Origin of the sequence: Dyadobacter sp. 3J3 (genome assembly GCF_009801115.1) — a bacterium.
In the GTDB taxonomy this organism is placed as follows: Bacteria; Bacteroidota; Bacteroidia; order Cytophagales; family Spirosomataceae; genus Dyadobacter.
The window spans coordinates 1-99,203 of the sequence record NZ_VTOL01000018.1; the positions used below are offsets into that span (position 1 = coordinate 1).

Genomic DNA, 99,203 nt, shown 5'->3' on the forward strand with positions numbered 1-99,203 from the left:
TTGGTAAGATTCATGATTATTTCTGTTATATATTTGAATGTGAGATACTTAAATATACAAAGAATGTAGAATCTTACCAATTTTAAACTCTATTTTTCCTGCCAATTATTAATCGAACTCAGGTTATAAGGTATTTTAATATGTCTCAAAATTAAAATACCTTATAAAATTACAGGGAACACCAGCTTTCTGACAAGAAATGAAACCTACCGAAGCCTTGTTATAACCAGATGTGCAGAAACAGGATTTGTTCCGCCGGCAAGCGGGGTAATTGTCAATGCGGAAAAGCTTGAAGACGAGTTTCTTAATTGCAGAGTAGAAAATCCGGAAGTTTCAACAAGGGACATTCCTACAATTTGCGAAGATCCCGCAGCCCTGCCCACAACAGTATACGCCAAATCTGTCCCGTCGATATTTAAAACAAGCTGACCCGCTTCTATAACACTCACCTGAAATGAAATCTGATAAACGCCAGGAGCCGCCAGAAGAAAACTACCAGCGCCAATACGTTGAATTTCCCCGGTAACAATAGCGGTCCCAGGAAATAATATTGCGTTACCCGGGCTAACAGTAGCTGCGTTATCCGGAGGAGACAGAGCGTAGAAATCTGCAAATGCAAGGGCTCCGGCCGTTACTGCACTTGTTGCTGACTTTGCATGCAGCGCATACGGAACACTCAGAAGCTCACTGGTTCCGGAAATTGTATAACTGGTTCCTCCCGCAGGGTCTGTTTCAATCTTAATAAAATAGGGCCCGTTTGCCCAGTTAATGGATGCAAATACGCCGCTTACAACAGAGCCGGTACCAACGGATAAAGTTACCAGTCCATTAGCATTGGTGCCAGGGGTATGGGTTTCCACAAAAACGGCCGTTCCGCTGACCGAACCCTGCAGAATGCTCACCTTCATACCAACTGCATGGCTGACCACCAAATCGCCTGCCCCATCCCTGATCACGGCCTGATAACTCATTTTTTCGGGAGCCTGAGCATAGGCAGTCAAACCAATGAATAATATGATCCAAGATAAAATTGCACCCGTTTTACGTACCGTTGCGGTCATAGATTTAGTTTTTTATAATCTTAAATTGTTGTATTTCAGTTTCACCAGCGATGCGGATCACATAAGCGGCTGGCGAAAGCCCGCTCATATTTATTTTATTTTCTGTTTCTGAAAGTTTACTTTCTCGCACAAGTTTTCCAGTTAAATCAAATATCTGATACGACCGTATTTCATTTTTAACGGAGCTCACATACAAGTAGCTTTGAACAGGATTAGGATATGCAACGGTGTTTGTAATATTATTGATCCTTACCGCCTTGATTGTGGAATAGGCGAAAGTTTGATCCAGATCGGTTTGTTTGAGCCTGTAATAACTAACGCCGGGATATGGGAAAGGATCCGTCCAATTGTATTTTTTCAGTGTTTTGCTGTTGGCATCAACATCCACCTGGGCTGCTTCGGCAAATGTAATACCATTGACGCTCCTTTCAACGGTAAAAAAATCATTATTGATTTCAGAAGTTGTTTCCCAGCTAATAAGTACCTTCGGGCCATTTTCAGACACCATAGGTAAAGCCTCAAAAGAAACCAGAGTGACTGGCAGCGGAGCACTGTCAAAAGGCTGCTGCACACCCTGGCTGACCTTGCCGTTTGATACTGCAACACTGGTGTAAAAAATCTGTCCTAAGGAGTAACTCACCGAGCCCCCGCTTCCAGTTGCATTACCACCAGACGAAACATTAGCCTGCTGGGCCACAGAAGATTGAAAGAAAAATACCAGTAGCAGACCAAAGCAATATGCAGACAAGCCATGATAGGATGAGGTGCTCTTGGTTTCCAATTTTTAAGGTTTAGGTTTTAATTTGTAATAGTAGTGAATTTAATTTAAATGATAGAAAAAATTCTATACTTTGTCTTGGCAAGTAAGTTCTAAAAAACCATCCCGTCACCCATTACCTTATTCTCAGACAATTATTATATTTTAAAATGATTTGTGATAATTTACAGAACCATTTTAATAATGAAATACGGGTATTAAATTGACCAGTTCCATCCCATAAAAAAATGCTTAACAAATGATATCAGATCCAAAGAGTAATGATGCAGAATTAACTATGATTGTAGTTGACCAGATATCGGCTATGATCGCATATTGGGATAAAGAACTTATGTGTCAATTTGCAAATGCACCCTATCTCAAATGGTTTGGTAAGAAAAAAGAGGACATGGTTGGCAGGATTACAATCAGAGAACTTTTGGGGCCCAAACTTTATGAGATGAACCTCCCATACATTCAAGCTGTCCTGAACGGCAAAGTACAAACTTTCGAAAGGGAAATAACACTTCCAAATGGTGATAAAAGATTTACGCTCGCTAATTATTTTCCTGACATTGAAAACGGAGAAGTGAAAGGATTCTTTGTTCAGGTTGCAGATATCCATGATTTGAAATTGCTAGAGAAAGACCTGACGCTATCAAATCAAATCGTTAGCGATCAAAACAAGAGGCTTCATAATTTCGCTAATATTGTCTCTCACAATCTCAAATCTTATTCATCAAACCTGGCTTCACTACTTCAGATGCTTCACTCGGCTGAATCTGAAGAGGAAAAAAATGAAATTATTCGTTATTTAACGGATCTTTCAAATGGCTTTTCCGGTACTGTAAACCACCTCACAGAGATTGTCAGCGTGCAGAATCTCCGTGACAAGGATCATGTAGCTTGTAACTTATTAAGTTTTATTAATAAGATTATTGAAATACTTAAAATTCAAATTGAAAACAGCGGCGCAGTTATTCGTCATAATATAAACCCGGAACTGATCCTTCATACAAATCCTATCTACCTGGAAAGCATCATACTAAATTTATTAACAAATGCCTTAAAATATCGCCATCCGGGACGGCCGCCATTGATTGAGTTAAATGCCCGCACCGAAAGACAACAAATTGTTTTCCAGGTAAAAGACAATGGACTTGGCATTGATTTGAAAAAATATGGTACTCATCTTTTTGAAATGAACCAAACATTCCATGGGAATCAGGATGCAAACGGAATTGGGCTGTATATAACCAAATATCAGATCGAGTCGCTCGGAGGTTTTATTGAGGTGGCAAGTGAAGTAGATGCCGGGTCAACGTTCTCGGTTTACTTCAAAGGCTATGAAGCCGGTGTGACGACAGAATAGCGCAGTGAGCTTGACCGGCGGCCGGTTTTTCTAAAAGTGCTGAATAGATCTTTCAACGGAATTTTTTATCTGGTCTATATATTCACGCTGGGTTTAAACGCTGCCTTTCCCGCAACTGTATTTGATGGCAACAACACTCCTCCGAATGCAAAAATAGGACAGGAAATCATATCTTCACAGCCAATTACAGGTTGCTCCGGTCTTATTTTAAACGATCTCGATCATTTTTTCACTGTAATACTGTGCGTGTCCATCCGACCAGTTTAACAATGCCCGCCAATATCCCTTTTCAAGTTTCTCTGTCGAAACGACATGTCTGGGTAGTTTTCCCGGCTGAATAGGTATCGTTACATTTTCTGCTCCGGAGGCTATTCTGGTAAAGACAATTTCTGCTTTCCAGAAATACAAAGGCAGTACAAAAGCAACTTGATGGGCGACGGGCTGGTAGGTCATGGCTTCAATATTTTATAGTGGATTTCGGATAAAATCTTTTCTATAAAATTAAGTCGGGCACAGCGAAAATAGTATGAGCTTTATCAGCTGTTTAACATATTCTCATTTCCTTTTAGACCGTATGAGAATCATTTCTCTTAAATACGCGGTTAAAATCTTGAATATTTTAGAGGTTCAACATCTGTTCTACGGTCACCAGAATCCTGCTTCGCCTGCGTGAACAGGTATTGAACCGGCAGCCTGTTAAAGAATAATCTGTCTCATATATTCTTTCATTAGAAGAAGATATTTCCGGGTAAATTCCAACTCTCCCTTTTCTCCCGATTCCATAACACGCAAAGCGTGTACTTTCGCACGGACGTTGGCCCTTGCCAGTTTATAGTAAATAAACAGCGCGTTATCTCCGGCAGTCTGAAAACAAGGAAGCAGATCAACATACTGATTGACAAATATTTCCGACAAAGAAAACTGACCATAAAATTCAAGATCCATACAGAGAAAAGCAATTTCGTTCAGTACATCAATTTGCCGGTAACGGTCATTAAATTCGATACAATCAAAAATGACCGGCTCGCGGTAGAGAAAAACATTACCGCTGTGAAGGTCCCCATGAACATCCCGTTGAAAACCCAGACGAATCCTTTCCCTGAACCGTTTGATGTGAAGTAAAAGAAAAGCTTTGCTAAACGACACTGCCAAGTCTATAATTTCCGCAAATTCCATTCCCAATTCTTTTAAAACAACCGGATGAATACTTTTGAGATCATCAAAAGTATCTGACACCTCAGTCAGATCGAAAGGCTTCTTAACGATTTTTGCCTTTTGATGGAAGCTTGAAACCTGCCTCGCCAAAGCGAGCATATGACTGGTCTCCACATTTCCTTTTTGAAGGAGCTTGTCCATTCGTTTTGCACTTTTCATCTTCTTCATCCTGACGGCATAATCCACAACCCGCCCCTTTCCGACACCAAGTTTCCAGTCACCGTCTTTTTCACGGACAGGAATTACATCAAGATAAATCTGCGAAAAACGCTGGTTTAAAAGCAGCTCTTTTTCACAGAATTTTTTCCGTTGCCCAAGTCTCGAAAAATCAAGAAAACTAAGTTTTACCGGTTTTTTTATTTTAAAAGCATAATCATGCGTGAAGAGAACCCAGGAAATATGGGTCTCTTCCAAGTGGCCGTCCATTCGGTCACCATTGTAACTTCCATTTTCTGCCAGTACGACAATTTCTGAGTCATTCATGGATTTTATAAATGTAATCCGACGCCAATTGTAACATTGCCTCAATATTATTTTTTTCGGATTGAAGAACCAGGTGCGGCATATCCATTTTTTCAAACTCTTCCTTCATACGCGTGTAAACGCCAAGGTCTGCCTCGCTAAGCTCCCTGGGTTTACTAAGCCTTTCCCTGATTAAATACGTATCCGCCACAACCAAAATTACATATAACGGCGTTTGATGCATATTGGCGAGTTCCATAAAAAGATCTCGCATGGTATGATGATAAAAGGTCGCGTCTACAACCACATGCCGGCCTTTGTTCACAGCCTTGGCTGTTTGATCTGACATAGCCAGATAAATAGAAAGCTTGTCCTTTAATGAATATTTACCTAAAGCGTTTTTATCCAGCCTTAGCTGATCGCTGCTTAAATAAGTTGCACCAAGCTGTTTAGCAAACCGGGAGGCGAAATAGCTCTTGCCCGATCCGGGAAGTCCTGAAACGATGATGATCATATGACGGGAATTTACATTCTTTATTCAAAGCGAAAACAGATCTAAGCACTCGTCCATCAACGAAGCTTTTCCTGCAATTTTTTGTGAAGTTCCAGACCGGTTTTCAACATATCTGTTTTAAATAGGAGTTAATTTATCAAAACGCTGCTAACGCATGTTGGAAGGAAAAATAATTAAAGGCAGTTTTTGAGTTTCCACAAGATCGTTTGCAGTACTTTGGCGTAACATTCTGATCAGCAAAGAATCCTGCTGATGTAAAAGACCAAGCAGATCTGCTTTTTTTTCCGTACATAACTTTATTATTCTGGATACCACTTCTTTTCCATGGACCTCAGTATGTTGTAATTCCGGATAACGTAAATCTTCCAGCATGTTCATAAAAATTTTTCTATCCTTCATTTCTGAACTTTCACTTTCGCCAAAAGGCTCAACATGAATAATTTCCAATTCAAAATAAAGGAGCCTGGCAAGACGTGCCAGATAACTGACAGCCTTGATATCAGAAACGTTGAAATCGGTAGCAAAAAACACTTTACTTATCTTGGTTAACTGAGCTCCCGGGGGAATGATGATGACCGGACGGGTTGCGTGCGCCATAACGGATTTGGTAGCGCTGCCAAATAAAATGTGATCAAAGCCGGTGTCGTTACTGCTTCCCATAATAACAAGCTCAATATCCTGATGCGTGATAATATCTTTCACATTTTCGGCAAGGCCGCCCTGAACAGATTTAACCGTTACATCCGGGCGCCATATTTCACCCGGCAAAAGACTGTGGATGGATTCCGAAAGCTCCATTGCTATTTTATTGAGCTGAGTCACGCTTTCCTTCTCCCACCAGCTTTCGTCTTCTCCAATCCACGGACCTGCACCGTAGAAGGGCGTGACAGGAATTGTCTGATAGCTATTAAAAAGCAGAATATCGGCGTGAAGTTTCTCTGCCAGCAAAACAGCTGTCTGGGTCAGATTGGTGACGTTTTCTGAGAGGTCTGTGAGAACAAGAATCTTTTTCATGGATTTGTTTTTAGATTAAATGAAGTTGTACCGGCGGCTATTACTGGGCAAGATATCCTCCGTCAACAGGGTAATAGGATCCGGTAACAAAGGACGCTTTTTCGCTGCTGAGCCATAAAACCAGTTCAGCCACTTCCTCCGGCTGGCCTAAGCGGCCAATGGGATGCCTGGTGATCAGCCAATCAATTGCGTCCGGACCCATATCTTTTAAAAGCGGCGTCTGAATGAAAGCAGGGCCGACAGCATTTGCGCGAATACCTTTCATCGCATATTCCAGCGCTATGTTTTTGGTCAGTCCCACCACACCGTGCTTGGCTGCAACGTATGCAGGACTATTGGCAAAACCCACGCTTCCCAGGATGGAAGCCATGTTCACAATAGCTCCCCCACCCGCTTTAATCATTTCAGGTATTTGATAACGCATCCCGTAAAAGACGCCGGAAAGATTAACAGCAATTACCTTGTCCCAACTTTCAACAGGATATTCTCCGGTGGGAGCTGACGCGCCTCCAATCCCGGCATTATTGCAAGCAATATGTAAGGCCCCGTATTTTACGATAGTTTCTGCCACTAACTTTTCGTTATCCTGTGCATTTGATACATCAGCCTTAAAAAAAATAGCTTCACCACCTTTTTCACGGATAAGATCAACTGTTTCTAAACCATCAGCCTCCTGAATATCAGACACCACTACTTTGGCTCCTTCCATCGCATACAGCAAAGCAACACTGCGGCCGATTCCAGAGCCGGCTCCGGTAACAATAGCAACTTTATCTTTTAATAAATTCATCTTTTCTTTGATTTGAGATACTTATTTTCGCATAAAAATTTAATGGTTTCAGTCATTAAACTTTATTGTAAGTTCCCTGTATTTACACTTTTTAAAAATGATATAAAACATAAAAAGATATGACCCTATCTCATAAAATTCTGTTTATGCCAAGCATCAGAACAAAACCTGATCACTGAATTAAATGGGATTCCGTATTGGCTTGTAATCACATAAAGGCCAGGAAACCCTGAGGATGTAATGTTTTTTGTTGAAAGCAAAAAATAATAAGCAGTCTGGGTTTCACACATGCTACACATTTGCCCTAATCTTCCCTTCGCCTCGGCCCTGATCCGGACTTAATACTCAGAAATTTGGGATACATATTTACCGCGTGCCATTTTATGGGTTATTTCATTTCCTCCACCCAGCGCACTCAATATTTCAATTTTTTAATTATAAAATTATAGTTCCAGAAGCGGGTATTAAAAAATATAAATAATTTGAGTTTATTATTTTGTATTGGTCTAAATAAGAATACTTTTGCTTTCTCATTTAGAAAATACTCATCAAAATAAAGAATAATGCGTTTACCTTTTACAATTACTTTCATACTGCTAGCCTATATAGCAAACGCCCAGACAGCAAGCATCAGGGGTCAGATCAAGTCCTCAAACAATCAACCGGTTGAATTGATCAATCTGGTTTTAAAGGGCACGGGCAAAGGTACTGTAACCACAGAAACCGGAGAATTTGAGTTTACCGGTTTAGCAGCCGGAAGCTATCAGTTGTCAGGTACCGGATTGGGTTTCAGGGCAATTGAAAAACACGTTCAGCTTGGTGAGGGAGAAAACGTAATTTTGAACCTTACTGCCCATGAAGACACCAAAGAGTTGCAGACTGTGGAAATTACCGGACGCCGTGAAACTACTTATAAAAACGACTTGTCGTTTATTGGAAGCAAAACCGCAACACCAATTAAGGAGGTACCGCAGGCGATCAGCTACATTACCAAAGAAGTGATGCGCGATCAGGGGACATTTCTGATGGGTGATGCGGTAAAAAATATGAGTGGCGTCAATCAATTTACTTTTTACGATGATCTCACCATCCGCGGTTTCAGAATGAACGGCGGCAGTACCACACAGCTCTTTAACGGCTTGCGAACGTTTTCGGGCTTTTGGAAGCAACCACCGGTAAATTACCTGGAACGAGTTGAAGTTATTAAAGGAGCCGCATCTGCTTTGTATGGCAATACTTCTCCAGGCGGAACGATTAACCGGGTTACAAAAAAACCACTTACGACACCGCAAAAGTCGCTGACATTTACCACCGGAAGTTTCAATACCATTCGCACCATGGCCGATTTTACCGGACCCATGAACGAAAACAAAACGCTTCTTTACCGTCTGAATGTGGGTTATAACAATGCGCAGGGATTCCGGAATTTACAATTTGATAAGAATATCATTGTCGCTCCGTCTGTTTCATTTTTACCGACTGAAAAAACAAGGATTAACTTCGATTTGGTTTACAACAGATCCAACAGCCGTCTGGACCGTGGACAATCAGTAGTAGGAAATGATCTGTATTCGAGCTCGATAAAAACCTCATTGAATGCAGTTAATGATTACCTGAATGAAGAAACGTATCTTATAACGACCTCTTTAAATCATCAGTTTACAAAAAACACCTCCTTCAATATCGCTTACTTGCGAACCGGTTACAGCGAAGATCTGCTTGAACACCGAAGCAGCAATGTGAATGCAGTGGACTCGTCCGGAGCTGCCATTCCGAATCTTGTGGCACGCCAGGTTTTTATCCGTAAAACCAAGTCGTTTATGGACAATGTTTCAATGTTTTTTAACCACAATTTTAACACCGGGAAAGCGGAGCATAAGCTGGTTGCGGGATACGATTATATCCAGTCATATACACCAAAGGGTTCGGGCCAGCAAACTGCCAGCGGCTACTTACTTAAAGCAGGAGGAGCCGGAGCATACAATGCCAAGACACCTGAAAAGTACATTTTTTATAACTACACCGAAAACGGAGTTACCCGAAGTATTCCCAAGCCGAACGTCGCTCATTACGATCTGACACTTCAAAACAACCAGATGGAGGATCCTTCCAAATACATTTACAATGTAACAGCCAATGCAGCAACTACGCCGGTTTATTATCAACTGCATGGTTTGTATTTGCAGGAACAAGTAAAAATTGACCGATTACAGATCTTGCTGGGACTTCGATACGACACTTATGTTGACAAGAAAGGTTATACTACAAATAATGAAACCAATGTAACGCAGCATGCTTTGCTTCCCAGAATCGGAGCGGTATATACGCTTACCAAAAATATTAACATTTACGGTACGTATACCAAGGGATACAATCCACAGGATGCGGCCGTTCAGAGTAATCCGCTTTCCGGCGGGCCGTTTGATCCGATCAGAAGCAGCCTGACTGAAGCAGGTTTAAAATCGGAATGGTTCGATGCCCGGCTGACTGCAAATTTATCGGTATACAACATCACCCAATCCAATACTTTATATTCTGCCAACGCGCCTGAAAACCTGGATCTGATGCAGCAAATTGGGCAGGAAAAGGCAAAAGGAGTAGAATTTGACGTTACAGGAAACATTCTTCCCAACTGGAATCTGATTGTGGCATATAGTTACAACGATGCTAGAATTACAGACGGAGGTGCAAAAGCTGCTGACCAGGTGCTGGTTAACAAGCAAAAACCGAATGCTCCTAAAAACCAGGGGAGCGTCTGGACCAAATATATGTTTGTAAACCAGGGGCTGAGCGGCCTGGGTATTGGACTTGGCGCAAACTTTGTGACAGAACGCAATCTTTCTATTAGCAACACCCAGACACTTCCCGGCTATATGCTTCTGAATGCTGGCATTTATTATAAAATTGACAAATTCCAGTTTCAGATCAATCTCAATAACCTGGCTGACAAAACCTACTGGGTGGGAGGTTATGACTATCTGAGACTGTTCCCAGGTGCGCCACGGAACTTCATGAGTACTATATCCTATACTTTTTGATCAACAATCGCCAACAATTGTAAGCTTCAACCTGTGAAAAAAATATTGAAAAATATTGCTGCACAACTACATTTATGGCTGGGGATTTCCTCCGGCCTGGTAGTTTTCATAGTGGCCCTGACCGGGAGCCTGCTCGTTTTCGAGGAGGAGCTTGAACCCGTTATCAACAAACATTTTAATATCGTCGCAGTTGGGGAAGGAAAGCAAAGGCTATCACTGGACAGCCTGGCCACCAGTGTCAAACAGCAGTTTCCAAAAAACAAGTTAGACCGCATTACCATTGAAGCTCAGGAGGACCGAACATTTGTTTTTGGATTGAAGCAAGATAAAAAAAAACAGGGACTGCTTTCGGTAGCAGTCAATCCTTTTACTGGCAAAATTATCGAGGCAAGGCAAGAGCACGATTCATTTTTTGAAGTTGTACTGAGACTGCACCGATATCTCTGCATGGAGGAAACCGGAAAGTTTATCACAGGTATCTCATGCATTTGTTTTCTTGTAATCATGATCACGGGCCTGATACTATGGTGGCCTAACCGAAAAAATCAAAAACAGAGATTTCAGGTAAAATGGGGAGCATCACCCAAAAGGCTAAACTGGGACCTCCACGCAGTATTCGGCTTTTATGTCATGCCATTTATATTTCTCATTGCGCTAACAGGTTTAGTATGGAGCTACAAATGGATCAATAATCTTATTTATCTGGCATTTGACGGGAAACCTCAGCAGAAGAGGGAAGCTCCGGCAAACATTGCTTCGGGTGACTTTCTAACACATTACGAACATATTTTACAGGCAAGCGCCAAGATTCTGCCACATCAGGGTAAGGTGACATTTACCACATTAAATGCAGATAGTTTATCGATCACCGTATCCAAAGCGGACGACGAAGCGGCCATCAGTAACATTGTAAGTTTCCTGTATTTTGATCAAAATACAGGAGCCTTACTTTCAAAACGATTATACGATAACGAAACCGCCGGGTTTAAAGCGCGGAGAGTTGTGTTTCCAATCCACACAGGAAGTCTGCTGGGATGGCCCACCAAGATCATTGCTTTTATTGTCTCTTTAATAACAGCAAGCCTGCCAATGACCGGAATTTTTATTTGGCTCGGGAAAAACAGAAAGCGGAAAAAGAAAGCGGGCGACATTAAAATAAAGCGTACATCAGTTGCCGCAACAGAGGAAAAAGAGTCCGCCACCAGAGTTTAAAAGGTTGTTATCCACTGGTAATAAAACCGGGTATAGACCGAAGATCTGCCGTTTTGAGAAGTTATGTAGCAGACACAAATTCCAATATAGATACTAAATCAGAAGAATGTCCAGTACAATGAGACAAACCTATTTCTATCTGTAAAATACTACCAGTCCGCTAGTTTTTCTGTGATGTTTTGCCCGGTAACAAAATCCTGACCATAAAACAGGGCATAATCCAGGTTTATCCCAAAACCAGTGGAACCTTCCCTTAATTTGAGAAAAATCCGGTCCAGATACATTTTTTTATTGTTGACAGTTGTATATACTTTGGGCTTACCTGCCTTATCCAACATCAGGTAGAAATTAACCCTTTTTGAAGCCGCCAGCTGCATTTCATATAAGTTAGCCGATACCAGCGTTGTTTTCATTCCAAAAGCCAGCGCTTTCTGAATACTATTCAAAGGCTCCTTTTTACCACCTTCTGTATAAGCAATCCTGAAAATATCCAGGGGTTCTTCCGCTACGATACTGCCATTTTTCAGATTGGCATTATAAACAAAAGTGTTATGGTTATCGCTATGCTGAATATAAAATACGCGGTTTACTTCCTGGGCGGGCACAGGGTAACCTTGCTGAGCATACGTGCAGATGGAAAAACCAATCAATATTAAAAGAAAAACGTATTTCATTTTCTATCTCTTTTTGTTAAAAACTTATTGACCTGTCATTTTGAATGCGCATTCCTTAAATTGGAAAAGAGCTTTAATTTACGCATAAAAATGTCTTTTTTCCTGACAGTGCATTTGAATTTATTTATATTAAAGCATATTCGAAAGCCAGGTTAAGACTAAATGGCTGTGGCAGAAAGCTTCCCAAATGTACCTGCGGATTTGTTGAAAAATCATTCAAAATGAAAATCAGGAGTTAAAATTATTAATAATTGTCAGCCTTTCCGCAATTAGAAAACATTTTCTAATTTCTAAAACTTCACTGGCTTTATCAATTTTAAACAAATAGCTTTGGCCTTATCAAAATACCCTCGTTGTTATGCATGAAATTTCATTGGTAAGAAATATTTTCCGAACCCTAAAAGAAGAATTTCCTGACGATTTTGGGCAAATCAGGGATATTTATCTTACTGTCGGAATTTTGTCTAACGTGCAGCCCATTGCTATGGAAAATGCTTTTCAGGCGGTTTTGGAAGACGAGCCTGGCTACCGGAATAAAAACCTTAAAGTAGAAGTATTACCAATTCTCATCCATTGCCATTATTGCGATAAAAACTCTCTGGTAGAACAATACCGGTTTATTTGTTCCTATTGCGGAAAGCCTGGCAAGGACGTGATACAGGGAGAAGAACTGCTGATTAAAAAAGTTGAATTTGAAGATTAAACATCCATGGAAGCTATAAAACCCAAGTCAAACCGTGCGGCAGTAGGTTCGCTGCAATGCGACAACACTACTTTTAATTTATTGAAAGTGAATGATTTTGTCGCCAAAGCCATTCGTGACCGGTTGCCGGAAGTACTGGTCGTTAACCTGTGTTCCTCGCCTGGAAGCGGCAAAACCACACTTTTGCAGGAAACCGGCAAGCGTTTAAAAGGAAAAATCAACATGGCTGTGCTTGTCGGAGATCCTGAAACTGAGCGCGATGCCATCCGTATGCGCGATGTTGGCATTCATGCCTTGCAAATCGTGACAGGTGGCATGTGCCATATTGAAGCACAAATGATATATCAGGCCCTGGATCACTTTGATCTGGATGGTGTAGATTTATTGGTCATTGAAAATGTCGGCAATCTGGTTTGTCCGGCCGCTTTTGATCTGGGTGAAGATTTTCGGGTGACCGTACTTTCAGCTACCGAAGGAGACGACAAACCGAAGAAATATCCCCGCATGTTTCTGACCAGTGAGCTTATGCTGGTATCAAAATCCGATCTGCTGCCTTATGTCCCTTTTTCGGTAGAAGCAGCGACTCTGGATGCACGTGATATCAATGCAGATATTGAAGTGATTACCGTTTCCAGTCTCAACGGAGAAGGCCTTGACCAATGGTGTGACTGGCTGATTGAGCGCGTTTCAGAAAAGAAAAGTAAATTTCAGGAGGCATGATAAAACCAGGCATTTCAGTATCCGAAGACACGCTTGGCTACCCAAACGAACTGGAAACCTGTTGGCCTGCAAGTGATCAAAAAATAAATAAAGACGTTGAAACAGTCTATTCAATTACACTGACAGGCTTGGTACAGGCAATCGGATTTCGTCCTTTTGTATATCAATTGGCAAAAAAATGGAATTTGAAAGGTACGGTCACTAACGGGCCATGTGGGGTGAACATTCAAATTTTAGCTGACAGAAAAATTGCTACCGATTTTTTAGAAGAAATACTTTCCAACCCGCCCGCACTTTCAAGAATAACCGGATCAAAAATCGTAAAAGGCATTTTCAATAAATTCAAAAATTTTGAAATAATTGAAAGCGAAAATAATGAAATCAGCGTTTCTGCACTTCTAACCCCAGATCTTGCGATGTGCGAACAGTGCAGGCGCGAACTCTACGATAATTCCAACCGCCGTCAACGTTATCCATTCATTACCTGCACACATTGCGGCCCGAGATATTCGATCATCCAAAAACTGCCATACGACCGGGTCAATACTACTATGCAGGAATTTGCCATGTGCATTGCATGCCGTAATGAATTTAACGATCCTGAGAACAGAAGATTCTATTCACAAACCAATTCCTGCAAAACCTGCGGCCCTGAGTTATTTTGGTATGAAATAAAAAAAGCACAGGCAGAACCGGTACTCCTTGTAAGCCAGGAAGAAATCCTGTCTGCCATTAAATCTGCTTTGACAAATGGAAAAATTGTGGCCGTTAAAGGAATTGGTGGTTATTTATTGCTTTGCGACGCAACCAGTGAAAACGCCGTAGCCATTTTAAGAGAAAGAAAACATCGCCCTGCAAAACCGTTTGCAGTTTTATACCCGGATTTAAAAAAACTGCGGGAAGATACTTTGGTAACCGACCTGGAAGCAAAACTGCTGCAAAGTCCGGTGTCTCCCGTAGTTTTGGTCAAAAGAAAAGACAGAAATTCACCCACGATCGCAGAATCTGTCGCGCCAGGGCTGGATCAATTAGGCGTAATGCTTCCCTATTCCCCTCTTTTAGAAATTATTGCCAGCGATTTTCAGAAACCGCTTGTAGCAACCAGTGGAAATGTCAGCGATAGCCCCATTATTTTTCAGGATCAAAAAGCATTAGAGGAATTAGCAGATATTGCCGATTTCATTTTGACCAACAACCGGAAAATCATCACACCGCAAGACGATTCAGTAATTCGCTTTTCTGCTTTACATCAAAAAAAAATTATACTGAGACGAAGCCGGGGTCTTAGTCCTGATATTCATATTACAAAAATAACAAATTCATTTCCAGCGCAAAAAATCGCCTTTGGCGCATCGGCCAAAAGTACTTTCTGCATCCAGAATGGCAATGAAGTTAACATCAGCCAGTATCACGGAAACCTGGCAAATTATGATGCTCAGCAAGATTTCGAACATTCGCTAAATCACTTGAAAAATATTTTTAAACTAGCTTATTCAGGTGAACAACATACACTAACGCTACTCGCAGATATGCATCCTGCATATTTTTCCACGCATTTGGCGAAAGAATATGCAGAGAAATATGATGTACCGCTTAGGAAAATACAACATCATAAAGCACATTTTGCAGCAGTTTTGGCAGAAAATGACCTTGATGATGATTCAGGAAATGTGCTTGGGGTTATTTGGGATGGAACCGGTTATGGGACGGACGGCATGATCTGGGGTGGTGAGTTTTTTTATAAAAACCAGCGATTGCATTTTCCTTATTTCCATTCTTTATTGAATTATAAAATGGCAAAAGAACCCAGAATTTCCTCATTCTCAGTCTTTTATGCCTTTTCAAAACAACCATTGCCAGCTCTAATAAAAGACAAATTTACCCACACCGAATGGACTTATTTAAACAAGGCAGCTGGAATTAATACCTTAAAAACAAGCAGCATCGGCAGGCTCTTCGATGCGGTAGCAAGTTTGACAGGCTTGATTGACAAAACAAGTTATGAAGGCGAGGCAGCTTTGTTACTCGAACGGGAAGCACAGCGCTATTTTGAAACCAACGGCTATGACTTTTCTGCAAGCTATTTTGACAAAGCTGAATTTCTGATCGATGCATTAATTTCAGATGTGCAGGCAAAAAAAGAAAGTAGCGAGATAGCGGCTAAATTCCATTATTCACTGGTAAAATTCATAGAATACACTGCGAAAAAAGTTGGTGCTAAAAAACTTGCTTTCAGTGGCGGTGTTTTTCAAAATGCTGTGCTGGTGGATCTGGTGATTATAAATTTGACAAACAACTTTGAGCTTTATTTCCATAAACAGCTATCTGCGAACGATGAAAATATTTCATTTGGGCAAATAGCTTACATCAATGCGGCCGGGATTTGAGCATCCTGGCTAACTCAGATTGGCAGGAAATCATTGAAAAATTAAAATATCTTTTAAACCGCTCCGTGCATTCGTAGCATAAATGAATCTATATGTGTTTAGCGATTCCTGGCAAAATAAAATCTATTGAATATCAGTACGACGGGTTGGTGAAAATGGCAAAGGTGGTGTTTGGCGGAATCACCAAAGAAGCCAGTCTGGACATGGTGCCACATGCCAAAGTGGGCGATTATGTTCTGGTGCATGTGGGTGTTGCCATTAGCATTGTGGATGAAGAAGAAGCAGAAAAAACATTTTCATACCTGAAAGAGATCGGCGAACTGGATGAGTTGATCGAAAGCAGCCAGCTCGACAGGCCTAACCAATTATAATATGAAATTCCTAACCGAATACCGAAACCCGGAAATGGTGGAAATGTACCTGGAAGAGCTTCGAAAAACCGTAACTCAGCCCTGGACTATCATGGAAGTATGCGGAGGACAAACGCATAGTCTGGTCAAAAACGGGATATTAAATATTCTTCCGGAACAAATCCAGATGGTGCACGGACCCGGCTGCCCGGTGTGCGTAACGCCGCTGCAACTGATTGACAAAGCCGTTTTTTTGGCTGAGAAGAAAGGCGTTATACTTTGTTCTTTTGGCGATATGATCCGTGTACCCGGTTCAGAGCGCAGTCTACTCGAAGCAAAAGCTGCCGGGGCAGATGTCAGGATTATGTATTCGCCGCTCGAAGCGGTCAAACTGGCAAAGGAAAATCCAGACCGTGAAGTAGTATTTTTTGCCGTTGGCTTTGAAACCACCGCACCAGCCAACGCACTCTCTGTCATGCATGCAAAATTACTGGGCCTGAAAAATTATTCTATTCTGGCTTCCCACGTGCTGGTCCCGCCTGCAATTGAAGCCATTATGAACGATGAGGTAACGCGGATTCAGGCGTTTTTGGCAGCAGGCCATGTGTGTGCGATTATGGGTATGGGACAATACTATGATCTGGTCGAGAAATTTGATATGCCCATTGTCGTAACCGGATTTGAACCCGTGGACCTGTTGCAGGGAATACTGATGACGGTCAGACAACTCGAAGCCGGCAAAGCTAATCTGGAAAATCAGTATGCGCGTGTTGTAAAACCGGAAGGCAATCCGGAGGCGATAAAAATAATAGAACAGGTTTTTGAAGTAACCGATCGTGAGTGGCGGGGACTTGGGGTTATTCAATTAAGCGGCTGGGAAGTAAAGGAAGAATTAGCTCAGTTTGATGCGTCCAAAAGATTTTCTATTAACATAGCCAGAGCGCCAGAATGCCCCGACTGCATTGCCGGACAGATCCTCAAAGGAATTAAAAAACCCGGACAGTGCAGTGAGTTTGCCACCCGGTGCACTCCGGAACATCCACTGGGTGCGCCGATGGTTTCATCAGAAGGTGCCTGCGCCGCTTATTATCACTTTGCCAATGTTCGATAAATGGCTATCGACTTTCAGGACATAGCAACGAAACAATTTTCAACGGATTGGCCGAGCGCCAGTGGAAAGCCGAAATCGTAAACATCTGTGCTAATCTTTTAATTACTTTATACCATGTCCACACTTTCCTTTGCCCAGCTTTCCTGCCCGATGCCAAAGCTGGACTTTGATATCATTACACTTGGACATGGTTCAGGAGGAATTTTAACCAATAAACTGCTGGAATCCGGCGTATTCAACCTGTTGAAAAACCCATATCTGGACGAAAGACATGATGGCGCAGTATTTAATGCGACCGGAAAAATGGCTTTCTCAACGGATAGTTATGTAATTACACCTATCTTTTTTCCCGGAGGAAATATTGGAGATCTGGCCGTAAATGGTACGCTGAATGACCTGGCCATGTGCGGCGCTATCCCTAAATATTTGTCTCTCAGCTTTATTATCGAAGAAGGGCTGACAATGACCGAATTCTGGGACATCCTGGTTTCCATCAAAATAGCTTCGGAAAAAGCGGGCGTGCACATCGTAACGGGCGATACCAAAGTTGTGGAGCGCGGAAAAGGCGATAAGATCTTTGTCAATACCTCCGGTATCGGGCAGGTGCATCCCAGCGCTGCAATCTCTTCTAAAAACATCGTTACTGGTGACAAAATAATTATTTCGGGTAACATAGCAACCCATGGAATCGCCATTATGTCGGTGCGCGAAGGGCTTGACTTTGAAACAGACATTGTAAGTGACACAGCCAATGTGGCCCATGATGTGATAAGTCTTCTGGATGAGTTCGGGGCACAGATCCACTTGCTGCGTGACCCCACCCGAGGCGGTGTAGCAACGGTATTAAATGAAATCGCGAAAGACATTTTGCTGGGAATTGATCTTGTTCAAAAACAGATCCCTGTACTCGAACAGGTTCAGGGTGCATGTGAACTGCTGGGCCTGGATCCGCTCTATGTAGCCAATGAAGGCGTATTTATAGCCATCGTTGACGCAGAAATCTCAGATCATTTTTTAGCAAAACTAAAAACCATGGAAACAGGTAATGATGCGGCTGTAATCGGAGAAGTGACAGCAGCGCATCCAGGTCAGGTCGTGATCAAAAGTCCGATTGGAGGCAGAAGGGTTGTCAATATGCTGGTTGGGGAGCAATTACCAAGGATTTGTTAGCTGAAATTATGATTACTTACAACCAAACATCGAAAAACCTCCCGCAGATCATCAGCGGGACGAGCATTTTTCTGGGCGCAGCTAAAAATCCCTTTCTGGCTCCACGTGGTGTATGGATTACAGGCAGCAAACTGATCGTTGCGGATACTGGTCAAAACCGGATTTTCATCTGGAATGAGCTTCCAGAGAATATTTTCGGCGAACCGGATCTGGTTCTCGGACAATTGCAAACAGTTGATACCGGCAGAAATTCTGGCGGCGGAGTAAATGCTTCCACATTGCAGTATCCATCCGGGATCTGGTCTGATGGAAAGGTTCTGATCATTGCCGATGCATGGAATCACCGGGTATTGATTTGGCACACTTTCCCGATAAAATCCGGCCAGCCAGCGGATGTTGTGATTGGACAGCCGGATTTCAATCACAATTTGCCAAATGTAAAAGGTATCGGAAATAATCCGTCGGACAGATCACTGAACTGGCCGTATGGTGTTTGTTCTGATGGGAATAAACTTTGGATTGCTGATACAGGTAACCGGCGCGTTCTTTATTTTAAACAAATTCCGGTGCATGATTTCACAGCGGCGGATGACGTTATAGGTAAGGATCAATTTACAGAACGAGATTATGAAAGTAATGATGCAGTTTGGCCTTATTCTGTAAGGATTTCGAAAACCGGAGCATTGTCAGTTACCGATACCCAGTACTACCGGAATTTGATCTGGAAGGACTGGAAAACAGCTTTTGTTCAAAAGGCGGATGTGATTATTGGCCAGCCTGATCTTGAATCCAGCGGGCAGAACCAATACCGATCTTTACCTGAAAGCAATACAATGAGCTGGACTTATGACAGCTTTTTCTATAAAAACGGAATTATCCTTGCGGATACCGGTAATAGCAGGCTTTTATTTTTTGATAATATCCCGGATACCAACGCTGCCGAAGCTGACAACCTGATCGGGCACCATACATTTCAGATAACCAGTGAAAATGCAAATACAAGAAATGGAACGGATAAGCAGCTTTACTGGCCTTTTTCAATTTGCATTTCCGGCAATTCGATGGCGGTTGCCGACACGGGGAATCATAGAATTATCTTATACGAGCTAAAATAAATCTTTTCATATTTTTATCAACCGCAGTTCAAATGGAAATCCTTCCTTTAATGCTGGCAAGTTTAGTCGGTTTCACACACGCTTTCGAAGCCGATCATCTGGTGGCTTTAAGCTCGATTGTGACGCGCCGAAACAATACTTTTCTTGCTGTTAAAGATGGGATTTTCTGGGGGCTTGGGCATACTTCCACTATCCTGCTGGTGGGCTGCATTTTCATTCTGGGCACTTGCAGTATGAATTTCGCCAGCTTTAAATACCTGGAAGGCTGCGTTGGAATCATGCTAATTTTTCTCGGTTTTAGAAGATTATACGAAATTACCAAAACCGAACTTAAACCTACGCAGGAGCACCACAGTGCCCACGCTCACGAACATAAACTAGCTTACAGGGTAGGCCTGCTGCACGGCCTGGCAGGCAGCGGCACTTTGATACTTTCTGTTTTGACGACCCTTAAAAGTCCTTTTAGCGGCATGGCCTATTTGCTGATCTTCGGTATCGGATCCATCGCAGGAATGATGGTTGCGGCGGGCATTTTCAGCATACCTTTTTCGGAGAAATTGTTAAAGAAAAAATCATTACGACTGGCACTTGTCCTCTTGTCTTCGCTGCTTTGTATTGCTTTGGGTTGTAAGATTGTTTATCAGAATTTCATTCATTGAATTTTCAAAAAGTTTATATATCGATTTGGATTCAGGGCTCCTGGATATTTATAATAATGCATTATCCTGACAAAGGAAAAGTGCGGCTTACCGAAATAATTCAGGCAAAATAGAACTACCCATGACTTACGACGAAGCAGATTTTGTGGCCTATGCCTTGGAACAAATGGATATCACCGTTATTAAAAGGGATGGAAAATACTTCGATCTGCAAAACGATTTTACCCTCGAAGTAGAGCAGCGGGCATTGTATAAACTTTCTCACAAGAGTTTGGTGATCTCTCCGTTTGATGACATAGGCAAACTCTGTACCTTTATCAAAAACGCAACAAGACCAGACGCTGAACAAGTTTAAAACAACAAAATCCCGGATTAGATTTACCCGAACTTAATCATGAATCACGAACTCAGCGTTGTAGCACTTTCGGAAAGTATTTCCAGCGCGGGAAACTTTGTATTGGTATTGGAAGATTGTTTCAGCAAACAACGTATTCCACTCATTATCGGCAGGCCGGAAGCCCAGTCTATTGCCATTGCGATGAAAAAAATGGAAATTTCAAGGCCACAGACACACGACCTTTTTGCATCAACCCTTACCGTTTTACAGGCTGAATTAAAGCAGGTAATTATCAATCGGTTTGAAAAAGATGTCTTTTATGCTTCCATTTTTATAAAAAAAAATAATCAGGAAATAATAGAAATTGACGCGCGTCCTTCTGATGCCATTGCTTTGGCAGTCCGGCTGGATTGCCCCATTTTTGCTACGCAGGAGGTGATTGAGCAAGCATCTTTTCTTTCAGAAGATAAGTTCAGAGACAAAAAGGGCTCTTACGCAGCCTTTTCTCTGGAAGAGCTCGAACAACTTCTGGTGGCTATTCTTGCCAAAGAAGATTACGAAAGCGCAGTCAGGATCCGGGAAGCCATTGAAAAAAGAAAAAATCGCTGATGCTAAAAAAGAACACACCGAAAGAAGCGCTGACTACGAAGGTAAAAATCAGCGAAGCTGCTTTGTTTTTATTTAACCATTTTGGATTTGTCAATGTCCGGCTACAACATATTGCAGATGAGGCCGGTTTGAGCGTCGGCAATCTGGCTTATCATTTTAAAACAAAAGATGAAATTGTTGATTTTCTTTATGAAGAAATTGTAACCCGTCAAAAAAATCTATTGTCGGATTTGAGAATGATTCCGCTCTTTATCAATCTTAATACTTATATAAACAACACGTTTTTGATGCAAAAACGGTATAGCTTTTTCTTTACCGATACACTGGAAATTATGCGATCAAGCCCTGTGATCAGAAAAAAACACCGGGAGCATATTCAATGGCAAATGATTCAGCTGACCCTGTATATCCAGTTCAACATCGCAAGAGGTGCTTTTCATACTTTCGAACTTCCCGACACGATCGAAAATTTTTCCAGCCGCTTTATCTTATTGACCGACTCCTGGATTGGATATCAAATGCTTCAGGGTGAAAAAATTTCAGAATTAGACTCAAAACAATTTAACTCAGCACTGTGGGGTATGACAGCCCCAAACTTTTCACAGGCTGGAAAAAATGAGTTCGCCCAAATGTATGCTTATCCTTATGACGAGCTGGCCTGAGACGAATATTCGATATTAGAAAAAAATTTCCAATTTCATCTTATTGTGTTAATTTTAAGGTTTAGTATAAGGTTAGATCCTATCCAAAAATACCAGAAACAATGAAAACCAGGTTCAACATGGATACCAAAGCTTACGATACCTTTTTACAGGGCTTGAATGAGCAGTATTTTGTTGAAAAACGTGGTAATCAGTCCGATTTCAGGCTATATTTCGATGATCTTTGGCTGGCCGATACAGCAGTGATTGACGATGTTCACCGTAGCCATGGAGCATGGGCGGTTGATCTTATATTTGCCTCGATCCATAATCCGCTAAAATTTATCAAGCGGCATATCACAACACATTCCTGTCCGAAACGCGCCGCCCAGCAGGGTGAATTTATGCGCCGGGCAGCAGCAAAAGATCAGAGGGGAACACTTTCTGTAAGCGTAAACCCTTTGCAAGTTTGCAAAAATTAAGATCATGTATAACACCAAGATAAAAATCCTGAATGCTTCCGTACGCCTGTTTAACGAAAACGGGATAGACAGCGTGCGCCTTCAGCAAATTGCGGATGAGGCAGAAATAAGCGTTGGGAACCTCGCCTATCACTACAAAAGTAAAGACGTATTAATTGAAGCTGTTTATGAGCGTATTTTTGAAGAGTTTCATGAGATTTTCCGTCACTACCTCAAACGTCCCGATCTGGCCGATTTTGACATCCAGATAAGTATATACTATGCGTTTTTTAGTAAAAACCGTTTTTATCTGAGCGAGTTTTTTAAAGCCAACAACACTACCGCTCCGCATTATCTACAGTGGCAGGATTGTACCGCAAAAATGCTTTTACAACTCAGAAGCCGGTTACAATTTTTGGTCAAGAACAATGAGCTTTTGCCCGAAAAAGAACCCGGCCAATACGAATTGCTGGCGGAGCAGATGTGGATGTCGCTGGTATTTTTCATCCCAAAAAGCAATATGATCGGCCAGCAATATGATGAGATTAGCTATAAGAAAAATATATGGAACTTGCTAAAACCATATTTCGGTCCGGAGGGATTGGAAGAATTCAGAGCGATGATTGTACCAGTTTTATTTTGAAATGTGATTTTTCTTACTTTTTCAACAGATAATATCAGCCAAATAATTAAACCATTAATCTCAGCTCTGATTATTTAAACTTTTAAGGTATGATTTTTGAGGAACAGTTTATTAAAAGGAGAATTCAATATTCTGCCTGCCAGACCCTACTCTTTATAACGTAACAATGTCGCTTAAACCGAAAAGAATTTTCAGCTCTCTTTTGTTGATTGCAGTAATGCTATTCATTCAACTTGCATCCCTTGCCAGTTACGGCCAGCCTTTATCAGATTTAATTAATCACTTCAATCGGTTCAAAGGCAATCCATCTGATTCCATTCAGGTATCAGTATGCAACTTACTGGCTGAAAAATATTTTTATATCAACCCGGACAGCTCTATTACATTCGGAAAGATTGCTTTGCAATCCGCTAAAAATCTCCATCTCAACAAAGAAAAAGCAAAAAGTTACAATACCATTGCAAAAACCTATTATATCAGAGGATCCTACTTTGAGTCTTTGACCTACGCGGATTCTGCATTATTAATAGGTAAAGAACAAGGTTTCAAGTCCGAAATTGCGACTGCCATCAATACCAGAGGGTTGATCTATATCGGCCAGAACAGGTTTAATCAGGCAATACCGGAATTTTCGAAAGCATTATTACTTAATGAGCAACTCAAAGACAGTGCAAGAATTGCAGCAAATTATTTCAACATAGGACTGGCATACGATGAACTGCGCCAGTTCGAAAACGCATTTTTAAATCTAAAAAAAGCACTGCTAGTTGCAAAACAATGCAAAGACGGCCACTTGAACCAAATGTCTTTAAACAGGATTGGAGAGACTTATTACCATTCCAAAAATTATAAAAAGGCTTTATACTACTACCGGTCTGCGCTCGGTTTTACTGGATATCAGGACAATTGGGAGAAGGGTTTTGCTTACTCAGGTATGGCTCAGGTACTTTACGAAATGAAGTATTATCAGCAGGCTTTGGACTATGCGGGCAGGAGTTTTATACTAATGAAAAAATTAAATACCGACTGGGATACCGAGCGGGCAGCCCGTATTTTATCAAAATGTTATGCTAAATTAAAAAATTATCAAAAGGCTTATGAGTACCAGACCATAGCATGGGCTTATGGTGACACCATTCTTAACGAAAAAAAAGAACAGGAAATTAATTATCTGCATTTGCAGGACAAAAAAGCAGAGAATTTGGAGTTATTAAGTGAAAATGAACGCATTCGGCAGGTAGTCAGAAATAACCGCGTTGTGATCTCACTCACTACTTTGTTCTCACTTTTACTCCTTGCAGCGCTATTTCTGCTCAGACGTAACATCGTACGCAAAAACATTTTGAACAAGGAACTGAAAAACAGAAATCAAGAAATAGAAAAACAAAAAGAAGAGATTCAGCTGCAGCGCGAAGAGCTTGTATCGTTGAATAAAACAAAAGATAGGGTATTATCCGTCATTGGCCATGATCTGAGAAGCCCGTTTGCATCTGTTCTTCAGGCGCTCGAACTGATTAGAAATGGTGTATTAGACGAACGTGACCAGGAAATTTTATTTGATGATTTCCAACGGCAGATAGCACTGGTGTCAGAGCTGATCGACAATCTGCTTGCCTGGGCCAGCAGCCAGCAAAGCGGCGGCGAGATTAAATACTCAAACATTAATTTATCAGAAGTTGCCCAAAAAGTACTATCGCTATACAAATCCTCATCTGAACAAAAAAAACAGCAGATGATATGCCGCTGTGAAGAGCATGTCTATATTGAAGCTGATGAAAATCATGTCAGAATCATACTTCAAAACATCCTGAGCAATGCCATAAAATTTACACCTCAGCACGGGACGATTACTTTATTTTACACCCTGGAAAAAGATTTCGTAGCTATCCATATCAAAGACAACGGAAGGGGCATGTCAAAGGAAAAATTAGCAGCATTATTCAAATCCTCAGGCATGGCCATAACCGAAAAAGGAACGGACCTGGAGCCTGGTACCGGCCTTAGCTTATTGCTCATAAAACAATTTGTAGAAGAAAATAAAGGCCGGATCGAAGTAAAAAGCGAAAAAGATAAGGGGTCTGAGTTCATAATTTATTTTAAAGCAAGTCAAAAAGACTGATATAGATAACTATCTAAAATCCCATCCATACCAGCATGAATTCTCCATGTTGCTGATAACAATTGCCTTCCTCTATAAAACTAAATAGACGGCCTGATCAAAAATATGATCCTGGTCATTTCCTCCCGATTATGTTGTATCTAACTTTAACACATTCGTATCGTCTGATTTAAAAAACTTACAAATCAGGCAGTTATATAGCGTTCAAAATACGCGTTATTTAGAATACGGATAATTTAGAAAATAATTTCTATTTTTAGAAAATAATTTCTAAATTTCGTTTGTCATAGAAAATATGAAATAAGTTCTATAATTCACCATGTAACTTTTAACCCAATGGCAAATGTATTATGGCTTCAGGGAGGGGCGTGCAGTGGCAACACGATGTCTTTTCTGAATGCAGAAGAACCTACTGTTGTTGATCTGGTAACTGATTTTGGAATTAATATTCTCTGGCATCCTTCGCTCGGACTTGAAATCGGAGATCAGGTTACCCAGCTGCTCAATGATATTGTTCAGGGAAAAATACAGTGCGACATTCTTGTATATGAAGGAAGCATCATCAAAGGTGCTCACGGCACGGGAACTATGAATTTCTTTTGCGACAGGCCTATGAAAGACTGGGTAAAAGAGCTTTCAGAGGTTGCTTCCTATGTTGTTGCCATCGGTGATTGTGCTACCTGGGGAGGGATTCCGGCCGTGGAACCCAATCCTTCTGAATCCACAGGCATGCAGTTTTTAAGAAAAGACAAAGGCGGTTTTCTCGGCGCAGATTACGTTTCCAAAGGCGGCTTACCTGTTATTAACATTCCCGGCTGCCCTGCCCACCCCGACTGGATCACTCAAATTCTGGTTGCCATTTCCACCGGACGCATTGGTGATGTATTGATTGATGAATATCATCGTCCAAAAACATTTTTCACCGATTTTACCCAAACCGGTTGTACAAACGTTGTCAATTTTGCAAATAAAATAGACGGCGGTTTTGGCAAGCGTGGCAATGGCTGTCTATTTTATGAAGTAGGATGCCGCGGGCCAATGACAAGATCAAGCTGCAATCGTATATTATGGAACCGTCAGTCTTCCAAAACACGCGCCAATCATCCCTGTCTTGGCTGCACAGAACCTGGATTCCCACACCATCAGCTGGTAAAAGGAAGTATTTTTAAAACAATGCACTATCTCGGTTTTCTACCCAAAGAAGTACCTGATGGCAATTCCAAATTGGGATATTACATGCGTGCCGGATTTGAAAAAACCATTAGTGTGGTCGAAAATGTATTTGGCAACGAACCTGTAAGTCACCAGAGCTCCAAGTAATTGCGGTTGGCTCACATCCTAAATCTATCATTGACAACAAGTTAGTAAAATCCAATCATGGGAATTCAGAAAGAACTTAATATATCACCGGTTGGCCGTGTTGAAGGCGATCTGGATGTAAAAGTATATATGGAAGGCGGCGTTGTGACGCGCGCGCATGCCCAGGCCTCTATGTTCCGAGGGTTTGAAAAAATCATGGAAGGAAAGGACCCACAGGCCGGGCTGATCGTCACGCCGCGGATTTGCGGAATCTGCGGCGGCTCACACCTTTACTGTGCATCTTCGGCGCTAGACACGGTTTGGAAAACAACGCTGCCACCGAACGCACTATTACTCCGGGCCATTGGCCAGGCAACAGAAACCATTCAGTCCATTCCAAGATGGTTTTATGCGATTTTTGCAACAGATCTTGCCAATAAAAAATTTGCCAACAAACCACTTTACCCGGAAGTCGTTCGCCGATTTGCCGCATACGTTGGTACTTCATTTCAAAAGGGAGTTGTTGCTTCGGGCAGGCCGGTAGAAGTCTATGCCATTTTTGGCGGACAGTGGCCGCACTCGTCCTACATGGTACCTGGCGGTGTGATGTGCGCCCCTACCCTTAAAGATATCACAAGAGCACACGCCATTATGAACCAGTTTCGCAAGGATTGGCTTGAAACGCTTTGGCTTGGCTGTTCACTGGAAAGATATCTACGTATCCAGACCTGGGAAGATCTGATGGAATGGGTTGATGAGAATGAATCTCAGCACAACTCCGACCTTGGACTTTTTATTCGCGCCAGTCTGGAATTTGGACTGCATAAATTTGGTCAAGGAGTGGGGAAATTCATTGCCTTTGGTACATATCTGAGTAAAGACCATTACCAGCACCCCACGATTGAAGGTAGGAACAAGGCGCTGATCAGTCGTTCGGGATTTTTTGATGGTAAAAACTATTCTGAGTTTGACCAGATGAATATCAAGGAACACGTCAAACATACCTGGTTTGAAACTGTTCCGGCGGCACATCCCTGGGATGAACCTTTGCCCACACCAATGGAATCACAAAACCTTGCAGGTACGGATTTTAGCGGAAAATATACCTGGTCGAAAGCACCGAGATATAACAATATGGCTGCGGAAGCAGGACCGTTTGCCAGAGTTCTCATGAATGCTAATCCGGATAATTTGTTGCCACACCAGATTTACGATCCGCTCTTCGGTGATATTTACGATAAAATGGGCCCAAATGTTTTCACAAGAACGCTAGCCCGGGTTCACGAAGCGGTAAGGACTTATGAAAATATTAACAAATGGTTATCCGAGATTGATCTGAACGGCGAATTTTATATCAAACCCGAAGAACGTGACGGCAAAGGTTTTGGTGCAACCGAAGCAGCACGCGGCGCTCTGGCGCACTGGATTGAAATAGAAAACGGTGTGATAAAAAACTACCAGGTTATGGCACCCACGACCTGGAACATAGGCCCCAATGACGACAGCGGAAACCCCGGCCCTATTGAAACTGCATTGGAAGGAACCGAAATTGAAGACGTTAATGATCCTGTGGAAGTAGGTATGGTGGCGCGTTCGTTTGATTCCTGCATGGTATGCACCGTTCACGCCCATGATCAAAAATCAGGTAAGGAACTTGCCCGCTTTAAGCTTTGATGAAAAAAACGGCCATTTTAGGGTTTGGAAATCCTGTCAGAAGTGATGACGCCGTGGGCTGTTATGTGATCGATCAATTAAAAGAAGCCGGGCTTGAAAGCGAAAATGTCAGTCTTTTTGATATGGGCACGGGTGCTTTCGAGGTGCTTTTTAAATTGTTGGGACATGAAAAAATCATCATTGTCGACGCGGTCATCAATACAGGAGAACCTGCCGGAACACTTTATAAAGTTCCGGCCAGTGAAATTGACTCTGCCATTCAGGACGACCCTATGGTTTTTCTGCATAGCATCAAATGGGACCAGGCACTTAGTTATGCCCGGAAGATCATGCAGGAAAATTATCCCGACGACATCACCGTGTATCTGATCTCGGTGGATAACACACGTATGGACATAAATCTTTCAGAGGAGGTAAAAAAAGCCGGTGACAAAGTTGCCGGATTTATTAAAGATGCTGTTTTCTCTATAATTAATGGTTAAAAAAAATTCCATATTACTTAAAAACGGACATATTATTATTCCGGCAGCCATTGTTAGTCAGTGGCTTGATAAGGACAGCTTTGTGAATATGGTTTATTACCCGGAACGAAAGCAGTTACTTGTCGCTGCCAAGTCCAAAACCTTTTTTGAAAAGCTGCACCAGACCAAGTGGATGGTTTTAAAAGATAAAAACCTGCTGGGCGACAAAACCTTGTATGTACGGGAAATATTGATTGACAACGATCTGGATGATTCAGACAGGTCTTTAAATTTTGAAATTAAGGCCACTGGTATTGTAACCATAGATCTGTAATAAGTGCCACTATGAATTCATTTTCAATTTATACCGAAGAAAAAAAAATAACCGGAATACAGCAAATTATTGATGCGCAGTTTCGGCTCAATGAAGTCGTTTCGGTCATTGATCTGAACGACATTCAAACTGATTCTTCTGCGCAGTATCTGTTTGTAGCAGATGGAATTCGATTGCCGGTTGACTGGAACAATGAATTTCCTCCGTATTTATTTGCACTACCCATATCATATAACACGCATAACCTGCTGGCAGTACTCTATGCGCGGTTGAATAACTATGAACTGGCATATTCTTCTTGTTCAACTAATCAGCTGCTGCTACAAGAAATCGATCGGGTCAACTGCATACAAAATGGTATAGAAATAACCCCGTCTCAGGAGCCTGAATATTTTGAAAGTGAATTTGAGCAATACAGATTTATGCATAATCAGGCGATCACCATCCATTACGGAAACCTGACGACTTCAGGCTGGTATCAACAATTGGACAGGTTTTACGAAGCAGCATTTCAAGCCGCCGCCAACGATGAATACAAGGCTTTTACAGGAAAACATCGTGCAACCTATTTACTTGATAATGATGAACTAAACGCAGCCGAAGCACTACTGGAAAGCTGTATTTCCTTATCAATTTCAGAAGATGCGCAGCATGAAATCATGAGTTTGCAATATGCTGTCTGGATGAAAAAGCTTGTGGTACCATATGATATCATTTTGCTTGAAAAGGTAAAAAATACACTTTGGCGGGTTTTAAAATATCAGGAAAATAAACAGAATCATGCACAATCTGCACTGCTGCTGATCGATGCATCCCATATAGCGAATATCACAGATAGTTTTGCGGAATCCCTGGGATATATTACCAAAGCCATTAATATGCTGGATACTCTGGATTTACCCGAACTGCTTGCCAGCGCGCATTACAGAAAGGGTACTTTGTTGTATACCTGGTCTCAAAACGGAAACCCCCAGTTTTTGAAACCTGCTATGGAGTCATATCAACGGGCGTTAAAAGTATTTACGAAGGAACAGGCTCCGGATACTTTCGCTGAGATTCAGCATCATCTGGGTGTGATCTATTCTGAAATTCCGGACGAGGTCAGAAAGAAAAGTATATGGGCTGCCGTTTCTATCAGCTCGTTCAATGAAGCCCTGAGCTATTTTACACAAGAGAGCAATCCCTATGAATATGCCAGGATCTGCAACAATTTCGCAAACGCTCTAACCAAGTATCCGGATGCGAAGTTATCCGACAACTATGCCAAAGCCTTGTCGTTTTACCGCGATGCACTTGAAATCCGAACAGCCGATTCCTTTCCCGCTGAGAGAGCATTGACAATCTTAAATTTTCTTGAAGCTGCGTGGCAGGTTTCCCAGCCCAATGAATTTGCCGAACAAAGCCTCTTTATGGAAATGACGCAACTGGCAGATGAAGTTGAACGTCTTGTTCAGGATGAATTTCTCCGGAACCAGGCAAGCAAGCATCTTTTTCGGTTGGAGGAACTCAGGCTGGTCTTGTAAAATTCCATTCGATGCTAACTAATATGATCATAGCCGTTTACAACGAGTCATCACCCGTTAAAACCGGTTGATCATGACATAGCGCGTAATAAAATAACCACTAAAAAATAAAGGCTCTTAAGTTTCGCTAGGAGCCTTTATTTTAGAAAAGAAACCTTTAAAACGAAAATTTAAATATCTGAATACTCCGTAGGATACAAAAACTTCGTATCATTTTTCGAAACATTATGAGCATATTCAGGCATGGCGACAAGCTTTTTCCAATAATCATCTTTCCCAAACGCGTCCCAATGCTGGTCACGTGAAGCTTTATTTTCAAAAGTGGTCATATACATCAGGTTTGGCATACGGCTTCCGGCCAGCACTTCTGCGTAAAAAACAGCATTAAATCCAAGCCTTTTAAACAATCCCACTTCGTCCCCTTTATTGAACATGGTGATTTTGTTTTCAGATATTTTTTCTGTGTGCCCTTCGTAGCTCCTCAGCTCATAAATACGATCTTTTTTCGGACCAGTCACTTGCGGCATTGTAAAATGAGGGCTTTTTTCGAATGCTTCAAGCACAATGGTTTCAATCCGTTCGTAGGGCGCATCGTTGTAAACGGCATCCAGATATTCCTTTCCATCAACGGCATAGTTCTTGTCGGATGCCAGTTTTTGGTCTAACCTGAACAAATCTTTTTGAGATGAAAAGGGTATGAAAACATAGATCAGTTTTTCGGCAGCCGCTTCGGTGGAAGCGACAGGCTTAAATACGCCAACCCTGGAAATTCCCTGGCGGTGAAGTGCCGGTAGGTATGCTTTTTGAAGGAATTCATCCACCCGTTTCTCCTGCTCCTGATTTTTAAGATGATACACTTTTATCTGATAAAATTCCTTTGAAGGAGCATAAAATCCGTTTGCAGACAACCTGCCTGCAAATAGAAAAATAACCAGAATAACGATTGGCAATTTAGACATTGAAAATGGAGTTTAGGAATAGTTTTGTGCTACAAAACAAATTAACATTTTGCACTAAAACTATTTTCCGCAGTCCGGTTTCGGGCTCATAATTTTCTTAGTAGAAGTTGAAGGCTAAATATAAACGAATAGCTTAAATTGCTGTTTGTTTATTAATTCCAAACTCCATTTCAGTCTCAGAAAAATCGCACAAACCACCGAGAAGATCGCTTAGATGTGCCCCTGTTTTGGTCAATTGATAGTCTGCCCTTGGACTTAATGGGCTGAGATCTTCTGAACGGGTAATAAGTTTGTATTGTTCCAGCAGTTTCAGCCGATTTGCAAGCATGGTATCGCTAATATGGATCAAATCTTCTTTCAAAGCTGAATAGCGGTTATTTCCTTCTTCAATACTGAACATGACTTCGGTGAGCCAGCGCTTGCTAAGCAAATGGATCAGCTCATTCAAGGCACATTTCTCTTCAAGAAATGTCTGATTTTGGGAGTTGGTAGAATTAAGTTTTCTCATCGTAGGGGTTATTTGTATATCAACTGCTAATTCAATCAGGTATTGTCACAATCGTTGTAAAGTTAGCACTATGCACTTGAAAAACACAGCAATCAGCGTATGGCGATAAAGGGATTGCCTGAACTATTTAGCATTTATCCCTAAATCCTCAAAAAGAAAACGCTTGTAATTATTACTAACTGGAATTTCGCTTTTTCCCGTAAATATCCTGTTACCTTGTAAACTCGTAATCTTCGATCTGTTGACAATAAATGACCGGTGCACGCGGGAAAATATTTCGTTTGGCAATAGCTTTTCGATGGATGATAATGATAAGATACTTAAAAACAATTCCTGAATTGTTACTACTTTTGTATAGTTCCTGGAAGCTTCTAAAAATAGTACCTGATCAAAATTTACTTTGTTGATTATGCCATCGCTTCGAATCAACAAATGATTATTTTGATATACTTCTGGCTTCGATTCAACAAGCATATCTCGCGGAGCTATCCTTTCCACAGCCCGGTCAATAGCAATAATGAACCTCTCCAGGGAAAATGGTTTTACCAGGTAATCACAAGCTCCCAAATCGAACGCATCTGTTGCAAACTCTTTGTAAGCGGTCGTAAAAATAACCTGAGGTGGATTTTTTAAGGTTTTTATCAGCTCAATACCTGTGAGTATGGGCATATTGATATCCAGAAAAATCAAATCGACCGGCATTTTCTGAATTTTCTCCCTGGCTTCAAAAGCATCTGCACAACTACCTGTAAGATAAAGCCTTGGTAACAGTTTGCAATATTCTCCCAGAATATCCCTTGCAACCGGCGCGTCGTCGACAATTAGACAATTTATCATATACTGATGACTTTTAAACTTAGCTCGACGTTGTAGCTGCCATTTTCCTGAGAAGATTTGTAGTCATAGTCCTCACCATAGATGAGCCTTAATCTTTTCAAAGTATGGTGCAGTCCCACACCCGAAGTTTCATCAGATTCCGTTAGGTACTGAGGAAAAAGATCATGTGAATTTATGATGCTGAAGTATATCCATCCATCTTTTACATGCAGCTTAATGGATATAAATATTTTCAACGCCCTGGTAATCTTGGCATACTTAAAGGCATTCTCTACAAAAATAATAAGCAGCATAGGTGCAATCAGTAAATTATTATCATTAACTCCTTCAATTTCAAAATCTAATACAAGTTTATCTCCTGTTTGTATTATTTCAAATTCAATGTAATTCTGAATATACAGTATTTCATTTTTAAGTGGTATAAATTGCACTCTGGTTTCATAAACAGAATACCTTAGGGTTAAATTAAAAGTTAGAACCAAAAGTACCGCGGGTTTCGCGTAGCAAAATTGACGGGGAGTAGATCAGCTATATTCAAATCTCAGCGCCATCTTTGAAGATTTCATCAAGATTGAAGGCTTGAAAATCTACTTTTTCTGAAAAGTCATATTCTCCAAGCATATTGATATGTTCCCAGCTGTGGGTAGATGTGGCTAGTATGTTTTTTAATAATACTTCCCGGTCTGCCGGTTTCTTACATTCTGCCAGACTTCCTGATAAGTGAAGTAGGTTCCAACAGTTAATTGAATTGGCGATCAACCTTTTGCAGCCTTCTGCCGTAAGCTGTTCGCGGTATGTGGCCCCGATCAGCTGTTGATTGTTGCCGTGGGATATTGCTTTGGAGAAATTATTACTGTTCTCAACTTTGCTCAAAACCCTTTCAACGGATTTACGGACAGCCGGCTGATCCATATACTGAAGTATATAAAGGGTTTTGTAAATCCTGCCAAGTTATTTAAGCGCTTTATAAAGTGGGTGCTGCCAGGAATAGGAATTCAGTCTCCTAATCAATGTGGACGCTTTTGAGTAGCCCAGCTTTATCGTTGTAATAAACCTTAAAATCTCATCCCAGTGCTCGATAATCAGTTCAAAGTTTATCTTTGAATCTGGCTTTACCTGGTATCCTAAGTCCCGGTAGGTTGAGACTGAATCAATCGAGAACAAATTATGCTCATGGATTTTGGCAAGCCTGGGGCGGAAGGCTATTCCGAGCAAAGCAGTAATAGCAAATATGATCTCAGAAAACCCGCCTGTATCTGTCGAATGTGCGTCGGATTGGATCACACGGTTATGCATCAGGCCATCAATCATATAGGGTGCTTCATGATCCGATGAACTGAATGCTGTTGAATAGAAAAGCTGACCTGCTTCATCCAAATGAGAGTATACAGTTACACCTTTTCCACTACCAAAATATTTAAATGACCATGCTGCTCTTAACGACGCAACGGAAACGTCATATTTTTGCCCGTCACTGCTCGTATGGATAAAACCAGGGTGAATCCGGAACTTGTCAGTCAAAGGCAGTTTGTTGCTGAATTCGACAACCAGGTCATTGGCCTTCAAAGTCATATCAGGTGAAAAGTACTGAACCGAAGTCGTTTGCAATGCACTGGCTGCTATATTCTTAGAAATCATTGACATTTTAGGGATGCCAATGTTGCAGCCCAATCCGATAATAGTAGCAAAAAATAGCTTTTCCGATGGTCTAGGCGGCAAATAATCAATACCCTTATGCTGAAAAGCAGTATTGAATCCGCTAATCTGGTCAATTGTTGTTAAAACTTCCAACAACGACACAGCCCAGGTTTGTGGGTATAGGTTCTGTGGATCCTCAATTTCATTTTCGTCAGGTTTGTACCGGTGCATATGCCATTGCCCTTCTGCATCAACATATACCTGCTGGTTCTCTGTCCATTACCTATGTGTTGATTGACAAGCCTAAACTGGAAATTTAATTCTTCATTCAGTTTTAACAAAATTGGAGCAGGCTTTTGAAGATGGCTTAGTGATGCCCGTTTTAAAAGAAAATCCTTATCCTTAACCCATTGTAGTTTTGGAATCATGTATTCTTCAAAAGACCGGTACAAATACGAGGATCGAACATTTAAAGCACCTGCCCGGATATGGTCGCGCATTTCTCTGAACAACAATACTTTATAAAGTGATATCCTGATCTTTCCATCTGGTGTTATCACGCGTTGTTTCTCTTCAAGAGATAAAAAATCAATCGGTACACTGTTGTGTTGCTGTATATTGCCAAACTTCTTTTGAAAATAATCAATGGCGTCCAACAATTGTTTCTGGGACGTTCCAAAATCAAATGCCAGGACTTTGATTAAGTCAGATACGCGGATTTGTAGACGCAATGACCCTTTTTCGAGCGCTTGGTAATAGTCCTCCCGGTCACTGATCCGCTGATTGACCAGTTTCAAATTATTCAACCTTTGCTGATCTTCCAAAAGTACCTGAGAAGAAACCTTCCGTTTTCTTAATAGCTCATCAATCAGTTCTACTTTCTGGCTTGCTTCCATTACCTGATCATGGATAATCCGCTCAACTTCGCTCAAAACATCAATATGCGTAACGCTTCGGATAGAAACGGAGCTCACTAAACGTGAGGTATTCATCCTGTTTTCAAACAGGCTTTCCTTGATTTTATTCTCACAATCGTTTACGGCACTGGTAACAGCCTAGTTAAAAGTGAGCACAAGCGCGTCACCCAATTGGTAGTACTGCGGGCCCCGCCGGGGTGGATTATGAATGAGACCAGCAGCAGGTAGCGGGTGTTGTCCCGGTCGGCAACTTGGAATATCTGGTTATCAATCACATACTCAGCATAAAATTTTATCGTTTCTTCCGGAAGATTAAGCCTGGTAATAATGGGCAGAAGCTGCGAGTACATTTCCTTCAGCCGGACAAAATTGTCTATTCTTCCTTTGATTACGGACGGTTGCATGGACTGGGTAATCCTTTTAAAAAAGGTAAGCTGATATCTCTGGACTTTCACATGTTTTTTCTCTTCTTGTTGATAAGAATCATGCTGCAAGAGTAACGAATCCAGTAAATTTTTGTCCTCCTGTTGAAGATATTGAACCATAATTGCCTCAAGATCTTGCTCAAATTGCCGAAATGACTTTTCAAGCAAAACTCTTAGTGTGGCATATGGCGGTATTTCAATACGGTGTTCATCCAAAAAGGTTATTACTGATTCCATTATAAGAACCGGTTCGGTCCGAAGTGAAACCAGCCTTTTCATTTCCTGGGATATGAGTTGGGAAGCATTTTTATCAAAACCGGTATAGCCTAGTTGCCTGAGTATCTCTTCCTGATGGCGGAAATAGGTAGTCCTGAAATAATCTGTAAAATCAATCTGATTAGGATCAACCATTATTCCATTGACGATATAGTTAATGTCAGCCTGAATAAATCGGTTAGACAAAAAAAAGCGACTAACTACACGGAAATACCCGAGCTGCAACAGAAAACCGACCTGTGTTGTTGGCGTTTGCAAAGTTTTTAGATAGGCGCTTGCCCATTCCGGAATTTGGAGAAACAGTCCTTTTTACTCGCTCAGGAGTTGGGGCAGGTTATCAAACCTGGTTCGTTCTTCTGGTGTCAGATACTCTTTCCTTTCCATATCATCTATGTATTAAAACGACGGTATTTTTACATAACTCCAAACCCGGATATTTTTTGGAATTTACCCATTTATATTGCCATGTAATTAAACTAAATGTAATATATTTGATTTTATTAAGTTTCGTACATAAAATGATCAAATTAGGATATGCCCGGGTCTCTACCCAGGAACAAAACCTTGACCTTCAGCTGGACGCCCTAAAAAAAGAAGGATGCAAGCAGGTCTTTACGGATAAGATCTCCGGAGTAAAGGCTACCAAGCCGAATTTTGAAAAATTGATGGAATATGCCCGGCCTGGTGACACCATGTAATATGGAAACTGGACCGGCTTGGAAGAAGTACCATTAAGCTCATCGAGTTGATCGAAGAATTGAAAAATAAAGGAGTAAATCTTAAATCACTATCTGAGTCTATTGATACCAGTACAGCAACCGGTAATCTGTTTTTTCAATTTATGTGTGTGCTGGCCGAACATGAGTGAAATATCATTAAGGAACGGACCAAAGCGGGTCTGCAATCAGCCCGTGCGCGGGGCAGATCCGGAGGGAGGCCGGAAGGGTTAAGCGAGCGATATCAAAAAATTGCCCCGGAAGTCAAAGAGGTTTATGAGAAGAATAACCGGAGCACGGATGAAATTAGAGAGATGTTCAAAATAAAAAGCCAACCTACACTTTACAAGATTTTAAAGTACAGTGGTGTCGATATTAAGGGCTTTTTGAAGAAGAGACGATAATGCTTTGACACCTCCTGTACAATCTTTTAATTTAACCCATAATTGCTTAGCGTAATTCTTTGTTCACTTACTAAAAGAAGGCCACTCCGGCAGATACGAACGGCTGATTTCTAAGTGCTACTCTCCCCCTTTTGCTTTTTCATTCTGTATTCTTCCCCCCACTTAGCCATAGATTGCATTATTGGCGACAACGTAAGCCCAAACTCGGTTAATGTGTATTCAACCCTTGGTGGGATTTCAGCATAAATTTTCCTGCTTATTAACCCATCATCTTCTAATTCTCTCAACTGCTGAGTAAGCATTGATTGAGTAATTCCCTTTACACTTCGCTTCAATTCCCCAAACCTTGCAGGAGAGGTATGATAGATAGCATTAATTAAAATTGCTTTCCATTTTCCACCTAAAACTTGCATTGTTGCAGTTACTGGGCAAGATTTTTCATCAAAAACAAAAATTTTTTCGTTTTTAACTTCTTGATTATCAATGTTAGTATTTCTTTTCATACTTACACATATTAAATGTACTACTTCTATTATTCATTTTAACTCTGAATATTTGCACTACAAAAATAAAATAAAGTAACAAATATGGCAAGTAAAATCATTTTAATTACAGGAGCAAGTACAGGTTTCGGCAACATCACTAGACTATAATTCCCAAAAAATAAACAATTAAACAAAAATTAAAAATGGAAAAAATTTATGAAGCAGAAGTGACAACCTTAGCAGGTCGTAACGGTCACGCAAAATCATCAGACGGTTTATTGGATGTGGATATCAGATTTCCCAAAGAAATGGGAGGTGCTGGTGGTGCAACCAATCCAGAACAACTTTTCGCAGCAGCTTGGTCGGCTTGTTTTGGTACGAGTGTAACAATTGCCGCAGGAATCGAAAAAGTTAAAATTGGAGACGTTACTGTGGTGGCTAAAATTGGTGTATTGCATTCAGACGGTAATTATGATCTTGGAGCCCATCTTCTAATTAAAATAAATGATGTAGACTACGATACGGCGAAAAAACTGGTAGAAGCCACTAAATCAATTTGTTCTTATTCAAAAGCCACAAAAGGTAATATAAACACTATTTATGAAGTCGCACCAAATTAATTAAAAACCGATAAAAACAAATAAACTTTAATAGACATGGTAAATACTCTAAATTGGTTTGAAATCCCGGCAACAGATTTCGCAAGAGCAAAAGCATTTTATGCTACAGTGTTAGATGCTCAAATTCATGACGACCCTAATCCTAATATGCAATATGCATACTTACCGTCTGATCCACAAAAAGGCGGATTTGGTGGAGCAATTGCTAGCGGTGAAAACTTTGTTCCTGCAATGACCGGCACAACTGTTTACTTAGATGGTGGAAATGACCTTTCAGTTCCATTAGGCAGAGTAGAAAGTGCCGGTGGAACAGTTATTCTGCCGAAAACTGCTATTGGTGACAACAGGGGCTTTATTGCGCTTTTTATCGACACAGAAGGAAACAAGGTAGGGTTCCATTCAATCGGTTAATACAGAGTTCTCCCGTATCTTTGTAAAATAGCTGATAGAAGTGTTATCATTGATATTTCTATCAGCTTTGCGCTATATCCATTTGCGTTTACGCCATTATCAGGGTTTACCTATTATCCCCTCTTATATATCATTGCTTTATCGCTTTGTGCAGTTTATTGCGCCATATTGAATTAAATTAAAAGAAAGGAGAAAAACCGTCACGACTTCCGTGTACTGTTTTTCTTTGCCATAATTTTGGTACAACCAATTCTAAGACATTATTTCTGCATTATACCGAACTATTCTCGTAATATGTTTAAAGATGGCTCTGAGATTTGTTTGTATTCCACATCTCACCAGGAAAAAAGCTCTATCAAACCCGCGGTACTTTTGGTTCTAACTTTTAATTTAACCCACCTTAGCAATTCGGACAGCTTCAGAAGTAATGCAGGCACTCTTTGATGCTGGGTTAGCGAAATCCCGTAAATATTGTTGAGCGTGTTAAACAGAAAATGCGGACTTAGCTGGGATAGCAGTAAACGCAGTTCGCTATCCTTCATCAATTTAACAATGCCATGCAAAACACAGAGGAACTTATTATTGAAACCAGCCATTTGTCCTTTGCCTTTTCAAAAGGTCAAAACGTACTGGATGAAGTAAATCTAAAAATTCCCAAAGGAGCTATTTATGGTTTTTTAGGTCCAAACGGCGCAGGAAAAACTACCACGATCAGGATACTTTTAAATCTTTTGAAACCCGGCAAGGGCTCTGTCAAACTTTTTGGAAAGCAGATCAGTGAAGAACCTTACAAGGTATTTTCTCAAATCGGATCACTGATTGAAACCCCGTCGTTATATGAGCACCTGACCGGGCTGGACAATCTGCTAATAACGGCTAACATCAGAAATATTTCCAGAAATAGAGTGATGGAAGTGCTGGAAATTGTGGGGCTGTGTTCAGATGGCGACCGGCATGTAAAAAAATACTCCCTGGGTATGAAGCAACGGCTCGGATTGGCCATTGCCCTGCTCCCATCACCAGACCTGTTAATTCTTGATGAGCCTACCAACGGCCTGGATCCTACCGGCATTATCGAAATTAGAAACTTGTTGCTTATGCTCAATAAAGAACATGGTGTTACGATTTTGATATCCAGCCATCTACTTTCAGAAATAGAAAAACTTGTTTCACACCTGGGCATACTGAACCATGGCAAGATGCTTTTTCAGGGCTCATTTAGCGCCTTACAGAAAATCAGGGAGGCAAAATCGATCATAGAAATCGGTACGGATCAAAATAACCGAGCTTTGATGCTGTTGGAGGAAAACAACCATCTCGTAAACCAGGGCAAGCAGTTTTTAGAAATCAAATTCCTTGATATCTATCAAGTGTCAGCAATTGCCATTTCAGATGTGGAATTATCAGCATACCAATGAACTCATTTTGCCGAAGTTCTTTTGGATTGATGTAACTTACACATTGTCATTTATTATCTTAAGCTACCACGACTTTACGGGAAAATTTCGCGGGTGATAACAAAACGCCTGACAACAAATCACTTAAACTTCATTGCCAGCGTTATCATATCAGACTGCATACCTGTGCCTGCATTTCGATAAAAGTGACCGTACCGCAGTTCCAGCGATGCCAAATGGCGAATACCCATAACGCCTCCTGGCGGCGCTAATCGAATACCCATTCCACCGTAATGACTTTGGAAAGACGATAAATCATAGTCGCTCGTGTAATATTCAGCTGAGGTGTTGTGCTGCATATAGGGTGCAAAGTAGCGAACTCCGGTCTGGCTGTTGAATCTGTAAAAGGGGCTCAGCGATAAAAATGGGGATATTTTTACAGGAACTTCCAGTGAAACGGTATGCGCCTTCATGCCCCAGCTATCCGCATAATACCGGTAAAATCCGCGAAAAATAACCCGGTCGCCCATGAAGTAACTTCCCCGCAAGCCAACTGGAATTTTGAAACGACTTCCCGGAAGTTTCTCAACACGTTCGCTGCCGTCGGTAAAATATGTCCTGTGAAAAGGCGTGCTAAGCAATCCTTCCTGGTAGGTGGGCTCGACGATGAAAAGAACCTGAAGACTTTTGTTGACGATTTGAGAAAGCCCGACCGAACCGTTATAGGTTTTTCTGGGCTTGTGATAAAGATTTGCCTTGTCGCCCTCAGCACCAGAACCATATCCGGGCGGCCGCAGGTCAGACGGCAGAATCGCAATATACGTATCCTGGAATGTGCCGGCTTTTAAGGTCAGTTCCCGATTATTATCTTTGGAAGATTTCGAGAAATTGAAATTAACACCATAAGACTTATAATCATACTCAGTCGAGTACAAAGCGCTGATTCCTTTGGTTGTGTGATTCCTGTCGTCTTTGACACTCCACGAAACCGAAGGATAAATGTGCGTATCGGTTTTCGAAGCGCCGGAAATAGTGAGCGGATCGATATTGTCCTGAGAAGCCGAAGAATAATAATCAACATTTAACTCGCCGGAAATCGTATGGACACGGTTTTTTCTATCCGTTTTTGTGAGTTTAATTTCTATTGAATTGGCAAAGTCAAACAGTTTTTCTGTACCAATACCGCCGGTTATGGCCGAGTTGTTACCGTTTTGATTATAATAGCCAGAAACGAAATTAATCTCTTCAATTTTTAATTTTTTAGGTTGATAACCCGTCGCTGTACTATCAGTATTCTGGGCAAAAACCGACGTCCAGAAACCGAGAAGGGCCGCTACTGTATATGTAAATTTCTTCATCTGATCTTGCTATGATAATGTTTAATTACAGCCGCAGCCACCGCCGCTTTTCCCTCCGTTCGCCCCGGACGCACCTTCTCTGTACAGATAAAAACTCTGTTCGAATTTCTCAGATTTCCGTGCAGAAAGATCCATTTCTGAGTCATTAATCCGATTTTTCTGATATTCCTTCACAGTCACACACGAGGAAAGCGCTGTCGCGATCAGACAACCTATTATAATTTTAATATGCGTAGGGGTTTTCATAGTTAGCTTATTTTGATGTTTTTTGAGCTGAATAACCGGTTATGATCGTCCACGATAATACAGGCAATGTTTTTCATCTGGTTAATGAGATCCAGCCCAACCGTAACGCCCAGCACCGTTACAGGTGTTGCCAGCGCATCAGACAATTCCGCGTTAGGTGAAATTATCGTCACGCTTTTTATTCCGGTCACGGGCAATCCTGTTTTGGGATTGATTGTATGAGAATATTTTTTCCCGTCGATCAGAATAAACTTTTCATAATTGCCCGAGGTGGCAACAGCCATATCACTGATTTTCAAATATGAAAAGGGTTTGTTTTTAGAATCCGGATCAGCAATACCGATGGTCCACTCAGACCCGTCAGGCTGTTTTCCCCATGCCGTCAAATCGCCCGACGCATTGACAACGCCACCTTTAACGCCATTTTCCTGCATGATTTTCTTGGCCATTTCTGCCGCATACCCTTTCCCGATTCCACCAAATCCGATACGCATCCCCTCTTCTTTCAAAAATACCGAGAAATGCTCAGCATCAAGGACGATGTTCTTATAATTAATCAGCCTGACCATATTTTTAGCGACTTCCGCTGTTGGCAATGATTGCATATTCAGGTCGAAATTCCAAAGTGACTTGTCGATCGATCCATAAGTGATGTCAAATGCGCCCTGAGTAAGCTCAGAAATTCTGATGGACCTTTCAATCAGCGCATAAACTTCATAATCTACGGCAACAGGCCTGATCCCAGCATGATTATTGATCAATTGTGTCTGGCTGTCCTCCCTGAATGTGCTCAGCAGCTGTTCTATCCGCTGGATCTCACCCACCGCCTGATCTATACGTTGATTAGCCCAAAGCTCATCCCCGGAAACAGCGCTGATCTCAAAACGGTTCCCCATGAGCCTTAGTGACCTTTTGACAATGAGGTCTGCCATTTATTTACCAGTAGATTTTGTCCGGATATCTGTGATGAAAGCCTGAACCGACGGCTGAAAACCTTCCCATTCTTTCACTATTTTTCCATTCGTATCAATCAGCACAGTCAAAGGAAAAAGGCCCTTGGGGTTGTATTTTTCAGCCAGGATTTCATTTTGTGAAACCTGCTCTTTGCTGAGTTGGTTTTTCTTTTGTCTTGGAAAATCAGCACGGACAAGCACCAGATTCTGTTTTGCATATTCTGAAAATTCCGTAGACTCAAAAACTTCTTTTTTCAGTTTGATACAAGGGCCGCACCAGTCCGATCCTGAAAAATTCAAAAGGATCATTTTATTTTCCGCTGCTGCTTCCTTATTTGCTTCTGAAAAGTTCAGTTTCCATTCCAAAGGTGATACCAGCATTGCCGCCGCTATCAGTGATATTAATATCGTTTTCATGTTGTTTTGTTAGTATACAATTACGGTATTTCCGTCTGTCGCTGTTTTATAAATGGTCAATCCGCCGCTTCCGAAGTTGTTCAGGCCTGCACCAGTCAGACTAAACCTTGCTCCGTGTTTGGTGCAGTAAAATTCGGTTTTATTAAAAATTACATTTCTTTTTGGTTCATGGCTGCACGTTTGTGTAGCAGCTACAATGACGCCCGCCGACGACTGTGCCACAACCATGCCGTTTTGCACCAGATAGCCCCGGACGGCAAGCAGTGCTGCATTGGCTGCCAACGTCAGATCAATCCTTAATTTCACACCGGTCAATTTAATAAGTGCCTCAGAGGTAATCGCAGTTGGACTGACCAGTTTTACGGTACTTGCTGTTGTTGTTCCGCTGCTGTCTGTGGTGCTCACCGGTGTTGTTGGTAAAACCTCTGCCTGCAAACTCAGCGCATCAACAACGGTATCTTCATTATTTACGCAGGAGGTCAACAGTGCCATTAACGCCGGTCCAGTAAACCCGGCCGATTTCAAAAAGTCCAGACGTGTCATCATTATCATTTAATAGTTAAGGATCTGATCAACAATACGAAATCGCTACACAAATTGTTGCACGATACCTGTAACCGAAATTGTACTTAAAAAGGATATAGACAAATATTACAGTGGAACTTAAAAAACGTTCGCATAAACATATTTTATATAAATCATTGATTAACAAATATTTAATATAAATCAATCCACTTTTTATACCTTTTCAATTATTAATACTTTGCTTTATTATTTATAATTATTCTACGGTTAAATAATTTTTTAATCGAATTTTAACTTCTAATTGATACGTTGTCCGAAAAGATAACCAACCAGGGCGGTTACAACCATCGCGACAGTGCCCCAAAAACAGATTCTGATCACAGCTTTGCCAATATCTGAGCCACCTGCCATTGCAGAAACAACGGCCGAAAACGCAAGAAAAATGATTGAAAAAGAATACTGCATCGGCACCATCCATTTCAAAGGAGCAAATATCGAAACCAGCAGCGGGAGCATTCCACCGGCTAAAAAAGAGGATGCAGAGGCTACCGCAGCCTGTAAAGGATTGGCTTGAGTAATTTCATTGATGCCCAGCTCGTCCCTTGCGTGAGTACCCAACGCATCATATTCGGACAGCTGAATGGCAACTTGCATTGATAAATCCGGCGCCAAACCTCGCTGCTGATACAATTTTGCCAGTTCTTTCAGCTCTACATCCGGCATAGTGTCCAACTCATTCTGCTCCCGTTTGAGATCGGAAACTTCTATATCAGATTGGGAGCTGACAGACACATATTCTCCTGCGGCCATCGACAAAGCACCCGCAACAAGTCCAGCAACAGAAGCCAGGACAATTGGATCCCGCGTACTACTGGCCGCAGCGATGCCAATCGCCAAACTGGTCGTCGACAGAATTCCGTCATTTGACCCCAGTACAGCAGCTCTCAGCCAACCGCTTCGGTTGGTGTAATGTTTTTCCAGTTCCATGGTTTTATTTTGTATCCGACCGATTACACCCGACCCTTCATTGCAACTAAATTTCCTTTTTTTGCGGTGCTCTTCTTTTCATCACCAGGCTGTCAGCCGGATATTGTTCTTTCAAAATATTCATTTGATTTTTGGCCCAGGTAATGATCAACTCGCGCTGTTGGTCTGTCAGATCTGCTTCTTTATGCAAACCTAGAAAAGTGTACGATTTTAACGGCATTTCTTTCTTTTCGACCATTTCAATTGTCTCATCCAACTTATGGTTTTGAACCGCAACCGGCATCTTTAAAAAGGTTGAAAAATTCAATTCCCTTTTCCCTTCTTCAACGTGATCGGCCAGAAACCATGCCATTGGCTGCACATTGGCATACCAAGGATAGACAGTCTTGTTGGAATGACAATCGTTGCAGGCTACCGATAATACCTCTTTTAGTTCGGTATTAATGGCATATTTTTTTTCGATGTTAAATGTTTGGTCGTCAGAAAGATTTTTTTCCGGTCTGATAAACTGTATTACGATTAAGATAACCAAAAGTCCGATGGCGATTTTTTTTAACATGATTTAGATTGATTGGTTATGGTAAATTGATATGATAATTGACTCATTTACAAATACTATGACTATATCTTAATCCTCTGATTTATTTTTCAAAAACATCAAAAGTGAATAGGCCCCTTTTACAACGCACTGCTGGTTTGCAAGGTCCGTTGTGGTAATTATTTCTGTAAATCCATTTTCTGTTTCGCCTGTTTTAACCTGGGTCATTTCAAATTTACCTGCACCTTTTGGAATAAAAATAAATTCTTTTCCTTCGTAGCTGACAATGGCGTCTTCTGGTAAAACAGTTGCCATAGTTGTTTTTAAATCGATCTCAGCATTCATAAAAGTACCCGGCAGCAGTGTCGGTTCGTATTTTTCAAAATGGCAATGTACGTCAGCGGTTCTTTCTGAGGATAAGTCCTTACTGATCAGGATTATCTCACAGAAATATTTCTTGTCGGTCTGCGAATTGGTGTAAGCCAAAAGTTTCTGTCCGATTTTTATTTTATCAAGATCCTTTTCAAAAACCTTCAAGGCCAGATGAATATCAGAAGGATTGATCAGCTCGAAAAGAACTTCGGTAGGCGAAACATACTTGCCAATATTGACATTAATTTTCGAAACGTAACCCGAGATGGGTGAATAAATGTTGATACTGCGCGAAATATGGTCTTTTGTTAGTTTATCAGGATTGATCCCGGTCAATTTTAGTTTCTCATACAACGCATTAACCATCACCTGCTGGCTCCGGAAATCAGATTCGGCCTGCTGGTAGATTTTATCGCTTGCTGATTTTGTCGCATTCAGTTCTTTCTGGCGAAGGTATTCGTTTTCAAGATAAACAATTCTGGTCTTTCCTGTCAGGTAATCCTGCTGCAACTGGATATACTGCTGGTCTTCCATCACAGCCAGTATTTGGCCTTTGTTCACGTGTGTACCCGGCAGAAGACTGGTCGTTTTCAGATAGCCACCAAGTGGTACGCTGATCGATACCATATTTTGAGGCGGAACATCAATTTTTCCATTCAGTTTCAAAATGGATGAAATCTGTTTTTTCTCAGGCAAAGCCGTTTTTATGCCTGCGTTCTTTATCTGCTCATTTGTCAATTCAGCGAGGTTTCCATTTACTTTTTTTTCAGTCGCCGCCGGTTGTTGCTCTGCTTTTTTTGAACAAGAAAAAATGGAGCAGATCAGGGCGATATATAGGAAATATTTCATGTGCTTTCAGGTTAATTTTCAAAAATGTAATCAAGCTCAATGGCTTTGCTGTTCAAATTCATCAAAGCATCCAGATAATCGCTTCGGATCATCGTCGACTGATTCATCAGCTGGCTCCATTCCAGGTAATTGATACTTCCGTTCGATAGCTGTTCACCGGCCGTTTTTATGATGATACCGGCGTTTTTTAATGCATTATTTTCAAAGTAGGAAACAGTTTCAGAAAATTTCTGATAGGAGCTCAGCGCAGATAAATACTGCGCTTTGAGTTGCTGAGAACCGGCCAGATAACTTTGTGAAACAATTTGTTTATTGACCTTGGCTGCGTTGATTCTGGCTTTTTGAGCGCCGGCAAAAATGGGAATACCAATTCCGATCTGCGCGGCCTGAAAACGACGGGAAGCCATATAGGTTTTGTCGTCCGCTCCCGTTCCACGCATGCTCATGTTGTTGTATGCCAAACTCAGTTCAGGTAAAAGTCTTGCTTTTTCCGCTTCCACCGAGGCCTGGGCTATGTCCTGCTGTTGTTTTAAAAATTTCAGCTGCGGATGGTTCATCAGCAGGGCAGTATCGAGTGCCATTGAAAACAGATACTTCGTTTCAAAAGGTTGTGGCTGAATATTTTCGGTTGTATTCAAAAGCAGTCTGAACTGAATACGCGCCAGCTCTTTGTCTGCTTCCAGTTGGCGGAGCTGAATTCGGATCTGTCCGAGCTGGGTTTCGGCACTGGTTTTTTCCAGAATATTACTTTCCCCTTTGTCCAGGCGTTGTTGCGCGTGTGAGAGGAAATTGGCATACAAACTATCCAGGGACTCCAAAAGGTCCTGTTTTTTTTGTTGATAAATCAAAAGGTAGTAAACCTGAGAAACCGTACGTTTGAGCTCATTTTCCCTGACAGACACATTGAGCACACTCGCTGTCAGCTCCTGATTCAGCAATGTTTTTTGCCTTTTATAAACCGCGGGCAAACTAAAAGATTGCGAAACATTAAAGCGCGTGTCGCTGTAAAAACTGTTGATCTGTCCGCCCTCGGCCAATAAGCTGGTTTGCGGCAAACTTACTGCCGTTTTCAAAAGTGCCTTTTGGTATTCAATTCTAAGTTTTTCGTTTTTTAGCAATTGATTGTTTGTCAGCGCAATATTAATGGCTGATTTTAGATCTATCTGGCTTTGCGCGTTGCTTTTCTGACCAAAAAATAAAAGTGAAAACAAAAGAACGGAAGCTGTCATCGGCGTTTTTCCACCTTTATTAAAATTAAAACCTTTTTCAAAAACCATATATAAAACCGGAAGTACAAACAAGGTAAGAAAAGTTGCTACCAAAAGTCCCCCGATCACAACCGTAGCCAACGGACGCTGCACTTCTGCACCCGCGCCGTTGCTGACCGCCATGGGCAGAAAACCAAGTGAAGCCACGAAAGCCGTCATTAACACGGGCCTCAACCGGTGCTGTGTGCCTTCAATAACAGCCTTACGAATATTGGTTTCTCCTTCTTTTCTGATCCGGTTAAATTCTGCTACCAATACAATTCCATTTAAAACTGCCACACCAAAAAGGGCAATAAAGCCTACTCCCGCACTAATACTGAACGGCATACCGCGCAGGGCAAGAAAAAAGATACCTCCAATGGCAGACAAAGGAATGGCAGAATAAATCAGCAATCCTTCTTTTACAGAATTGAAAGCGAAAAAGAGAAGCACAAAAATTAATACCAATGAAACAGGTACGGCAATCATCATACGGGCTTTAGCCGCATTCAGGTTTTCAAACGCACCTCCGTAGGTGATGTAATACCCAGCTGGTAATTTCAGGCTTTGATTAACTTTCGACTGAAGTTCGGTGACAATACTTTGCACATCGCGTCCACCGATATTAAACCCGACAACAATCCGACGCTTGGCGTCTTCTCGCTGTATCTGGTTTGGCCCATTGGAAATTTTCACTTCTGCCAGTTGGGACAAAGGAATCTGAATACCTTTGGCTGTTGGAACGAGAAGGTTGCGTACATCCTGGACATTTTTCTTTTGCTCGCCACTTAGTCTGACAACCAGATCAAACCGCTTTTCACCTTCGAAAACCATCCCGGTACTTTGTCCGGCAAGTGCGGTATTTACAATTTTATTGATCGCTCCGATGCTAAGTCCGTATTGTGCAATGGCACTTCTGTTGTAATGAATAATGATCTGCGGCATACCGGCAACTGCTTCAATATAAAGGTTTTTTGTTCCCTCAACCTGATTGACAAACTTGCCGAGTTTGGCTGCATAAAGCGCCAGTGTATCCAGATCTTCACCAAAAATTTTGCACACCACATCTTGTCTGGCGCCGGTCATCAGCTCATTGAAACGCATTTGCACCGGAAACTGAAAACCTGCGGTAACGCCGGGAACGGCTTTCAATGCCTCACCCATTTTTTCGGATAGTTCAGGAAAAGTTTTGGCGGAAGTCCACTGGCTTTTGTCTTTTAAAATCACCATCATATCACTCGCGTCCATCGGCATAGGGTCGGTTGGTACTTCGCCGCTGCCAATTTTAGTCACTACTTTTTCAACCTCAGGGAATTGTGTTTTGAGAATATGAGCGGCTTTCTGGGTATTTTCAATTGTTGTGGTCAGACTGCTTCCGGTCAGTACGCGGGTATCGACTGCAAAATCACCTTCTTCAAGTGCGGGAATAAATTCTCCGCCAAGTGTTGTCAAAACAAAAACTGCGCAGGCAAATAAGCCAACAACAGAGACCAAAACGATTTTGGGGAAACCAAGCACTTTATCCAATGCTGATTTATATTTTCTTTCCACAAAACCCATAAGCCTGTCTGACAGGTTGGGTTTGTGTTTTACTTTTTTACTCAGGAATAGCGCGCTCATCATCGGTATGTAAGTCACAGAAAGTAAAAATGCGCCGAGCAAAGCAAAAGCGACAGTCTGCGCCATGGGCTTAAACATCTTACCTTCAATGCCTTGCAAAGTGAAAATCGGAAGGTAGACAATCAGGATGATAACCTGTCCAAAAACAGCGCTGTTCATCATCCGGTCGGCCGATTCATTTACCTCTTCATCCATTTGAGGCTGGGAAAGACGGTCGAGGCCGGTGAATTTTTTGCTGTGCGCAATCTGGTGCATGACCGCTTCGACAATGATAACTGCGCCATCAACAATCAGCCCGAAATCAAGCGCGCCCAGGCTCATCAGATTTCCGCTCACCCCGAAAGTATTCATCATAATAACGGCAAAAAGCATCGCCAGTGGAATCACCGAAGCGACAAGCAGACCAGCCCGCAAGTTTCCCAGAAAAAGTACCAGCACAAATACGACAATCAGCGCACCTTCCAACAGGTTTTTCTCGACTGTGCCAATGGCGTTATTCACCATTTTGGTCCTGTCCAGAAAAGGCTCGATAACTACGCCTTCAGGAAGTGTTTTTTGTATCTGAGCAACGCGTTCTTTGACATTTTTTATCACTTCGCTACTATTGGCCCCTTTCAGCATCATTACTACCGCGCCTGAAACTTCGCCTTTGTCATTGTAACACATCGCACCGTAACGTGTTGCAAAACCAGTTTTCACATCGGCTACATCACGGATAAATAAGGGCTGACCGTCGGCCAGGTTGGTAACGGCAATATTTTTAATGTCTTCCAGATTTTCAACCAGCCCCTCACTTCTGATGTATAAAACTGCCGGGCCTTTTTCAATGTAAGCACCACCGGTGTTTTGATTATTCGATTCCAGCGCAGTAAAAACGTCGTTGATCGTGATGCCGTAAGAGAGTAGTTTTTCAGGATTGATCTCAATGGAATACTGTTTTAGTTTGCCACCAAAACTGCTGACTTCGGCTACACCTTTTACGCCAAGAAGCTGCCTGCGCACAATCCAATCCTGAATCGTTCTCAGATCGGTTTCATTGTAACGGTGTTCAAAACCTTCCTTCGGCCGGACAACATATTGATAAATTTCACCCAAACCCGTGCTTATCGGGCCAAGTTCCGGTGTCCCGATACCTGCCGGAATTTGTGTCTGCACTTTTTGAAGCCGCTCGGAAACCTGCTGCCGCGCCCAGTAAACATCCACATTATCGTCAAAAACAATGGTAACCAGAGAAAGACCAAACCTTGAAAAGCTTCGGATTTCTTTGAGCCCTGAGATATTATTGTTGGCCTGTTCAATCGGGAAAGTGACCAGTCTTTCTATGTCTGTTGCGCCAAAAGAAGGCGCGATGGTAATAACCTGAACCTGATTATTGGTGATATCGGGAACGGCGTCAATAGGCAACCGTGTGAGCTCGTAGCTTCCATATCCGATGAGTGCAATCACAAACAACCCCACAATGAGCTTGTTGCCCACTGAAAAGGCAATGATTTTATTAAGCATAATAAATTTCTGTTAACCCTGGATTTTGAAAATCGGAAATGCACGAGCATTCAGCATGTCTCCATCCCGTGCTCAGGTACCTTCCAAAAATGTAGCCTAACAGAATTTTGGCGGTTGCCAAATGGTGGACAAGTAGCTTGATATCAGCGGTCCTTCGGAGTAAATAAAGTAATGTCTTTCAGAAAAGAAAACGGGCGCTGCTACTTTAAAATAGAAATAATCGGTACTGGCAGGTGGCGTAACAAGAAAGCTGAGCGCTGTTTGATCCAAATGTGATTTGAAAGGCAGTTTCATATCCAGATCTTTGTCCGGATTTCCGTTTATACTTTCTGCGTAATGTTCATAGATGAATTCGAAAAAAGTAACTTCCTCATCCCAGGCCTTATGCTGCTGATAGTGCTCGAAAAGTACAGGCAGTTTTACCAGTTCAACCAGCTGAGTGGTTGAAAAAAAGTAAATGACAAGGAGCGATATGGAAATGACTTTTTTCAAATTCTTCAATCTATGGTATTAAGGTAATTTAATTTAGGTTGTTTTCTTTGGTACAAGCACAAATTTATTTTTAACTGAGATCGATTCTGCTATTTTGGCAAGTACCAGCGTGGGTACTTCGATTTTATGATCCGTAAGCTTTACATCAAAAGCGTTCGTTAAAGTGATTTGTCCGTTTGCGATCACAAGTTGCCCTTTCAAAGTGCGGTTTTGTTTTACCCCGTGCATATCAAGAACGCCTTCCGCGTTGACGCTATAACTCCCGTCTTTGGTATAATCAACAACCTCTTTAATTTTTCCCGAAAAAACTGCGGTCGGAAATTTTTCCGTTTCCATGTAGTTTTCATTGAAATGTTCTTCCATCAGCTTATTGGGAAAATGAAAAGCTCTTTGCTGCATACGGATCGCAATTTCGCCGTTAGCGGTGTTAAGCAGCACAGCTACCTGGTTGTTAAGGGCTGATATATTTTCAAGCGGCGTTTCAGAGAAAAAACTGCTCTGACCCGTTTTTGTCATGTAAATCTGTCCGAAGCATGTAACGGCAATGAACTAGCTGATCATCAGTATGAGCAGCAATCTGAAAGTTTTAGTATCCATTGGATTTGCTGCGTTTTTTGTCTTTGTCAAAACTGAAAGTCCTGGAAACATTAAATCCGTAAAAAATATCGCCGCTGTTCCATTTTCCGGTTGTCTGGCCGATAAATTGCCGCTCGATCATACCTTTTGAATTTGTCAGGTGAAGCTGGAATACGTGGCCGCCTGTTTCAATATCAAAACCGAGCGATAAGGTGTTTGTAAATCTTGGATCACGCTGAATGGTACTGCCGATCTTTTTCGGTGTATACCAATACTCCACATTAAAAGAAGTCCTTTTGGTCAGTTTATAACGGCCGCCCATTCCGAGCGCATACAGATTATTTGCATCGATCGCATTCTCGGCCAGGTTTCTGTGCATGACCGTTGGTGTGATTTGAATGGATAATTTATCACTGAATTTCCGGGCAATAAGTGCCTGAAAAGTATAGGTTTCCCGCTGTGCGATAGTATAGAAAGGCAGCTCGGCCGAAGTACTGCTGGCATTGTGGGCATCGCTGGCAAAAAGTGTAACCGAAACCGGTATCGTTTTATAACCCGAAGACTGCTTCAACAATCGGTACTTTGCAAAAATATCAACTGTTTTCTGATAGCTGCTTCTTCCGATCCCGATCATTAACCGGTCTGTTAAACCATATTCAAGCCCCAAACGAATCTGCGCCTGATCCAATCCGAAAAAATTACTCACGCCGGAATTGACAGCCCCAAAACGGTGCGAAATCATAAAATCAAGATTTCTCTTACCGACAGTTTCAACTGAATGCCCATTAATAATACGGGTTCCTTTAAAAGTGGCAGCAGCATAGGTGATGGTGGAATCCTGCGTTTTTTCGAGCTCATTGAGCAGATCATTTTGTGCATATGCCATCGTACATGTCATCATCAACAAGACGGCCGTTAAATTTTTTATCATATCAGAATGTCGTTAAGCCGTGATTGTCAATATGTTTCCGGTAAGTGTCGTTGTATACACGGCTATTCCATTTTTGCCTTCGCTGTTGAGCCCTTTGCCGGTATTGTCGTATTTAGCTCCATGTGCAGTGCAGTAAAAATGGTCGGTCTGGTATGTAATCTGATTTTTCCCTTCATGACTGCATGTAAGCGTAGCTGCAATGTAGGCACCGGTGTTACTGCGCGCAATGACAACGCCATCTTTGATAATGTAGCCACCATTGGTTTTAAGCGCCGCATTGCCAGAAGCAGTCAGGTCAACGGTCAAATTGGTAGGTGCGGGAGTGACCCGGTCGTTGGTACAGGATTGTAAATGCGCTCCAAAATATACGGCTGCCAAAGAGGCACCGCCGAAACCCAGTTTTCTTAAAAATTGATGGCGGTCGATATTGTTGGCATTCTTTGTAAAACTCATAGCTTTGGATTAGTTTATTTTCAGTCTGATAGGACTCCCAAATGTAAACCTGGCTGCCTTAGCGTTTCCTCAAGATTTTCTTAAGGTTTCCTTAAGACTTCATTACTTAGAATCGATTTAGGTAAATGAATCGTGGTACCAGCTTCGGAAGATCCGTTTTTATTTCTCCACTTAACAATGACAAAAATCCCGAAGAACGCCTGGGAAAGTATTACACTTCGTGGACATTAAGTTATATATATCCCACTTACCTTAATCTGATAATTACCAGCGTATATAACTTAGCAGGATCAAATTTTAAAGATTAACGCAGCTGTGGTTCCATTGCCGGGCTGACTTTTTATGCTGAGGCTTACTCCCAAAAGCTGACACATTCTCTTTACGATGGAAAGTCCAAGGCCACTCCCTTTTATCTCAGGATGCTGCAATGGCTCCGCACGATAAAATGACTGCTGGATATGCTGGATTTCATCCGCTGCAATACCGATGCCGTCATCATTAACGGTATAAATCAAATTATTTTCATCCCTGGATATTCCTATCATCAGCCGACCATGATCCCTGGAATACTTTATTGCATTGGAAATCAGGTTTTCGATGATAATATCGGTCATATACGGATCTGAATATACGTGATCATGTACTGTAACGTCAAATTCAACCGACAGATCTTTTTCCAAAATAAGTGTTTGTTGCCGTTCCAGAATAGATTCGGTCAATTCTGTCAGGTCAACTTCCTGCCAGTCCAATGCACTTTTCTGGCTTTCAAAACGTGCCATCAAAAGTAGCTGATCTACCAGATGGTTGATCCGGTCCATTTCTCGGATGCAATAATTTACTTTATCAATGTATTCTTGTGAGGTCCGGGGTTTGCGTATCAAAACTTCAAGTGTACCTTTAATAACTGCCAGCGGCGTTCTGAGCTCATGCGACGCATCGGATGTAAATTGCTTTTCACGTTCCACCGCATTTTCAATCCTGTCCATCAGATCGTTAATCGTGACGACGAGCTTTTTGAGCTCATCCTTGTTGGCTGGCAAAGGGATGCGGCTGCTTAAATTTTCGTTTGTTATTTTGCTGGCCGTTTCAATAACCGTTATTACCGGCTGAATGCTTCTGCCTGCGATGATCCGGGTAATAAGAAAAAGAATGACCAGGATTATCGGATATGAAATAAGGAGCACTTTTTCCAGATTCGATAAAACCATTTCAGATTCGTCAATGGGAACAGCAACGATAAGATAGCCCGTGCTTTTTTTATTTTCTTTTATGCCGATCTGAATCTGTGCAATGCTTTGGCCAAGCAAAACGGATTTAAAATATGAATTTTCAGGTTTAGTAAAATCCGGTTTCAGAATACTTGTTTTCAGGTTAGGAGATTTGTCCAGAATGTTTCCTTTCAGGTCAACAAGTTGGATAAATACCGGATTTAGTTCCAGCATCGAATGTTCTCTTTCCAGCCATTCCGATGTATCGAAAAAATACGGCTTGCCATCTTTTATACCTACCTCATGAAAATGTTTGTCTGCCTCAAAATTAATATCCTTTTCCAACCGGCTGAATACCGTCAGATTGACAATATAGTAGATCAGGAAAAAGATAACCGCCACCATCAGCGCGGTACTGAGCGTGAAATTAAAGGCGATCTTGTTTTTAAAAGAGCGGTTCATAATTTGAAATACTAAATCTCTTTGGCAATGTAACCCACACCCCTGATAGTCTGGATGTAATCTTCTTCTTTGGCCAGTTTCAGTTTTTTGCGGAGGGAATTAATATATACATCAATCACGCCGGTATTGTATTCAAAATGAATGTCCCAAACGCTCTCAATAATGCGGGTCCGGCGGCATACCTTTCCTTTGTTTCGCAAAAGATATTCAAGTAATCCAAATTCTTTCTGAGTCAGTTTAATCTCCTCAGCTCCTTTGAAAACCTGATGCGACTGGGTATCGACCACAATTGGCCCAAGCTTAAATTCCGACTGCTCGCCGGTTTTTGGCCTGAGCTGCACTTTGATCCTTTCCAGTAATTCATCAAAGCTGAAAGGTTTTTTGATATAATCATTCGCGCCAGCTTGCAAACCAAAAATAGTATCCTGAATCGTATCCCTTGCCGTCAGAAAAATGATAGGTGTTTTATGACCCTGTTTTCTGAATTCCCGGCAAACCTCGATACCGCTTTTGCCCGGCAGCATCCAGTCGATCAGTAGTAAATCATATTCTCCTGTCAAAGCCATTTCCAGCCCCTTTACACCTTCTAACGAAGTATCCACCGCATAGGATTCTTCTTCGAGCCCCTGCTTTAAAAAGTTCAGTATACCGGTTTCGTCTTCAATGATCAGGATTCTCATAGTACTTATTTGATTAGCTTAATGCCGGATTGCAACGAACATCAACAATCTACGAAGTAAAGCATCTGAATTTATAAACTATCTTAATGTTTTCTTAAGATATGCTTAAAAGATCAGATCCTGCCGGAAATAGTAAACACGGCGACCAACATAGGGTACTGGCTAGCATATATGTTTCAGCATGAATATTTAAAATAGACTTTCTCATCTCACTATCATACGATAAAAATTGCAATGATAGCGATTCGATTAACCAGCCTTTTCAAAAAAAGAATAATACGCTCTTTTTGATTTGGTTCTGCTTACCTGTTCAAATTTACATGATGCATGTACTGGTAATGATGAAAAACCAAAAGTAAAAAAGATACTTGATGGAGGAACTTCCTATTTGCCATTTACCTTCCCCTCTCCCAGCCTTTTGTAAAACCAATGTTTAAGTATTTCGGCACTAAATAAATACATGGTAACAATGCCCAAAAGAACCATGTAAAACCTGAACGGCAATGGTGCAAACCCCAGCTTTGCTGTGAAAGGAAGCCAGGGAATACTAAGTGCGATTAAAGCAACCAGTATTGTAGTCCCCATTAGGTATTTTCCGGTTTGGCTCTTAAAAAATGGCTTTCTGGTTCTGACAACCAGCACGATCAAGGTTGCAGACACAACAGATTCAATAAACCAGCCGGTCTGGAATTCTGTCTGAGCTGCTTTGAAGTAATACAAAAGCACACCAAAAGTAAGATAATCAAATACTGAGCTCAGCAGGCCGAACACGATCATGAAACGCTTGATGAATGCAATATCCCATTTCCTGGGTTTCTTGATCCACTCCTCATCCACAGTGTCAGAAGCAATGGTCATTCCCGGAAAATCTGTCAGCAGATTCGTCAGCAATATTTGCTTTGGTAAAAGTGGTAAAAAGCATAAAAACAAGGACGCTCCGGCCATACTGAACATATTGCCAAAATTGGCACTGGTAGCCATGAAAATATATTTCTGGGTATTGGCAAAAGTGCGCCGCCCCTCTTTGATGCCTTCTATAAGAACATTTAAATCCTGATCCAACAGCACGATATCAGCAGCTTCTTTTGCAACATCCACTGCGGTATTAACTGAAATGCCCACATCAGCGGCGTGCAGTGCCGAGGCATCATTAATACCGTCGCCCATATACCCAACTACTTTTCCAGCCTTTTTAAGAGCAATAATAATTCGCTCTTTCTGATTGGGCTCTACTTCGGCAAAAACATCGGTTTTCAGAACCTGGTGTCTTAATGCCTCATCACTCATTTGTCTGAGATTCTCTCCGGATAGAAAAACGGCACCCTTGATTCCAATTTTTTCACTCATACTTTTGGCCACCAGCAAATTATCCCCGGTAATGACTTTGAGGTTGACGCCCAGGTTAGATAGGTTCGTGATCGTTTCATTGATGCCTGTTTTTGGTGGGTCGAACAAAGTCACAAATCCAGCAAAAACCATATTATTTTCATCCTCCTTATGAATCGGGCCATTGTTTTCCCAGTCACGGTACGCAACGCCAAGCGTGCGGTAGCCCGATGCACTTGAAGTCTGATAGTTCTTATTTATTTTTTCCAAAAGTGATGCCAGGGGCACCCTTTTTCCTTTTTCGTCCTCGGCCTCGCTGCAAACGGCAAGCACCTGATTGACCGCACCTTTTGTTACCATCGTAAAGGAACCTTCCATTTTGACCAGTAAAGTCAGCCGTTTCCGGTTAAAATCGTAAGGAATCTCATCCAGCCGCTGCGCCTGCTTGAAGGCAGGGACATCAAATCCTGAAATAGCTTCATCAATTGGATTTTTAAATCCCTGCTGCAAAGAAGCATTCACCTTGGCCAGCGTGATTACTTTCTGACTTTGGATACCAAAACAGTCTGTTCCCTGATACACTTTTACCTTACCCTCCGTCAGCGTCCCCGTTTTATCGGAGCATAACACATCCATGCTGCCAAAATTTTCGATAGAGCTCAACCTTTTGACGATGACATTCTTTTTTGCCATTTCCCTGGCACCCTGAGACAGATTTATTGTAATGATCGCGGGCAACAGCTGCGGTGTAAGCCCTACGGCAATAGCCAGTGTAAACAGAAATGAATCCAGTATGGGTTTGTGCAGGAAAACGTTGATCCCAAAAATTACAATCACTAAAAACATGGTGATCTGCATCAGCAGGTAGCCAAACTTCTTGATACCAATTTCAAATTCTGTAAGTGGAACTTTGTTTTTCAAACTCTGGCTAATGTGCCCGAAGCCCGTAGAAGCTCCTGTGAGCATGACAAGCACGCGGGCCGACCCGCTCACAACATGCGAGCCCATAAAAACGGCATTCGAACGTTTAGCCAGAACCGTGTCAGCTGGTAAAACGCCCGGCATTTTATCAACCGGAAAAGTTTCCCCTGTGAAAGCCGCTTCATCTACAAACAATTCGTTGGATTCAATGATCAGGCAGTCGGCCGGAACCACATCACCTGCATCCAGCACAACAACGTCGCCCGGCACAATTTCTTCAACCGGAATCTCCTTTTCGGTTTGATCGCGAACCACGGCCGTTGTGATACGCACCATGGCTAAAAGCTGAGCAACCGCGTTTCCGGCAGCCCTTTCCTGCCAAAAACCAAGACCACTGCTGATCAGGACAATAACAAAAATAATTACCGCATTGGTATGATCGTTTAAAGAATAAGACAAAGCACACGCCAGCAGCAAAATAATTGTGATCGGACTTTTAAACTGGTTGATAAATAACAAAACGTTTGTCTGGCTGTCAACCGATGCGATACTATTCGCTCCAAATTGTTTTCTAAGCTGATCAATATCTTTTTCAGCCAATCCGGTCACCCTTGAATTAACCTGTTTGAGCGCCTGTTCCAGATTTATTGACCAAAATCCAACATCCTTATTTTCAATTATTTTACCCTTCATTTCAACTAATTTCGATCAATGTCAATATGTTTGTGTTAATAGCCTCCGGAATATTTCGGGCAGCCATCAAAGAAAATAACATATTTGTCAACTCATGAGTAAGTCACCATGAATGCAAAGATGAAAATTACTAAATCCGCAAATGTTACACCACTGGCAGCATAAGTTGTACAAATCACATATCGAAAACCCTTTCAACGGGTGGAATTTGGCAAAAGATCGATAGATTTGTTAGGATTATTTATTGGATATGAAAAACATTCTTTCAATTCTTTTCGCGATCATTGCCTGGATTGCTGTCTTGACACAATATAATTTAATGATAGAAAATAGGGTAACTCCAATTTTTGAAACAACAATTCGCTTCTTTAGTTTTTTTACAATTTTGACAAATTTACTGGTAGCCATATATTTTTCGTTGTCATTGATCAAAACAAGGCAGGGCTACATGTCAATCATTAATAAGCCTGGAACACTAACTGCCGTTACAGTCTACATAACGATTGTTGGGCTGGTTTACCAAGTTATTTTACGGCATACCTGGGAACCCCAAGGCGCACAAAAAATTGTGGACGAATTACTTCACTCGGTGATACCTGTCCTTGTTATTATTTTCTGGTATTTGTTTGAAGAAAAAAAATCGGTGACCTATCAGCAGATACCCAAATGGCTGATTTATCCACTTATTTACCTGATTTATATCTTAATCCGCGGAAGATTTTCTAATTTCTACCCTTATCCATTTGTTGATGCGGGAAGGCTCGGTTTGTCAAAAGTGTTGGCCAATAGCGCAGGGCTAATCGTATTATTTATCTGTATATCAGCCCTATATATCAAAATCGGAAAATTCATTTTGAAAATAAAATGAATAAGTCCGGACGGTGCTTCACATTGTTAAACATCGCTTTAGAATCTTTACGAAAAACCTTATTTTTTAGCCTCCCATAGGACTGGTACTTCCCCTAATGAAGCGCATACTTCTTGCAATAACGAGCAAAAATAATGTCACCTTTATGCAGGCTCGGATTGTGTTGACGGTTTGACTGGATTATTCCTGACGACAGTGAAAATCAAGGCCTGAAAATCATATTTAAATTTACATCTACTCATGAATGGTATAAATAAAGGCGACAACGCGCGTGATTCGGAAATGGAGAAAGCCCAGTCACATATCATCGTTGAAATCATAGAATACATACCCAATGCGGTTCTAAGCAGAACAATCCTCAAAAAATTGACAGGAAATATCACAGCCTCTTCCTTTGCCGCGGGCGAGGAATTAGCTCAGAAATACTCTGCTTTCGATACTTATATTCAAATTATTGACGGAAGTGCTGATATTATTATCGATGGAAAAACCCATAAGCTAAAACTTGGAGAGGGAATTATTATTCCCGCCCACAAACCGAATTCTATGTCAGCCGAAGTACAATTTAAAATGATCTCGACGGTCATTAAAAACGGATATGAGTGAAAATTTGCTGTGCATCTTTTTCTTCGCTGGTATGACCGCCATTGTGGCCAGTCCAATAAGCAAGACGACAATCCCTATCCATAGCGACAAGGTGAAGAGGTTATCATGCTCTTTCACTATTTTGAGCTGGCCCACGTGAATAATCTTTTCTGCGGTAATAAAGTCATACCGATTGAATACAAAAGCAGAGTGCCTGTAAGTATAAAAACAACTCCCGGAATGATATTTCACTCTATGAAACTTTCAGTAATTACAATTGTATAGTTCCTTCAATTGAGCGGGCGGATTGTTACAAAAAAAATACGGATGATTGCATGATTCACTGGTGTGGCTCAACAATGAAGATTTCAAAATAATGGAGTACTGCCGGCTATTTTAAACTTTAAATTAAAGTCATGTTAAGCATAAAAGACCTCAACTTTAATTCTAAAAACCTGTGATATATGTAAGTTATTGACCTCTTAATGTAACCTTTCCGCTTTCAAATAAACGCACCTTTGTAAACCGTGTAACACGCAAAAATCGAAATACATCAACCTTAAATTATTTAAGTCAAGTCCGCCACAAATATGAAAAATATACTGCTTCGAGAAAAAGTAGTTTTGCTCAGAACCGGTAAAATGGTTAAAATTGTGAGAAGAGAGCATATTGAAACTATTTCCCAAAAAACTGATAATCGAGTCGATGTATTTGTCAGAGAGCTTGATCAGGACACTTTCAGTCCTTTTCTGAATGTCAGCCATCCTAAATATTATAAGTTCATAAATCACCTACCCCGACCGTCCGTTATCTTACAGTTGCGATATTCCGGTTTATCAAAAAAAGAAATAGCTTTGATAATTGAGGAGTTTATCTAAGCTGAGTTGTACAAAGTTTAACCATTCGGAATTCACTTATCATGACAAGAATTCTGGTACCCTGTGATTTTTCAAAGTATAACGAGAAGGCGCTGAATTTTGCCCTGCAACTAGCTGCTCAAATCGACGGACATTTGCTTTTAGTAAACGTTGTGTCTGAATCCACCAGCGCAGCAATTACATCGGCACTAAAAATTCATGCACTGGAAAGCTTGACAGCCCTTGTTAAATCCTGCCAAAATTCCGGAATTATTACGCAGCAGAAAATTTTAACCGGGAGGTTTATGCCCTCCATTCTAAAATCTGTAATAAATGACAACATTGATCTGATTGTGATGGGCACGCATGGATCGCGTGGATGGGATGACTTCTTTTTGGGATCGCATATTGAAAAGATCGTCCGGACATCACCTGTTCCGGTATTTGCGGTAAGAGGCTCAGTTAACACCAAATCAATCAATGACATTGTATTTCCATGCGATATGAAGCTTAATCAATTCGAAATGATTGAGCAAATCAAACTTCTTCAAACGCTTTTTCATGCAAGACTTCAAATCCTGCGCATCAACACCGGCTCCTCCTTAAATGACGAAAAAATCAAAGAAAGACTTGAACAATATGCAAAGCATTACCAGCTTGTGAATTTTCGGATTAATGTTTTAAAAAACAAGAATGTAAAAGATGGTATCCTGCATTTTACAAGTGAAAACAATGCAGACATGATCGCTATGATAACGCATAGAAAGCGGGATTTAAAACATTTGTTCTCCCAAAGCACCACGGCCGATGTTGTTAACCATGCCAACGTATTAGTATGGACATGTTGCAGCGAACAACTCTCAGCCAAAACCCCTGCCAAAAATGACGATTAATGAACCTGCAATTACTTCGATTAAGGCTATTGACCTTTCACCCAGGCCAGGCAAAATTTATTGGACAAAAACCAACAGGGAATGGCGGGAAGAGTTTATTTACTTTTTGCTCGTCGACCGTTTTCATGACGATCTGGACAGAAACCCAAGCAATACGAATGGCAGGCAAAACGGCTTTGGCGATGCAGAAGCTTTGCAGAAAATCTGCGGTGGTACATTGAAGGGTATTACAAATCACCTCGATTACATTCGGGACCTGGGTTGTACTGCCCTATGGCTCAGCCCGGTATTTGAAAATAACCTTGCTTCTTATCACGGTTATGCCATTCAGGATTTTCTCAACATCGATCCTCGTTTTGGAACAAAAGAAGATCTGGCAAACCTTGTAGACGCGGCACATGCCATGGATATCAGGGTATTTCTGGATATTGTGCTGCACCATTCCGGCGACAATTGGTTTTATCCACAAGATCAGAATTACTACTATTACGAGGGAGCCGTATTTCCTTTTGGCGGCTGGCGCACAGACAGCAAGCCACTTCCCATTGAGCTGAGAAACCCCGAACTATATTGGAAAAAGGGCCAGATAAGGAATTTCGACAGCTATCCTGAGACCCGTGAAGGAGATTTCCTTTCGCTAAAAAGCTTCAAAAATGATACTTCACCAGAGGCATTGTATGTGCAGCAGATGCTTACCAAAATTCATTGTTACTGGATTAAGGAGGCTGATATAGATGGATTCAGGATAGATGCAGTCAAACACATGGGCGAGGAATATATCAGCCAGTTCTGCTCCCATGTCCGCGAATATGCCTACAAGCTTGGCAAACGTAACTTCTTTCTTTTCGGTGAGCTGGTAGGGCCGGAGGAGATGTACAACAAATACATTGGCCCCAAAACATCTGTTGTGGTGGAAGACAAAGCCATTTATTTTGGTTTGAATTCCGTTCTTGACTTTCCATTATATCATATTCTTGCTGATGTCATCAAAGGTATTGCAACGCCAGACAGCCTCATTGACCGTTATGAATCGCTTCGAAAAAACGCGTTAAACCGCGGAGAGTTTGGCGAGTTTCTGGTCACTTTTATCGACAACCATGATCAGGTAGGACAAATTTTCAAAAAGCGGTTTGGCAATGGGGCGACAGAAAATCAGATCATTGCCGGTATTGGTTGTTTGTTATGCGCGCTTGGCACGCCCTGTATTTACTACGGAACTGAGCAAGGATTTAACGGAGCAGGACAAGGTGATTTTAACATTCGTGAGGCCATGTTTAGTATGCAGGACTATCACTTAAATGCATTAAACAAGTCAAACCGAATTTACAAAGAAATCGCTTTTATAGCAGCTCTGAGAAAGGAAAGTCCTGTTTTAAAGTTTGGCAGAATGTACATGCGGGAGCTTTCGGATGATGGTCAAAATTTCCATTTGCCTATTTATAAAAAATGTCTTCTCGCTTTTTCAAGAGTACTTTATGATGAGGAAATTGTAGTAGCCTATAACAGTTCGCTCAGTGACCAGGATGAAGAATACATTCTCGTAGATCCGCTGCTCAACCCCGAAGGAAATAAATTCAAATTTCTATATGGCCAGTCGGGACATATCAGTGTATTGCGAAACGAGGAAGGGAACAGGCATTTTATCAAGCTTAAACTTGAACCGTCACAATTTGTCATACTTACAAATAGTGCACTTTAAATAACAATAGCAACGGTTGTAGTGCTCAAAAACCAGTCATCAGAAATACTTATAAGCACTTCCAACCTACTTAAAACATTCTTTTTAAATTTCAGCAAAAACATGTCAAAACAGCCTGAACCAAAAGTTTCAAAAGGGCGTGAAAATGATACAGATCCAGAGAAAGGTCTTTCAAAGGAAGAAGCCGAGGCACGTACTGCCCAATTTGGACTTAATGAGCTGGAACTGGTGAAACCTGAAAATATCTGGCTCATAGTACTCAGGCAGTTCAACAGTGTGATTGTATATATTTTGGCTGCGGCAGGCATTGTTTCTTTTATTCTGGGAGATGAACTTGAAAGTTTTACCATCATAGCAGTTATTTTAATCAATGCGATAACTGGTTTTACGCTGGAATACAATGCCCGGCAATCTATGGAAGCGTTGCGCAAGCTGGACGTAACACCGGCAAGGGTTATACGTGACGGCCAGATACAAGAAATCCCATCGGAGCAGGTTACAATTGGAGATATATTGGTTTTGGAAGCAGGCGACCTTGTTGCTGCTGATGCTTCAATTATTGAACGCAATCAACTCCGGGTCGATGAATCGGCATTAACCGGAGAGTCTCTACCATCTGAAAAAAGTCTGGATCCTTCATACGAAAATGCCCCGCTGGGTGATCAGCATAACAATTTATTCAAAGGCACTGCCATCACCGATGGAAATGCCAAGGCCATCGTGACCGGAATTGGCCAGTTGACCGAGCTTGGCAAAATTGCCACCATGGTGCATCAGGCCAAGCGGACAGCCACTCCCCTGGAAGGAAAACTGAATAGTTTGACAAAGGTGCTGATCTGGGTAACCCTTGGCATGGCGCTGGCATTTTTGGTTGTTGGCCTGCTACGCGGACAGGAGATAAAACAGTTGATTGAAACGGCAGTAGCACTTGCCATTGCCGCTATTCCCGAAGGAATGTCCATTGTTGCCACGGTTGCTCTCGCTTACGGAATGCTGCGGTTAGCAGAGAAAAAAGTGATCGTAAAACGTCTTTCAGCCGTAGAGACACTGGGAGGGACCAACGTCATTTTTACTGATAAAACGGGCACGCTTACCCAAAATAAAATTGAAGTACATGCCCTGCACTTTTCCGGAAACGATCTGACGATTCGTCTTCACCCCCAAAAAAAAGGTTTAGAGGCCATGGAAGTAATAACGGGGGATCAGAAACTGATAAAATCTAAAGAAATGCAGATGCTCAGCATGACCGGCGCTTTGGCTAACAATGCACAATTGGATGGTAAAAATAAAAAAAATTTAGGCGATCCTGTTGAAGTTGCCCTGCTACTTTTCGCAACTGCCTGTGGCATTGATATCAATAAACTGAATAATGATTACAAACGGAAAGCTGAAAAAGCTTTCAGCTCCGATACCCGCATTATGGCCACGCTGCATCACGCAGGATCGGGATATTTTATATCAGTAAAAGGTGCCATTGAGGAAGTGTCAGCTCTGTGCAGTTGGGAAAATGAGGAGCAGCGAAATAAAGAACTTGAAGTTTCCGAAGTCATGGCCGCAGATGGGCTCCGGACGTTGGCTTTTGCTTACCGCCAAACCAATAAAAAACCCGGAAACAATTTTACCTCTGAAGAAAAACTTACCTATCTGGGGTTGATTGGATTTCTGGATCCGCCCAGAAAAGAAGTAACAAAATCATTGAATGCCTGCCACCACGCGGGAATCAAAATCATTATGGTTACCGGTGACCACCCTGCCACTTCGCTAAAAATTGCGAAAGAGGTAAAACTTGTCGGGGAGGATGAGGTATTGGTTCTGACTGGGAAAGATCTGGAATCATTTGACTTTAATTCTGAGACTGATCGAAAAAAAATGATGGACTGCAAAGTTTTCGCCAGGGTAAATCCTGCCCAAAAACTTGATATGATTGATTTTTACCAAAAACAAGGAGACATTGTAGCCATGACCGGCGATGGTGTAAATGATGCGCCTGCCTTAAAAAAATCGGATATAGGCATTGCCATGGGGCTTCGAGGCACTGCCGTGGCGGCCGAAGCTGCCGATATGGTGCTTAAAGATGATTCGTTCGCTTCCATTGTCCACGCCATTGAGCAAGGCAGGGTGATTTTTGAGAACATCAGAAAATTCATCGTCTTTCTACTATCGTGCAATATGAGTGAGATTTTCGTGGTCACTTTTGCAGGTTTTCTAAATGTAGGAAACCCGCTGCTGCCTTTACAGATTCTGTTTATCAATATCATCACGGATATTTTCCCGGCACTTGCGTTGGGCGTTGGAAAGGATAATGAAAAGCTCATGAAATCTGCTCCCAGAGACCCTAAAAAATCCCTTCTCGAAGCCGCAGACTGGAAAAGGATTTTATTTTATGCAATGGTCATGACCGCATCGGTTCTTGGCTGTTATTGGTATGCTACAACTGGCTTGGGAATGAACACAGCCGAAGGAAATACGATCACTTTTTACGCACTTTCTCTGGCGCAATTGCTGCATGTTTTCAACCTGCATACAGGTAAACGCCGATTTTTTAATAATGAAATCACACGCAACAAGTTCATTTGGATGGCATTAATACTCTGTATTGCGATCATGCTGGCGACTTATTTTATCCCTTTACTACGGCAGGTTCTTTCTTTACAACCGATGGGGATAGCTTCTCTGGAACTGATACTGGGAGCCGGGATAGCACCGATCATCGTCATCCAAGCCGTTCGACTTCTATTTCCTGCGTACTGGGAAATCAAAAATTGATCATTGGATCTTTCATTTAAAACCGCTTTACTGATTCAAATCCTGTCATAATGTGTGATTGATGCAACTTGTATATTTTTTTGTGTAACACTTCACCGTGGATCAGTCACTAACTTTACAGCCTATTGCAGCCATTTGTAAAATTCCAGATCATGCATACGAAAGACAAAAATGAAAAAGGGAAAGATACTGAAATGGAAAAATCAACGCCGCACATCATTGTTGAAATCATCGAGTATCTCCCCAACGCCATGGTAAGTAAAACAATCATAAAAAAGTCAACCGGGAACATCACGATTTCCTCCTTTGACGCCGGAGAAGAGCTCGCAGAAAAATCTTCCGCTTTTGATACTTATATACAGATCATTGACGGAGCAGCGGAAGTTATGATCAGTGGCAAAAAGCATAAACTTAAATTGGGGCAGGGCATTATTATCCCGGCTAATGCAACCAATTCGTTTAACGCCAGTGTACAGTTCAAAATGCTCTCAACAGTTATCAAAAGTAGTTATGAGTGATGTAAGTGAAATAAAAACATTATTTTAGATATAGAAGAAACTTTGCTCACTAACGGATGGAAATCCCAGAAGGATTTATAAATAGATGATGGATTTTTATTAATCCAAATCGCCCGAAGCATGGATTTTAAGACATTACATTTTCGGAACCTCAGCCAGGTAAAGGCAGACATCAAAACCTGCTGATTTGTTGAAAAAGTCAAAACACAACTTACAGATGGCAACATAAACTAACTTCCTGAAATTGTTTTAAATGAAGATAAATAGCGCAAAAACACTGTCTATACTCGTTATCAATGCCGGTTCATCCAGTATTAAGTTCGCACTATATCAAAATGACCAGGAGCCGAAGGTGCTGTTCAAAGGAAAGTTGGAAAATATTGGAATCCAAAACACCACTGCTACTTTCAGCACTAGCATCACCGAAAAAAAACAAAATCTTCTTCTTCATACCAATGACTATTCCCATGCATCAAACTTCCTGACCGGGTGGCTCGAAAAGCAGGAAGGATTTAATGAAATTAGCGCAATCGGTCACAGGATCGTTCATGGCATGCAGCATACAGAGCCACAGCTCATCACGGATGAACTGATCGAAAACCTAAAAAAAATAAGTCCATACGACCCCGAACATCTGCCCCAGGAAATTAAGCTGATCGAACTCTTTAGCAAACATTATCCCGAAATTAAACAAGTGGCATGTTTTGATACCAGCTTCCATTCAACCATGCCCACTGTTGCAAAGCTATTACCAATTCCTCGCAAATATACAGAAAAGGGCATCCGCCGATATGGGTTCCATGGACTGTCTTATGCTTACCTGATCCATGAACTCGAAAGATTAACCGATAAAAAAACGGCCCATGGGAAGGTTATCCTGGCACATCTGGGAAATGGAGCAAGTCTTGCAGCTGTAAAAAACAGTCATAGTATTGATACCACGATGAGTTTCACACCAGCTTCCGGTGTTGTAATGAGTAGCCGTACAGGAGATCTTGATCCGGGAGTGGCCTGGTATTTGATGCAGTTTGAAAAATTAAGTCCAAAACAATTTGACCATCTTGTTAATCACGAGTCTGGATTACTGGGCGTTTCCGAAACGAGTTCCGACATGCGGGAACTATTAAAAATTGAACTTCGTGATTATCGCGCTGCCGAAGCTGTAAACCTGTTTTGTTACGATGTAAAAAAAACAATCGGTTCGTTTGCTGCCATTCTCGGAGGTGTGGATACACTGATTTTCTCAGGGGGGATCGGTGAAAATATTCCTCTGGTCCGCAAACGCATCTGTGAAGGACTTGACTTTTTAGGCATTGAAATAGATTTAGATCGTAATGAAAAAAATGATACCGTTATTTCCAGCAATTCAGGCAAAGTAACGATCCGCGTTATTCCCACCAATGAAGAATTAATGATAGCCAGGCTGGTCAGTCAGGTTTTGGATGTCAACATCAAAAATTAACGATCCGATATAACCTCACAAAATCCCGCGTCATCCTATCAGTTCATGACCACTAAGATTAAAATCATGAAAAAAATACTTGTTACAACCGATTTTTCCACTGCATCCAAAGCGGCTTTACGCTTTGCAATCCAGTTAAAAACACAGCACCCGTTTGAACTTACTTTCTTTCATTCATTCCATGTGACATCCCCGACGGCATGGAGCGCAAGCAAGATCCAGGCGCATGAAACTGCGGAGCGAAAAAAAATACAGGAAAAGCTTGATCTATTTGTGAAGGAAGTTTATCAGGATTTAAAAATAGAACACGAACCCTCGGCCTGTATCATCAAAAGTTCTGTGATAACGCAGAGTAATATCATGGACCATGCCGCCGGGCATCACTTTGATTTCATTTGCATCAGCACCCGTGGAGCAGGGAGATTGAAAAGATTGCTTGGAACAAACACTGCAAATATCATAAACCATTCAACGGTACCGGTAATCGCAGTTCCGCACAATTACAAATTAAAAAAAATCACAAAAATACTTTATGCCTCTGACCTTGCTGAGCTGGACTCAGAATTAAAAAAGGTAACCGAATTTGCCGGTGCTATCAAGGCTGATGTGGAAGTATTTCATTTTACGACATATCTTGAAGCTTACACCAATCCCAAAGCAATTGAAAAAGCGTCAGAGGCTTTGGAGAAAGTTAATATTAAAGTGAACATAAAATTTTCAGCTCCTTTCCCGAATTTAGTTTCACTCATCGAAGCAGCCACGACAAAAACTAAACCATCGATGCTTGTCATGTTTACGCAACACCACAGGACACTTTTTGACAAAATATTTTCGCCTAGCGCATCCGCTGAATATTCTTATCATCCGCATGTTCCGCTGTTGGTTTTTAACAAGGCGCAGTGGGATTAGATTATTCTTATCATCAGTATACTTAATAAGAAATGTAAATCTGATGGAATATAAAATTGAAATATGCTCAGCCTGAATACCAAAACTGACTCCCTTTAAAATTCCCTATATTTGAAATATAAAACCTTTGGCAATGGATACAAGTAAAACCCGCCTTCCTATGCCCACAGCCCAGACCAACGCCCACAAGGGCCTCACCGACAGCCTGGTTACGCAATCCCGCATAACACATGGGGAAAACAAGGTGGCAGATACAAGCAAAAATGGCTTTCTGTCGGCGGTATTAGATCTGGTCAAGGAACCTATGCTGATCATACTGGTTGTTGCAGCAGGAATTTATTTTTTAACGGGCTCTACCGGTGAGGGCTTGTTTATGCTCGGTGCCATTATCCTCATTTCGGCAATATCCGTGTACCAGGATACCAAAAGCCGCAATGCCCTTGAAGAGTTAAAAACACTCACACAACCCAAATGCTCTGTCATCAGAAATGGCATTGTTATAGAGATCTCGCGGGAGGAAATCGTCATTGGCGACTGCCTGATACTGGAAGAAGGCAACAAAATTCCGGCAGATGGTTTTGTACTTGAGGCCCACGACTTTTCGGTGAATGAATCGATATTAACAGGCGAGTCAATGGCGGTGGTAAAAACCGAACCCGGTGAAAAAATATTCCAGGGGACACTTGTGGCCAGCGGAAGGGCTGTTTGTGAAATTGACGCGATAGGAAACGGCACCAATCTGGGAAAGATCGGTCTTAGTCTTGAATCCATAGAACAAGAGGCAACGCCGCTGCAAATCCAGATCACAGACTTCGTTAAAAAAATGGCGATTGTAGGTATCGTCGTTTTCCTGATCGTCTGGGGTATCAATTTTTATCGCTCACATCTTTTTTTAGACAGTTTGCTAAAAGCACTTGCCTTGGCAATGAGCATCTTACCCGAAGAGATACCTGTTGCATTCACCACGTTTATGGCACTGGGTGCCTGGCGTCTGATGAAAATGGGGATTATCGTCAAAAAAACACAAACCATCGAAACCCTTGGCAGCGCAACAGTCATTTGTACAGATAAAACCGGCACAATTACCGAGAATAAAATGACATTGGCCAGCTTATTTCTGCCAGTTTCCAATGCGTTGATGGTACCAGACCAAAACCTGAACGATGAAGGTCAAAAACTAATTTCAATGGCCATGTGGTCCAGCGAGCCCGAGCCCTTTGACGCAATGGAGGTAGCGCTGCATGAAGCTTATGGCAAACGTATTCAAAGCGATCTTCGACCTGATTTTAAACTGGTCCATGAATACCCCCTGGAAGGAAAACCTCCCATGATGACCCATGTTTTTGAAAATAGTAGTGGTGAAAGAATAATAGCCGCGAAAGGAGCACCCGAAGCAATTATGGCTGTTTCGGATTTAACCGAATCCGCAAAGAGTGCCATTTTCGATGCCATGACAACACTTACAAGTGAAGGCTACCGCTTATTGGGTGTTGGTGAAAGCAAATTTGCGGGTAATGATTTTCCAGAAAAACAGCAGCAGATAAAATTTCAGTTTATGGGCCTTGTTGCATTCTACGATCCGCCAAAGGCCAACATCCGAACGGTATTTGAGTCGTTTTATAAGGCCGGGATTCAGGTTAAAATCATAACCGGTGACAATGCCGCTACCACGCAGAACATCGCCAGACAAATCGGATTTCAAGGAGCAGACCAGGCGATTTCGGGTGACGAGCTCATGCGCATGGACGACCAGACTTTACAGCAATGTGTACTTGAAAAGCAGATTTTTGCGCGCATGTTTCCGGAAGCAAAACTGAAAGTTATCAACGCACTTAAGGAACAGGGACAAATTGTGGCCATGACCGGCGATGGCGTCAATGACGGCCCTGCATTAAAAGCGGCACATATAGGTATTGCTATGGGTAAAAAGGGAACTGAAATTGCCAAACAAGCTGCCTCTCTCATTTTGGTTGATGACGATCTTGGAAAAATGGTTGATGCTGTGGCGATGGGACGAAAAATTTATGTCAGCCTTAAAAACGCAATCCGTTACATTATCTCCATTCACATTCCAATCATTCTGACAGTTTTCATTCCTCTGGCGTTGAACTGGAAATACCCATCTATCTTCACACCGGTGCATATCATATTTTTTGAGCTGATCATGGGCCCCACCTGCTCGATTATTTATGAAAATGAACCGATGCAGCAAAATCTGCTTTTACAAAAACCAAGACCAGCCACATCCACATTTTTCAACCTGAAAGAATTGTCGGTAAGCATTGTACAAGGATTGGTTATTACGATCGGAATGCTTTTAATCTATCAATTTGCCGTTTCAAACCAGTATGACGAATCACTCACCAGATCCATGGTCTTTATTGGACTGTTATCTGCCAATGTGTTTTTGACGTTGATCAACAGATCGTTTTATTATTCTGTTCTTACCACTTTAAGATATAAAAATAACCTGGTGACGCTGATCGTTGGTATCACTGTTTTACTTTCAGTACTGATTTTTGTAATCCCGGGCGTTAATCGCTTTTTTAGTCTGGAAGCTGTTAATCTGCGACAGTTACTGATCAGCATCGGCATTGGATTTGCCTGCACAATCTGGTATGAAGGCGTCAAATTTTACAATAGGAAAAAGTCTCCTGTCTGACTTGATAACTTAATATTTAACCAAACGAATATATGTCAAGGCACCTTGAACAGGTTAACAGTTACATCAATTACTGGTGGACATTTCTGATATCAGGGCTAATTTTGATCTTACTGGCCATATTTGTGTATGCAAATCCTGATATTACCTACGCTGCATTAAGCCTGGCATTCGCAATGGTGTTTGTAACTAATGGAATATTGGAAATGACATTTGCGATCAGTAGCCATAAGTCGTTAATTGGCTGGGGATGGTATGTGGCAGGAGGCATTTTCGACTTATTTATCGCGATTGTATTTTTTACCAATCCTATCCTTGCCGCAGCCTCGTTGCCACTTTTTGTTGGGTTCTGGCTGCTGATCCGAAGTGTCCTATTATTAGGCAGGAGCTTTCAAATTAAGAAAAAAGGGCTTGCTGACTGGCCCTGGCTTTTGTTTTCAGGGCTGGCAGGGCTATTCTTTTCACTGGTAAATATTTACAATCCTTTATTCGGATCTGATGTTGTCATTTTTTGGACCGCCGCCGCATTGCTGGTGGTAGGAATTTTCTATCTGCACTTCAGTATGCGGATACGAAAAACGCAGCATTGGATAATAAGCAAGTAAATACCTGATTATTAATCTAAAAATCAGTACCAAGTCGTTTTAGAGAGAAATTGTTTTAACTATCACTCTTCCCTCCCTTTCAAAAGTACAAACCGCTGATTTGCTGCCTGGCATCATCGCCAGTTTTGGGTATTGGCCGTTACCCAAAACATGTGAATGCAAGTCTCCCGGTCTCCGAAACTGAATGGTACTATCTTGCTGCCAGGCGATTGCAGTGCCATTAGCAGCTTGAAGAATGACAGGCGTCCGGCCAATACCAAGCTTAATTTCCTGCATTCCGGGTTTTGATATAAAAACCTCCGTCTGCCTGCGCCAGACCGTAGTAATATTACCTTTTGCATCGACTGAGATATCACCGCCATCCATCGGACAAGCGTTGATCAGGTAATTTCCCACACCCAGTTTCTGCGCACTTCCGAAATGCCGACCGTTATCTTTTGAAGTAATCAGGTACATATTGCGTGCGCCGTCGAGTTTGTTACGGAACATGACGTGTATCTGCCCCGCTCCATCAATCACGGCAGATGGCTTACAGCAGTCACAAATACCTTCCTGACTGCCTTTATAAATAAGCTGGTTTTTTTCCCAGGTTAATCCTCCGTCGCTTGAAGAGGACCCGAATAAATTGTTATTCCCAAGACGGCTGTCAAGCCAGACTGTAAACAACCTGTTATCTTTTCCGGCACTAAGTCCGGATAACGCTTCCTTTGCAGTGGTATCCGAATCATTAACCCTGACCGGCGCAGACCATTTGTTGGTAGCCTTGTTTAAACTAACTGCAAAAAGATTTCCGTGATGATCGCCGACGGTTATCACTGTATAGTCTTTTGTTGTAGCGATCTGCGGCCCGCGGCCCATACCCAGCCCCATATTTGAAAAGTTGCCAATCAGATAAGGTTTGGAATAAGAAACCCCGCCATCCTGGGAACTTATAAAATAAAGATCTTTTTCCTTACCCGTTTTAACTCCGTATACAATCCGGATGGTGCCTTTATCATCAACAGAAATTTCTGGCTGGCTACCTGTCCCAAGGTTATGCTCCGTGATTGATGGGTTATCGCGCCTGATATTTCCTTGTAAAATAAGAAAAAGGGCCAAAAAGACCAACCTTGATTTTGATAGCGGCATAATCTGTTTTTTAAGATTTCAACATTCAATTTCTAAACTTTAAGCAACATTGCAATGCATTTTATTTTCATAAAATTCTTTAACCTGTAATTATGTAAGCGTTGCCCATAATTCTATAATTAGCTTATAACTTTAATGATGATATTTGTGTTGTAGAAAGATCCAGCTCTTGCCGGGCCTTATTCTTTCCCTTAATAAATTTTGTAATTCTACTTTTTATGAGATTTAACTTCCTTGCATTGCTACTGATGGCATGCTTACTGGTGATACCGGTAAGTTCCACTGTGGCATGTGGCAGCAAGAAAGCTGGTCACAAAAAGGAAATGAAGGCAAAAGAACATAAGAAAATGTGCTGCGACAGGCATGCGGATCAAAAAAAAGGCAATAAAAGTATACCATGCGATCACAATTGTAACCAATCCGGATGTGATTGCGGCCATGCCGTACCTGTATTTGCACTAAAAGCGCAGCCTTCTTTTTCCCTTCAAAAAAAGGAATACGTCACGCCGCTCAAGCTGCACTGGTTCTTCATTCAAATGGCTCCAAAACCCGTTTATCTCTCTCTTTGGATGCCCCCTAACCTAAGCTGTTTGTTATCCTGACGCCACAGTTGCGTCTTTCAGAAGGCATTTTTTGCTTTTTGGATTAGTAATTATTAACAACAGTTTAAGTTTTTATCAGATGAAATCAATAAAAGTATTGATGGCAATTGTCTTATTGCTGTCCTCATTTCTGTTACAGGCAGAAATAAAAAATGTAGTTACTGAAAATGTAACGATCTCCGGATCATGTGCGCTTTGTAAGACAGGGATTGAAAACGCGGCGTTTCAAAAAAATATATCTCAGGCAAGCTGGGACAAAGACACAAAAATTGCCACTATTACTTACGATAACAGAAAGACATCAATTGATGTAATCCTTAAAAAGATCGCGTTGGCAGGATATGACAACAAAAACTATCTGGCCCCGGATGACGCCTTTGCCAGACTTGAAGAATGCTGTAAATACGAGCGACTTGGTAAAAAAGAAGTTATTGCAGAAAAAATGACTGCTGAACACCGGCACGGATCCGAGATGGCATCGGCAGAAAAAACTGTCACTGCCGATACTGATCCTTTAAAAGCCGTTCTGGATGCCTACTTCTCGGTAAAAAATGCCCTGGTATCTTCTGACGGGAGTGCCGCATCCGTCAATGCTACAAACCTTGTGAAGGCTATCAAGGCAGTGAAAATGGAGGAGCTTGGAACAGCACAGCATATGGTTTGGATGAAGGTCATGAAAGACCTGGATCTGGATGCTGACCGTATTTCAAAAACCAAAGACATCGCCCAGCAAAGAGAACGGTTTACTGTGCTTTCAGACAATATGTACAACCTTATCAAGAATGCAAAACCCGTGCAGCCTGTATATTATCAGCATTGCCCAATGGCCAACGACGGCAAAGGTGCAAACTGGCTTAGCCAGATACCTACGATACAAAACCCGTATTACGGCGCACAGATGTTAAGCTGCGGTAAAACAACCGAGACCATCAAATAGAATAATCCTGTGCTTTATGTTCATTTTATCAAAACACGCCTTATGGATTTTCGTAAAAATATTAGCCCAGGCGCTTGGTTAATTCTGGCTATAATACTTTTTTTATCCGATGTTTCAACTGCTCAGAAAATCGTGCGTTACGACCTGTACGTAAGAGATACCACAGTAAATTTTTCCGGCAAAGAGAAAAGAGCCATTGCAGTAAATGGACACATCCCCATGCCTACCCTCACTTTTACGGAAGGTGATACTGCTGAAATTTACGTACACAACGAACTGGACGAAGCGACTGGCCTGCACTGGCATGGATTGTTTTTGCCAAACAAATACGATGGTGTCCCTTTTTTGACACAGATGCCTATCAAGCCTCATACAACACATCTTTACAGGTTTGCTATTATTCAAAACGGCACGCATTGGTATCACAGCCATTTTGGTTTGCAGGAGCAGATCGGCATGTACGGATCAATGATCCTGAACAAAAAGAAGGAGCCTGATATTTCCACAGTCCCCATTGTATTAAGCGAGTGGACTGACTTGAAACCTGAGAACGTGCACCGCATGCTGCATAATGCAAGTGACTGGTTTGCGATCAGAAAAGGGACTACACAAAGTTATTCGGAAGCAATCAGACAAGGCTATTTCAAAACAAAGCTGGCCAATGAGTGGAAGCGCATGAACGCAATGGATGTCAGCGATGTCTACTACGAAAAATTCCTGATCAATGGCAAAAATGAAAGCCAGCTCCCGCAGTTCAAACCTGGTGAAAAAGTGCGTTTGAGGATTTCAAACGGTGGTGCGTCAACCTATTTCTGGCTCAAATACGCAGGTGGAAAAATGACCGTGGTCGCAAACGATGGTAATGATGTTGAGCCCGTCGAGGTCGACAGATTGATTATAGCCGTTTCAGAAACTTATGATGTGGTGGTTACTATTCCTGAAGTTACTCCAGGTGCGAAACCAGTTTCTTATGAATTTCTGGTCACCTCCGAAGACCGAACCAAATCCGCCTCCTTATTTCTCGGAGATGGTGTGAAACAACTGGCTTCACCCATGCCTCGGTTGAAATATTTTGAAGGCATGAAGATGATGAACGGTATGATGAAAATGAACGGCGATCTTTATGATATGGGCATGAATATGAGCCTCAACAAGATGGATATGAACCTTGTAATGTACCCGGAAATTACAGGGGCCATAAAAGAAAAATCCTCTGAAAAAGTTGCTCAAAAACCGAAAACAGGCAAAATGGATGGTATGGAGATGGACGATAAAAAGCAGTCCGCAGATGCTGGACACATGGACCATAACATGTACAATAGCAATGCCTTATCCTCTATCACTACATTGAATTATGCCATGCTAAAATCAACATTAAATACCAGCCTGCCAAAAGCGGCATCTGTGAAAGAGCTCCGTTTTGTTCTCACCGGAAATATGAACAGGTACGTTTGGAGCCTGGACAATAAGGTGATTTCTGAAACCGATAAAATCCTGATTAAAAAAGGAGAAAATGTTCGCATGGTTATTTACAACAATTCGATGATGCGTCACCCTATGCACTTGCATGGCCATGATTTCAGGGTATTGAACGGTCAGGGAGAAAACGCTCCACTGAAAAACGTGATTGATATCATGCCCATGGAAACGGATACCCTGGAATTTGCCGCAACCGAAAGTGGAGACTGGTTTTTTCACTGTCATATTCTCTACCACATGATGAGTGGAATGGGCAGGATTTTCTCATATGAAAATTCCCCGGCGAACCCAGAGATACCAAACACAAAACTGGCGCAGCGAAAACTCTATGCTGATGACCGGCAGCCTCATTTCATGGCGGAAAATGATATTGCCACTAACGGCAACGATGGCCAGGCTATGCTGCAAAATACCCGCTGGAGTATTGGTACCGAGTGGCGATTGGGATATAATGAGCACCATGGCTATGAAACCGAAACCCATTTCGGGCGATACATTGGCAAAATGCAATGGCTGATGCCTTTCATAGGTTTCGACTGGCGTTATCGAAAAATGGGCATGGACGAGGTGGAGACTAACCTTTTTGGCCAGCGGAACACAAAAGATCAACGGTCTGTTTTTAGTGCCGGTGTGAACTACACGTTGCCCATGCTTGTGATGGCGCAGGCAGAAGTATTTTCAGATGGCAATGTCCGCTTTCAGCTGGAAAGGATGGATATACCTGTTTCAAAGCGTCTTCGGATGACCCTGATGGTAAATACCGACAAGGAATACATGGCCGCAATTAGATATATTTTCACCAGGTACGTTGGTGCCACCGCGCATTATGACAGCGACATGGGGTTTGGTGTAGGGCTTACTTTGAATTATTGACAAGGATTAAATGCATTTAACCTTAAATGTTTAAAAATGGAAAATCACCTCGCGCATCACCACCAGGAGGAAAAGAATACTTCTGCTGATGAGCATGTAAAAAACCAGATGGATGAAAATGCAGGGCATGACAAACATGCAGGGCACCATACCGAAGACTTTCTTAAACGTTTCTGGATATGCATGGCCCTTACCGTACCGGCACTGATGTTATCACAAATGATCCAGCAGATGGCCGGTTTTGCATGGAAGTTTCCAGGAGACCAGTTTGTTCTTTTAGCAATTAGCAGTATCATTTATTTTTATGGAGGCTGGCCTTTCCTGGCAGGCCTGGTCAGTGAAATTAAAAATAAAAACCTGGGGATGATGACCTTGGTAGCCGTGGCCATTACTACTGCTTATGTGTACAGCGTAGCCGTCGTATTTGGGCTTGAAGGCATGGATTTTTTTTGGGAGCTGGCAACGCTGATTGATATCATGTTGATAGGTCACTGGCTTGAAATGAAATCACAGATGGCTGCGTCAAGAGCACTGGAATCGTTGGTAGAATTGCTGCCTTCAATTGTGCATGTAGAAAAGGATAACCTGGTTAGTGATGTTGCTTTAAAAGATCTCCGGTCCGGTGATTTGTTGCTTGTTAAACCTGGTGAGAAGATCCCGGCAGATGGGGTGGTGCAGGATGGTAGTTCCTATGTAAATGAAAGTATGCTGACTGGCGAAAGTCTGCCAGTACAAAAGAAAAAAGATGATAAAGTAATTGGTGGAGGAATCAATGGTGATGGTATTTTAAAAGTCCATGTAACCAGCGCAGGTGATGATACTTACCTGCAAAAAGTGATTGGCATGGTCAAGACGGCTCAGGGAGCCAAATCCAGCACTCAAAATCTTGCTGATAAAGTGGCCAAGTGGCTGACACTGGTTTCGATTACTGTCGGTGTGGTAACCTTTATTGTCTGGTTTTCAAGCGGGCAAAGCTTGTCTTTTGCTTTGGAAAGAATGGTAACCGTCATGGTAACATCCTGCCCCCATGCATTAGGCGTAGCTATTCCGTTGGTTATTGCAATTTCAACAACGCTTTCTGCCACACATGGCCTGTTGATCCGGAACCGTACCGCTTTCGAAAATGCACGAAAACTTACGACGATCATATTTGACAAAACAGGAACACTGACCAAAGGCTCACATGAAATCCAGCAGATCATCATGGTGGATACTGGGTTCTCTGCTGACCAGCTTTTACAATATACCGCAGCGGTCCAGCAAAACTCTGAACACCACATCGCACATGGTGTAATCAGAAAACTTGAGGAAAAAGAACTGGACCTCTGGGTCTCGACTGATTTTATTTATATGCCTGGGATTGGTGTAACCGGAACTGTAAATGGGAAAAAAATAGTTGCAGCAGGACCCAATTATTTCAAACAGGAAAACCTGCCGATACCTACTATTCCCGATCAGGTTGATCAGGCTACGGATACAGTAAACTTTATACTAATTGATGGAAAACTTGCTGGCATCATTACACTGGCAGATGCCATCAGAGAGCATGCGGCAGAAGCGATTGCTGCCTTAAAGAAGATGAATATTAAAACCTTTCTGCTTACAGGTGACAATGAGAAAATAGCAGAGGCCGTAAGCAAAAAGCTGAATATGGATGGTTACATGGCCAATGTGTTGCCTCATGAAAAGCAGGATAAGGTCAAGGAATTTCAAAAGAAAGGAGAAATTGTCGCCATGACTGGCGATGGAGTGAATGATGCCCCGGCTCTAGCTCAGGCCGATGTTGGAATTGCCATTGGTTCCGGCACAGATGTCGCAGCTGAAACGGCTGATATTATCCTGGTGAACAGTGATCCGATGGATGTGGTACAAATGATCACTTTTGGAAGGGCAACTTACCGAAAAATGGTACAGAACCTCGCTTGGGCCGTCGGCTATAACGTCATCGCGATACCTTTAGCGGCTGGGGTACTCTATCCAACATTTATGCTCAGTCCGGCCATGGGTGCTATCCTGATGAGTGCTTCGACGGTTGTTGTAGCCATCAATGCAAAGCTGCTAAGCGTAAAATAATGATTAGATATTAATTAAAATAAACACGCTATCTGGAAAAGATGATTATAATCTACAAACACTTAAAAAAGTGCGACAACCTACGCAATTTACTGATGATCAAATAATTAAATTTACTTCCAAAATTAATTTACATTCAAAATAAAAAACTTAAAATTGCTTTTTTAAATAACTTGTCCGCTGATTGCAGTTGCGAATTTGTCTTACAGCCAGAATTAAAAACAACCGGCATCAGATATTGATGCAAAAGGAAAACAAATGGGTTCGTTCACAAGTGATGGAAGCATTAGAGATGCAACTATCCAAATAGGGCATGCCGACAATGAGAGAAGTGCAATGGATGCAAATACAGGGAAAAGTATTGAGAAAGCTTTCCAAAAATGGCACTTGTGAAGTGAAAGATTAAAATGGAAAGACAGTACTAATTCACGAAAACTATAAGCAGTTTGGTGCGTGCGCCATGCATGTCTTCAAATGAAGGACGAGGAAGGATAAGAAATGGAATAAAGTAAGTCAGCGGTGTGTAGTTCAAAAAAATCAAGGCACCAAACGATGGAACATGAAACAGACTTCCCACCCCATAGAAAAGTGCTCATACTAAAAGCATGGGCACTTTTTGAAATACACTTCCATTTTCTTAATCAACCAGCGAGTAATCATACTCGATAACCAGATCATTGGCAACAGACTTAACGCCAGGCGCATTCCAGGTAATACGTTCTGCCTCATCCTTTTCATACCATGACCCAACGGTTCCTGTCAAAAGTACTTTGTTGCCGGTTACTTTTACGTGAATGTCACTTTGTTTGATCGACCAGTTTCGGGCCAGTGCACTTTCAATACCCATTTTCTCAATCTCATCATGGACCTCAGTACTGATGGTAATGTGGTTCATAATACCTTTTACACCCACGTGTTTTTTGATTAACCTTTCTGCCGCCTCTCTCTGATAATTCCATTCAAATTCACCATCAAGCGTCACCCAGCCATTTTCGACCATGATTTTCACTTTGTCATTGGGAATTTCCCAGTTCCATTTGTAAGTGTTTAATATCTCGCTGGCAATTTCATTATCGTCCCTTTTATCAAGATCGCTAAACGTTTTCAGTTCAATCTCTTCAACGACTACTTTCACACCCTTCACTTTTTTTGCAGCTGCTTCCGCTTCCGATTTTTTCGCGTAACTATCCACAGTACCTGATAGTGTGACAACACCGTCTTTTGCTGTTACACCTATTTCAGCGGCTGTCAATAATGGTTCCCATTTGATGGCATTCTGAACATCTTTCTGCAAATCCTCATTCGTTCTCATAATCATAGCGTTTATTTTTGATAAGTATTATTACGATGTAAAGTTCCATGAACTTGTAAATGAATAGTTTACACATTATACCTTAAAAGTTATATCAATCACACCTTGGCTTGAACAGAAATTTGCCGTTTTATCTCCATCAATTCAATCTCAGCTTTTTCCCATTTAATATCCTGACGAATAAGCCCAAACAGGCTCATGTAAACATTTGCAATCCATACAAGCGAAAATCCGGCTATAATATACCCTTTCCAATCTGTCATCAGAAAATGATAATCCGTTAAAATAATGGCCAAAATGGTAACGTAGTGGCTAAAACAATATTCGCATGTGACGAGATAAAAAAACTTGCGTTCCATTATTGATTTGCCATTAATGCTTCTTTTAAGACAATACAGACGCGGTTCCCGAAACACCTCTTCGTGTGTAACTGTCCATGCAACGCAGGCGATGGGAACCGCAAGGAAAAATAACCAGAGTATTTGTAATTGAATGGACATAACGTAGAGTAAAAAGTATTTTATATCAGACCTTATCACGATTTTAAGCTACCGGAAATCAGCTGTCGGCTTTCAGATTTTGACAATTTGCTGCTTTTATAGCACATTTGCCACCCAAAGCCGATGGCCAGACAAAATAGTTGTGATGCGTCTGATTGTTTATAGGTTTCAAAAATTAAAGTATTTGATTTTGGTTTTTAGCAACCGGCAATAAGTATAAAATTGATGTAGAGCATCGTCTGATTACCGATATCCAGGCGAACCTGACTTCTCTGTTACATAACCAATACTGCCGCGCCCCGAATATCTCCATACCTAAGTGCATTCAGTGCTTCGTTGGCTTCTTCCAATTTGAATGTTTGGGTTTGCGTCTTGATTTTTACGATGGTTGTGAGTTCGAGAAACTCCCTGGCGTCTTTCCTGGTCAGGTTGGCTACTGAGCGTAAAGTTCTTTCTTCCCAGAGTATATCATAAGGAAAAGAAGGTATGTCGCTCATATGAATCCCGCCGCATACCACAGTTCCGCCTTTGTCAATATCGCCTAATGCTTTGGGAACAAGCTCCCCTGCCGGTGCGAAAATAATTGCCGCATCAAGTGCAACAGGAGCAGATTCCGTTGAATATCCGGCCCAAACTGCCCCTAGTGAAAGTGCAAATTCTTTCGCTTTTTCATCGCCTTCCCGTACAAATGCATAGATATTTTTCCCCTGAGCGATCGCGACCTGGATCAAAATGCTGGCAGCCGCACCGAAGCCATAAATTCCAATATTTTCGTTATACGGGCCTGTCATGTTATAGGAACGGTATCCGATCAAACCTGCACAAAGAAGCGGTGCGCCGGATGGGTTACCATAGTTTTTGTCAAGCAGGAAACAGAAATTCTCGTATGCAACAGTATATTCGGCAAAACCGCCATCCATGGTATACCCTGTAAAAAGCGCGTTTTCACACAGATTTTCCTGATCTCTCAGGCAATAACGACAATAGCCGCATGTGTAACCCAGCCAGGGAATCCCTACCAGGTCTCCTGGTTTCAGCATGCTGACCTCCTGCCCTGTTTTCACAACGATACCTACAATTTCATGACCCGGAATGAGTGGTAATTTCGGGCTTTTCAACTCGCTGTCCATAATATGAAGATCCGTGCGACAAACACCGCAGGCGATAATTTTAACCAATACCTGCATACTGGATGGCTTTGGCACGGGAAGCGTTTTGCTGACCAACGGTTTGCCTTGCTCCTCCAAAACCATCGCCCGCATGGTCACAGGCACAAGGAAATGCTTTTCGTCATGAACTGCAAGATCAGAAAGATCAGCACGAACAAATGGATTAGGAGGATTGATCATAAAAGTTATTTTACGTTGTCTTTAAAAAGATCTCTGATAGCAGTACCAAGTTCGCTCATATCGTGTTTGAACTCTCTTTTGAAAGATTCATTTTTTGTTTCCACCGAGGCATCAAACTTATCGATTGACGCTTCAAATTCGGTGTTACGTTTGTCCAGCTTATCCTTTTGATCACTCAGTTTTTGCTCCATTTTTTTTAGGTCTGCGTTTAGCTTGACCTGCTCCTTCTTGCTGCTTTTGGCAATTTTATCCTTCAAGCTGACCGTTTCTTTTTTCATGGCAACAATTTCACTGTCAGATTCCATTTTAAAATCTGCCCAATCCGTTTTTGCTTTTTCTTTTGCTTCCGCGTCCGCGTCTACAACCGCTTCTTTCAAGTCCGCATTGGCGTCCTTCATATTTTCATTTGCATCTTTGATATGCTCTTTTGAGGCTTCCCCGCAGCTCATTGTGATTGAAGCAAACAGAAAACTTATTACGATGGTATTGATAACTGACTTTTTCATTTTCGATTTTTGATTATTAAATATGGGAAAGTAACGGCTGATGTTAGCTGATTTAAAAATGCATTTTACATTGTCACGTTTTTGTCATCAATAATGCCCTGTGGGGCTAAATATTTATAGAAATCAAGTATCCGGATAATTCAGGAGTGCCGCAGGTATACAACCATTTTGTCTGGTGATGGATTGAGATGCAGCCTTTTATACCAATGCTTCTTTTAGCAGGTCATTCAGTTTTGTAAGTTTGATTTCCTGTCGGGTTATTCTCTTTTTGATCAGATCCACTTCCGTCTCCTTGATTTTAGCGCTCACATGCTCACTGGCCGAAGCTATTTCCGTTTTCGCGTTATGTATCGCTTTTTTCACTTTATCTTCTGCGCCGCTGGCTTCTTTTTCACTTCTTGCTATCAGCTCAGCGAATTTCTGTCTTCTGGTTTCTTTGAGTTTAGCTATTTTTTTAGTGACCTTTTCTCTGGCTTCACCGGCCGATTTTTTCAACTCAACCCGGGCAGCATTAATCTGGTCGTCAAGTTCATCCAGCTTTTCATTGGCATAATGGTCAAACTCGAAATCAACATCGCTTCTGGATATCGTACCTCCAAATGTTTTCACGGCCTCATCGATGAATACATTGCTGTCCTCATCTATTTCTGCAATGATGGAAACAGTTCCTGCCGAGGCTCCCTGCTCAGTTTTTGCAATAAAATCGGCTTCGAAATTGTATTCACGGATTTCTGAAACAAGACCTATTGCAGCACCTGTGTAAAGACCGATGACAAAGCCCACGGGCCCTGCCAGCATACCCAGAAGACTTCCAACTGCCATACCTTCAAGTGTTTTCCAACCCTGAGATTCTTCCTGTTTTAATATTTCATAATGTCCGTTTTCAAGTTTACGGACCATTGTTTTTTCATAAACCGTAATGTCGCCATACGATTCCAATGCTGCAAGTTTATGTAGCGCCTCTATTGCTTTTGACTCCTGATCAAAAGAAATTACAATTATTTTTGTCATGGGTTTTATGCTTATGAATGATTAGTATTGATTTATATATTTTTAATTCAGCCCATTACGCCTCCATCAAGAATACTCTGGGTTCCGTTGCAATAACTTGAATCATCGCTGGCAAGATAAATAAATGCCTTGGCAACTTCCGACGCTTTTCCAAGTCTTTTCGCCGGTGTCCATCAATCCACAACTGGTGAACTGCTTCTGGCACAGCACTCAACAAGGGCGTTTCAATGTAATACGGACAAAGTGCGTTGGCCCTGATATTTTGGGTTACGTATTGAACCGCAACGTTTTTTGTCAAACCCATCAGGCCATGTCTGGCGCAGGTATAAGGCACCAGACCATATGCTCTGCTTTCAATCCGCCGAGGGAAGACATGTTCACGATCACACCTCCGCCTTGTTTGAGAAACTGCTGCAATTCATATTTAACACAATAAAATTGTCCGGTAAGATTAATTGCAATGCCCTGTCCCAAACCGCTTCGGGCATGTCATGAATTGCCGCATTTGATGAAAACAACCTTATTTTCTAACTTTTTAATTTTCAATCATTTGTAACGATAACATGTTGAAGTCCTTTGAGATGAGCCCGCAATGTCCAGGCCATATTTTCATGCTGCTCCATAATGGCCGCGATAAAGTCGCTGGTACCGGCATCCTTATATTGATTGGTAAAACGGTGAATGTCTTCCCGGCAATGAATGATGATACTGTCGTGATCCGCCAACAAATCTTTCAAATAAGTCTGACTATCGTTTTGATCACCTTTTGTCTCGGATAAGTGTGTCAAGGCCAAAAAAGATTCCAGCGTTGCGAAGGCATAATGACCAATAGCACGTATTCGCCTCGCGACCTTGTCAATAATTTCATTCACTTCAACAGCCTGATCAACAAAAATCCTTTCCTTGTCATAAAAACTGGCATCTTCCAGATTCCACCCTGCATTTCTTGTTTTGATATACAATACATTTTCATCCGCTAAAAGTCTTAACAAATCATTGGCAACAGCCTGACTATTGTTTTCGGTGATTCCTGTTTCCGTGGTCATATCGATATTTATTTCAGTTAAAGATGGACAGGAAGTGAAGAAGCAGAATTAAAAAACGAACCTGTATATACGCACATCGCATCCACGCTTCAAAGCAGGTTTCCGTTTGTTTTATTTTTCATGGCTAACTTCTATCACAACCATGTAAAGGTCTTTGTATTCAAGATCGGAAGTCTTACATATCGGACGGGAAAAGTTACATGATTCACTGAATTTTTTGGGTCCGCATTCAGGTAAGCATGGTAAGAAAAATATAGGTTTTAAGCCATTCCATTTACGATAAAACTGAGACTGATTTTTGAATATCAATTACTCGTGATGCGTTAACTTTTTAAAAATACTTATAACACGTTGTAATTAAATTAATTACGAACGTTCTTTGATTTGTTGATTTGACCTTTAGCTTTGTGGCTTTTACACAAGGCTATGAATTCAGGAAAGTACGTTTTTGCTCAGCTTTTGCATTTTATTGACTCTTTTGAGTTTGAAAAATGTGTATCAAAGCACATTGCGATTTCCGCACACGAGAATTCAATTGCTGGAACCACTTTATTCAACTGTTTTTTGGTCAATTGACCTTTCGTAATTCCTTACGTGATATAAAAGAAAATTAAAAAGCGGAGATATTTTAAGAATGGGTGAGTCAAATTTTAAATTTGAAGAATTATAAACCTGACACGAACTTTGATCTTTGTAGAAATGAGGCTTGAATTTATATTTCTTATTCCCCCCAACTTAATTTAACTACAAACTGTTGGTGCTAATGGTGAATTATACCTGAATCAAAATAGTAATATCCCTGCCCATATCTCATTATACCTTCAAAATTATATTGTACTGCAATACAGTAAAAATTTTATGAAACATTTCTCAGACTTTCATCATCAAAACACTTCGTTTCCTCAAATCGGATTAAACTTACCAATGGGTGTTTGTGGTTTGGCAGTTCCAATAATCGAAGCAGCTCGGAAACAGAATTGATGTTTTACGCTTGAAGATCAGGCATTTTCCTCTCGGTTAATTTCCAAAAATAATCGAAATCAGTCGATAAGGCTACACGTTTCCAAGCCTCAAATCTTCCATTGTTTTTGTCTATGTTTTGTTAACAAATCAAGTATCAGTACCTGATGATAAACGCAGTGGTTGAAATATTGTATCGTAAATTAAATTTGTCTCCAACCATTGCCCGGGCACGGGTATCCTACTCACTGTCTCGCCTTGTCTGTCTTCGCTTTTTCGCCCCAAAGGTTTAGTTGTTCCAAAATGGGCTGCAACGACCAGCCTAATTTTGTCAAAGCGTACTCAACTCTTGGAGGCATTTCCGGATAAATTGTTCTTGTGAGCAGTCCGTCTGCTTCTAATTCTCTTAAATGTTGCGTAAGCATTTTTTCACTTATTGGCGGAATGGCACGTTTAAGTTCTCCAAACCTGTAAATGCCTTCGGTCATTTTCCACAGTATTGCAGGTTTCCAACGTTTACCCATTAGCGACAGAGCAAAAATAAACGGGCAATCAATTTCCAGCATCTGTTCATTTTCTAAACTAACCGAACTTTCCTTTCTATTTGCCATATACTTACTTTTTGGTAACTACCAGACAATTTGGTAACTACTTGCGAAAATAGCTGTATCTGGCGAATTTTACAACTCAAATTTAACATAGAAATGATGAACATTAGTTTTATCGGTGCCGGTAATGTGGCATCAAGTCTGGGAAATCTATTGAGCCAGGCCGGACATTCCGTAAAATATGGCACTCAAAATCCCGCTGGTAATCAACTGTCTGTAAGCGACGCAATTTCTGCCGCCGAAATTGTTTGTTTTGCTATTCCGTATTTCGCAATGGATGCGGTTTTGTCGGAAAATAAAAGTGTGTTGGCTGGCAAAATTGTTATTGATATTACCAACGCAATAAATATGGCAGACTGGTCTCCAATGTTCCTGGGGGACGATAGCGGAGGTGAACAAACTGCACGTTTACTGCCGCAGAGTAAAGTTGTAAAAGCATTCAACACGATTTTTGCCGATGCAATGAAGATCGATAAACAAGAATTTAATGGCAATAAACTCACAGCATTTATTGCTTCCGACGACCAAGATGCCTCCGCTATCGTAAAGCAACTGGCAGATGATGCAGGTTTTAATGGTCTGATCGTTGGGGGAATAAAAAATGCCCGCCATTTAGAAGCCATAGCACATTTAAATATCTCGATCGCTTTCAGTGGTGTTGGAACGCATGCAGGCTTCACTTATGTTCAACGCAAGGCTTAAAATGAGACACTTCTTTATTATAATTTTACTAACTTTTTATCATTTTGTAATGGCTCAAAAACCAACCATGCAGGTTTGGACCGATGCCTGGCATTCGGCTCATGCAGAAACTTTTAAAAATGTTTATTCAGAAGACGCGTTAATCTTTCCGCCCAGCAAACCAGGTATTCAAGGAAACATATCTATACTTGAATTCATGAAAGGCGGCTTAGGAAAGGTTGACGTTATTTTTGAAGTCGAAAATAAGGTTATTTCCGGAAATCTGGCATTTGAGTCTGGTTTTTTTAAAGATATTGAATTTTCTGGCAAAAAAATTATAGGCGAAGGCAAGTATGCCGTTACGTGGATTTTAGAGAACGACATTTGGAAAGTCAAGTGCCATACCTGGTCAATGCCGGTGAAACACTAAATTTTTCGGTGGTGCTGAAAAGTGTTAAGTTTGAAGCCTTCACTGTTTTTGGTATTGGTTTATATTTGCCACGACCGCAAATAGCCCTCCTTTCTCTGACCCAAAGGCGGCTCAATCCTGCTGAAACGTCAATACTTGTTAGTTGTCATTTAATAAGTCCACAACTTTTGCTTAGAATTTTGCCAATACGCTTTTCATGATTTCAACCTGTTATGCCAGGTGTCCCCGCAAAACTATAATTCGGTCACAACCCTAATGCAAGTTGTGACCGATACTATTGTTTTGGATTGCCGGGAAATTTCCTGTCAGTTAAATCAGGCCATCTTCAATGGCAACCGATTGATTCTAACAAATAAAATCCTTTCACGTACTTCTGCAAAGTCAAGTTCAGCACCAAGATGGCGCCATCCAACGTTGTTGTCAGGAAGATATATTTTGTATTTTTTTCCATAGATAAAATGACCGCTTGGGGTGATTATCCGATAATAATCCTGCTCTGATGTTAAATACTGAGGTTACAAACCTCAGTTAGCGATATTGCTTATTTTACCACCGCAATCTTCTCCAAATCTTCCGGTATAATAGGCGTAAAGAAATTTACAAGGTTGCCATCAGGGTCACGGAATAAAAGAGACTTATTGCCCCACGGCATTGTAGTGGGTTTTTGAACGAGATAATTTTGAAGATAGTCTGCCAATCTTTCATAGTCATTTTCTACATCATCTACTCTAAATTCTATAATAACACTGCGATTTGGGGCTGGCTTGGCCACTGCGTCCCCTCCAAAAACCTGTAATGTTTTGGTACTTCCAATGGCCAGTGTTGCTGTTTCTGTTTTTAGTTCTGCAAAATCAGGGGTATATCGCACCACAGGCATTGCTGTTACTTGCTCATAAAATTTAACTAAACCATCGAAGTTTGCTGTGATAATGCGAATTGATGCTAAATTCATTTCTTTTGTTTTAAAAGTTAAGTGACAAAAGTAATTTGGCATTATGACAGCAGTATGTCAGGGGTTTTAAATTTCTTTTCCTTTTCAGCTAAATATTCCTTTAGTGTCAGTTTGTGCGGTTTGAAATTTAATTCTATTTGTTTGATTTTCAGAATTCTATCTAGTCTAAACATTCTGTAATCCTTTCTTAATCTGCAATATGCAATAAGTATCCAACTTTCCTGCAAGCTGTAATACAAGGCGAAAGGCTCAATGTTTCTTTCTGTTTTTTCATCTTTATGTTCTGAATGATATATGATACTCAAAACTTTAAAGTCTGTCAGGGCATTTTGAATGCAGGTTAATGAATTGCTCGCATTTATGGCTACAATAGCAGGACTAACAGCGATCCTTTCTGACAATAATTCAATTTTACGCTTCGTAGCATTCAACAAAACTGCTTTTACTTTACCGATAGCTTCTATATATTCCTTGATAAGTGAACGATCCCCGTTTTTTAGTACCAATTGTTCAACCGTAATTAAAGCATTTGCTTCGCTTTCGGAAAACATGATGGGTGGAATTTTGTATCCTTCCATCAGCGAATATCCCTTCCCATCTTCTGTGATTATCGGAATGCCTGCATGTTCTAAAGCCTTAATATCTCTGTAAATCGTACGTATACTTACACCAAATTTTTCAGCAAGACTTGTCGAAGTAACAAGTCGTTTTGTTTGCAATTGTGTCAAAATCGCAGTCAGCCTGGAAAGTCGTTTTGTATCGTTGCCGTTCATGTTTGGTCTGACAGTTATTTTGGTGGGCTCCAATGGCATTAACAATTCATGTTTAAGGGTTCATTCTGTCAAAAGTTGCTTTGATAACATCAGGTGTTGCTTTATACATTGTATCACTAAATCCAAAAGTTATTTCTGTTTTGCCTTCGGACATTTGCAGAAAAACTGCGTCCACAAAATCGCTTACCGCCGGTTGTCCATCGTGTAAACCTTTTCCACCAAGGTCAGTATTCAATGCCGGTGGTATCAATTCAATTACCTCAATGTTTTTTTCCTTTAACTGATACCTTAAAGAGAGCGTAAACGACCGAAAAAATGCTTTTGTCGCACAATAAACCGGCACTTTTGAAAGCTGCACAAATGCCAAACCGGATGTTACATTGATAATGGTGTTCAGCGATTTTAAGTTTGCAAACAGGGAAGTCAAATGTACCGGTGCTACTACGTTTGTGGTGATTTCAGAAGCGGCTTTTTCGTAAAAATCGCTATCAGCAATATTCATCCAATTTTGAACACCTGCATTGTTCACCAGTACATTCAAGTCGCTATGATTTGCTGCAACCCAATTAAAAAGTTCAATTCTATCTGTTTCAGAAGACAAGTCGCAGACTTTTGTTATAACAGAAGGATACTTGTCTAATACTTCCTGCAAAGCGCTTTCACGTCTTCCGCAAATAATGACGGTATTTCCCTCTTTAAGAAATCTTTCGGCTAAACCAAGCCCAATACCGCTTGCACCACCCGTAATTAAAATTTTGTTGTTTGCCAATTTCATATTGTTATTGTTTTTTGAGGCCTTTTTTACCATGACCGGCGGTTCGGATTTTGCGCCGTTTGGGTATTAACTATCTATCCGCCTGGAACCGAAGCTAAATTTATAATTAAAAGTGCATGATAAGAAGAAATTCCCGGTGGATTTTCACTACTTTTTATGGAAAGATTTGGTTGGGCGAATTGCACTTTCACCCAATTTTCTTTTTTTGTAATTACATTACCGGGTTTTAGCAGAGATTAAGAAAGATACTATACCGGTTCCGCATGTCTTCAAAATTAAATTAAAAAAAGTAGCATCTTCCATAGCTTCGCCATAATACATTCTAAAAAATCCCGAATCAAAAAATATAAATTTTTGCAGACGGCTCCCTATTTTAATAAACCTTTTTACGAATGATTAATTTGGGATAGTGGCAATCAGCAGTGGGCTATCAGATTAAAGCTTTTAACCAAATTTTAGCCCGATTGACTCACCGATGACTTACTGCCGAAAGCACGGGTAAAAGCCATATTTATTAATTCATGATAATGTCTGATACCTATTCATTTTTTACATTTTTCCGCGTAACAATATTTAACACCATTGCAAAATCTGATGTAGAAACAGGTATGATTAAATTCACTGCAAAATTCCCCGTTGACCCACTTACTTATAGTTATAAACAACATCTTTAAGTACAAATTTTCCATAAGTAAACTTTCCGTCCGGATATTGCCAAACCGCTTCAGCACTGGACATCAGATTATAGCCATTGATATTTTTGTATTCAGATACAGGCGTTGAAAAAGTATACTGTTTCATATCCGGAAGGGCTGTTCTGTCATTGGAACTAAAATTGACCAGCTGGCCTTTATCGGTGAAATACAGGATGGCGGAAATACTGATATTTTTGTTGGTAAAAATTGCTTTTACCGTTTCGGCATTAATCATCTGCCATTGAATATTTTTATCGATCAGAGAGGCTGGCGCCAGTAGACACATATCGTTGAATACAGTAACTGTTTCGGCTTTGTCCATCACAATTCCCGAATGTTTGACAACAGAGAACAGACCAAAAAGCCTGATATCCATCGATGCTTTACCATTTTTATAGCTGTGATAACCAGGGACTGTCATACCAAACATCTTGGCTTTCATAAAAAAAAGTCGTGCTGGCTCCTCGAAAAAGTTAAATTGCTCAGAAGTAAACTGGAAGTAGTTTTTTCCTTTCTCCCGCATTTGTCCAGCAAACACAATCCTTGCATTTTTGACCTTGGGCCTGTTCACTGCACCCACATATCTTAAATACTTTTGAACAGGTTCAGGCAAATCCATCAGGTCTAATTCGGTAAGTAATTCTTGTGATCGGGGCTTTAATTGATTTTCACTGTCTTTGATATCATTTCGAAAAGTATGGTCAAAATGGATGTTTCCCCAGACCAGCACTGCGGCAACGACAATGATGATGAGCAGCAATAAAAGTATGATTTTCATGGTTTTAAATTCTTTTTGAACATAAGTGCCAAAAGCAACATAGCGGCTGGTGCCGTGATTGTCCAGGGCAAAGCTAAAAGCAACAATTTCTCGGAAAATGCAGGATAGAAATAAACGAACGCGATCAAAGGCGTAACCAAGGCATTGGCCAGAAAGGATATTCTAACCCATTTTTGAAAACCCCTCCTTTCAAAAGCCGGAACAGCGAATAATGTGGCAAAACCCATGGCGATATAGCCGATTGCATCGAAATCCCAAAATAATGAATGAGGCGATTGTTGCAGCATGCCGATCTCACTGACATTACCATCGAGCGTTGCCGGAATGACTGTGCCCAACTGGACCACATAATTGGAAGTAACAAATACGGAATAAATGATTGTAAAAATCAGCGCGGCATGGCTCCAAAATCTTTTCTCACCTTGGGTAATGTAATGAAACGCAAGCATTTCAAGCAAAAAAGGAATAATAATTCCGATAGAAAATCCGTAGATCAATATTTGATCATACGGAAAAACAAGTATACCCGTTAGCTGTAAACCCTGGACCAAAACAAAAGCCGCATTGGACCCGAATGCAATCATTCCTGACCAAAACCCAACTTTGTTAATTGTTTGATTCATGTTGTAGCTTATGCCGATTTGAGATTAGCTGTACACAAAAACTGATCATTGCCTCACAAAAAGTGACTGAAAATTTCTTAAAAACCGAGCGGCAGCCGGATATTACTCAATGAAATTATAATGATAGAAGCTTGAAATTTGCTTATCATCACTTTTAAAAACCTCTTCAAAATTTCCGGTTTTCAAAAATTTACCATCAAAAAGCATAGCCACCCTGTCGCCAGTAACCTTTGCACAAGTTAGATCGTGGGTAATGATGATGGAACTTGTACCGTATCGGCGCTGAACCTCTTTGATCAGCTCATTGATTTCTATGCAGGTGATTGGATCCAAGCCGGAAGTTGGCTCATCGTAGAGCATAATTTCGGGTTTAAGTATCATAGCACGCGCAATGCCAATTCTTTTACGTTGGCCGCCCGAAAGATCCGTGGGCAGCTGACTCACTTTTTCTTTTAAACCTACCGCCTCTAACGCCTCTTCTACGGCAAAATCAACCTCCTTTTTACCCAGTTTTCGGTTGTTCATTGTCAATGGAAATGACAGATTGTGGTAGATATCCATACTGTCGTACAACGCGCCACCCTGAAATGAAAAACCAATCCGCAGTCTTAGCGCATCAAGTTCCTTTCCCTTCAATTTGTCAATCTGCTGTCCAAGTACGAATACATCTCCTTTGTCGGGACTAAGCAGGCCGATTATTATCTTAATTAAAACAGACTTGCCTGAACCGGATTTGCCCAGTACGGCCACATTTTCACCTTTTTGAAGGGTGAAATCTATGCCTTTGAGCACATCCAGATCACCAAACGACTTATACAATCCTTTTATTGAGATAACGGGCTCAGGTTTTTCTGTGGAGGTTTGCTTTGGCAAATCCTTACTATCGTGCGGTAAAAAGACATTTTCGGCGGACAATTCTGTAACACTTTCCATTTGCACAAGACGGTTAAAAATTCATAAAATCAGCCCTTTTAAAATTTAAAAAATGGAAACGGAAGGAAAATTCCTCTCATTTCCACAAGTACTTTTCAATAAGCATAATCAATTTCCAGATCATTTTTGACCGAAAAAACACCCGGAGCGTTCCAGGCCATACGTCCGCATTCATCCTTTTGAAACAGCGAGTGCACAGAGCCGCTCAGCGTGACCGTATTCCCTGACACTTTTACCTTCACATCATCATCTTCTATGAAAGAATTGCGTTCAATAGCCTTCTGAATATCTCTTTGCTCAATGCTGTCTTTGATATACGAGTTAATAATAATACTGTCAGTAACGCCTACAACGCCCAGCAGACCCGTTACAGCTTTTTTTGCAGCTTCTTTTTGATAGTTCCATTCTACTTCGCCATCCAGCGTAACCCAGCAATCTTCCACTTTTACGTGGATCGTAGCATCAGGAATTTCCCAGTTCCATTTAAAAGCGCTGATGATTTCAGAAGCGATATCGCTGTCATCTTTTTTACCAAAACTGCCAAATGTGAGTTGAATCCTTTCAACCACCGCTTTCACGCCAGCCACATTTTTTACAGCATTTTCCGCTTCGGTTTTTTTCGCATAGGTATCGACTGATCCTGTCAGGGTAATCACGCCATCATCTGCAATAACACCTATTTCAGATGAATGAAGCATGGGTTCCCATTTCAGTGCTGCCTGTACTTCAATCTGCAATTCTTCGTTGGTTTTCATATTTTTGTATATTAATTGTTATCAAAAATTAATTATACAAAGGGAGTCATTAACCGTATCAAAGCGTTATACATAAACAGCAAAGAGTTACATGAATCACATATTGTTTCATGCTCCTAACATGTTGATATGGTGGCTGCCAGCCTGTGGAATCACATACTCAACAGCAAAGGTTGAATGAATTGGTTCAGTCCGGTTGGACTGAAAATGATTTTAAAGATATCGGAAATTAAAAAAATTAATTCAAAAAAGGATAACCAGGTATCGAAGCCAGCTTTTGCTCATCTTCCGAAATTTTGTCTTTCAAAGATTGAATGTCTTTTGTAAGATTTTCCAGTTTATCAGCAGCTTTACGCGCTTTTCTGGAATCACGCTGAGCTTCACCGGCAGTATGGTGAGCATTGCGGGCGAGCTTTTTATCTTCTGCGTCCTTTACTAATTTATCCGCAGCTGTTACATTATCGACCGCGGCATTTTGAGCATTCGTAGCAGTTTGGCTGACATCCTGCGTTTTTACCGGCATTTCATTTTCCAGCTTCGCTAGTTCAATCTTACGGTCATTTAATCTTTTACTTATTTCAATGGCTTGTTTTTGATGATTCAAAATGTCTATTGAATCTCTGGATACTACTTGTGCGGATATTGTAAAAGACATCAGTGACAGTAGTGCCGCGTTTAAAAGAAAATGTATTTTCATGGTTACAGTGATTTATCTGAATAAATATTATCCCGATTAAAAATATATGGCTTTCTAACCGGGCTTTCGGCAGTCGGACAACAACCGGTTTAAAGATTCGATCTGATAGCTTATGGCCTTATGAATCATTCGTAACAACGAGTCATTATAAAAGAGGGGAATTGTATGGTACAACTCCCCTCCTGACCCAGGCTCAAAATCTAGTTTTTATTGATCAGCGGAATCACCCAGAATACACTTACCTGTACAACGCTGTTCTTAAAATCGGGCTTTATCTCAGTGGATGAAAAATCACCTACCTTTGACAAGCCAGCCATGTATCTTAAGCCAATACCCAAACCAGCATCCGACTGATAACCAAGTCCGGCACCCACCGACAGATCCAGATTTTTAGCAAAATTATTAATGGTTTGATCAGGAATACTTTCTGAAAGTTTAAAGCCTGCCTGCGGTCCGCCTTCAATATAAAAGCCATTGGCGATCCGAAATTTAAGCATGACAGGTATGTTCAGATAGTTTGTTTTAAAATCTTTTTTGCTACCAGCACTCTCCACTTTCGCGCCCTGTGTAGAAAACAATACCTCGGGCTGTATGGAGAAAATACTGCCGAATCCAAAGTTTAGCAACCCCCCAAAATGGTATCCTACCTTTGCATCGGAGTTGATATTTCCTCCGGAATAATTACTTATGTTGACGCCTGCTTTCGGCCCGATGCTGAATGACTGGGCAAATGAGAACGTGCTCATGGCTGCAAAAAGAATTGCCAATGTAATTTTTTTCATAACGTTAATATTTAATGATTAATTGCAGATTATACTCGCAGTAACCGGGCTGAAAAATATCGGACCACAATAATACAAACCTGTTTGATGTATCAAATGTCGCAGTAGTTGAAGAACTTAATAGTGACTACTATCACACATTTCACAAACCTTTAACATAATTCGCCAAATAGAATTTTCCCGTTTAAAACCATCTTAATCCTCAGCGGATGAAGAACCGGATTTTTGCCACAGATCAAGATTTTTGATTGTCAGAATGGCAATTTGCTTTAAGGCTTCTTTGGTCAAAAATGCCTGATGCGGGGTGATAAGCACATTGGGATAGGTTAGCAATTTCGTAAGTAAAGGATCTTTTCCCGCATCCATGCTGTGGTCCTGGGAAAACAAATCTTTTTCATATTCGTAAACATCCAAACCCAGATAGCCTATTTTTCCACTATCCAAAGCGGGTGACAGATCAATTGTTTTAATCAAAGCACCTCTCGCAGTATTAATAAGCATAACGCCATCTTTCATCGTTGCGATCGTAGACGCATTGATGATATATTTTGTTTCCGGTGTTAATGGCAAATGCAACGAAATGATATCCGATTCGTGAAGAAGTTCATTTAAAGACACCTGCGTAATATGTTTCAGGTCATCAGAAACAATTAAATCATATCCGATCACATGGCAGCCCATGCCATTAAAGATAGCAGCCGCAGCCCTTCCAATACTTCCCAAACCGATGATCCCTACTGTTTTCCCGTTGAAATTGAAGCCGATCAGCCCGTCAAGTTTGAAATTAAAATGATGGCTGTTTTCATTGGCCTGCGTCAAATGCCTGTCAAGAGACATTGATAAGGCAACTGCATGTTCCGCAATGGCAACCGGAGAGTAAACCGGAACGCTCGCAACCTGAATATTTCTTTCAGCGGCAGCATTTAAATCAATCTGGTCCGTTCCCGCAGAACGCGTTGAAATGTATTTCACGCCAAGATCTGCCAGTTTGTTGATCACTTCCGCGGATAGATCATCATTGGATGAAACTATCACAGCCTCTTTACCTTCCGCAAAAGCAACTGTATTAAAACGCAACAAATTAGATATCAGCGTAATATCGTGTTTCCGCTGATTGGCATCGACCAAAAGTTTTTTTTCAAAGGTTTTAATGCTGTATGCTACCACTTTCATAATTCAGGCTTTTCAATTCAATACGAATTTACACCTGATCATTTATCGCAATATGATTGACTATCATCTAAAAGTGTGACGCTCGTCAGTTCTTCATTTTGGAAAGCCGGTTCATATCAAGTATACGGATCACACTTCCTTTTTTCTCTATGATTCCCTCATCCTTAAAATCACTCAGCGTACGGCTGACCGTTTCGGTCGCTATACCAACCATTGAAGCCAGCTCCTCTCTTGAAACTTTAAATTCCACCGGCTCGCCAGAAGACTGTTTATTTAACTTGATTAACACATTGGACAGTCTTTTCCTTACCGAATTATAAGCCAGATCCAGCATTTGTTCTTCCTTGTCGCGGATGTTGTTTGACAAAATTTTGATAAACTGGTTGCCAAGCTGCGGGTATGTACTGAGCAGTGTGATCACCGATTCTTTCAGCAGAAGGCATACGGCGGTATCTTCAATGGCCTCTGCAGTCTCATTAAATACCACATCTAGAAGCAAAGCATCTACCCCAAGATAATCATCTGCACTGTAAAGTCCCGTAATCAATTCCCTGCCATCATCCGTACGTTTAATCGTTTTGACACTGCCGCTTAGAATCAGATAGATGCCCAGGGGGGCATCACCATCGTAATATAATGTCTGCTTCTTTTTGATATGCCGTATTTTACGGCATTCAATTAAAGCTTTCAATTCCGCAGCACCGCTGTCAGCACCTATGGTCAATTTCTCAAGATTTTTGAGCGTTTTGCTGTGATAAGCTTTTTGTTTTACTTCCTTAGTGAGCCTGCTTTCTATGGCGCTAAGCAGTTCAATGTCATCAAAAGGTTTGGTGAGATAGTCGTCTGCACCCATTTCCATTCCTTTCCTGAAATCGATCCGCTCTGCTTTGGCCGACAAAAAGATAAACGGAATTGAATCTGTGTCGGGATTTTTACTAAGCAAATACAAAACACCATAACCATCCAGTTCAGGCATCATAATATCGCATAGGATCAGATCTGGTCGCTGATTGGTGGCCATCTCCACTCCTTTTTTACCATTACTGGCTTGTAAAACAGTATATCCCGAAAATTCAAGGATCTCTGCCGTGCTTTCCCGTATGTCTTTACTATCTTCAATAACTAAAATACTCTCATTCATGATTATGCGGAAAAGTAAGGGTAAAAGAGGTTCCCTGATTCACTTTGCTTTCGAAATCTACCTTGCCATTCATCAGGCCCGCATAGCGGGTTACGATGTTTAGCCCCAGGCCAGTACCAGCAATTGTGCCCGTGTTATGTGCTCTGAAAAAGGCCTCAAATAAATGTTTCTGGTCATTTTCCGGGATCCCAATGCCATCGTCCTTGATACAAATCGTAAGAATCGACTTGTCAATTTCAGTATTAAACTCAATAAAGGTATTTTCGCCAGAATACTTGATCGCATTGCTCACCAGATTTACAATAGCATTTTTTAACAACGACTTATCCATTGTCACCATCGCCGACGTGCCCGTATGCTGGTAAACGATCTGCTGATTTTCCTTGGCGATCAGCTGCATTTCCTCTGTTATTTCCTCAGAGAATTTGATAAGATCAAACATAGAGAGCACAGGTTTGAATTCGCCGGCCTCCAGTCTTTCAAGCGAAAGAAAGTCATTCAGAATACCGGTAAGATTGCGGACACCTGTTTTTATCTTGGCAAGATGTTTTGAGATTTTGGGATTGATATCTTCACCTGCATATTTTTCAATTAAAATAGCAGAAAGCTGAATGGCACTTAATGGTGTCCTGAATTCGTGCGAAGCCATGGAAACAAATCTGCTTTTAAGCTGGCCGAGCTCCATTTCCTTTTCAAGAGATTTACTCACTTTTTCTTTTGAATCTTCAAGTGCTTTTACTGAATCGTTTAATAAAAACGTCCGTTCCTGCACCTGCTCTTCCAGATCTGATGCATAATTTTTAAGCATTTCCTCTGCCGCTTTTTCCCGGCTGATATCATGTATAAAACCGGTATATATTTTCCGTCCGGAATATTGTACTTCACTAATGCCCAGGCGAAAAGGAAATTCAAACCCGGATTTCCGAAGTCCCATAACCTCACGCCCAATCCCGATAATATGTGCCTGACCTGTCTGGTGGTATTGACCCAGGTAACCGTCGTGCTGGTGCTTGTCAGGCTCGGGCATCAACATGGAAATATTCCTGCCGATTACCTCGCCAGGTTCATATTCAAACAATTTACAGCCGGAAGGATTTATGGTTTCAATGATTCCTTTTTCATTGATGGTAATGATACCGTCAATGGCATTCTCAATGATTGCTTTTAACAAGGCTGTGTTTTCCATAAAAGCAAAAAAACTTTGATTTAAAAGAGGTCGATTTTATTTAATAACCTGAGTTCGATTTTAAAATAGAGTAATTTGATTTGTATTACTTGTTTCAAATTTGATGGCAGGCTTTTTGTGAAAGAAACAATAAGCAATCAACCCTGATATCAGGTTGGTTATAAAGTTGCCAAATGATCTATGCCTTGAATGCTCAACTTGGCACATATTCTTTAATTCATCGTTAATTGTTTCAATAACAGAGCG

99 protein-coding genes and 3 pseudogenes are annotated in these 99,203 nt (G+C 41.3%); 44 read left to right on the forward strand and 58 right to left on the reverse strand.

Annotation, left to right across the window (positions count from 1 at the left end):
- Window positions 1–206: 206 nt before the first annotated feature.
- Together FZF08_RS27345 and FZF08_RS27350 are read right to left on the reverse strand one after the other, a co-directional pair.
- Entirely contained in the window at window positions 207–1,061 is an 855-nt protein-coding gene (locus FZF08_RS27345) for a hypothetical protein (protein WP_159476554.1), read from the reverse strand.
- A gap of 4 nt (window positions 1,062–1,065) precedes the next feature.
- A complete protein-coding gene (locus FZF08_RS27350; RefSeq protein ID WP_159476557.1) occupies window positions 1,066–1,842 on the reverse strand; it encodes a T9SS type A sorting domain-containing protein in 777 nt (258 codons plus the stop codon).
- A 235-nt stretch (window positions 1,843–2,077) separates the two neighbouring features.
- Here FZF08_RS27350 and FZF08_RS27355 point away from each other — a divergent pair, with 235 nt between their 5' ends.
- Window positions 2,078–3,190, forward strand: coding sequence for a PAS domain-containing sensor histidine kinase (locus FZF08_RS27355; protein ID WP_159476560.1), 1,113 nt, complete (start codon window positions 2,078–2,080; stop codon window positions 3,188–3,190).
- A 207-nt stretch (window positions 3,191–3,397) separates the two neighbouring features.
- Here the strand turns inward: FZF08_RS27355 and FZF08_RS27360 are convergent, their stop codons facing one another.
- The 5 genes from FZF08_RS27360 to FZF08_RS27380 form a co-directional block, all read right to left on the reverse strand.
- The gene (locus tag FZF08_RS27360; RefSeq protein ID WP_159476563.1) at window positions 3,398–3,643 is read right to left on the reverse strand and encodes a hypothetical protein; all 246 of its coding nucleotides are present in this window, start codon (window positions 3,641–3,643) and stop codon (window positions 3,398–3,400) included.
- Between the two features lie 243 nt (window positions 3,644–3,886).
- Complete coding sequence (locus FZF08_RS27365; RefSeq protein ID WP_159476566.1) at window positions 3,887–4,888, reverse strand: hypothetical protein; 1,002 nt, start codon at window positions 4,886–4,888, stop codon at window positions 3,887–3,889.
- Window positions 4,881–5,381, reverse strand: coding sequence for an ATP-binding protein (locus tag FZF08_RS27370; RefSeq protein WP_159476569.1), 501 nt, complete (start codon window positions 5,379–5,381; stop codon window positions 4,881–4,883). The genes FZF08_RS27365 and FZF08_RS27370 overlap by 8 nt, the downstream gene beginning before the upstream one ends.
- Before the next feature lie 147 nt (window positions 5,382–5,528).
- On the reverse strand, window positions 5,529–6,395 hold the full coding sequence (locus FZF08_RS27375; RefSeq protein WP_159476572.1) for a universal stress protein: 867 nt from the start codon (window positions 6,393–6,395) through the stop codon (window positions 5,529–5,531).
- 40 nt (window positions 6,396–6,435) lie between these two features.
- Entirely contained in the window at window positions 6,436–7,185 is a 750-nt protein-coding gene (locus tag FZF08_RS27380) for an SDR family NAD(P)-dependent oxidoreductase (protein WP_159476575.1), read from the reverse strand.
- 563 nt (window positions 7,186–7,748) lie between these two features.
- Here FZF08_RS27380 and FZF08_RS27385 point away from each other — a divergent pair.
- Both FZF08_RS27385 and FZF08_RS27390 read left to right on the forward strand, forming a co-directional pair.
- The gene (locus FZF08_RS27385) at window positions 7,749–10,223 is read left to right on the forward strand and encodes a TonB-dependent receptor (protein ID WP_159476578.1); all 2,475 of its coding nucleotides are present in this window, start codon (window positions 7,749–7,751) and stop codon (window positions 10,221–10,223) included.
- Between the two features lie 33 nt (window positions 10,224–10,256).
- Window positions 10,257–11,435: a PepSY domain-containing protein gene (locus tag FZF08_RS27390; RefSeq protein WP_159476581.1), complete on the forward strand. Its 1,179-nt coding sequence runs from the start codon at window positions 10,257–10,259 to the stop codon at window positions 11,433–11,435.
- 149 nt (window positions 11,436–11,584) lie between these two features.
- On the opposite strand, the gene FZF08_RS27395 is transcribed toward FZF08_RS27390, so the two are convergent.
- Complete coding sequence (locus FZF08_RS27395) at window positions 11,585–12,109, reverse strand: DUF4833 domain-containing protein (protein WP_159476584.1); 525 nt, start codon at window positions 12,107–12,109, stop codon at window positions 11,585–11,587.
- Between the two features lie 358 nt (window positions 12,110–12,467).
- Here FZF08_RS27395 and FZF08_RS27400 point away from each other — a divergent pair, with 358 nt between their 5' ends.
- From FZF08_RS27400 to FZF08_RS27490, 19 genes are all read left to right on the forward strand, one after another.
- Window positions 12,468–12,812 carry a hydrogenase maturation nickel metallochaperone HypA gene (locus FZF08_RS27400; protein WP_159476587.1) on the forward strand — a complete coding sequence of 115 codons (345 nt, stop codon included), beginning with the start codon at window positions 12,468–12,470 and terminating at the stop codon, window positions 12,810–12,812.
- Window positions 12,813–12,818: 6 nt separating this feature from the next.
- Window positions 12,819–13,532 (forward strand): hydrogenase nickel incorporation protein HypB, encoded by a 714-nt coding sequence (gene hypB / locus FZF08_RS27405; protein WP_159476590.1) that lies wholly within the window; start codon window positions 12,819–12,821, stop codon window positions 13,530–13,532.
- Complete coding sequence (gene hypF / locus FZF08_RS27410; protein WP_229216718.1) at window positions 13,529–15,919, forward strand: carbamoyltransferase HypF; 2,391 nt, start codon at window positions 13,529–13,531, stop codon at window positions 15,917–15,919. Before hypB ends, hypF begins: the two co-directional genes overlap by 4 nt.
- Before the next feature lie 92 nt (window positions 15,920–16,011).
- Entirely contained in the window at window positions 16,012–16,290 is a 279-nt protein-coding gene (locus FZF08_RS27415) for a HypC/HybG/HupF family hydrogenase formation chaperone (protein ID WP_159476593.1), read from the forward strand.
- A 1-nt stretch (window position 16,291) separates the two neighbouring features.
- The gene (gene hypD, locus FZF08_RS27420; protein WP_159476596.1) at window positions 16,292–17,380 is read left to right on the forward strand and encodes a hydrogenase formation protein HypD; all 1,089 of its coding nucleotides are present in this window, start codon (window positions 16,292–16,294) and stop codon (window positions 17,378–17,380) included.
- 114 nt (window positions 17,381–17,494) lie between these two features.
- Window positions 17,495–18,550, forward strand: coding sequence for a hydrogenase expression/formation protein HypE (gene hypE / locus FZF08_RS27425; RefSeq protein ID WP_229216719.1), 1,056 nt, complete (start codon window positions 17,495–17,497; stop codon window positions 18,548–18,550).
- Window positions 18,551–18,558: 8 nt separating this feature from the next.
- A complete protein-coding gene (locus FZF08_RS27430; RefSeq protein WP_159476599.1) occupies window positions 18,559–19,665 on the forward strand; it encodes a hypothetical protein in 1,107 nt (368 codons plus the stop codon).
- Window positions 19,666–19,697: 32 nt separating this feature from the next.
- Entirely contained in the window at window positions 19,698–20,324 is a 627-nt protein-coding gene (locus tag FZF08_RS27435; RefSeq protein WP_159476602.1) for an urease accessory protein, read from the forward strand.
- Between the two features lie 121 nt (window positions 20,325–20,445).
- Window positions 20,446–20,679, forward strand: a complete 234-nt coding sequence (locus FZF08_RS27440) for a hypothetical protein (protein WP_159476605.1) — start codon at window positions 20,446–20,448, stop codon at window positions 20,677–20,679.
- A 39-nt stretch (window positions 20,680–20,718) separates the two neighbouring features.
- A complete protein-coding gene (locus FZF08_RS27445) occupies window positions 20,719–21,270 on the forward strand; it encodes a bifunctional nuclease family protein (RefSeq protein ID WP_159476608.1) in 552 nt (183 codons plus the stop codon).
- Entirely contained in the window at window positions 21,270–21,932 is a 663-nt protein-coding gene (locus FZF08_RS27450) for a TetR/AcrR family transcriptional regulator (RefSeq protein ID WP_229216720.1), read from the forward strand. The genes FZF08_RS27445 and FZF08_RS27450 overlap by 1 nt, the downstream gene beginning before the upstream one ends.
- Before the next feature lie 101 nt (window positions 21,933–22,033).
- Window positions 22,034–22,393 (forward strand): hypothetical protein, encoded by a 360-nt coding sequence (locus FZF08_RS27455; protein WP_159476611.1) that lies wholly within the window; start codon window positions 22,034–22,036, stop codon window positions 22,391–22,393.
- A 4-nt stretch (window positions 22,394–22,397) separates the two neighbouring features.
- On the forward strand, window positions 22,398–23,015 hold the full coding sequence (locus FZF08_RS27460) for a TetR/AcrR family transcriptional regulator (RefSeq protein ID WP_159476614.1): 618 nt from the start codon (window positions 22,398–22,400) through the stop codon (window positions 23,013–23,015).
- A 166-nt stretch (window positions 23,016–23,181) separates the two neighbouring features.
- Window positions 23,182–25,134: an ATP-binding protein gene (locus FZF08_RS27465; protein WP_159476618.1), complete on the forward strand. Its 1,953-nt coding sequence runs from the start codon at window positions 23,182–23,184 to the stop codon at window positions 25,132–25,134.
- A 336-nt stretch (window positions 25,135–25,470) separates the two neighbouring features.
- Window positions 25,471–26,454, forward strand: coding sequence for a hydrogenase (locus FZF08_RS27470; protein ID WP_159476622.1), 984 nt, complete (start codon window positions 25,471–25,473; stop codon window positions 26,452–26,454).
- Between the two features lie 57 nt (window positions 26,455–26,511).
- Window positions 26,512–28,107 carry a nickel-dependent hydrogenase large subunit gene (locus tag FZF08_RS27475; RefSeq protein ID WP_159476626.1) on the forward strand — a complete coding sequence of 532 codons (1,596 nt, stop codon included), beginning with the start codon at window positions 26,512–26,514 and terminating at the stop codon, window positions 28,105–28,107.
- Window positions 28,107–28,589, forward strand: coding sequence for a hydrogenase maturation protease (locus tag FZF08_RS27480; RefSeq protein WP_159476630.1), 483 nt, complete (start codon window positions 28,107–28,109; stop codon window positions 28,587–28,589). Before FZF08_RS27475 ends, FZF08_RS27480 begins: the two co-directional genes overlap by 1 nt.
- Window positions 28,582–28,902, forward strand: a complete 321-nt coding sequence (locus tag FZF08_RS27485; RefSeq protein ID WP_229216721.1) for a hypothetical protein — start codon at window positions 28,582–28,584, stop codon at window positions 28,900–28,902. Before FZF08_RS27480 ends, FZF08_RS27485 begins: the two co-directional genes overlap by 8 nt.
- Window positions 28,903–28,913: 11 nt before the next feature.
- Window positions 28,914–30,425, forward strand: a complete 1,512-nt coding sequence (locus FZF08_RS27490) for a hypothetical protein (RefSeq protein WP_159476633.1) — start codon at window positions 28,914–28,916, stop codon at window positions 30,423–30,425.
- A 170-nt stretch (window positions 30,426–30,595) separates the two neighbouring features.
- On the opposite strand, the gene FZF08_RS27495 is transcribed toward FZF08_RS27490, so the two are convergent.
- The 7 genes and pseudogenes from FZF08_RS27495 to FZF08_RS27530 form a co-directional block, all read right to left on the reverse strand.
- Complete coding sequence (locus FZF08_RS27495; protein ID WP_159476636.1) at window positions 30,596–31,384, reverse strand: NIPSNAP family protein; 789 nt, start codon at window positions 31,382–31,384, stop codon at window positions 30,596–30,598.
- Between the two features lie 133 nt (window positions 31,385–31,517).
- Window positions 31,518–31,892, reverse strand: coding sequence for a helix-turn-helix domain-containing protein (locus FZF08_RS27500; RefSeq protein WP_159476639.1), 375 nt, complete (start codon window positions 31,890–31,892; stop codon window positions 31,518–31,520).
- A 123-nt stretch (window positions 31,893–32,015) separates the two neighbouring features.
- The gene (locus FZF08_RS27505) at window positions 32,016–32,729 is read right to left on the reverse strand and encodes a LytTR family DNA-binding domain-containing protein (RefSeq protein ID WP_159476642.1); all 714 of its coding nucleotides are present in this window, start codon (window positions 32,727–32,729) and stop codon (window positions 32,016–32,018) included.
- The gene (locus tag FZF08_RS27510; RefSeq protein ID WP_159476645.1) at window positions 32,726–33,160 is read right to left on the reverse strand and encodes a hypothetical protein; all 435 of its coding nucleotides are present in this window, start codon (window positions 33,158–33,160) and stop codon (window positions 32,726–32,728) included. The genes FZF08_RS27505 and FZF08_RS27510 overlap by 4 nt, the downstream gene beginning before the upstream one ends.
- A gap of 103 nt (window positions 33,161–33,263) precedes the next feature.
- Window positions 33,264–34,598: pseudogene (locus FZF08_RS27520) on the reverse strand (Tn3 family transposase).
- Window positions 34,508–35,359, reverse strand: a complete 852-nt coding sequence (locus FZF08_RS27525) for a hypothetical protein (protein WP_159476654.1) — start codon at window positions 35,357–35,359, stop codon at window positions 34,508–34,510. The pseudogene FZF08_RS27520 and the gene FZF08_RS27525 overlap by 91 nt, the downstream one beginning before the upstream one ends.
- 44 nt (window positions 35,360–35,403) lie before the next feature.
- Complete coding sequence (locus FZF08_RS27530; protein WP_159476657.1) at window positions 35,404–36,243, reverse strand: DUF4158 domain-containing protein; 840 nt, start codon at window positions 36,241–36,243, stop codon at window positions 35,404–35,406.
- A gap of 260 nt (window positions 36,244–36,503) precedes the next feature.
- On the opposite strand from FZF08_RS27530, the gene FZF08_RS32140 reads away from it, so the two are divergent.
- Both FZF08_RS32140 and FZF08_RS32145 read left to right on the forward strand, forming a co-directional pair.
- Window positions 36,504–36,683: a recombinase family protein gene (locus FZF08_RS32140; protein WP_255463729.1), complete on the forward strand. Its 180-nt coding sequence runs from the start codon at window positions 36,504–36,506 to the stop codon at window positions 36,681–36,683.
- Between the two features lie 47 nt (window positions 36,684–36,730).
- Window positions 36,731–36,853, forward strand: a complete 123-nt coding sequence (locus FZF08_RS32145; protein WP_255463733.1) for a recombinase family protein — start codon at window positions 36,731–36,733, stop codon at window positions 36,851–36,853.
- A 362-nt stretch (window positions 36,854–37,215) separates the two neighbouring features.
- Here the strand turns inward: FZF08_RS32145 and FZF08_RS27540 are convergent, their stop codons facing one another.
- Window positions 37,216–37,608: a helix-turn-helix domain-containing protein gene (locus FZF08_RS27540; RefSeq protein ID WP_159476660.1), complete on the reverse strand. Its 393-nt coding sequence runs from the start codon at window positions 37,606–37,608 to the stop codon at window positions 37,216–37,218.
- 185 nt (window positions 37,609–37,793) lie between these two features.
- Here FZF08_RS27540 and FZF08_RS27545 point away from each other — a divergent pair, with 185 nt between their 5' ends.
- On the forward strand, window positions 37,794–38,210 hold the full coding sequence (locus FZF08_RS27545; RefSeq protein ID WP_159476663.1) for an Ohr family peroxiredoxin: 417 nt from the start codon (window positions 37,794–37,796) through the stop codon (window positions 38,208–38,210).
- 36 nt (window positions 38,211–38,246) lie between these two features.
- Complete coding sequence (locus FZF08_RS27550; protein WP_159476666.1) at window positions 38,247–38,621, forward strand: VOC family protein; 375 nt, start codon at window positions 38,247–38,249, stop codon at window positions 38,619–38,621.
- 335 nt (window positions 38,622–38,956) lie between these two features.
- On the opposite strand, the gene FZF08_RS32410 is transcribed toward FZF08_RS27550, so the two are convergent.
- Window positions 38,957–39,217: a histidine kinase gene (locus FZF08_RS32410; protein WP_159476669.1), complete on the reverse strand. Its 261-nt coding sequence runs from the start codon at window positions 39,215–39,217 to the stop codon at window positions 38,957–38,959.
- On the opposite strand from FZF08_RS32410, the gene FZF08_RS27560 reads away from it, so the two are divergent.
- On the forward strand, window positions 39,179–40,039 hold the full coding sequence (locus tag FZF08_RS27560) for an ABC transporter ATP-binding protein (RefSeq protein WP_159476672.1): 861 nt from the start codon (window positions 39,179–39,181) through the stop codon (window positions 40,037–40,039). The two genes, FZF08_RS32410 and FZF08_RS27560, sit on opposite strands and share 39 nt — an antisense overlap.
- A 119-nt stretch (window positions 40,040–40,158) precedes the next feature.
- On the opposite strand, the gene FZF08_RS27565 is transcribed toward FZF08_RS27560, so the two are convergent.
- The 16 genes from FZF08_RS27565 to mgtA all read right to left on the reverse strand — a co-directional run bounded on the left by FZF08_RS27565 (window position 40,159) and on the right by mgtA (window position 58,375).
- The gene (locus FZF08_RS27565) at window positions 40,159–41,376 is read right to left on the reverse strand and encodes a DUF3570 domain-containing protein (RefSeq protein ID WP_159476675.1); all 1,218 of its coding nucleotides are present in this window, start codon (window positions 41,374–41,376) and stop codon (window positions 40,159–40,161) included.
- 21 nt (window positions 41,377–41,397) lie between these two features.
- On the reverse strand, window positions 41,398–41,622 hold the full coding sequence (locus FZF08_RS27570; protein WP_159476678.1) for a DUF4266 domain-containing protein: 225 nt from the start codon (window positions 41,620–41,622) through the stop codon (window positions 41,398–41,400).
- A gap of 2 nt (window positions 41,623–41,624) precedes the next feature.
- A complete protein-coding gene (locus FZF08_RS27575; protein ID WP_159476681.1) occupies window positions 41,625–42,554 on the reverse strand; it encodes an FAD:protein FMN transferase in 930 nt (309 codons plus the stop codon).
- The gene (locus FZF08_RS27580) at window positions 42,555–42,992 is read right to left on the reverse strand and encodes a thioredoxin family protein (RefSeq protein WP_159476684.1); all 438 of its coding nucleotides are present in this window, start codon (window positions 42,990–42,992) and stop codon (window positions 42,555–42,557) included.
- A 9-nt stretch (window positions 42,993–43,001) separates the two neighbouring features.
- Window positions 43,002–43,538 carry a Rieske 2Fe-2S domain-containing protein gene (locus FZF08_RS27585; protein WP_310590621.1) on the reverse strand — a complete coding sequence of 179 codons (537 nt, stop codon included), beginning with the start codon at window positions 43,536–43,538 and terminating at the stop codon, window positions 43,002–43,004.
- Window positions 43,539–43,814: 276 nt separating this feature from the next.
- A complete protein-coding gene (locus tag FZF08_RS27590) occupies window positions 43,815–44,504 on the reverse strand; it encodes a VIT family protein (protein WP_159476687.1) in 690 nt (229 codons plus the stop codon).
- 46 nt (window positions 44,505–44,550) lie between these two features.
- Window positions 44,551–45,063, reverse strand: coding sequence for a heme-binding domain-containing protein (locus tag FZF08_RS27595; RefSeq protein ID WP_159476690.1), 513 nt, complete (start codon window positions 45,061–45,063; stop codon window positions 44,551–44,553).
- A 69-nt stretch (window positions 45,064–45,132) separates the two neighbouring features.
- Complete coding sequence (locus FZF08_RS27600; protein WP_159476693.1) at window positions 45,133–46,263, reverse strand: efflux RND transporter periplasmic adaptor subunit; 1,131 nt, start codon at window positions 46,261–46,263, stop codon at window positions 45,133–45,135.
- 11 nt (window positions 46,264–46,274) lie between these two features.
- Window positions 46,275–50,633, reverse strand: a complete 4,359-nt coding sequence (locus tag FZF08_RS27605) for a CusA/CzcA family heavy metal efflux RND transporter (protein ID WP_159476696.1) — start codon at window positions 50,631–50,633, stop codon at window positions 46,275–46,277.
- 96 nt (window positions 50,634–50,729) lie between these two features.
- Complete coding sequence (locus tag FZF08_RS27610; RefSeq protein WP_159476699.1) at window positions 50,730–51,134, reverse strand: hypothetical protein; 405 nt, start codon at window positions 51,132–51,134, stop codon at window positions 50,730–50,732.
- A gap of 24 nt (window positions 51,135–51,158) precedes the next feature.
- The gene (locus tag FZF08_RS27615) at window positions 51,159–51,641 is read right to left on the reverse strand and encodes a YceI family protein (RefSeq protein ID WP_159476702.1); all 483 of its coding nucleotides are present in this window, start codon (window positions 51,639–51,641) and stop codon (window positions 51,159–51,161) included.
- 70 nt (window positions 51,642–51,711) lie between these two features.
- Window positions 51,712–52,632 carry a DUF5777 family beta-barrel protein gene (locus FZF08_RS27620; RefSeq protein WP_159476705.1) on the reverse strand — a complete coding sequence of 307 codons (921 nt, stop codon included), beginning with the start codon at window positions 52,630–52,632 and terminating at the stop codon, window positions 51,712–51,714.
- Window positions 52,633–52,644: 12 nt separating this feature from the next.
- The gene (locus FZF08_RS27625) at window positions 52,645–53,085 is read right to left on the reverse strand and encodes a Rieske 2Fe-2S domain-containing protein (RefSeq protein ID WP_159476708.1); all 441 of its coding nucleotides are present in this window, start codon (window positions 53,083–53,085) and stop codon (window positions 52,645–52,647) included.
- Between the two features lie 290 nt (window positions 53,086–53,375).
- A complete protein-coding gene (locus tag FZF08_RS27630) occupies window positions 53,376–54,755 on the reverse strand; it encodes a HAMP domain-containing sensor histidine kinase (protein WP_159476711.1) in 1,380 nt (459 codons plus the stop codon).
- Window positions 54,756–54,766: 11 nt separating this feature from the next.
- A complete protein-coding gene (locus FZF08_RS27635; protein WP_159476714.1) occupies window positions 54,767–55,435 on the reverse strand; it encodes a response regulator transcription factor in 669 nt (222 codons plus the stop codon).
- A 384-nt stretch (window positions 55,436–55,819) separates the two neighbouring features.
- Window positions 55,820–58,375 (reverse strand): magnesium-translocating P-type ATPase, encoded by a 2,556-nt coding sequence (gene mgtA, locus FZF08_RS27640; RefSeq protein ID WP_159476717.1) that lies wholly within the window; start codon window positions 58,373–58,375, stop codon window positions 55,820–55,822.
- Window positions 58,376–58,694: 319 nt separating this feature from the next.
- Between mgtA and FZF08_RS27645 the strand changes: the two genes are divergently transcribed.
- The 11 genes from FZF08_RS27645 to FZF08_RS27695 all read left to right on the forward strand — a co-directional run bounded on the left by FZF08_RS27645 (window position 58,695) and on the right by FZF08_RS27695 (window position 72,199).
- A complete protein-coding gene (locus tag FZF08_RS27645) occupies window positions 58,695–59,243 on the forward strand; it encodes a Pr6Pr family membrane protein (protein ID WP_229216724.1) in 549 nt (182 codons plus the stop codon).
- Between the two features lie 240 nt (window positions 59,244–59,483).
- A complete protein-coding gene (locus tag FZF08_RS27650) occupies window positions 59,484–59,849 on the forward strand; it encodes a cupin domain-containing protein (RefSeq protein ID WP_159476723.1) in 366 nt (121 codons plus the stop codon).
- A 569-nt stretch (window positions 59,850–60,418) separates the two neighbouring features.
- Window positions 60,419–60,706 carry a hypothetical protein gene (locus tag FZF08_RS27655; protein ID WP_159476725.1) on the forward strand — a complete coding sequence of 96 codons (288 nt, stop codon included), beginning with the start codon at window positions 60,419–60,421 and terminating at the stop codon, window positions 60,704–60,706.
- Between the two features lie 41 nt (window positions 60,707–60,747).
- Window positions 60,748–61,578, forward strand: coding sequence for a universal stress protein (locus FZF08_RS27660; RefSeq protein WP_159476728.1), 831 nt, complete (start codon window positions 60,748–60,750; stop codon window positions 61,576–61,578).
- The gene (locus FZF08_RS27665) at window positions 61,568–63,277 is read left to right on the forward strand and encodes an alpha-amylase family glycosyl hydrolase (protein WP_229216722.1); all 1,710 of its coding nucleotides are present in this window, start codon (window positions 61,568–61,570) and stop codon (window positions 63,275–63,277) included. Before FZF08_RS27660 ends, FZF08_RS27665 begins: the two co-directional genes overlap by 11 nt.
- A gap of 102 nt (window positions 63,278–63,379) precedes the next feature.
- Window positions 63,380–66,043, forward strand: coding sequence for a cation-transporting P-type ATPase (locus tag FZF08_RS27670; protein WP_159476731.1), 2,664 nt, complete (start codon window positions 63,380–63,382; stop codon window positions 66,041–66,043).
- Between the two features lie 152 nt (window positions 66,044–66,195).
- Window positions 66,196–66,561 (forward strand): cupin domain-containing protein, encoded by a 366-nt coding sequence (locus FZF08_RS27675; protein ID WP_159476734.1) that lies wholly within the window; start codon window positions 66,196–66,198, stop codon window positions 66,559–66,561.
- A 253-nt stretch (window positions 66,562–66,814) separates the two neighbouring features.
- A complete protein-coding gene (locus FZF08_RS27680; RefSeq protein WP_159476737.1) occupies window positions 66,815–68,023 on the forward strand; it encodes an acetate/propionate family kinase in 1,209 nt (402 codons plus the stop codon).
- Between the two features lie 66 nt (window positions 68,024–68,089).
- Entirely contained in the window at window positions 68,090–68,932 is an 843-nt protein-coding gene (locus FZF08_RS27685) for a universal stress protein (protein ID WP_159476740.1), read from the forward strand.
- A 133-nt stretch (window positions 68,933–69,065) separates the two neighbouring features.
- Window positions 69,066–71,594 carry a cation-translocating P-type ATPase gene (locus tag FZF08_RS27690; protein ID WP_229216723.1) on the forward strand — a complete coding sequence of 843 codons (2,529 nt, stop codon included), beginning with the start codon at window positions 69,066–69,068 and terminating at the stop codon, window positions 71,592–71,594.
- A gap of 32 nt (window positions 71,595–71,626) precedes the next feature.
- Window positions 71,627–72,199: an HdeD family acid-resistance protein gene (locus FZF08_RS27695; RefSeq protein ID WP_159476743.1), complete on the forward strand. Its 573-nt coding sequence runs from the start codon at window positions 71,627–71,629 to the stop codon at window positions 72,197–72,199.
- Window positions 72,200–72,238: 39 nt separating this feature from the next.
- Here the strand turns inward: FZF08_RS27695 and FZF08_RS27700 are convergent, their stop codons facing one another.
- Complete coding sequence (locus FZF08_RS27700) at window positions 72,239–73,327, reverse strand: exo-alpha-sialidase (protein ID WP_159476746.1); 1,089 nt, start codon at window positions 73,325–73,327, stop codon at window positions 72,239–72,241.
- 257 nt (window positions 73,328–73,584) lie between these two features.
- Entirely contained in the window at window positions 73,585–73,767 is a 183-nt protein-coding gene (locus FZF08_RS27705; RefSeq protein ID WP_159476749.1) for a hypothetical protein, read from the reverse strand.
- Window positions 73,768–74,008: 241 nt separating this feature from the next.
- Here FZF08_RS27705 and FZF08_RS27710 point away from each other — a divergent pair, with 241 nt between their 5' ends.
- Genes FZF08_RS27710 through FZF08_RS27720 form a run of 3 tightly spaced genes read left to right on the forward strand, consistent with a single transcriptional unit; the run spans window position 74,009 to window position 79,291 of the window.
- Window positions 74,009–74,866, forward strand: coding sequence for a DUF3347 domain-containing protein (locus FZF08_RS27710; RefSeq protein WP_159476752.1), 858 nt, complete (start codon window positions 74,009–74,011; stop codon window positions 74,864–74,866).
- Between the two features lie 42 nt (window positions 74,867–74,908).
- Complete coding sequence (locus FZF08_RS27715; protein ID WP_159476755.1) at window positions 74,909–77,218, forward strand: multicopper oxidase domain-containing protein; 2,310 nt, start codon at window positions 74,909–74,911, stop codon at window positions 77,216–77,218.
- A gap of 36 nt (window positions 77,219–77,254) precedes the next feature.
- Window positions 77,255–79,291, forward strand: a complete 2,037-nt coding sequence (locus FZF08_RS27720; RefSeq protein ID WP_159476758.1) for a copper-translocating P-type ATPase — start codon at window positions 77,255–77,257, stop codon at window positions 79,289–79,291.
- A 637-nt stretch (window positions 79,292–79,928) separates the two neighbouring features.
- Here FZF08_RS27720 and FZF08_RS27725 read toward each other — a convergent pair.
- The 9 genes and pseudogenes from FZF08_RS27725 to FZF08_RS27760 form a co-directional block, all read right to left on the reverse strand.
- The gene (locus FZF08_RS27725) at window positions 79,929–80,603 is read right to left on the reverse strand and encodes a BON domain-containing protein (protein WP_159476760.1); all 675 of its coding nucleotides are present in this window, start codon (window positions 80,601–80,603) and stop codon (window positions 79,929–79,931) included.
- Between the two features lie 98 nt (window positions 80,604–80,701).
- Window positions 80,702–81,103: a hypothetical protein gene (locus tag FZF08_RS27730; RefSeq protein ID WP_159476763.1), complete on the reverse strand. Its 402-nt coding sequence runs from the start codon at window positions 81,101–81,103 to the stop codon at window positions 80,702–80,704.
- A 275-nt stretch (window positions 81,104–81,378) separates the two neighbouring features.
- The gene (locus tag FZF08_RS27735) at window positions 81,379–82,452 is read right to left on the reverse strand and encodes a zinc-dependent alcohol dehydrogenase family protein (protein ID WP_200837183.1); all 1,074 of its coding nucleotides are present in this window, start codon (window positions 82,450–82,452) and stop codon (window positions 81,379–81,381) included.
- A 5-nt stretch (window positions 82,453–82,457) separates the two neighbouring features.
- Window positions 82,458–82,958, reverse strand: coding sequence for a hypothetical protein (locus tag FZF08_RS27740; protein WP_159476766.1), 501 nt, complete (start codon window positions 82,956–82,958; stop codon window positions 82,458–82,460).
- Between the two features lie 198 nt (window positions 82,959–83,156).
- A complete protein-coding gene (locus FZF08_RS27745; protein WP_159476769.1) occupies window positions 83,157–83,969 on the reverse strand; it encodes a DUF1269 domain-containing protein in 813 nt (270 codons plus the stop codon).
- Window positions 83,970–84,016: 47 nt separating this feature from the next.
- A pseudogene (locus FZF08_RS32415) lies at window positions 84,017–84,127 on the reverse strand (SDR family oxidoreductase); the annotation flags it as partial.
- Window positions 84,128–84,222: 95 nt separating this feature from the next.
- Window positions 84,223–84,273: pseudogene (locus FZF08_RS32420) on the reverse strand (hypothetical protein); the annotation flags it as partial.
- Entirely contained in the window at window positions 84,273–84,443 is a 171-nt protein-coding gene (locus FZF08_RS27755; protein ID WP_159476775.1) for an SDR family NAD(P)-dependent oxidoreductase, read from the reverse strand. The gene FZF08_RS27755 and the pseudogene FZF08_RS32420, both read right to left, overlap by 1 nt.
- Window positions 84,444–84,511: 68 nt before the next feature.
- The gene (locus FZF08_RS27760) at window positions 84,512–85,015 is read right to left on the reverse strand and encodes a Dps family protein (RefSeq protein WP_159476778.1); all 504 of its coding nucleotides are present in this window, start codon (window positions 85,013–85,015) and stop codon (window positions 84,512–84,514) included.
- Window positions 85,016–85,506: 491 nt separating this feature from the next.
- Here FZF08_RS27760 and FZF08_RS27765 point away from each other — a divergent pair, with 491 nt between their 5' ends.
- Window positions 85,507–85,629 carry a DUF4372 domain-containing protein gene (locus tag FZF08_RS27765; protein WP_409012674.1) on the forward strand — a complete coding sequence of 41 codons (123 nt, stop codon included), beginning with the start codon at window positions 85,507–85,509 and terminating at the stop codon, window positions 85,627–85,629.
- Between the two features lie 591 nt (window positions 85,630–86,220).
- On the opposite strand, the gene FZF08_RS27770 is transcribed toward FZF08_RS27765, so the two are convergent.
- Window positions 86,221–86,586, reverse strand: a complete 366-nt coding sequence (locus FZF08_RS27770) for a helix-turn-helix domain-containing protein (protein ID WP_159476781.1) — start codon at window positions 86,584–86,586, stop codon at window positions 86,221–86,223.
- Window positions 86,587–86,679: 93 nt separating this feature from the next.
- Between FZF08_RS27770 and FZF08_RS27775 the strand changes: the two genes are divergently transcribed.
- Together FZF08_RS27775 and FZF08_RS27780 are read left to right on the forward strand one after the other, a co-directional pair.
- Window positions 86,680–87,285 carry an NADPH-dependent F420 reductase gene (locus FZF08_RS27775; protein WP_159476784.1) on the forward strand — a complete coding sequence of 202 codons (606 nt, stop codon included), beginning with the start codon at window positions 86,680–86,682 and terminating at the stop codon, window positions 87,283–87,285.
- 1 nt (window position 87,286) lies between these two features.
- A complete protein-coding gene (locus FZF08_RS27780; protein ID WP_159476787.1) occupies window positions 87,287–87,694 on the forward strand; it encodes a nuclear transport factor 2 family protein in 408 nt (135 codons plus the stop codon).
- 541 nt (window positions 87,695–88,235) lie between these two features.
- On the opposite strand, the gene FZF08_RS27785 is transcribed toward FZF08_RS27780, so the two are convergent.
- The 13 genes from FZF08_RS27785 to FZF08_RS27845 form a co-directional block, all read right to left on the reverse strand.
- Window positions 88,236–88,646, reverse strand: a complete 411-nt coding sequence (locus tag FZF08_RS27785; RefSeq protein ID WP_159476790.1) for a VOC family protein — start codon at window positions 88,644–88,646, stop codon at window positions 88,236–88,238.
- 41 nt (window positions 88,647–88,687) lie between these two features.
- Complete coding sequence (locus tag FZF08_RS27790) at window positions 88,688–89,419, reverse strand: YafY family protein (protein ID WP_159476793.1); 732 nt, start codon at window positions 89,417–89,419, stop codon at window positions 88,688–88,690.
- 52 nt (window positions 89,420–89,471) lie between these two features.
- The gene (locus FZF08_RS27795) at window positions 89,472–90,194 is read right to left on the reverse strand and encodes an SDR family oxidoreductase (protein WP_159476796.1); all 723 of its coding nucleotides are present in this window, start codon (window positions 90,192–90,194) and stop codon (window positions 89,472–89,474) included.
- Window positions 90,195–90,839: 645 nt separating this feature from the next.
- Complete coding sequence (locus FZF08_RS27800; RefSeq protein WP_159476799.1) at window positions 90,840–91,667, reverse strand: DUF6544 family protein; 828 nt, start codon at window positions 91,665–91,667, stop codon at window positions 90,840–90,842.
- Window positions 91,664–92,290: a hypothetical protein gene (locus FZF08_RS27805; RefSeq protein WP_159476802.1), complete on the reverse strand. Its 627-nt coding sequence runs from the start codon at window positions 92,288–92,290 to the stop codon at window positions 91,664–91,666. The genes FZF08_RS27800 and FZF08_RS27805 overlap by 4 nt, the downstream gene beginning before the upstream one ends.
- Before the next feature lie 102 nt (window positions 92,291–92,392).
- Window positions 92,393–93,223: an ABC transporter ATP-binding protein gene (locus FZF08_RS27810; RefSeq protein WP_159476805.1), complete on the reverse strand. Its 831-nt coding sequence runs from the start codon at window positions 93,221–93,223 to the stop codon at window positions 92,393–92,395.
- A gap of 95 nt (window positions 93,224–93,318) precedes the next feature.
- Window positions 93,319–93,978, reverse strand: coding sequence for a BON domain-containing protein (locus FZF08_RS27815; RefSeq protein WP_159476808.1), 660 nt, complete (start codon window positions 93,976–93,978; stop codon window positions 93,319–93,321).
- 238 nt (window positions 93,979–94,216) lie between these two features.
- Window positions 94,217–94,675, reverse strand: coding sequence for a hypothetical protein (locus FZF08_RS27820; protein ID WP_159476811.1), 459 nt, complete (start codon window positions 94,673–94,675; stop codon window positions 94,217–94,219).
- A 200-nt stretch (window positions 94,676–94,875) separates the two neighbouring features.
- Entirely contained in the window at window positions 94,876–95,457 is a 582-nt protein-coding gene (locus FZF08_RS27825) for a porin family protein (protein ID WP_159476814.1), read from the reverse strand.
- A 195-nt stretch (window positions 95,458–95,652) separates the two neighbouring features.
- Window positions 95,653–96,630 carry a 2-hydroxyacid dehydrogenase gene (locus FZF08_RS27830; protein WP_159476817.1) on the reverse strand — a complete coding sequence of 326 codons (978 nt, stop codon included), beginning with the start codon at window positions 96,628–96,630 and terminating at the stop codon, window positions 95,653–95,655.
- Window positions 96,631–96,715: 85 nt separating this feature from the next.
- Window positions 96,716–97,771: a response regulator gene (locus tag FZF08_RS27835; protein ID WP_159476820.1), complete on the reverse strand. Its 1,056-nt coding sequence runs from the start codon at window positions 97,769–97,771 to the stop codon at window positions 96,716–96,718.
- Window positions 97,764–98,957: a PAS domain-containing sensor histidine kinase gene (locus FZF08_RS27840; RefSeq protein WP_159476823.1), complete on the reverse strand. Its 1,194-nt coding sequence runs from the start codon at window positions 98,955–98,957 to the stop codon at window positions 97,764–97,766. Before FZF08_RS27840 ends, FZF08_RS27835 begins: the two co-directional genes overlap by 8 nt.
- 60 nt (window positions 98,958–99,017) lie before the next feature.
- Window positions 99,018–99,203, reverse strand: a 186-nt coding sequence (locus tag FZF08_RS27845; RefSeq protein ID WP_304487035.1) for a transposase, incomplete at its 5' end; no start/stop codon positions are given.

Coding starts and splice junctions, on each gene's coding strand:
- FZF08_RS27375 (WP_159476572.1), bottom strand. CDS start 6,395: ATGAAAAAGATTCTTGTTCTCACAGACCTCTCAGAAAACGTCACCAAT.
- FZF08_RS27605 (WP_159476696.1), bottom strand. CDS start 50,633: ATGCTTAATAAAATCATTGCCTTTTCAGTGGGCAACAAGCTCATTGTG.
- FZF08_RS27625 (WP_159476708.1), bottom strand. CDS start 53,085: ATGAGTTTTACAAAGAATGCCAACAATATCGACCGCCATCAATTTTTA.
- FZF08_RS27690 (WP_229216723.1), top strand. CDS start 69,066: ATGGATACAAGTAAAACCCGCCTTCCTATGCCCACAGCCCAGACCAAC.
- FZF08_RS27780 (WP_159476787.1), top strand. CDS start 87,287: ATGAGACACTTCTTTATTATAATTTTACTAACTTTTTATCATTTTGTA.
- FZF08_RS27355 (WP_159476560.1), top strand. CDS start 2,078: ATGATATCAGATCCAAAGAGTAATGATGCAGAATTAACTATGATTGTA.
- FZF08_RS27575 (WP_159476681.1), bottom strand. CDS start 42,554: ATGGCAGACCTCATTGTCAAAAGGTCACTAAGGCTCATGGGGAACCGT.
- hypD (WP_159476596.1), top strand. CDS start 16,292: ATGAAATTCCTAACCGAATACCGAAACCCGGAAATGGTGGAAATGTAC.
- FZF08_RS27460 (WP_159476614.1), top strand. CDS start 22,398: ATGTATAACACCAAGATAAAAATCCTGAATGCTTCCGTACGCCTGTTT.
- FZF08_RS27730 (WP_159476763.1), bottom strand. CDS start 81,103: ATGTCCATTCAATTACAAATACTCTGGTTATTTTTCCTTGCGGTTCCC.
- FZF08_RS27675 (WP_159476734.1), top strand. CDS start 66,196: ATGCATACGAAAGACAAAAATGAAAAAGGGAAAGATACTGAAATGGAA.
- FZF08_RS27385 (WP_159476578.1), top strand. CDS start 7,749: ATGCGTTTACCTTTTACAATTACTTTCATACTGCTAGCCTATATAGCA.
- FZF08_RS27505 (WP_159476642.1), bottom strand. CDS start 32,729: ATGATAAATTGTCTAATTGTCGACGACGCGCCGGTTGCAAGGGATATT.
- FZF08_RS27655 (WP_159476725.1), top strand. CDS start 60,419: ATGAAAAATATACTGCTTCGAGAAAAAGTAGTTTTGCTCAGAACCGGT.
- FZF08_RS32140 (WP_255463729.1), top strand. CDS start 36,504: ATGATCAAATTAGGATATGCCCGGGTCTCTACCCAGGAACAAAACCTT.
- FZF08_RS27565 (WP_159476675.1), bottom strand. CDS start 41,376: ATGAAGAAATTTACATATACAGTAGCGGCCCTTCTCGGTTTCTGGACG.
- FZF08_RS27365 (WP_159476566.1), bottom strand. CDS start 4,888: ATGAATGACTCAGAAATTGTCGTACTGGCAGAAAATGGAAGTTACAAT.
- FZF08_RS27560 (WP_159476672.1), top strand. CDS start 39,179: ATGCAAAACACAGAGGAACTTATTATTGAAACCAGCCATTTGTCCTTT.
- hypF (WP_229216718.1), top strand. CDS start 13,529: ATGATAAAACCAGGCATTTCAGTATCCGAAGACACGCTTGGCTACCCA.
- FZF08_RS27700 (WP_159476746.1), bottom strand. CDS start 73,327: ATGCCGCTATCAAAATCAAGGTTGGTCTTTTTGGCCCTTTTTCTTATT.
- FZF08_RS27775 (WP_159476784.1), top strand. CDS start 86,680: ATGATGAACATTAGTTTTATCGGTGCCGGTAATGTGGCATCAAGTCTG.
- FZF08_RS27395 (WP_159476584.1), bottom strand. CDS start 12,109: ATGAAATACGTTTTTCTTTTAATATTGATTGGTTTTTCCATCTGCACG.
- FZF08_RS27545 (WP_159476663.1), top strand. CDS start 37,794: ATGGAAAAAATTTATGAAGCAGAAGTGACAACCTTAGCAGGTCGTAAC.
- FZF08_RS27810 (WP_159476805.1), bottom strand. CDS start 93,223: ATGGAAAGTGTTACAGAATTGTCCGCCGAAAATGTCTTTTTACCGCAC.
- FZF08_RS27835 (WP_159476820.1), bottom strand. CDS start 97,771: ATGAATGAGAGTATTTTAGTTATTGAAGATAGTAAAGACATACGGGAA.
- FZF08_RS27590 (WP_159476687.1), bottom strand. CDS start 44,504: ATGGAACTGGAAAAACATTACACCAACCGAAGCGGTTGGCTGAGAGCT.
- FZF08_RS27760 (WP_159476778.1), bottom strand. CDS start 85,015: ATGACCACGGAAACAGGAATCACCGAAAACAATAGTCAGGCTGTTGCC.
- FZF08_RS27360 (WP_159476563.1), bottom strand. CDS start 3,643: ATGACCTACCAGCCCGTCGCCCATCAAGTTGCTTTTGTACTGCCTTTG.
- mgtA (WP_159476717.1), bottom strand. CDS start 58,375: ATGAAGGGTAAAATAATTGAAAATAAGGATGTTGGATTTTGGTCAATA.
- FZF08_RS27825 (WP_159476814.1), bottom strand. CDS start 95,457: ATGAAAAAAATTACATTGGCAATTCTTTTTGCAGCCATGAGCACGTTC.
- FZF08_RS27770 (WP_159476781.1), bottom strand. CDS start 86,586: ATGGCAAATAGAAAGGAAAGTTCGGTTAGTTTAGAAAATGAACAGATG.
- FZF08_RS27570 (WP_159476678.1), bottom strand. CDS start 41,622: ATGAAAACCCCTACGCATATTAAAATTATAATAGGTTGTCTGATCGCG.
- FZF08_RS27685 (WP_159476740.1), top strand. CDS start 68,090: ATGAAAAAAATACTTGTTACAACCGATTTTTCCACTGCATCCAAAGCG.
- FZF08_RS27600 (WP_159476693.1), bottom strand. CDS start 46,263: ATGAAATATTTCCTATATATCGCCCTGATCTGCTCCATTTTTTCTTGT.
- FZF08_RS27540 (WP_159476660.1), bottom strand. CDS start 37,608: ATGAAAAGAAATACTAACATTGATAATCAAGAAGTTAAAAACGAAAAA.
- FZF08_RS27765 (WP_409012674.1), top strand. CDS start 85,507: ATGTGTATCAAAGCACATTGCGATTTCCGCACACGAGAATTCAATTGC.
- FZF08_RS27725 (WP_159476760.1), bottom strand. CDS start 80,603: ATGAGAACGAATGAGGATTTGCAGAAAGATGTTCAGAATGCCATCAAA.
- FZF08_RS27720 (WP_159476758.1), top strand. CDS start 77,255: ATGGAAAATCACCTCGCGCATCACCACCAGGAGGAAAAGAATACTTCT.
- FZF08_RS27645 (WP_229216724.1), top strand. CDS start 58,695: ATGATAGAAAATAGGGTAACTCCAATTTTTGAAACAACAATTCGCTTC.
- FZF08_RS27440 (WP_159476605.1), top strand. CDS start 20,446: ATGACTTACGACGAAGCAGATTTTGTGGCCTATGCCTTGGAACAAATG.
- FZF08_RS27830 (WP_159476817.1), bottom strand. CDS start 96,630: ATGAAAGTGGTAGCATACAGCATTAAAACCTTTGAAAAAAAACTTTTG.
- FZF08_RS27710 (WP_159476752.1), top strand. CDS start 74,009: ATGAAATCAATAAAAGTATTGATGGCAATTGTCTTATTGCTGTCCTCA.
- FZF08_RS27715 (WP_159476755.1), top strand. CDS start 74,909: ATGGATTTTCGTAAAAATATTAGCCCAGGCGCTTGGTTAATTCTGGCT.
- hypE (WP_229216719.1), top strand. CDS start 17,495: ATGTCCACACTTTCCTTTGCCCAGCTTTCCTGCCCGATGCCAAAGCTG.
- FZF08_RS27820 (WP_159476811.1), bottom strand. CDS start 94,675: ATGAAAATACATTTTCTTTTAAACGCGGCACTACTGTCACTGATGTCT.
- FZF08_RS32410 (WP_159476669.1), bottom strand. CDS start 39,217: ATGGCTGGTTTCAATAATAAGTTCCTCTGTGTTTTGCATGGCATTGTT.
- FZF08_RS27495 (WP_159476636.1), bottom strand. CDS start 31,384: ATGTCTAAATTGCCAATCGTTATTCTGGTTATTTTTCTATTTGCAGGC.
- FZF08_RS27500 (WP_159476639.1), bottom strand. CDS start 31,892: ATGAGAAAACTTAATTCTACCAACTCCCAAAATCAGACATTTCTTGAA.
- FZF08_RS27455 (WP_159476611.1), top strand. CDS start 22,034: ATGAAAACCAGGTTCAACATGGATACCAAAGCTTACGATACCTTTTTA.
- FZF08_RS27630 (WP_159476711.1), bottom strand. CDS start 54,755: ATGAACCGCTCTTTTAAAAACAAGATCGCCTTTAATTTCACGCTCAGT.
- FZF08_RS27445 (WP_159476608.1), top strand. CDS start 20,719: ATGAATCACGAACTCAGCGTTGTAGCACTTTCGGAAAGTATTTCCAGC.
- FZF08_RS27400 (WP_159476587.1), top strand. CDS start 12,468: ATGCATGAAATTTCATTGGTAAGAAATATTTTCCGAACCCTAAAAGAA.
- FZF08_RS27795 (WP_159476796.1), bottom strand. CDS start 90,194: ATGAAATTGGCAAACAACAAAATTTTAATTACGGGTGGTGCAAGCGGT.
- FZF08_RS27450 (WP_229216720.1), top strand. CDS start 21,270: ATGCTAAAAAAGAACACACCGAAAGAAGCGCTGACTACGAAGGTAAAA.
- FZF08_RS27345 (WP_159476554.1), bottom strand. CDS start 1,061: ATGACCGCAACGGTACGTAAAACGGGTGCAATTTTATCTTGGATCATA.
- FZF08_RS27470 (WP_159476622.1), top strand. CDS start 25,471: ATGGCAAATGTATTATGGCTTCAGGGAGGGGCGTGCAGTGGCAACACG.
- FZF08_RS27670 (WP_159476731.1), top strand. CDS start 63,380: ATGTCAAAACAGCCTGAACCAAAAGTTTCAAAAGGGCGTGAAAATGAT.
- FZF08_RS27705 (WP_159476749.1), bottom strand. CDS start 73,767: ATGGCCGCAATCACATCCGGATTGGTTACAATTGTGATCGCATGGTAT.
- FZF08_RS27550 (WP_159476666.1), top strand. CDS start 38,247: ATGGTAAATACTCTAAATTGGTTTGAAATCCCGGCAACAGATTTCGCA.
- FZF08_RS27790 (WP_159476793.1), bottom strand. CDS start 89,419: ATGAACGGCAACGATACAAAACGACTTTCCAGGCTGACTGCGATTTTG.
- FZF08_RS27800 (WP_159476799.1), bottom strand. CDS start 91,667: ATGAAAATCATACTTTTATTGCTGCTCATCATCATTGTCGTTGCCGCA.
- FZF08_RS27695 (WP_159476743.1), top strand. CDS start 71,627: ATGTCAAGGCACCTTGAACAGGTTAACAGTTACATCAATTACTGGTGG.
- FZF08_RS27585 (WP_310590621.1), bottom strand. CDS start 43,538: ATGATGACACGTCTGGACTTTTTGAAATCGGCCGGGTTTACTGGACCG.
- FZF08_RS27525 (WP_159476654.1), bottom strand. CDS start 35,359: ATGAATACCTCACGTTTAGTGAGCTCCGTTTCTATCCGAAGCGTTACG.
- FZF08_RS27805 (WP_159476802.1), bottom strand. CDS start 92,290: ATGAATCAAACAATTAACAAAGTTGGGTTTTGGTCAGGAATGATTGCA.
- FZF08_RS27735 (WP_200837183.1), bottom strand. CDS start 82,452: ATGATCAATCCTCCTAATCCATTTGTTCGTGCTGATCTTTCTGATCTT.
- FZF08_RS27840 (WP_159476823.1), bottom strand. CDS start 98,957: ATGGAAAACACAGCCTTGTTAAAAGCAATCATTGAGAATGCCATTGAC.
- FZF08_RS27485 (WP_229216721.1), top strand. CDS start 28,582: ATGGTTAAAAAAAATTCCATATTACTTAAAAACGGACATATTATTATT.
- FZF08_RS27615 (WP_159476702.1), bottom strand. CDS start 51,641: ATGACAAAAACGGGTCAGAGCAGTTTTTTCTCTGAAACGCCGCTTGAA.
- FZF08_RS27580 (WP_159476684.1), bottom strand. CDS start 42,992: ATGAAAACGATATTAATATCACTGATAGCGGCGGCAATGCTGGTATCA.
- FZF08_RS27490 (WP_159476633.1), top strand. CDS start 28,914: ATGAATTCATTTTCAATTTATACCGAAGAAAAAAAAATAACCGGAATA.
- FZF08_RS27660 (WP_159476728.1), top strand. CDS start 60,748: ATGACAAGAATTCTGGTACCCTGTGATTTTTCAAAGTATAACGAGAAG.
- FZF08_RS27650 (WP_159476723.1), top strand. CDS start 59,484: ATGAATGGTATAAATAAAGGCGACAACGCGCGTGATTCGGAAATGGAG.
- FZF08_RS27415 (WP_159476593.1), top strand. CDS start 16,012: ATGTGTTTAGCGATTCCTGGCAAAATAAAATCTATTGAATATCAGTAC.
- FZF08_RS27370 (WP_159476569.1), bottom strand. CDS start 5,381: ATGATCATCATCGTTTCAGGACTTCCCGGATCGGGCAAGAGCTATTTC.
- FZF08_RS27745 (WP_159476769.1), bottom strand. CDS start 83,969: ATGACAAAAATAATTGTAATTTCTTTTGATCAGGAGTCAAAAGCAATA.
- FZF08_RS27815 (WP_159476808.1), bottom strand. CDS start 93,978: ATGAAAACCAACGAAGAATTGCAGATTGAAGTACAGGCAGCACTGAAA.
- FZF08_RS27435 (WP_159476602.1), top strand. CDS start 19,698: ATGGAAATCCTTCCTTTAATGCTGGCAAGTTTAGTCGGTTTCACACAC.
- FZF08_RS27430 (WP_159476599.1), top strand. CDS start 18,559: ATGATTACTTACAACCAAACATCGAAAAACCTCCCGCAGATCATCAGC.
- FZF08_RS27620 (WP_159476705.1), bottom strand. CDS start 52,632: ATGATAAAAAATTTAACGGCCGTCTTGTTGATGATGACATGTACGATG.
- FZF08_RS27785 (WP_159476790.1), bottom strand. CDS start 88,646: ATGAATTTAGCATCAATTCGCATTATCACAGCAAACTTCGATGGTTTA.
- FZF08_RS27635 (WP_159476714.1), bottom strand. CDS start 55,435: ATGAGAATCCTGATCATTGAAGACGAAACCGGTATACTGAACTTTTTA.
- FZF08_RS27380 (WP_159476575.1), bottom strand. CDS start 7,185: ATGAATTTATTAAAAGATAAAGTTGCTATTGTTACCGGAGCCGGCTCT.
- FZF08_RS27475 (WP_159476626.1), top strand. CDS start 26,512: ATGGGAATTCAGAAAGAACTTAATATATCACCGGTTGGCCGTGTTGAA.
- FZF08_RS27740 (WP_159476766.1), bottom strand. CDS start 82,958: ATGAAAAAGTCAGTTATCAATACCATCGTAATAAGTTTTCTGTTTGCT.
- hypB (WP_159476590.1), top strand. CDS start 12,819: ATGGAAGCTATAAAACCCAAGTCAAACCGTGCGGCAGTAGGTTCGCTG.
- FZF08_RS27680 (WP_159476737.1), top strand. CDS start 66,815: ATGAAGATAAATAGCGCAAAAACACTGTCTATACTCGTTATCAATGCC.
- FZF08_RS27465 (WP_159476618.1), top strand. CDS start 23,182: ATGTCGCTTAAACCGAAAAGAATTTTCAGCTCTCTTTTGTTGATTGCA.
- FZF08_RS27480 (WP_159476630.1), top strand. CDS start 28,107: ATGAAAAAAACGGCCATTTTAGGGTTTGGAAATCCTGTCAGAAGTGAT.
- FZF08_RS27595 (WP_159476690.1), bottom strand. CDS start 45,063: ATGTTAAAAAAAATCGCCATCGGACTTTTGGTTATCTTAATCGTAATA.
- FZF08_RS27665 (WP_229216722.1), top strand. CDS start 61,568: ATGACGATTAATGAACCTGCAATTACTTCGATTAAGGCTATTGACCTT.